The 101,063-nt window shown below is 70.1% G+C and carries 94 protein-coding genes and 1 pseudogene; 55 read left to right on the forward strand and 40 right to left on the reverse strand.

Translation table 11 applies throughout. The features are described 5' to 3' along the window. Nucleotides 1-1,275 (reverse strand): sensor histidine kinase (locus ACEXOR_RS01325; protein WP_374847570.1); only part of this gene is annotated, 1,275 nt, incomplete at its 3' end. Between the two features lie 141 nt (nucleotides 1,276-1,416). On the opposite strand from ACEXOR_RS01325, the gene ACEXOR_RS01330 reads away from it, so the two are divergent. Beyond that, entirely contained in the window at nucleotides 1,417-2,208 is a 792-nt protein-coding gene (locus ACEXOR_RS01330) for a GAP family protein (RefSeq protein ID WP_374847571.1), read from the forward strand. 118 nt (nucleotides 2,209-2,326) lie between these two features. Here the strand turns inward: ACEXOR_RS01330 and ACEXOR_RS01335 are convergent, their stop codons facing one another. Then, on the reverse strand, nucleotides 2,327-2,995 hold the full coding sequence (locus ACEXOR_RS01335; protein WP_374847573.1) for a potassium channel family protein: 669 nt from the start codon (nucleotides 2,993-2,995) through the stop codon (nucleotides 2,327-2,329). Further along, complete coding sequence (locus ACEXOR_RS01340; protein WP_374847680.1) at nucleotides 2,988-4,403, reverse strand: TrkH family potassium uptake protein; 1,416 nt, start codon at nucleotides 4,401-4,403, stop codon at nucleotides 2,988-2,990. The genes ACEXOR_RS01335 and ACEXOR_RS01340 overlap by 8 nt, the downstream gene beginning before the upstream one ends. Nucleotides 4,404-4,563: 160 nt before the next feature. Here ACEXOR_RS01340 and ACEXOR_RS01345 point away from each other — a divergent pair, with 160 nt between their 5' ends. The 3 genes from ACEXOR_RS01345 (at nucleotide 4,564) to ACEXOR_RS01355 (ending at nucleotide 5,451) form a co-directional block, all read left to right on the forward strand. Beyond that, a complete protein-coding gene (locus ACEXOR_RS01345) occupies nucleotides 4,564-5,025 on the forward strand; it encodes an ArsR/SmtB family transcription factor (RefSeq protein WP_374847574.1) in 462 nt (153 codons plus the stop codon). Nucleotides 5,026-5,052: 27 nt separating this feature from the next. Continuing rightward, nucleotides 5,053-5,247: a helix-turn-helix domain-containing protein gene (locus tag ACEXOR_RS01350; protein WP_374847575.1), complete on the forward strand. Its 195-nt coding sequence runs from the start codon at nucleotides 5,053-5,055 to the stop codon at nucleotides 5,245-5,247. Between the two features lie 105 nt (nucleotides 5,248-5,352). Then, on the forward strand, nucleotides 5,353-5,451 hold the full coding sequence (locus ACEXOR_RS01355) for a 30S ribosomal protein bS22 (protein ID WP_003792170.1): 99 nt from the start codon (nucleotides 5,353-5,355) through the stop codon (nucleotides 5,449-5,451). 94 nt (nucleotides 5,452-5,545) lie between these two features. Here ACEXOR_RS01355 and ACEXOR_RS01360 read toward each other — a convergent pair whose 3' ends face one another. From ACEXOR_RS01360 to ACEXOR_RS01410, 11 genes are all read right to left on the reverse strand, one after another. Continuing rightward, the gene (locus ACEXOR_RS01360; protein WP_374847576.1) at nucleotides 5,546-6,214 is read right to left on the reverse strand and encodes a GntR family transcriptional regulator; all 669 of its coding nucleotides are present in this window, start codon (nucleotides 6,212-6,214) and stop codon (nucleotides 5,546-5,548) included. Nucleotides 6,215-6,300: 86 nt separating this feature from the next. Then, a complete protein-coding gene (locus tag ACEXOR_RS01365) occupies nucleotides 6,301-7,893 on the reverse strand; it encodes an ABC transporter substrate-binding protein (protein WP_374847578.1) in 1,593 nt (530 codons plus the stop codon). Nucleotides 7,894-7,970: 77 nt separating this feature from the next. Beyond that, nucleotides 7,971-8,957: an ABC transporter permease gene (locus ACEXOR_RS01370; protein WP_374847579.1), complete on the reverse strand. Its 987-nt coding sequence runs from the start codon at nucleotides 8,955-8,957 to the stop codon at nucleotides 7,971-7,973. 4 nt (nucleotides 8,958-8,961) lie between these two features. Further along, nucleotides 8,962-9,828 carry an ABC transporter permease gene (locus ACEXOR_RS01375; RefSeq protein ID WP_374847580.1) on the reverse strand — a complete coding sequence of 289 codons (867 nt, stop codon included), beginning with the start codon at nucleotides 9,826-9,828 and terminating at the stop codon, nucleotides 8,962-8,964. Next, complete coding sequence (locus tag ACEXOR_RS01380) at nucleotides 9,825-11,654, reverse strand: oligopeptide/dipeptide ABC transporter ATP-binding protein (RefSeq protein ID WP_374847581.1); 1,830 nt, start codon at nucleotides 11,652-11,654, stop codon at nucleotides 9,825-9,827. The genes ACEXOR_RS01375 and ACEXOR_RS01380 overlap by 4 nt, the downstream gene beginning before the upstream one ends. After that, nucleotides 11,641-12,585, reverse strand: a complete 945-nt coding sequence (locus tag ACEXOR_RS01385; protein WP_374847583.1) for a polysaccharide deacetylase family protein — start codon at nucleotides 12,583-12,585, stop codon at nucleotides 11,641-11,643. The genes ACEXOR_RS01380 and ACEXOR_RS01385 overlap by 14 nt, the downstream gene beginning before the upstream one ends. Then, nucleotides 12,582-14,126, reverse strand: coding sequence for an amidohydrolase family protein (locus ACEXOR_RS01390; protein ID WP_374847584.1), 1,545 nt, complete (start codon nucleotides 14,124-14,126; stop codon nucleotides 12,582-12,584). The genes ACEXOR_RS01385 and ACEXOR_RS01390 overlap by 4 nt, the downstream gene beginning before the upstream one ends. Further along, on the reverse strand, nucleotides 14,123-14,851 hold the full coding sequence (locus ACEXOR_RS01395) for an aspartate/glutamate racemase family protein (protein ID WP_374847585.1): 729 nt from the start codon (nucleotides 14,849-14,851) through the stop codon (nucleotides 14,123-14,125). The genes ACEXOR_RS01390 and ACEXOR_RS01395 overlap by 4 nt, the downstream gene beginning before the upstream one ends. Beyond that, on the reverse strand, nucleotides 14,851-15,780 hold the full coding sequence (locus ACEXOR_RS01400; RefSeq protein ID WP_374847586.1) for a carbohydrate kinase family protein: 930 nt from the start codon (nucleotides 15,778-15,780) through the stop codon (nucleotides 14,851-14,853). Before ACEXOR_RS01400 ends, ACEXOR_RS01395 begins: the two co-directional genes overlap by 1 nt. Then, complete coding sequence (locus ACEXOR_RS01405) at nucleotides 15,773-16,996, reverse strand: SIS domain-containing protein (protein ID WP_374847588.1); 1,224 nt, start codon at nucleotides 16,994-16,996, stop codon at nucleotides 15,773-15,775. The genes ACEXOR_RS01400 and ACEXOR_RS01405 overlap by 8 nt, the downstream gene beginning before the upstream one ends. Nucleotides 16,997-17,048: 52 nt before the next feature. Continuing rightward, nucleotides 17,049-17,834: a BtpA/SgcQ family protein gene (locus ACEXOR_RS01410; RefSeq protein WP_374847590.1), complete on the reverse strand. Its 786-nt coding sequence runs from the start codon at nucleotides 17,832-17,834 to the stop codon at nucleotides 17,049-17,051. A gap of 162 nt (nucleotides 17,835-17,996) precedes the next feature. Between ACEXOR_RS01410 and ACEXOR_RS01415 the strand changes: the two genes are divergently transcribed. The 4 genes from ACEXOR_RS01415 to ACEXOR_RS01430 are packed head-to-tail and all read left to right on the forward strand — an operon-like array spanning nucleotide 17,997 to nucleotide 19,529. Beyond that, nucleotides 17,997-18,302 (forward strand): hypothetical protein, encoded by a 306-nt coding sequence (locus ACEXOR_RS01415; RefSeq protein ID WP_374847591.1) that lies wholly within the window; start codon nucleotides 17,997-17,999, stop codon nucleotides 18,300-18,302. Between the two features lie 47 nt (nucleotides 18,303-18,349). Beyond that, nucleotides 18,350-18,634, forward strand: a complete 285-nt coding sequence (locus tag ACEXOR_RS01420; protein WP_374847592.1) for a glutaredoxin family protein — start codon at nucleotides 18,350-18,352, stop codon at nucleotides 18,632-18,634. Continuing rightward, nucleotides 18,631-18,930, forward strand: a complete 300-nt coding sequence (locus ACEXOR_RS01425) for a Dabb family protein (RefSeq protein ID WP_374847594.1) — start codon at nucleotides 18,631-18,633, stop codon at nucleotides 18,928-18,930. The genes ACEXOR_RS01420 and ACEXOR_RS01425 overlap by 4 nt, the downstream gene beginning before the upstream one ends. Beyond that, entirely contained in the window at nucleotides 18,927-19,529 is a 603-nt protein-coding gene (locus ACEXOR_RS01430; RefSeq protein ID WP_374847595.1) for a GNAT family N-acetyltransferase, read from the forward strand. The genes ACEXOR_RS01425 and ACEXOR_RS01430 overlap by 4 nt, the downstream gene beginning before the upstream one ends. Here the strand turns inward: ACEXOR_RS01430 and aspS are convergent. Beyond that, entirely contained in the window at nucleotides 19,519-20,838 is a 1,320-nt protein-coding gene (gene aspS / locus ACEXOR_RS01435) for an aspartate--tRNA(Asn) ligase (RefSeq protein WP_374847596.1), read from the reverse strand. The genes ACEXOR_RS01430 and aspS overlap by 11 nt on opposite strands. A 398-nt stretch (nucleotides 20,839-21,236) precedes the next feature. Between aspS and ACEXOR_RS01440 the strand changes: the two genes are divergently transcribed. Genes ACEXOR_RS01440 through ccsB form a run of 5 tightly spaced genes read left to right on the forward strand, consistent with a single transcriptional unit; the run spans nucleotide 21,237 to nucleotide 26,083 of the window. Further along, nucleotides 21,237-21,893, forward strand: coding sequence for a histidine phosphatase family protein (locus ACEXOR_RS01440; RefSeq protein WP_374847597.1), 657 nt, complete (start codon nucleotides 21,237-21,239; stop codon nucleotides 21,891-21,893). Beyond that, nucleotides 21,890-22,561, forward strand: coding sequence for a TlpA family protein disulfide reductase (locus ACEXOR_RS01445; RefSeq protein WP_374847598.1), 672 nt, complete (start codon nucleotides 21,890-21,892; stop codon nucleotides 22,559-22,561). The genes ACEXOR_RS01440 and ACEXOR_RS01445 overlap by 4 nt, the downstream gene beginning before the upstream one ends. After that, nucleotides 22,558-23,355 carry a cytochrome c biogenesis CcdA family protein gene (locus ACEXOR_RS01450; protein WP_374847681.1) on the forward strand — a complete coding sequence of 266 codons (798 nt, stop codon included), beginning with the start codon at nucleotides 22,558-22,560 and terminating at the stop codon, nucleotides 23,353-23,355. Before ACEXOR_RS01445 ends, ACEXOR_RS01450 begins: the two co-directional genes overlap by 4 nt. After that, on the forward strand, nucleotides 23,339-24,991 hold the full coding sequence (gene resB / locus ACEXOR_RS01455; RefSeq protein ID WP_374847600.1) for a cytochrome c biogenesis protein ResB: 1,653 nt from the start codon (nucleotides 23,339-23,341) through the stop codon (nucleotides 24,989-24,991). Before ACEXOR_RS01450 ends, resB begins: the two co-directional genes overlap by 17 nt. A 9-nt stretch (nucleotides 24,992-25,000) precedes the next feature. After that, complete coding sequence (ccsB, locus tag ACEXOR_RS01460; protein WP_374847602.1) at nucleotides 25,001-26,083, forward strand: c-type cytochrome biogenesis protein CcsB; 1,083 nt, start codon at nucleotides 25,001-25,003, stop codon at nucleotides 26,081-26,083. Nucleotides 26,084-26,119: 36 nt separating this feature from the next. Here the strand turns inward: ccsB and ACEXOR_RS01465 are convergent, their stop codons facing one another. Further along, a complete protein-coding gene (locus ACEXOR_RS01465; RefSeq protein WP_374847682.1) occupies nucleotides 26,120-27,079 on the reverse strand; it encodes an o-succinylbenzoate synthase in 960 nt (319 codons plus the stop codon). Nucleotides 27,080-27,231: 152 nt separating this feature from the next. Between ACEXOR_RS01465 and ACEXOR_RS01470 the strand changes: the two genes are divergently transcribed. From ACEXOR_RS01470 to ACEXOR_RS01480, 3 genes are read left to right on the forward strand one after another with little or no spacing between them, the layout of a single operon-like run. Next, nucleotides 27,232-28,149: a 1,4-dihydroxy-2-naphthoyl-CoA synthase gene (locus tag ACEXOR_RS01470; protein WP_374847603.1), complete on the forward strand. Its 918-nt coding sequence runs from the start codon at nucleotides 27,232-27,234 to the stop codon at nucleotides 28,147-28,149. Beyond that, the gene (locus ACEXOR_RS01475) at nucleotides 28,149-29,591 is read left to right on the forward strand and encodes an AMP-binding protein (RefSeq protein WP_374847604.1); all 1,443 of its coding nucleotides are present in this window, start codon (nucleotides 28,149-28,151) and stop codon (nucleotides 29,589-29,591) included. Before ACEXOR_RS01470 ends, ACEXOR_RS01475 begins: the two co-directional genes overlap by 1 nt. 10 nt (nucleotides 29,592-29,601) lie before the next feature. Beyond that, nucleotides 29,602-30,561 (forward strand): 1,4-dihydroxy-2-naphthoate polyprenyltransferase, encoded by a 960-nt coding sequence (locus tag ACEXOR_RS01480; RefSeq protein WP_374847605.1) that lies wholly within the window; start codon nucleotides 29,602-29,604, stop codon nucleotides 30,559-30,561. 54 nt (nucleotides 30,562-30,615) lie between these two features. Here the strand turns inward: ACEXOR_RS01480 and ACEXOR_RS01485 are convergent, their stop codons facing one another. Next, on the reverse strand, nucleotides 30,616-30,915 hold the full coding sequence (locus ACEXOR_RS01485) for a DUF4229 domain-containing protein (RefSeq protein ID WP_374847606.1): 300 nt from the start codon (nucleotides 30,913-30,915) through the stop codon (nucleotides 30,616-30,618). 114 nt (nucleotides 30,916-31,029) lie between these two features. On the opposite strand from ACEXOR_RS01485, the gene ACEXOR_RS01490 reads away from it, so the two are divergent. From ACEXOR_RS01490 to recQ, 3 genes and pseudogenes are all read left to right on the forward strand, one after another. Next, on the forward strand, nucleotides 31,030-31,380 hold the full coding sequence (locus ACEXOR_RS01490) for a PLD nuclease N-terminal domain-containing protein (RefSeq protein ID WP_374847607.1): 351 nt from the start codon (nucleotides 31,030-31,032) through the stop codon (nucleotides 31,378-31,380). Continuing rightward, nucleotides 31,377-33,158: a 2-succinyl-5-enolpyruvyl-6-hydroxy-3-cyclohexene-1-carboxylic-acid synthase gene (menD, locus tag ACEXOR_RS01495; protein ID WP_374847608.1), complete on the forward strand. Its 1,782-nt coding sequence runs from the start codon at nucleotides 31,377-31,379 to the stop codon at nucleotides 33,156-33,158. The genes ACEXOR_RS01490 and menD overlap by 4 nt, the downstream gene beginning before the upstream one ends. A gap of 99 nt (nucleotides 33,159-33,257) precedes the next feature. Further along, a pseudogene (gene recQ, locus ACEXOR_RS01500) lies at nucleotides 33,258-35,114 on the forward strand (DNA helicase RecQ); the annotation flags it as partial. 466 nt (nucleotides 35,115-35,580) lie between these two features. Here the strand turns inward: recQ and ACEXOR_RS01505 are convergent. Then, on the reverse strand, nucleotides 35,581-36,357 hold the full coding sequence (locus tag ACEXOR_RS01505; RefSeq protein WP_374847609.1) for a DUF305 domain-containing protein: 777 nt from the start codon (nucleotides 36,355-36,357) through the stop codon (nucleotides 35,581-35,583). 5 nt (nucleotides 36,358-36,362) lie between these two features. After that, nucleotides 36,363-37,064 (reverse strand): thioredoxin-like domain-containing protein, encoded by a 702-nt coding sequence (locus ACEXOR_RS01510; RefSeq protein WP_374847610.1) that lies wholly within the window; start codon nucleotides 37,062-37,064, stop codon nucleotides 36,363-36,365. Nucleotides 37,065-37,252: 188 nt separating this feature from the next. Between ACEXOR_RS01510 and ACEXOR_RS01515 the strand changes: the two genes are divergently transcribed. The 8 genes from ACEXOR_RS01515 (at nucleotide 37,253) to ACEXOR_RS01550 (ending at nucleotide 46,338) form a co-directional block, all read left to right on the forward strand. Then, nucleotides 37,253-37,978, forward strand: coding sequence for a lysophospholipid acyltransferase family protein (locus ACEXOR_RS01515; RefSeq protein ID WP_374847611.1), 726 nt, complete (start codon nucleotides 37,253-37,255; stop codon nucleotides 37,976-37,978). 272 nt (nucleotides 37,979-38,250) lie between these two features. After that, nucleotides 38,251-40,413, forward strand: coding sequence for an acyl-CoA dehydrogenase family protein (locus ACEXOR_RS01520; protein ID WP_374847612.1), 2,163 nt, complete (start codon nucleotides 38,251-38,253; stop codon nucleotides 40,411-40,413). A gap of 120 nt (nucleotides 40,414-40,533) precedes the next feature. After that, entirely contained in the window at nucleotides 40,534-41,457 is a 924-nt protein-coding gene (locus ACEXOR_RS01525) for an ABC transporter ATP-binding protein (RefSeq protein ID WP_374847613.1), read from the forward strand. Next, nucleotides 41,454-42,275, forward strand: a complete 822-nt coding sequence (locus ACEXOR_RS01530) for an ABC transporter permease (protein WP_374847614.1) — start codon at nucleotides 41,454-41,456, stop codon at nucleotides 42,273-42,275. The genes ACEXOR_RS01525 and ACEXOR_RS01530 overlap by 4 nt, the downstream gene beginning before the upstream one ends. An 80-nt stretch (nucleotides 42,276-42,355) precedes the next feature. Beyond that, entirely contained in the window at nucleotides 42,356-43,684 is a 1,329-nt protein-coding gene (locus ACEXOR_RS01535; RefSeq protein WP_374847615.1) for a sensor histidine kinase, read from the forward strand. Nucleotides 43,685-43,773: 89 nt separating this feature from the next. Then, nucleotides 43,774-44,418 carry a response regulator gene (locus ACEXOR_RS01540; protein WP_374847683.1) on the forward strand — a complete coding sequence of 215 codons (645 nt, stop codon included), beginning with the start codon at nucleotides 43,774-43,776 and terminating at the stop codon, nucleotides 44,416-44,418. Nucleotides 44,419-44,518: 100 nt separating this feature from the next. After that, nucleotides 44,519-45,424 carry an endo alpha-1,4 polygalactosaminidase gene (locus tag ACEXOR_RS01545; RefSeq protein WP_374847616.1) on the forward strand — a complete coding sequence of 302 codons (906 nt, stop codon included), beginning with the start codon at nucleotides 44,519-44,521 and terminating at the stop codon, nucleotides 45,422-45,424. Between the two features lie 227 nt (nucleotides 45,425-45,651). Next, nucleotides 45,652-46,338, forward strand: a complete 687-nt coding sequence (locus ACEXOR_RS01550) for an HAD family hydrolase (protein ID WP_374847617.1) — start codon at nucleotides 45,652-45,654, stop codon at nucleotides 46,336-46,338. Between the two features lie 188 nt (nucleotides 46,339-46,526). Here ACEXOR_RS01550 and ACEXOR_RS01555 read toward each other — a convergent pair whose 3' ends face one another. After that, the gene (locus ACEXOR_RS01555; protein ID WP_374847619.1) at nucleotides 46,527-47,873 is read right to left on the reverse strand and encodes a DUF2510 domain-containing protein; all 1,347 of its coding nucleotides are present in this window, start codon (nucleotides 47,871-47,873) and stop codon (nucleotides 46,527-46,529) included. A gap of 105 nt (nucleotides 47,874-47,978) precedes the next feature. Here ACEXOR_RS01555 and ACEXOR_RS01560 point away from each other — a divergent pair, with 105 nt between their 5' ends. From ACEXOR_RS01560 to mtnB, 4 genes are read left to right on the forward strand one after another with little or no spacing between them, the layout of a single operon-like run. After that, the gene (locus ACEXOR_RS01560) at nucleotides 47,979-49,106 is read left to right on the forward strand and encodes a translation initiation factor eIF-2B alpha/beta/delta subunit family protein (RefSeq protein ID WP_374847621.1); all 1,128 of its coding nucleotides are present in this window, start codon (nucleotides 47,979-47,981) and stop codon (nucleotides 49,104-49,106) included. Beyond that, nucleotides 49,103-50,338 carry a phosphotransferase gene (locus ACEXOR_RS01565; RefSeq protein ID WP_374847622.1) on the forward strand — a complete coding sequence of 412 codons (1,236 nt, stop codon included), beginning with the start codon at nucleotides 49,103-49,105 and terminating at the stop codon, nucleotides 50,336-50,338. Before ACEXOR_RS01560 ends, ACEXOR_RS01565 begins: the two co-directional genes overlap by 4 nt. Next, complete coding sequence (gene mtnC, locus ACEXOR_RS01570; protein WP_374847624.1) at nucleotides 50,335-51,084, forward strand: acireductone synthase; 750 nt, start codon at nucleotides 50,335-50,337, stop codon at nucleotides 51,082-51,084. Before ACEXOR_RS01565 ends, mtnC begins: the two co-directional genes overlap by 4 nt. Further along, nucleotides 51,081-51,746, forward strand: a complete 666-nt coding sequence (gene mtnB / locus ACEXOR_RS01575; RefSeq protein WP_374847625.1) for a methylthioribulose 1-phosphate dehydratase — start codon at nucleotides 51,081-51,083, stop codon at nucleotides 51,744-51,746. Before mtnC ends, mtnB begins: the two co-directional genes overlap by 4 nt. Before the next feature lie 79 nt (nucleotides 51,747-51,825). Here mtnB and ACEXOR_RS01580 read toward each other — a convergent pair whose 3' ends face one another. Further along, on the reverse strand, nucleotides 51,826-52,104 hold the full coding sequence (locus ACEXOR_RS01580) for a hypothetical protein (RefSeq protein ID WP_374847627.1): 279 nt from the start codon (nucleotides 52,102-52,104) through the stop codon (nucleotides 51,826-51,828). 113 nt (nucleotides 52,105-52,217) lie between these two features. Here ACEXOR_RS01580 and ACEXOR_RS01585 point away from each other — a divergent pair, with 113 nt between their 5' ends. Then, entirely contained in the window at nucleotides 52,218-53,048 is an 831-nt protein-coding gene (locus ACEXOR_RS01585) for an oxidoreductase (protein WP_374847629.1), read from the forward strand. An 8-nt stretch (nucleotides 53,049-53,056) separates the two neighbouring features. Here the strand turns inward: ACEXOR_RS01585 and ACEXOR_RS01590 are convergent, their stop codons facing one another. Beyond that, on the reverse strand, nucleotides 53,057-53,461 hold the full coding sequence (locus ACEXOR_RS01590) for a winged helix-turn-helix transcriptional regulator (protein WP_374847631.1): 405 nt from the start codon (nucleotides 53,459-53,461) through the stop codon (nucleotides 53,057-53,059). 108 nt (nucleotides 53,462-53,569) lie between these two features. Here ACEXOR_RS01590 and ACEXOR_RS01595 point away from each other — a divergent pair, with 108 nt between their 5' ends. Further along, nucleotides 53,570-54,220, forward strand: a complete 651-nt coding sequence (locus ACEXOR_RS01595) for an NAD(P)-dependent oxidoreductase (protein ID WP_374847633.1) — start codon at nucleotides 53,570-53,572, stop codon at nucleotides 54,218-54,220. 73 nt (nucleotides 54,221-54,293) lie between these two features. On the opposite strand, the gene ACEXOR_RS01600 is transcribed toward ACEXOR_RS01595, so the two are convergent. Beyond that, nucleotides 54,294-55,262, reverse strand: a complete 969-nt coding sequence (locus ACEXOR_RS01600) for an aldo/keto reductase (RefSeq protein ID WP_374847635.1) — start codon at nucleotides 55,260-55,262, stop codon at nucleotides 54,294-54,296. Here ACEXOR_RS01600 and ACEXOR_RS01605 point away from each other — a divergent pair. Beyond that, entirely contained in the window at nucleotides 55,261-55,989 is a 729-nt protein-coding gene (locus ACEXOR_RS01605) for a TetR family transcriptional regulator (RefSeq protein WP_374847637.1), read from the forward strand. The two genes, ACEXOR_RS01600 and ACEXOR_RS01605, sit on opposite strands and share 2 nt — an antisense overlap. 65 nt (nucleotides 55,990-56,054) lie before the next feature. Here the strand turns inward: ACEXOR_RS01605 and ACEXOR_RS01610 are convergent, their stop codons facing one another. Beyond that, a complete protein-coding gene (locus ACEXOR_RS01610; RefSeq protein ID WP_374847639.1) occupies nucleotides 56,055-56,396 on the reverse strand; it encodes a hypothetical protein in 342 nt (113 codons plus the stop codon). A gap of 197 nt (nucleotides 56,397-56,593) precedes the next feature. Between ACEXOR_RS01610 and ACEXOR_RS01615 the strand changes: the two genes are divergently transcribed. Beyond that, on the forward strand, nucleotides 56,594-57,100 hold the full coding sequence (locus ACEXOR_RS01615; RefSeq protein ID WP_374847641.1) for a DUF1269 domain-containing protein: 507 nt from the start codon (nucleotides 56,594-56,596) through the stop codon (nucleotides 57,098-57,100). Nucleotides 57,101-57,132: 32 nt separating this feature from the next. On the opposite strand, the gene ruvA is transcribed toward ACEXOR_RS01615, so the two are convergent. Both ruvA and ACEXOR_RS01625 read right to left on the reverse strand, forming a co-directional pair. Next, entirely contained in the window at nucleotides 57,133-57,735 is a 603-nt protein-coding gene (gene ruvA / locus ACEXOR_RS01620; protein WP_374847643.1) for a Holliday junction branch migration protein RuvA, read from the reverse strand. Further along, nucleotides 57,732-58,280: a TetR/AcrR family transcriptional regulator gene (locus ACEXOR_RS01625; RefSeq protein WP_374847645.1), complete on the reverse strand. Its 549-nt coding sequence runs from the start codon at nucleotides 58,278-58,280 to the stop codon at nucleotides 57,732-57,734. Before ACEXOR_RS01625 ends, ruvA begins: the two co-directional genes overlap by 4 nt. A 154-nt stretch (nucleotides 58,281-58,434) precedes the next feature. On the opposite strand from ACEXOR_RS01625, the gene ACEXOR_RS01630 reads away from it, so the two are divergent. Continuing rightward, nucleotides 58,435-59,892, forward strand: a complete 1,458-nt coding sequence (locus ACEXOR_RS01630; RefSeq protein ID WP_374847646.1) for an MFS transporter — start codon at nucleotides 58,435-58,437, stop codon at nucleotides 59,890-59,892. Here the strand turns inward: ACEXOR_RS01630 and ACEXOR_RS01635 are convergent. Beyond that, nucleotides 59,886-60,548 (reverse strand): NAD(P)-dependent oxidoreductase, encoded by a 663-nt coding sequence (locus tag ACEXOR_RS01635; RefSeq protein ID WP_374847647.1) that lies wholly within the window; start codon nucleotides 60,546-60,548, stop codon nucleotides 59,886-59,888. The genes ACEXOR_RS01630 and ACEXOR_RS01635 overlap by 7 nt on opposite strands. 118 nt (nucleotides 60,549-60,666) lie before the next feature. On the opposite strand from ACEXOR_RS01635, the gene ACEXOR_RS01640 reads away from it, so the two are divergent. Further along, nucleotides 60,667-61,443, forward strand: a complete 777-nt coding sequence (locus ACEXOR_RS01640) for an alpha/beta fold hydrolase (RefSeq protein WP_374847648.1) — start codon at nucleotides 60,667-60,669, stop codon at nucleotides 61,441-61,443. Nucleotides 61,444-61,470: 27 nt separating this feature from the next. Here the strand turns inward: ACEXOR_RS01640 and ACEXOR_RS01645 are convergent, their stop codons facing one another. The 4 genes from ACEXOR_RS01645 to ACEXOR_RS01660 all read right to left on the reverse strand — a co-directional run bounded on the left by ACEXOR_RS01645 (nucleotide 61,471) and on the right by ACEXOR_RS01660 (nucleotide 64,983). Next, nucleotides 61,471-62,079, reverse strand: coding sequence for a TetR/AcrR family transcriptional regulator (locus tag ACEXOR_RS01645; RefSeq protein WP_374847649.1), 609 nt, complete (start codon nucleotides 62,077-62,079; stop codon nucleotides 61,471-61,473). Nucleotides 62,080-62,100: 21 nt separating this feature from the next. Beyond that, nucleotides 62,101-62,529: a nuclear transport factor 2 family protein gene (locus tag ACEXOR_RS01650; protein ID WP_374847650.1), complete on the reverse strand. Its 429-nt coding sequence runs from the start codon at nucleotides 62,527-62,529 to the stop codon at nucleotides 62,101-62,103. Then, nucleotides 62,520-63,308, reverse strand: coding sequence for an MBL fold metallo-hydrolase (locus tag ACEXOR_RS01655; RefSeq protein WP_374847651.1), 789 nt, complete (start codon nucleotides 63,306-63,308; stop codon nucleotides 62,520-62,522). Before ACEXOR_RS01655 ends, ACEXOR_RS01650 begins: the two co-directional genes overlap by 10 nt. Nucleotides 63,309-63,405: 97 nt before the next feature. Next, a complete protein-coding gene (locus ACEXOR_RS01660) occupies nucleotides 63,406-64,983 on the reverse strand; it encodes a carboxylesterase/lipase family protein (protein ID WP_374847652.1) in 1,578 nt (525 codons plus the stop codon). A gap of 78 nt (nucleotides 64,984-65,061) precedes the next feature. On the opposite strand from ACEXOR_RS01660, the gene ACEXOR_RS01665 reads away from it, so the two are divergent. Further along, nucleotides 65,062-65,496, forward strand: coding sequence for a MarR family winged helix-turn-helix transcriptional regulator (locus ACEXOR_RS01665; protein ID WP_374847653.1), 435 nt, complete (start codon nucleotides 65,062-65,064; stop codon nucleotides 65,494-65,496). 69 nt (nucleotides 65,497-65,565) lie between these two features. Here the strand turns inward: ACEXOR_RS01665 and ACEXOR_RS01670 are convergent, their stop codons facing one another. From ACEXOR_RS01670 to ACEXOR_RS01685, 4 genes are all read right to left on the reverse strand, one after another. Next, nucleotides 65,566-66,060 (reverse strand): MarR family winged helix-turn-helix transcriptional regulator, encoded by a 495-nt coding sequence (locus tag ACEXOR_RS01670; protein WP_374847654.1) that lies wholly within the window; start codon nucleotides 66,058-66,060, stop codon nucleotides 65,566-65,568. 20 nt (nucleotides 66,061-66,080) lie between these two features. Next, nucleotides 66,081-67,076 carry a diacylglycerol/lipid kinase family protein gene (locus ACEXOR_RS01675; RefSeq protein ID WP_374847655.1) on the reverse strand — a complete coding sequence of 332 codons (996 nt, stop codon included), beginning with the start codon at nucleotides 67,074-67,076 and terminating at the stop codon, nucleotides 66,081-66,083. A 142-nt stretch (nucleotides 67,077-67,218) separates the two neighbouring features. Next, nucleotides 67,219-69,426 carry an MMPL family transporter gene (locus ACEXOR_RS01680; RefSeq protein WP_374847656.1) on the reverse strand — a complete coding sequence of 736 codons (2,208 nt, stop codon included), beginning with the start codon at nucleotides 69,424-69,426 and terminating at the stop codon, nucleotides 67,219-67,221. A 132-nt stretch (nucleotides 69,427-69,558) separates the two neighbouring features. Then, nucleotides 69,559-70,407, reverse strand: a complete 849-nt coding sequence (locus ACEXOR_RS01685; protein ID WP_374847657.1) for a carbonic anhydrase — start codon at nucleotides 70,405-70,407, stop codon at nucleotides 69,559-69,561. Between the two features lie 150 nt (nucleotides 70,408-70,557). Between ACEXOR_RS01685 and ACEXOR_RS01690 the strand changes: the two genes are divergently transcribed. Next, entirely contained in the window at nucleotides 70,558-71,739 is a 1,182-nt protein-coding gene (locus ACEXOR_RS01690; RefSeq protein ID WP_374847658.1) for a sensor histidine kinase, read from the forward strand. An 8-nt stretch (nucleotides 71,740-71,747) separates the two neighbouring features. Continuing rightward, nucleotides 71,748-72,392 (forward strand): response regulator transcription factor, encoded by a 645-nt coding sequence (locus ACEXOR_RS01695; protein WP_374847659.1) that lies wholly within the window; start codon nucleotides 71,748-71,750, stop codon nucleotides 72,390-72,392. A 74-nt stretch (nucleotides 72,393-72,466) separates the two neighbouring features. On the opposite strand, the gene ACEXOR_RS01700 is transcribed toward ACEXOR_RS01695, so the two are convergent. Then, complete coding sequence (locus ACEXOR_RS01700; protein WP_374847660.1) at nucleotides 72,467-73,504, reverse strand: LacI family DNA-binding transcriptional regulator; 1,038 nt, start codon at nucleotides 73,502-73,504, stop codon at nucleotides 72,467-72,469. A gap of 223 nt (nucleotides 73,505-73,727) precedes the next feature. On the opposite strand from ACEXOR_RS01700, the gene ACEXOR_RS01705 reads away from it, so the two are divergent. From ACEXOR_RS01705 to ACEXOR_RS01725, 5 genes are all read left to right on the forward strand, one after another. After that, complete coding sequence (locus ACEXOR_RS01705; protein WP_374847661.1) at nucleotides 73,728-74,993, forward strand: ABC transporter substrate-binding protein; 1,266 nt, start codon at nucleotides 73,728-73,730, stop codon at nucleotides 74,991-74,993. A gap of 182 nt (nucleotides 74,994-75,175) precedes the next feature. Further along, nucleotides 75,176-76,021 (forward strand): carbohydrate ABC transporter permease, encoded by an 846-nt coding sequence (locus tag ACEXOR_RS01710; RefSeq protein WP_374847662.1) that lies wholly within the window; start codon nucleotides 75,176-75,178, stop codon nucleotides 76,019-76,021. Between the two features lies 1 nt (nucleotide 76,022). Beyond that, nucleotides 76,023-76,844: a carbohydrate ABC transporter permease gene (locus ACEXOR_RS01715; protein WP_374847663.1), complete on the forward strand. Its 822-nt coding sequence runs from the start codon at nucleotides 76,023-76,025 to the stop codon at nucleotides 76,842-76,844. 3 nt (nucleotides 76,845-76,847) lie between these two features. Then, on the forward strand, nucleotides 76,848-79,127 hold the full coding sequence (locus ACEXOR_RS01720) for an alpha-L-rhamnosidase (RefSeq protein WP_374847664.1): 2,280 nt from the start codon (nucleotides 76,848-76,850) through the stop codon (nucleotides 79,125-79,127). Next, nucleotides 79,124-81,409, forward strand: coding sequence for a glycoside hydrolase family 3 N-terminal domain-containing protein (locus ACEXOR_RS01725; RefSeq protein ID WP_374847665.1), 2,286 nt, complete (start codon nucleotides 79,124-79,126; stop codon nucleotides 81,407-81,409). The genes ACEXOR_RS01720 and ACEXOR_RS01725 overlap by 4 nt, the downstream gene beginning before the upstream one ends. A gap of 20 nt (nucleotides 81,410-81,429) precedes the next feature. Here the strand turns inward: ACEXOR_RS01725 and ACEXOR_RS01730 are convergent, their stop codons facing one another. Then, nucleotides 81,430-82,389, reverse strand: a complete 960-nt coding sequence (locus ACEXOR_RS01730) for a LacI family DNA-binding transcriptional regulator (RefSeq protein ID WP_374847666.1) — start codon at nucleotides 82,387-82,389, stop codon at nucleotides 81,430-81,432. A 127-nt stretch (nucleotides 82,390-82,516) separates the two neighbouring features. On the opposite strand from ACEXOR_RS01730, the gene ACEXOR_RS01735 reads away from it, so the two are divergent. From ACEXOR_RS01735 to ACEXOR_RS01770, 8 genes are read left to right on the forward strand one after another with little or no spacing between them, the layout of a single operon-like run. Next, a complete protein-coding gene (locus ACEXOR_RS01735; protein ID WP_374847667.1) occupies nucleotides 82,517-85,060 on the forward strand; it encodes a glycoside hydrolase family 2 TIM barrel-domain containing protein in 2,544 nt (847 codons plus the stop codon). A gap of 58 nt (nucleotides 85,061-85,118) precedes the next feature. After that, complete coding sequence (locus ACEXOR_RS01740) at nucleotides 85,119-86,471, forward strand: MFS transporter (RefSeq protein ID WP_374847668.1); 1,353 nt, start codon at nucleotides 85,119-85,121, stop codon at nucleotides 86,469-86,471. Between the two features lie 48 nt (nucleotides 86,472-86,519). After that, the gene (locus tag ACEXOR_RS01745) at nucleotides 86,520-88,808 is read left to right on the forward strand and encodes a glycoside hydrolase family 3 N-terminal domain-containing protein (protein WP_374847669.1); all 2,289 of its coding nucleotides are present in this window, start codon (nucleotides 86,520-86,522) and stop codon (nucleotides 88,806-88,808) included. After that, on the forward strand, nucleotides 88,805-91,288 hold the full coding sequence (locus tag ACEXOR_RS01750; RefSeq protein ID WP_374847670.1) for a glycoside hydrolase family 78 protein: 2,484 nt from the start codon (nucleotides 88,805-88,807) through the stop codon (nucleotides 91,286-91,288). Before ACEXOR_RS01745 ends, ACEXOR_RS01750 begins: the two co-directional genes overlap by 4 nt. Further along, a complete protein-coding gene (locus ACEXOR_RS01755; protein WP_374847671.1) occupies nucleotides 91,285-92,451 on the forward strand; it encodes a family 43 glycosylhydrolase in 1,167 nt (388 codons plus the stop codon). The genes ACEXOR_RS01750 and ACEXOR_RS01755 overlap by 4 nt, the downstream gene beginning before the upstream one ends. Next, nucleotides 92,448-93,065 carry a GDSL-type esterase/lipase family protein gene (locus ACEXOR_RS01760; RefSeq protein WP_374847672.1) on the forward strand — a complete coding sequence of 206 codons (618 nt, stop codon included), beginning with the start codon at nucleotides 92,448-92,450 and terminating at the stop codon, nucleotides 93,063-93,065. The genes ACEXOR_RS01755 and ACEXOR_RS01760 overlap by 4 nt, the downstream gene beginning before the upstream one ends. Then, nucleotides 93,062-94,306: a glycoside hydrolase family 1 protein gene (locus ACEXOR_RS01765; RefSeq protein ID WP_374847673.1), complete on the forward strand. Its 1,245-nt coding sequence runs from the start codon at nucleotides 93,062-93,064 to the stop codon at nucleotides 94,304-94,306. The genes ACEXOR_RS01760 and ACEXOR_RS01765 overlap by 4 nt, the downstream gene beginning before the upstream one ends. 43 nt (nucleotides 94,307-94,349) lie before the next feature. Further along, complete coding sequence (locus ACEXOR_RS01770; RefSeq protein WP_374847674.1) at nucleotides 94,350-95,363, forward strand: SDR family NAD(P)-dependent oxidoreductase; 1,014 nt, start codon at nucleotides 94,350-94,352, stop codon at nucleotides 95,361-95,363. Nucleotides 95,364-95,382: 19 nt separating this feature from the next. Here the strand turns inward: ACEXOR_RS01770 and ACEXOR_RS01775 are convergent, their stop codons facing one another. The 3 genes from ACEXOR_RS01775 to ACEXOR_RS01785 all read right to left on the reverse strand — a co-directional run bounded on the left by ACEXOR_RS01775 (nucleotide 95,383) and on the right by ACEXOR_RS01785 (nucleotide 98,708). Next, nucleotides 95,383-96,819, reverse strand: a complete 1,437-nt coding sequence (locus ACEXOR_RS01775) for a rhamnulokinase (protein WP_374847675.1) — start codon at nucleotides 96,817-96,819, stop codon at nucleotides 95,383-95,385. Between the two features lie 43 nt (nucleotides 96,820-96,862). After that, entirely contained in the window at nucleotides 96,863-98,029 is a 1,167-nt protein-coding gene (rhaI, locus tag ACEXOR_RS01780; protein WP_374847676.1) for an L-rhamnose isomerase, read from the reverse strand. Between the two features lie 106 nt (nucleotides 98,030-98,135). Further along, complete coding sequence (locus ACEXOR_RS01785) at nucleotides 98,136-98,708, reverse strand: TetR/AcrR family transcriptional regulator (RefSeq protein ID WP_374847677.1); 573 nt, start codon at nucleotides 98,706-98,708, stop codon at nucleotides 98,136-98,138. 91 nt (nucleotides 98,709-98,799) lie between these two features. Between ACEXOR_RS01785 and ACEXOR_RS01790 the strand changes: the two genes are divergently transcribed. Both ACEXOR_RS01790 and ACEXOR_RS01795 read left to right on the forward strand, forming a co-directional pair. Next, the gene (locus ACEXOR_RS01790; protein ID WP_374847678.1) at nucleotides 98,800-99,963 is read left to right on the forward strand and encodes an ABC transporter permease; all 1,164 of its coding nucleotides are present in this window, start codon (nucleotides 98,800-98,802) and stop codon (nucleotides 99,961-99,963) included. A gap of 26 nt (nucleotides 99,964-99,989) precedes the next feature. After that, on the forward strand, nucleotides 99,990-101,003 hold the full coding sequence (locus tag ACEXOR_RS01795) for a LacI family DNA-binding transcriptional regulator (protein WP_374847679.1): 1,014 nt from the start codon (nucleotides 99,990-99,992) through the stop codon (nucleotides 101,001-101,003). Nucleotides 101,004-101,063 lie beyond the last annotated feature (60 nt).

Consider the following 101,063-nt stretch of genomic DNA (forward strand, 5'->3'; position numbering starts at 1 on the left):
CCCCCCCCTCCCCCTCCCTCCTCCCCCCCCCCCCCCCCCCCCCCCCCCCCCCCCACCCCCCCCCCGGGGGCGGGAGCCGGGGCTGGAGCCGGGGTGGGAGCCCGCGCGGGGGTCGGGGATGGGTACCGGGTTGCGCACCTCCACCACGAGGCGCGCCGGATCGGGCTCGCGCCGCACCGAGACCGAGGCCACCGAGCCCGGCGCATGCTTGCCCGCGTTCGCCAGCGCCTCCTGCACGATCCGCAGCGCCGCCTGCTCCGCGCTCGACGGCGGGCCCGTGCGGGCGAAATCGAGCGAACCCTCGAACGTGACCGTCGCGCCCGCGCGCCGCGAGCGTTCGAGCACCTCGCCGAGGCCCTCCAGCCCCGGGGCGGTCGCCCAGGGATCCTGATCGCCGTCGCGCAGCAGGGTGATCAGCTGCCGCATCTCGGTGAGCGAATCCAGGGCCGATGCGCGGGCGACACCGAGGGTCCGGCGGTCGCGCGACGTGTCGGGCTCCTGCGCCAGCGCCGCTTCCGCCTGGATGGCGATCACCGACACCTGCCCCGCGATGGTGTCGTGCAGGTCGCGGGCCATCCGGGCGCGTTCGGCCCGCACGGCCTCGGCGCGATCGGCCTCGGCCACCCGGGAGAGGGCTGCGGCGGCGCTGGCCAGGGCATCGGCCCGCTCGGACTCCAGGCGGGCCCGCTCCGAGGCGGCCGCCGCGAGCTCGCCGGCCTGCCGCACGTTGTCGGCCCACCACACCGGCAGCACGAGCAATGCGGCCGTCTGCAGCACCAGCAGGATCGTGACGCTCAGCGAGGCACCGGCGAGCAGCGACGCGAGGCCGGCCCCCACGATCACCAGGGCGATGCTGCGCACGATCACCCGCCGCCCGCCGGCCGTGGTGAACAGGTACGCCGCGAACAGCAGGTCGAACAGCGCGATCACCACTCCGATGCTGCCGCCGAGCAGGGTGTCGGCCACCACCGCGAGAACCCCGGTCAGCAGCGCGGCGAGCGGATGACGCCGCTTCGCCAGCATGGCCGCGCACGCGACGGCGAGCGGCGCGAGGTGCAGCCACGGGGAACCTCCCAGCAGTCGCGGCGCATCCGACCACGTTCCGGTCGAGCCGAGGGCGATCAGCAGCACGCCGAGCGCGAAGACCGCAAGGGCGTCGACCAGGTCGGCCCGACGCGGATCGGCCCGCAATCTGCTGTCGGCCCGGCGGAGGGCTGCGACGGGGGCGAGGGCTCTGAAGGGTGATCCCGGCCGGGCATCCGTTCGGTCGGTCATTCCGTCATCCCATCACAGGGCCGGGGGCGGCGCATCCCTCGAAGGAGTGAGACGGGTGGTGCGGCCGCTCGGAGGAGGCGCCCGGCGAAGACACCTCCTTCGGCGGATGCCCCGAGCGCCGCGGCCCGCGAGTCTTCAGTCATGACTCCCACCCTGCTCGGCTCCCTGCTGCTGCTCGCCCTCGTCGACAGCACCAGCTTCGGAACCCTCGTCATCCCGATCTGGCTGATGCTCGCCCCGGGGCGGGTGCGGCCGGCGCGGGTGCTCGCGTTCCTGGCGACGGTGGCGGCCTTCTACCTCGGCGTCGGGCTGCTGCTGCTCGCGGGGGCCTCGTTCGTGCAGGATGCGGTGGGCGGCGACCCCGACGCGCTGCTGGCGCTGCCCGGTGTGCGGGTGGCCGAGCTGGTGCTCGGTGTGGGGATGCTCGTGGGCAGCTTCTGGATCGACCCCGGGCCCAAGCGCCGCCCCGCGCGGCCTGCCGCCGACGCACCCGAGGGCCTCGATACGGCTGCGGACACTGCTGCCGTGCCGGCCGCGCCCGTGGCCCCGGGGCGGCTGAGCCGCTGGCGCGAACGCGCGATGGACTCCCGGGCGGGTCTCGGCGGTCTGCTGCTGCTCGCGCTCGCCGCGGCGCTGATCGAGGTGGGGTCGATGGTGCCCTACCTCGCGGGCATCGGGCTGATCAGCACGTCGTCGGCCGAGTGGCCGGTGACGGGTCTGCTGGTGGCCGGGTACTGCCTCGTGATGATCGCGCCGGCGGTGCTGGTGCTCGTGGTGCGGGTGCTGGCAGCGCGCGTCGTCGAGCCGCCGCTGCGGCGTTTCAGCGACTGGATGTCGGCCCACGCCGCCTCGACCACCGCCTGGATCGTGGGCATCGTCGGCTTCCTCCTGGCCCGCGACGCCGCCCTCGCCCTCGGCCTCTTCGGCGCCTGACCCCGCCGCCCGCCCCCACCCTCCCCTCCTCGAGTTGCGCCAAATCACCCCTTCGCGGGCGCGCAGAGGGCAGTTTGGCGCAACTCGGCGAGCTGGGGTCAGCGCAGCTGGCCCCAGCTCAGCTCAGGCTGGCGAAGGTCTCGATGTCCGAGCTCTTGCCCGACACGATGATGAGGTCGTGGTTCGACACGACGGTCGACTCGGTGGCGTAGGTGAACGGCTTGCCGGGGCTCTTCACGCCCACCACCGTCACGTGGTACTTCGACCGCACCCCCGACTCGGTGAGGTTGAGCCCCCGGATGGGCTTCGGCGGGTACATCTTCACCAGCGCGAAGTCGTCGTCGAACTGGATGAAGTCGAGCATGCGCCCCGACACCAGGTGCGCCACGCGCTCGCCGGCCTCGGCCTCGGGGTAGATGACGTGGTTGGCGCCGATGCGCTCCAAGATCTTGCCGTGCGAGCGCGAGATGGCCTTGGCCCAGATCTGCGGCACCTTCAGGTCGACGAGGTTCGCGGTGATCAGCACCGACGCCTCGATCGACGACCCGACGGCCACCACACCGATCTGGAACTCCGACGCCCCGATCTGCCGCAGCGCCTCGACGTTCTTCGCGTCGGCCTGAACGGTGTGCGTCACGCGCTCCGACCACTTCTGCACGAGCCGCTCGTCTTCGTCGATGGCCAGCACCTCGCGGCCCAGCCTGTCGAGCTCTCCGGCCGTGGCCGCGCCGAACCGGCCGAGGCCGATCACGAGCACCGGTGCGTCGTGCTTGATGCGGTCAACCAACGATGGGCCTCTCCTCCGGGCGCTTGTACAGCCGCTGGCGCTGGCTGGCGGCCAGGGCTGCGGCGAGAGTCACTGTACCAACGCGCCCCATGAACATGGTGGCGGCCAGCACGTACACACCTTCATCCGGAAGCGATGCGGTGAGGCCGGTGGTGAGCCCCGAGGTGGCGAACGCCGAGATGACGTCGAACAGCACGAAGTCGAGCGGGGCCTTCGAGATCTGCAGGATGAGGATGCTCGACACCGCGACGGTGGTCGCCCCCCAGAGCACCACCGAGACACCCAGTCGAAGAACGTCGCTCGGGATGCGTCGGCCGAACGACTCCATGTCCTGCACACCGCGCGCCTCGGCGAACGCGGCGAGGAAGAGCACGGCCAGGGTGGTGACCTTGATGCCGCCCGCCGTCGACGCGGAACCGCCGCCGATGAACATGAGCATGTCGGTGACCAGCAGGCTCGAGCCGTTGAGATCGGGGATGGAGATGGTGGAGAAGCCGCCCGATCTCGTCATCACCGACAGGAAGAAGCTCTGGAAGACGGTGTCGCCCGCGTTCAGCCCGCCGAAGGTCTCGGGGTTGTCGAACTCGAGCACGATGTAGAGCGCCGCCCCCACCACGATCAGCAGCAGGCTCGTGACGATGGTGAGCTTCACGTGCACCGACCAGCGCACCCGCGTCTCGGTGCCGCGGTTGCGACCGGTGCGCCGACGTCTGCCCCAGGCCTTCAGGCTGCGGGAGAGGGTGTAGATCACGGGGAAGCCGATGCTGCCGAGCACCACGCCCAGCATCAGCACCGACAGGAAGAAGTAGTCGTTCTCGAACGGCGTGAGCCCTTCGGCGTTCGGCGCGAAGCCCGTGTTGGTGAACGCCATCGCCGAGTAGTAGAAGCTGTGCCACACCGCCTCGCCCACCGGGATGCCGTCGACCAGCATGCGGGGGAACAGGAGTGCCGCGAGCACCACCTCGATCACGAAGGCGCTGATGGCCACCGTGGCCAGCAGCGAGCCGATCTCGCCCAGGCGCACGGCCTGACCCTCGGCGACGGGCCCGTGGTGCATGCGCAGCGGGTTGGTGTCGCTGGCGGCGATCAGCCGGGCGCGCAGCCCGAGCTTGCGCGACACCGCCAGGCCCAGGATGCTCGCCAGGGTCAGCACGCCGAGCGCGCCGATCTGCACGCCCACGTAGATGACCGCGTGGCCGAACGCCGACCAGTGGGTGGCCATGTCGACGGTGGAGAGCCCGGTGACGCAGATCACGGAGACCGCGGTGAAGACCGAATCGGCCAGCGCCGTCACCCGCCCGTTCGTCGCCGAGATGGGCAGCGACAGCAATGCGGTGAAGATGAGGATGAGGGTGGCGAAGATGAGGATGGCGAAACGGGAGGGCGAGTTCTCGGAGAACTCCCGCATCCCGTCGCGGATCCGCCCCGCGAGAGTCGCGCTCCGATTGAACGGGGTGCGACGCTGCGGGGGAGTGCTGACGCTCACCGCAGCAACACTACCCGGGCCGCAGGACGCGCGAGGAGCCGCATTCGGCGCGGATCGGGGCCTCGACCACTACCCTGGTCGCATGGCCGACATCTTCTCAGTGATCGCTGACCCGACCAGGCGTCAACTGCTGTCACTGCTGCTCGACCGATACGTGTCGGCTGAACCCGCCGGCGCCTCCGGGGCCGCCGAGGGCGAGTACAGCGTGTCGGAGCTCGTGGGCCGCCTCGAACTCAGCCAGCCGACGGTCTCGAAGCACCTCAAGGTGCTGCGCGATTCGGGTCTCGTCGGCGTGCGCGAGGTGGGTCAGCACCGCTACTACAAGATCGACACCGCGCCGCTGGAAGACGTGGAGGACTGGCTGATCCCGTTCCTCTCGGCCGACTTCGACACCGCCGAGGAGGACGAGCTGTGGGAGAACGCGTCCGAGGCCGTGCGCTCGGCTGCCGCGACCTTCGGGCAGAACGTCGGCCGCCGCGCGGCGGCCACCTCGCACGCGGTCAAGTCGGTCACCGAAGATCTGGTGTCGAAGCTGCGCCGCTGACGCCGCTCGACAGCTATAGTTTTCGCCATGGCCCCTGATCTCGACGACGTGACGTTCCTCACCGTCGCCGAGGTGGCCGAGATGATGCGGGTGTCGAAGATGACGGTCTACCGTCTCGTGCACTCCGGCGAGCTGCCCGCCATCCGCTTCGGCCGGTCTTTCCGGGTGCCCGAGTCGGCGGTCGCGGAGGCCCTGCACAACCACGTCGCCGACAGCGCGTAGCCCCCCGCCGACGCCCACAGGCTCGGACTGCTACACTTCTGCGAGGCTCTTTCTGCCCCTGACCGCCGTATTCGTGCGGTCATCCCCGATACGTGTGAGGTCTGTGTGGGTTCTGTAATCAAGAAGCGACGCAAGCGCATGGCGAAGAAGAAGCACCGCAAGCTGCTTCGCAAGACTCGCCACCAGCGTCGCAACAAGAAGTAGCGCCGAGGCTTCCGCCTCGCCGCTGCGCGAAGCAAGGCGTCAGACCTCACGGTCTGGCGCTTTTTGCTTGTCTGGCGCTTTGTGCTTGCCCGGGTCAGTTCTCGAGCGCCGTGAACGACGGGATGCGGTCCCGCTCGATGTGCGCGTAGGCCACCGACTCGGCGACGCGCTCGTTACCCGAGGCGATGGCGTCGCGCAGCGTGACGTGATCGTGGAACGCGTCGTCGGCATCCAGCTTCGACGTGAGATAGAACAGCCAGATCATCCGGCCCGAGACCGAGCGCATGAGGGTGGTCATGAGCTCGTTGTCGGTCAGCTCGACGATGGCCTCGTGGTAGGCCGTGCTTGACTGCGCGATCTTGTAGGCGTCGCCCTCGCGCACGAGGCTCTGCGAGTCGAGCAGCGCCTCGTCGAGGACGGCCAGGGAGGCGCCGGCCGCCACCTGGCGTGCGGCATAGCGGGCGGCCCCGACCTCGAGGTAGAGCCGCAGGTCGAACAGGTCGTTGACGCCCTTGGCGGTCCAGGTCTCGACGACGGCGCCGCGCCGCGGATATGTCTTGACGAATCCGTCGCGCTCGAGCTGCGGCACGGCTTCTCGAAGGGGTACGCGGGAGATCTGCAACTCCTCGGCCAGCCGCTGCTCGGCCAGCCGTGACCCTTGAGGGTAGCGGCCGAGAATGATGCCTTCGCGCAGGGCGAGATAGGCCTGCCGCGACAGCGATTCCGGGCGTACGAAGGCGGTGGGGTCGGTCTCCGTCGTCACGGGTTCTCCTAGAGTCGGGGAGGAAGCGGGGTGAAGGCTGGTGGGCCGGCCGGTGAGCCGAACATCCCACCAGCCTTCAGAATGGCCTATTCGGCGATCGAGAGCAGGCTGAAGTCGAGCTCGTTGGCGCCGATGTTGTGCGATTCCGCCACTCCGTCGAGCCACTTCTGCGACACGACCCAGTCCTTGTTGTACGACAGATTCATGTAGCAGCCGGTCGCCGAGTAGGTCTGGGCGGCCTTCGCGAACAGCGCCTGGTCGCCGGTCTTGACGGCCTGGTCGAGGTCGGCATCGGTGGACGGGTCGTCGCAGAGGAAGTAGTTGATCCCTCCGGTCTTGTCCCAGAAGACGTGTCCCCACATGTAGGGGTTTCCGCCGTCGGGGCCGTTGTTGCCGTCGATGAAGGCGTCAGGACCCTGGGTGGGGTCGTTCGCCCAGCCGAACACCTGCGAGGTCGGGTACCCCTGAGCGGTCGCCGTGATGCCGATGGACTGCAGGTTCGCCGTCACGATGTTGGCCATCTGCTCGGCATTCGTGTTGTCAGAGGCATAGCCCACGACCATCTCGGTGCCCCCGGGCAGCGTCTTCGCGTAGTCGGCCAGGACGGTCGGGTCGTACTCGATGTTCTGCGCGTCCGATCCGTCGGAGATCATGCCCTTGGCGTAGAGCGTGGTGGCCGGCTCGGAGCGCGCACCGAGAACCTGGTCGACGAGCTTCTCCTGGTCGATCGACTGCAGGAATGCCAGGCGAGCCTCCTTCTCGGCGAAGAACGGTTTGCTCGGGTTCACGGTGATGAGCGCCGACTGGAGCGTCGGCAGCATGTCGCTGTTGAACGCCGGATTGTCGTGGTACTTGTCCAGGCTCGACGACGGGAGCGCTGCGACGATGGCTGACACGTCGCCCTTGTCGAACGCCAGCTGCAGGGCGGAGACGTCGCTGTAGACGGGCAGTTCGACGGTGGTGAAGGGAGACTTCGTGCCCCAGTAGCCGTCGTATTGGGTGAGGGTGTACTTCGTTCCCGGTTCGACGTCGCTCAACTCGTAGGGCCCGGTGCCCAGGTCGTGCGTCTGCAGGTAGGTCTGCGCGTTGTCCGATCCGGCGTTCGCGGCGACACCGGTGGGCGACACCATCTTCGGACCGAACGGCGAGGCGAGGTAGTCGAGGAACGCGGCGTTCGGCTCCGACAGGGTCACGACGGCGGTCAGGTCGTCGGGGGTGTCGACGGATGCGACGCCGGCGGCCATGTACGCCGCCCCGCCATCCACATCGACGCGGCGCTGCAGCGACGACCGCACCGCGGCGGAGGTGAACGGGGTGCCGTCGTGGAAGGTGACGCCGGGCTTGAGCCTGAACGTGTAGGTCGTGAAGTCGGGTGAGACCTCCCACGACTCGGCGAGCCTGGGGGCGAGCTCGACCGTGTCGGTGTTGTTCTTGTACTGCACGAGACCCTCGTAGGTGTTCAGCACGATGGCCAGGCCGTTGTTGGCGTAGTAGACGTCGGGGTCCGGCGGCTGGCCGATGTCACCGAGCAGTCCGATGGTGAGCACGCCGTCGGTGGGGGCGGCGTTGGGGGTCGTGGTGCTGCCGCTCGACGTGCAGGCGGCGAGAGCCAGCAGGGGCACGACCGCGAGGGCGGTGAGCGCGGTGCGGACGAGCTTTCGGGTCTTTCGAGATGTCACTTTCGACTCCTTGGAGAGGGGGTGGGGTGGGACAGGGTTGATGGCGCGGTGTGGTGCGGTGGTGCAGTCCGGGGGCGTCAGGTGTTCAGGCGTGGGTCGGCCGCGACCTGAAGGATGTCGACGACCGCGTTGGTGACGATGTAGACGGTTCCGAGAACGAGGGTCACTCCGGCGATCGCGGGGAAGTCGGAGACGGGGATGCTGCCGGCGAGGTAGTTGCCGATGCCCGGCCAGCTGAAGATCTGCTCGACCACGACGACACCCGCGAACATGAAGCCCAACTGGAGACCGGCCATCGACAGGCCTGGTCCGATCGAGTTGCGCACGACGTGCCGCCTCAGCACGGTGAAGGGAGTCAGCCCTTTCGCCTCGGCCGTGCGCACGTAGTCCGCGGTCATGGTCGCGTCCAGGCTCGACCTCAGGATGCGGCCGATCGCGATGGCGGGCGCGATGGCGAGCACGATGCCGGGGAGCAGCACGTGCTGGAACGTCAGGCCGATCGTGTCGGGCTGCCCGGTCAGGATGCCGTCGAGCACGACGAAACCGGTGGGCGAGCTGCTGTCGACACCGCGGCCCGTCGCGGGCAGCCAGCCGAGCTGGGCGTAGAAGAGTACGATGCCGCCCAGCGCGAGCAGGAACGGCGGGGCTGCGGCGAGCACGAGCAGCGGGCCACGGAACAGCGCCCCGCCCTTCCATCGCAGCGACCCGGAGACCGCGAACAGAACGCCGAGCAGCAGTGCGACGAGGAACGAGAACAGCACGAGCTCCAGCGTCGCCGGCAGGAACGACTGCAGATCGGTGAGCACGGGTCGGTGGGTGCGGAACGACTGGCCGAGGTCGCCGTGCAGCAGGTTGGCGATGAAGCGCAGATACTGCGCGTAGATCGGGGCGTTGAGGCCGAGCTCGTCGCGCTTCGCCGCGATCGCCTCGGGCGACGCGTTGGCGCCCAGGTATGCCTTCACCGGGTCGCCCGGGCTGATGGCCTGCAGCACGAAGATGATGGCCGACAGGACGAGCAGGAGCACGACGGCCGACCCGGCACGGCGCAGGATGAAACGAACCACGGCTCTACCTCCTCGTGGCGATCAGTGTGCGGACGGCGTCGCCGCCGAGGTTGGACAGCAGACTCAGAACGAGCACCGCGAGGCCGGGAATGACCGGCACCCACCATTCGCTGAGCAGCTGCGAGAGGTTGCGCGCCGTGTCGGCGCCGAGCTCCGGTGCCGGTGCGGGCTGACCGAGTCCGAGGAACGAGAGCCCGGCGAGCAACAGAACGACGTTTCCGATGTCGAGGCTGGCCGTGACGATCGCGGTCGGCACGACGCCCGGAACGATGTGGCGGAACACGACCCGGGTACGGCTCGCTCCGGCGACGCGCGCCGCCTCGACGTGCGGACGGGCGGCGAACGACCTGACCTCGCCCCGGATGATGCGGGCGTAGTACGGCCACCACACCACCGCGACGCCGATGAGCGTGTTCTGCAGGTTGTAACCCAGCGCCGCGACGATCGCGACGGCCACGAGCGTTCCGGGCAGTGCCAGGAACAGATCGGTGAACCGCATGAGAGCCGAGTCCACCCAGCCGCCGAGCACACCGGCCACCACTCCGATGAGCCCGCCGATCACGAGCCCCGAGGCCACGATCACGAGTGACGAGAACCACGAGACCTGCACCCCGATGAGCGTGCGGCTCAGGATGTCGCGGCCGATCGAGTCGGTTCCGAGCGGGTGGCCGTCTGAGCCCGGCGCGAGGTTCAGGGCGCCGATCGGCTGCACCGGGTCATAGGGCGCGAGCACCCGGGCGAACAGCGCGACGAGGGTCAGGATGACCAGCGCGACCAGGATGGCCACGCTCAGCCGGGTGCTCGCGTGGGCGCCCAGGGTGGCCGCCGGCATCCGGAATCGTCGCGTGCCGACCTCAGGGACCGCGGTCATGAGAGCACCTCGATCTCGGGAACCGACGCGAGCAGCGAGCGCGTGTAGGCGTGCTGCGGATCGCGGATGACCGCGTCGGCGTCGCCCGTCTCGACGATGGTGCCCTGCGTCATCACGACCACGCGATCGCCCATGAGTCGGGCGACGGCGAGATCGTGGGTCACGAACAGAACGGTCATGTCGAGGCTGCGCCGCAGTTCGCGGATGAGGTTGAGCACGCTCGCCGCCAGTGAGGCATCGAGGGCGCTCGTCGGCTCGTCGCAGAGCAGCACCGACGGCGGGATGATCGTGGCCCGCGTCAGTGCCACACGCTGGCGCTGACCGCCCGACAGCTGCGCCGACCTCAGGGACGCGACGGCAGCCGGCAGGCCGATCGACTCCAGGGCGTCGCCCACCCGCCGTGAGGTCGTCGCGCGGTCGAGTCTCAGAGGTCGCAGTCGTTCGCTCAGGATGTCGCCCACCGTGAGCCAGGGTGTGAGCGACGAGCCGGCATCCTGGAACACCATCTGCGCTCCTCGGCCCGCGAGCTCGACGCGCCCGGTGGTGGCGGGAGCGAGGCCCGCGATCACCCGCAGCAGCGTGGACTTGCCCGAGCCGCTCTCGCCGACGATCGACACGGCCTCGCCGGCCTCGACCGTGAGGTCGACCCCGCGCAGGGCGTGCACGTGCCGTCTGCGGCGACCCGGTCCTTTGAGTGCGAAGACCGTGGTGAGGTCGGTGATGCGCACGGCGGGCGTCGACGCGCCGGCTGCGGCAGTTCCGCCCGGGGATGCACCGGGTCGGGCGGCCGGCGCCATCGGCTCGGTCTCGAGGGTCTCGTGCGTGAAGCCCTGCACGTCGGGCACCGAGCGCCAGCACGCGCGGAGGTGCGAGACGGTCTCGGTGGCAGTCCCGGCGGCGCGAGCGAGGTGCTCTGCGGTCGGTGCCAGAGGCGGCTGCTCGGTGGCGCAGCGTTCGACGGCGAGAGGGCAGCGCGAGTGGTAGGCGCAGCCCCTCATGCGTTCGGCGACGCTCGCGGTCTCGGGTCGCAGCGTGAGCAGGCGGCCCTCGCGCGGGGTGTCGAGCGAGAGGCGGGAGCGCAGCAGTCCGACCGTGTAGGGGTGGGTCGGCCGGTGGATGATCTGCTGCACGGGGCCGATCTCGGCGATGCGGCCGGCGTACAGCACGGCGACGCGATCGGCGATCTGGGCCGCCACGGCGAGGTCGTGGGTGATGAGCATGACGCTGCAGCCGAATTCGTCGCGCAACGAGCGCAGCAGGTCGAGAACCTGCGCCTGCACGGTCACGTCCAGCGCGGTGGTGGGCTCGTCGGCGATGATCAGCGAGGGATGCCCGGCCACCGCGATCGCGGCCATGATGCGCTGCCGCAGCCCGCCGGAGAGCTCGTGCGGGTAGACCGTGAAACGCAGCGGGGCGTCGGCGATGCCGACCGAGGTCATGAGGTGGAGCGATTCGGCCGAGTCGTGCGTGGCCTCGTCGATCTGGGCACCGACGCGCATCGTCGGATTGAGCGAGGTCATCGGGTCTTGGAAGATGACGCCGAGTTCGGTGCGACGCACGGCTCGCAGCTCCTCGGGGCGGCCATGCACCATGTCGACCTCGCCGATGCGAACGGTTCCGTCGACGTGCGGCTGGGCGCCGGCGGGCAGCAGGCCCATCATCGCCAGGGCCAGCACGCTCTTGCCCGAGCCGGATTCCCCCACCATTCCGAGGATCTCGCCGGCGCCGACCGTGAGGTCGACACCCCGCAGGACGTCTGAGCGCACCCCGTCGCGAACGAGGCTGACCTGGAGCCCCGACACCGTGGCCGAATCAGCGCGCCTCATGCGACACCTCCCGCGATCCGAGTGAGGCCTGCACAGCCGAATGGATGTGACGGGGCTGGGTGAGCCAGACATCGTCACCCGAGCGGGCGACGATGTGCTCGAGCGCCCGGGTGAGTTGGCGGAGCCGGAAGGGCGCGCCGGAGATGAACGAGTGCACCACGATGCTCAGCACGAGTGGCTGCTCGGCGGTGGCCGCCGACAGCAGCTCCTCGAACTCGTCGATGATCATGTCGGCGAATTCCGCGGCACCGACCTGACGGCCGATCATCGAGGTGCTGTCGTTGAGCTCGAGCGCGTAGGGCACCGAGAGCAGCGGCTGCGACCGCGTGGTCAGCCAGGTCGGTTGGTCGTCCATGCGCAGGTCGAGCAGGTACCCGTAGCCGGTCTCGCCCAGCAGGTCGAGCGTGTTCTCGGTGTGCGAGAGCCACGGGCTCGACCAGCCCAGGGGAGCGCTTCCCTCCTCCGCCTCGATGCGAGCCGAGACGGCCGAGAGGTAGTCGCGCTCGAGTGCCTCGTCGAGGCCGACGAGCGAATCGGAGTTGGAGATGCCGTGGCCCACGAACTCGGCGCCGAGGGCGCGCGCTTCGGCGATGAGGTCGGGCGCGCTGTCGTAGACGGCCGTGTTCAGGAGGACGGTGGGCGGGATGCCCAGACGCTTCAGCCGGCCGAGGAGGCGGAACGCCCCCACGCGGTTTCCGTAGTCGCGCCAGCTCGCGTTCACCAGATCGGGTGCGGCGACGCCGTCGAGCAGGTTCTCGGTCTGTCCGTCGCCGAAGTGGTAGTCCTCGATGCCCAGCGCGACGTACACGGCGAGGCGCGCTCCTCCGGGCCAGGCCTGGCCGACCCGTGCGGTGATCGGCGAGTACGGGTAGCGATCGTGGGCCGGGATGCGGCGCGCGATCGACGCGGAGGCTGTCGATTCGGTGGTCATGGGAGTCCGATCCATCTGTTCATGCCCACCTCGGCTGCGGCCGCGGTGCGGACCATCGCCTGGTAGGGCGTCACGAGCGGCTGCGCCGCCTGGCGCGCCCGCTCGATAACGGGAAGCTTGCGGGCGAAGAGTTCGCGGGCCTCGTCGAGCAGACCGGTCTCGTCGACGGTGGTGATCGAACCGTTCTCGAACACGACGCGACCGCCGACCATGGTGAGCCGGACACTGGCACCCTGCTCGCAGTACACGAGCTGTCCGCGAAGGTCGTTGAACGGGGTGAAAGCAGCGCTGTGCAGGTCGAGGAGGGCGAGGTCGGCGAGTCGTCCTTCGTCGACCGCACCGAGGTCGTCCGATCGCAGGAGCGCAGCGGCCCCGCCCCGCCACAGGCTGTCGAGGACCTCGCCGGCGGTCGGCCAGAGGTCGCTGTCGAGCCCGGAGACGTTGTGCACCAGACCGGCTGTCTTGACGACGCCCCAGAGGTTGACGCTGTCGTCGCAGACGGCCTCGTCGACCCCGAGCGACACGGGGATGCCGAGTTCGAGCATGCGTCGATACGGTGCGACGCCGCTGCCGAGGCGCAGGTTGCTCACCGGGTTGTGCGCGATGGTGCTGCCGGCCTGGGCGATCAGTTCGAGGTCGACGTCGTCGACCCACACGGCGTGGATCACGTTCATGCGCTCGGACAGCAGCCCGAGCTCGGCGGTGTAGCGCACGAGCGAACGTCCTGTGAAGCGGGGCTGCTCGGTCATGAGTGTCCGCTGCGCCTTCGTCTCCAGCATGTGGGCGAAGAGCGGAACGGCGTGGGCGCGGCTCAGATCGTCGAGCGCACCGAAGTACTCGGGGCTGACACGCTGCGGGGCCGAGATCGAGACGGCTGCAGTGAGGCGGCCGTTCTCGGCACCGTGCCAGCGCTCGAACAGGTAGTCGTAGGCGTCGAGCAGGCCTGCCGCGTCCAGCGGCGCCGGCGCGTCGAGGGCCGCCGCCAGCTCGGCATCGGCGGACGTGCGCAGATAGGGGAGTTTCTGCGCCTCCGGGAGCTCGGGCTGGTCGAGCGCCACCGACGCACGGATGCCCGCGTCGGCATAGGCCTGCATCACCGCGTCGATGATCTCCGGAGTCGGATAGGGCATGAGGAAGGCATCGTCCTGAACCGCCGTGGTGCCCGATCTGAGCATCTCGAGGGCGGCGAGCATCGTGCGGAGGTAGGCCTCGCGCGGCGTGGGGGTGAGCTCGGGGTCGGCCGGCGACTCGAACAGCATGAACAGCTCGAGGGGCAGGCTCGGCATCGACCCCTTCATGTGGTTGGCGGGGGAGTGGAAGTGGGCGTTGATCAGTCCGGGAACGAGCACGTGCCGGGAGCCGCCGGCGATCTCGCGGTGCGGCTCGCCGTGTACCGGCGTGCCATCCGTCAGGAAGCGGCGGCGGGCATCTGTCCCCACCACCGCGATGCGGTCGCCCGACACGAGCACGTCGGTCGGCCCGAACATGCCGGCCACCGAGGCGTCGTCGTAGACGTACACGTCGGTGAACAGGATGCTCATCGCGCGACCTCCTCGACGGGCTCGGGGGAGGGAGCCGCCCAGGTGCTCACCCGCGATGTGCCCAGTCCCTGGGCGAGTAGCCCGTCGGCCAGGGCGACTGCGGCGGAGACGCCCTCGATCACCGGCGCGCCCAGGGCCTCGCTCAGGGGGCCGACCAGCTCGGCGAGCCCGGCGCATCCGAGCACGATGGCCTCGGCCGCGTCGTCGGCGAGCGCCCGACGCCCCTCGGCGATGAACAGGGGCAGCAGATGCATCGACCCGTCTTCGACCGCAGACACCGGTTCGTCGACGGCCCGCACCACGACACGGTGTTCGAGGCCGAGCGTGCGCACGACCCGGTCGGACATCTCGCGGGTACGTGGAGGCATCGTGATGACGGTGAACCGGTGCGCGAGCAGCGCGGCCGTCGACAGAGCGGCTTCGGTCATGCCCACGACCGGGCCCCATGCCGCCTCGCGGGCAGCGGGCACCCCCGTGTCGCCGAAGCACGCGACGACGTAGGCGTCGGGGCGCTCGGCCGCGTCGCCTGACTCGAGTCGCTGCACTTCGGCGAGCACCGACGCGGCACCGTGCACCTCGTCGATGTGGCTCTCGATGCTGGGCACTCCGTGCGCGGGGGTGACTCCGATGAGCTCGGTTCCGCGCCGGGCGACCGGCGTCGCGGCGGTGACGACGGAGGACGTCATCGCGGCGGTGACGTTGGGGTTGACGATCGCGATGCGCATCACCGCACCTCGCTTCGGGCGGTGCGATCGTGCGCTGCGGGGTGGCTCGTCGGGTGCGCCGCCAGCAGCCCGTCGATGCCGAACGCGCCGATGGCGACGCGAGCGGCCGCGGCGCCGGCTTCGGCCGCCGCGATCGGATCGCCGGTGAGCAGGTGCACCGCTGCGAAGGCGCCGCAGAATGCGTCTCCGGCGCCCGTGCTGTCGACGGGCTCGACCGGCGAGGCCGGCACCTCGACGACGGGAGCGGCGGAGTCGGCCAGCACGAGGCATCCGTTCTCGGCGCGCTTGATCACGACGACGGATGCGCCGCGCTCGGCGAACAGGCGCGCGGCCTTCTCGAGGTCGGTCGTCTGGGCCAGGGTCACGGCCTCGATCTCGCTGGGAAGGAAGACGTCGCACAGGCCGACCAGGTCGAGCAGGGCCTCACGGTTGCCCTCGAGGTAGTCCTCCTGGAGGTCGAGGTAGATCGTCGCGTCGGTGCGAGGGCGCAGCCACGGGCCCAGTGCGAGCTGGGACTCGAGGCTCATCGCCGAGACGAGGATGCCGGATGCGGAGAGCGCGGCGGAGTCGACGTCGGCCGGGTAGACGGAGAGCACATCGAAGTCGTCCTCCGAGGCGAGCATGTGCCAGGTCCGGGTGCCGTCGGCGTCGTAGGTGACGATGTTGCGCACGGTGGGCAGCTCGCGGGCGGGCAGGCCGTCGATGCCGACCCCGGCCGCCACGAGCGAGTCGAGCACGCCGTCGGGGAGATCCGTGCCGACGGGGGCGAGCATGCGCACCGAGTCGAGATGACGGCGGGCGGCCAGGGCGGCGTAGGCGGCGTCGCCTCCCATGGCGGGCTCGCTCGGCACGCCGTGGTGGACGGCGGTGTCGATGGTGAGGTTGCCGATACAGACGAGCGAGGGCGTCGCCGCGATCGGGTCAGCCACGAGGCACCTCCCCGGCCGCCTCGGCCTCGGCGGCCAGCTGGGCCTCGGCGGCGGCGAACTTGGCCATGCCGAGGTGGTAACCCACCAGCTGTGCGGCCGGCAGGTAGATCAACGGGCTGAGGGCCTCGTCGACAGCGGGCAGCTCGAACACCTCGTTCGCGTGCTCGGCGAAGGCGTTCTCAGCGACCGTGGTGAACACGTAGAGCTGGCCGCCGAAGCGTCGGGCGTCGGTGCCGGTGTCGACGGCGCGGGGGATGGACGGTCCGGTGGGGGCGATGAGGAACAGGGGCTCGCCGGGCTTCTGCGAGTTGTAGTGGTGGAACTCCTCGACCTCGACCTCGACGGCGTGATCCGGTGTGGTCTCCTTGATCTTCGCCGCACCGACGATGGCGGCGGCCCAGTTCGGCCCCGCAGACGAGAACAGATACATCGACCGGTGCGCCTCGGCGGCGGCGACGGCGGCGACCGGTGCGTCGAGGTTCTCCAGAACGCCGGCCATCAGGTCGGGCAGGCCGGCGAGGGTCTCCGCGAGCCGGGGGGCACGGGCGAGGCCGCGTCGGGTGCCGACCAGCACGGAGAGCCGGAAGAGCAGCGCGACGGCGGCCGTCGACGATTGGGTGGGCCAGCCCACGCGGGTGGCCTCGATCAGCAGCGTGCTCTGGCTCTCGACGTCGAGGGTCGAGCCGGGAGTGTTCGTGAGGGCGAGCGTCATTGCCCCGGCGTGCTGGGCGACGAGCGCCGCCTCGACCGTGCGAGTGGTCTCGCCCGAGCTCGACAGGGCGATCACCAGGCTGCGCCCCGTGACGAGGTGCGATCGGTAGTAGGCGAACTCGAGGCTCTGCACGGGTTCGCAGGCGACGCCGAGCATCTCCTCGAGGATGCTGCGCGCGGCGATCATCACCGCGAGGGAGTCACCGGCACCCACCAGGAAGACCCGGTCCAGCGATGCACCCGCGATGGTGGCGGCGAGCTCTGCGAGCGTCTTCTCATTGCGCAGCAGGGTGGCCCGGATGGCGTCGGGCTGCCCGAACATCTCTCCGCGCGTCGCCTCGACCCGGAAGCGGCGCTTGGGGTCGAGGGCGTCGTCGGTCGGGAGGGCGAGGATGCTCGCACGTTCCGCGGCCGACACACGCTCGACGACCTGCTTCTGCCGTGCGTCGAGGGGGCTGTCCGGTGCGAGAAGGGGGCTGTCGAGAAGAGGGCTGGGGGTGCTCATGGGATGCGGTGCTTTCGTGTCTCGGTTCGAGTGGGGCGTGTCGCTTCGACGGTCAGCTCTGGGCGAAGGCGCGAGCGGCGACGGGGTCGATCCGGGCGTCGTCGCCGGGCCCGGTCTTGATCGCGCTGCCGAGGATCGCGCCGTCGGATCCGGCTCGGGCGGTCGCGATGGTGCCCAGGGTGACGCGTCCGCCGATCAGGATGTCGACGTCGGGGCCGACGACGGCCTTGACTGCCGCGATGTCGGTCACGGCGTCGGCCACTCCGCTGTCGCGGGTCACGATGAGTGTCGAGGCTCCGCCGAACGACATCGCCTGCTGGGCCGCCCAGACCACGTCGCCGGTGAGAGCGCGGCTCGTGGCCTCGTGCGCATCCGCCCAGACCTCCACGTCGGAGCCGAGCAGGCGGCGGAGCATGGCCACCCGGTGCGCGCATCCCTCGATCCAGCCGTCTGGGCCCGCAGACACCCCGGTGAGTACCTTCACTCGAACGAACTGCGCACCGATGGCGTGGGCGATGGCGACGGAGGCCTCGCCGTCGTTGTGTCCGGCGACCACGCCGAGAGGGATGCTGACGGCCCGTCGCACCTGGGCGCCGACGACCGCCATGGCGGCGACCGTGGCCGGGCCCACCTGGTCGGGCTGGGGGTTGTCGCTGGCGTCCTGGATCATCACGTCGGTGAATCCCGCGTCGGCCAGCACGCGAGCGTCGTCAGCGGCGACGCGGGCGATCTCGAGCACCGAGGCGCCCGTGTAGTTGGCCGCCCCGGGAAGGGGTGGCAGGTGCAGCACGCCCACCAGGCGGAATGGTGGAGATTGCTCGCCGGTCTGAATGCCCATGACCAAACGGTATACAGTTTGATGTTTCAACCATGTTTCTAGCCGTAAACAACGTGTAACTACGCCAGATTGTATGCAGTCATACGCATCGCGCGATAAGTCGCTGGGAACGTGTCACAGGATCCCGGGGCGCCCGACGTCACTTCGTCCTACGCTGAAAACGTGCCCGACCTCTTCTGCGCCACCCTCGTCGTGCGCGACGCGGTGACCAAGCTCGACGCCCTGGCGATCGTGGCGCTGGCGACGGATGCGGTGGTCGCCGACGCGCGCACCGTACGGCCCCGGGTGGTGCTGCCGAACGGCGCGTGGGTGGAGGTCGAGATCCCGAAGTTCGGCGAACCACCGCCCCTGGCGCTCGACGTGTACTCCGAGCTGGGCGACGACCACGCCAAGATCGCCGCGCTCGCCCTGCTGGCACGCCTCGAGGAGCAGACCGCCTGGACGGTCAAGCCCGACTTCGTGCTCTGAGCCGACGCCGTCACCCGACCGACCGCGGCACCTTCTAGGCTTGAGCCGTGCCCTCCGTGTCCCTCACCCTGATCGGCAAGCCCGCCTGCCACCTCTGCGACGACGCCCGCGACGCGGTGCGCGGGGTGCTCGACGAGCTGGCGGCATCCGGCGACCCGGTCGAGACGGCGATCGAGGTCGAGGTGACCGAGCTGTCGATCCTCGACAACCCGGCCCTGATGGACGAGTTCGCCGAGGAGATCCCGGTCGTGATGATCGACGGGCGCATCCACACCATCTGGCGGGTCGAACGTGCCCGTCTCCGAACCGCCCTGCGGGAGGCCGCTTCATGATCCGCCACGTCGTCGCCTGGAAGACCGCCGCCACCGAACCGGCCGAGCGGGATGCGGCCACCGCCGAGATCACCCGACTGCTGTCGTCGTTGCCGCCGCTGATCCCGTCGATCTCGGCTCTGACGGTGGGGCCGAACATGGCCTACTTCGACACGAACTGGGACGTGGTGCTCGTGGCCGACTTCGAGACCCTCGCTGACCTCGACGCGTACCAGGTGCATCCGGAGCATCAGGCCGTGGTGCCCCGGATCAAGGCGCTCGTCGCCCAGCGGGCGGCCGTCGACATCGAGCTGTGAGCGCCCCCGCCGAGGTCGAGACGTCTCGGTTGCTGCTGCGACGCTGGCGGGTCTCCGATCGTGCGCCGTTCGCCGCGCTCAACGCCGATCCGGTGGTGATGGAGTACTTTCCGGCACCCCTCAGCCGGGCGGAGAGCGACGCGCTCGCCGACCGCATCGACAGCGGCTTCGACCGACGCGGGTTCGCGCCCTGGGCGGTGGAGGTGCGTGCCACCGGGCGGTTCATCGGTTTCACCGGCCTCCTGCCGATGCCGGAGGGGGTGCCGGGCGCCGGCGGCGTGGAGGTGGGCTGGCGGCTGGCTCGGGAGGCCTGGGGCCGGGGTTACGCGACCGAGGCGGCACAGGCATCCGTCGCCGTCGCCTTCGACCCGCTGGGGCTCGGGCTCGGCGAACTGAACTCGATCACCGCGGTGGGCAATCTGCGTTCGCGTGCCGTGATGGAACGACTCGGGATGCACCTGGCCGACTCGTTCGAGCACCCTCGCCTCGCCGAGGGCTCGCCCCTGCGGCCGCACGTGCGCTACGTGCTGACTGCGTCCGACGCGGAGGGCGCAGCGACAGGAGCCGACGCCGACGGGACTGCGACGCCTACGGTGTGAGGCGCGTGGGGCCGCGGAAGAGGTAGACCACTTCGCGCAGGTTGGTCTGGTGCAGCATGAGCATCAGCACGCGCGAGAGGCCCATGCCGAACCCGCCGTGCGGCGGCACGCCGTAACGGAAGAAGTCGAGGTAGAAGTCGAGCTCCTCCGGGTCGAGCCCCTTCTCCTTGGCCTGCTCGATCAGCACCTCCACGCGGTGCTCGCGCTGGGCGCCGGTGGAGATCTCGACGCCGTTGTACACGAGGTCGTAGCTGTTCGTGAGCGTCTCATCGGCGGCGTTGCGCATGTGGTAGAACGGCCGGATGCTCGCGGCGTAGTCGGTGAGGAACACGAAGTCGTGCCCGTAGGTCTCCTTGACGTAGGCGGCGATCTGGCGCTCGCCCTCCGGGTCCATGTCGTCGTCTTCACGGGGCACCACGTAGCCGCGGTCGGCCACGATCTGCTTGGCCTCGGCGAGCGGGATGCGCGGGAAGGGCTGGGTGGGCACCTCGATGTCGATGTCGAAGAGCGCCTTGATCTCCTCGCCGTGCTTCTCCTTGACGGCCTTCAGACCGGCCACCATCAGCTCCTCGTGCAGCTGCATCACGTCTTCGTGCGAGTCGATCCAGGAGATCTCCGCGTCGACGCTGGTGAACTCGGTGGCATGGCGGCTGGTGAACGACGGGTCGGCGCGGAAGGCGGGGCCCACCTCGAACACCTTGCCGAAGCCGGCCGGCTGCGCCATCTGCTTGAAGAACTGCGGGCTCTGCGAGAGGTAGGCCTTGGTGTCGAAGTACTCCACCTCGAACAGCTCGGCGCGCGACTCGGAGGCCGAGGCCATGAGCTTGGGGGTGTGGATCTCGATGAAGTCGTGCTCGACCCAGTAGGTGCGCCAGGCGTGCTCGAGGGTGGTCTGCACGCGGAAGACGAGGTTCTGCTCGGGGCGGCGAAGGTCGAGGAAGCGCCAGTCCATGCGCTTGTCGATGCCGGAGTCAGCCGCGATGGGCGTCTCGGGGATGGCGGCGGTGACGAGCTCGAGGGTGGCGAGCTTCACCTCGATGCCGCCGAGCTTCACCCGCTCGTCGTGCTTGAGCTCGCCGGTGACGGTGATGAAAGAGCCCTGGGCGAGACCGGAGATGATCTCGGCGACGGCTTCGGTGTCGTCGTTGCGGGGGTTCACGAGCTGAACCGCGCCCGACTCGTCGCGCAGCACGACGAACTGCACCTTCTTCTGGTCGCGAACGGTGTCGACCCAGCCCGAGACGGTGACGGGGCCGTCTTCGAGGGCGGAGAGGTTCTTGACGAGGGTGCGTGGGGTGCGTTCAGTCACGGTAGTGAAGTCTACCCGCGCCGCCGCAGGCGCGAAGGCGGCGGCGGCGCGGGGACCGAGCGGGCCGGACTGCACGCCGGTCGGCTCGGAGCTGAGCGGGCCGGACTGCGCGCCGGCGGGCTCAGGGATCAGGGGTTCAGGCCTTCGAGGCCGGGATGCGACGGTAGCCGTCGGTGCGCACGGCGCGGACGGTGGCGGCGATGCCGGCGAGGGAGACGAGAGCGAATGCGGAGAGTGTGATGAGGGTCATGAGTAAGCCTTTCTGACCTCTAGTTTTCCGCTCAGCACTGTTCAGCACAATCTCATAGTTCTACACATCTGGTGAAGCGCAGCTTCACGATGGGAGCAGTCTCGGCCTCTCGGCAAAAGCTCGGGTGGGGCGCTCGTAGAATTGACCGGTGTCCGCCCGCCAGATCCATCTCGTCCGTCACGGTGAAGTCTTCAACCCGAACGGCGTGCTCTACGGTCGCATCCCCGGCTTCGGCCTCTCCGAGCTCGGCCACCGCATGGCGGCGTCAGCGGCCGCCGACCTCGTCGAGCGCGATCGGCCCATCGCGTACCTCTATACGTCACCGTTGCAGCGGGCGCGCGAGTCGGGTCGCCCGATCGCCGAGGCGCTCGAGCTCGAACCCGCCATCGAAGACCGCATCATCGAGCCCACCAACGCCTTCGAAGGGCGACGGATGTCGGGCCCCGGCGGAGCCCTCCGCGATCCGCGCATGTGGCGCTTCCTCTGGAACCCGTGGCTGCCCGCGTGGGGAGAGCACTTCACGAGCATCGCGGCCCGCATGCGCGCGGCCATGACGGATGCGCACGGCCGGGCCGAGGCATCCGGTGTCGAGGGCGACATCGTGATGGTGAGTCACCAGTTGCCCATCTGGATGGCGCACCGCTCCATCGTGGGCGAGGCTCTGCCGCACGATCCGCGAAAGCGCCGGTGCGCCCTGTCGAGCATCACCAGCTTCGAGCTGCGCGACGGCCGCCTCGTGGAGGTCGGGTACACCGATCCGGCCGCCGGTCTGCAGGCCTCGGCCACCGATGTGGGGGCCGTATGAGCGCGCACAGCTCGGCCCGCACCGGAACCCGAACCCGCGCCCGGGTCGCACTCGCCGCCGGCCTCGCGGCCGTGGCGCTGCTGCTCGCGGGCTGTGCCAACGACCCGCTGGCCGACCAGTACCTGCAGGGCAGCAACAAGGGCTACATCTCGGGCGACGGAACCGTCACCGAGATCGACGAGGCCGACCGCGGCGAGCCCATCGCGTTCCAGGGCACCGACGAGAACGGCGACGCCATCAGTTCCGCCGACTACGCCGGCCAGGTGCTGGTGCTCAACTTCTGGTACGCCGGCTGCGCCCCGTGCCGCGCCGAGGCCCCCGACCTCGAGAAGCTCAGCACCGAGTACAAGGGCGCCGGCGCCACGTTCCTGGGCGTGAACGTGCGCGACCAGGCGGCCACCGCGCGGTCGTTCGCCGAGACCTACGGCGTGAGCTACCCCTCGATCGTCGACACCGACGGCGCCATGCAGTACGCCTTCGCCGGCACGGTGGCGCCGAACGCGGTGCCGACCACCCTCGTGCTCGACACCCAGGGCCGGGTGGCCGCGCGCATCCTGGGCCGGGTGAGCGACCCCTCGATTCTGGACACCCTGATCAAGACGAGCCTCGGCACGCTGCCGGCCTCGACTCCGGCGGCCTCCTCGACGCCCGCCGCGACGGCCGGCTGAGCGTGAACAATCCCTTCGCCGAGGTGGTGCTGAGCGGGCAGCTGCTGCTCGCCATCCCGATCGCGCTGCTCGCCGGCCTGGTGTCGTTCGCGTCGCCGTGCGTGCTACCGCTCGTGCCGGGGTACCTCGGCTACGTGAGCGGAATCGCCGGGCCGCGGGCCGTGGCGGGCAACTCGACCCCGACCGCCGGGGAGGCGCGAGTCGCCGCGAAGGCGGCCCGGCGACGGATGCTCCTCGGCATCGCGCTGTTCGTGCTGGGCTTCTCGGTGGTGTTCCTGGCCTACTCGGCGGCCTTCGGGGCGCTCGGTACCTGGCTGTTCCGCTGGCAGGACCTGCTCACCCGCATCATGGGCGTGGTGGTGATCGCGCTCGGCCTGGTGTTCATCGGCCAGTTCGGCTTCCTGCAGCGCACCATCAAGCCACGTTGGCAGCCCGCCACCGGCCTCGCCGGGGCGCCCATCCTGGGCATCGTGTTCGGCCTGGGCTGGACGCCGTGCATCGGTCCGACCCTCGGCGCCATCCAGGCTCTCAGCCTCACCAGTGGCTCGGCCTGGAGCGGCGTGCTGCTGGGCCTGTTCTACTGCATCGGGCTCGGCGTGCCCTTCCTGCTGGTGGCGCTGGGGCTGGACTGGGTGACGGGGTCGGTCGCCTTCCTTAAGCGCCACATCCGCACCATCAACATCGTCGGCGGGGCCGTGCTCGTCGTGATCGGACTGCTCATGGTGACCGGCCTCTGGACGATCTGGATCTACGAGCTGCAGGCGGTGATCTCCGGTTTTGTCCCGTCCATCTGATCACATCGACTCCGCCGACGAGCGGGCGCGGCCCGCCCGCGACAGCGACGACATCACGCAGCCCAAGCTCGGGCCCGTCGGCTGGCTGCGCTGGTTCTGGCGGCAGCTCACGAGCATGCGCACCGCGCTGTTCCTGCTGCTGCTGCTCGCGCTCGCCGCCGTGCCAGGGTCGCTCGTGCCGCAGCGCGCCGCCGATCCGAACGGCGTCACCCAATACTTCGTCGACAACCCCGACCTCGCTCCCGTGCTCGACAAGGTGCAGGCGTTCGACGTGTACACCTCGGTGTGGTTCTCGTCGATCTACCTGCTGCTGTTCGTGTCGTTGATCGGATGCGTCATCCCGCGCACGAAGCACCACTTCGACGCGCTCCGGGCCAAGCCGCCGCGCACCCCGGCCCGGCTGTCGCGGCTCGCCGGCTTCACCACGCGCGACGTGCAGCCCGCCGACGGAGCCTCCCCGGCCTCGGTGATCGACTCGGCCCGCACCCTGCTGAAGCGCCAGCGCTACCGCACCGTGGTGTTCACGGGGGCCGACCGCAAGACGGGGCTCGAGACGGTGTCGGTGTCGGCCGAGCGCGGCTACATGCGCGAGACCGGCAACCTCGTGTTCCACTCGGCGCTCGTCGGCATCCTGATCACCGTGGGAGTGGGCGGCGGGTTCGGCTACCAGGGCCAGCGCGTGGTGGTGGAGGGGCAGACCTTCGTGAACACCCTGCTCGCCTACGACTCCTTCAACCCGGGGCGCTTCTTCGACGACGACGCCCTCTCGCCGTACCAGATCACCCTCGACTCCTTCTCGGCCACCTACGAGACGCAGTCGCTGAAGGCGTTCGGCCAGCCGCTGGACTACGACGCGGCGGTGAGCACGACGGATGCCGACGGCAACCCGTCTGAGGCGAACATCAAGGTGAACGACCCGCTGAAGATCGGCGGCACCGACGTGTACCTGCTCGGAAACGGGTACGCCCCCACCATCACGGTGCGGAACCCGGCCGGCGACGTGGTGTTCACCGACTCGGTGCCGTTCCTGCCGCAGGACGCCAACCTCACCTCGCTCGGCGTGGTGAAGGTTCCCGACGGCCTGCCGGAGCAGGTGGGCATGATCGGGTTCTTCTACCCGACCCAGTCGGAGGCGTCATCCGGGGTCTACTTCTCGACCTTCCCCGACCTGCAGTACCCCGTGCTCACCCTCAACGTGTACGACGGCGACCTGGGGCTGAACGACGGCGTGCCCGCCTCGGTGTACTCGCTCGACACCGACACCATGACGCAGCTCACAGGAGGCTCCACCGGGGTCGACTCGATCGAGCTCAAGCCGGGTGAGACGGCCGACCTGCCGAACGGGCTCGGCACGGTGTCGCTGGACGACGTGAAGCGCTTCGCCTCGTTCGACGTGCACCACGACCCGACCCAGGGCTGGGTGCTGCTGTTCGCCATCCTCGTGCTGGCGGGCCTGCTGACGTCGCTGTTCATCCCGCGCCGCCGCGTGTGGGTGAAGGCGACGGAGCGCCCCGACGGCTCCGTGCACGTCGAATACGCCGGACTGGCGCGTGGTGACGACCCCCGACTGGTGGAGGCCGTGGCGGCCCTCGCCGACAAGCACCTTCCCGGCCCACCCCCCGAAACCAAGGCTTAGGCTTCTACCGTGACGCAAACCCTCGACGAGATCTCGATCATCCTCATCTACTCGGCCATGGCCGTGTACGCGCTCGCGTTCATCGCGTTCGCGCTCGATCTCGCACGGCGGTCGTCGACGGTGAAGACGGCGGTTTCCGCGGCGTCTGCGACTTCGTCTGCGTCTGCGTCTTCGTCTGCTTCCGACGCTGAGCTCGCGACGGTGGGGGCGGATGCCAGCGCCGCGTCAGGCGGGTCGGTCTCGTCGTCGAAGCGCCCGGCACGGGCATCCGGTGCCGCGCTGCCCGACGAGTCGGGACTGGTGTCGCTGGCCGGCGTCGACGCCGCGGGCAAGCGCTCGATCGCACTGCGGCTCGGGGTGTCGTTCACCATCCTGGCCTTCGTCATCCAGCTGGCCGGCGTCATCCTGCGCGGCGTGGCCGCCTCGCGGGTGCCCTGGGCCAACATGTACGAGTTCTCCATCACCGGCACGCTGCTGATCGTGATGGTGTTCCTGATCGTGCTGCTGCGCGAAGACCTGCGGTTCCTCGGCACCTTCGTCACCGGCCTCGTGCTCATCCTGCTCGGGGTCTCGACGCTCAACTACTACGTGAGCGTGGCACCGCTGCCGCCGGCACTGCAGTCGGCCTGGCTCGTCATCCACGTGCTGGTGGCCATTCTCGGCACGGCGTTCTTCGCGCTCGGCGGCGCTCTCTCCGTCATCCAGCTGCTGCAGACCCGAGGCGACTCAGTGTCGCGCATCGCCTCGGCCCTGCGACTGCGGTTCTTGAAGACGCTGCCCGACGCCGAGACGCTGGAGCGCCTGGCCTACCGCGTGAACATCGTGGGCTTCGTGTTCTGGACCTTCACGCTCATCGCCGGCGCCGTCTGGGCCGAGCGCGCCTGGGGCCGGTACTGGGGCTGGGACACCAAAGAGGTGTGGACCTTCATCATCTGGGTCATCTACGCCGGGTACATCCACGCCAGGGCCACGCGCGGCTGGCGCGGTTCGCGGTCGGCGTGGCTGGCCATCGTGGGGTTCGCGGCGGTGCTGTTCAACTTCGGCATCGTGAACGTGTTCTTCAAGGGGCTGCACGCGTACTCGGGGCTGTAGGCCTTCGGCTCGGGCCTCGGGCCTTCGACCCGGGCGCTAGACCTCGCCGAGCAGGGCGTGGGTTCGGGCGACTCGTTCGGCCCACCACCGCCGACGTGCATCCGGTGCGCGGTGACGCTCGAGCAGGGCTGCATCGACACGCGGGCGTTCCACCGGGATGCTGCCGCCGTGCGGCACGAGGCTCTGCGCCGGGCCGACCACGTCGCCCGTGAAGAGGTCGACGGTCGCGAGCCCGCAGTCGAACTCGAGTGAGGGCAGGGCCGCGGCCAGATGTGCGCCCATCGCGATACCCACCGAGCTCTCCAGGGCCGAGGAGACGACCGCGGGCAGCCCGGCCTCGGCCACGATGCGGAGGGCGCGGGCGACTCCGCCGAGGGGCTGCGCCTTCACCACGATGAGATCCGCGGCGCCCGCACGGGCGACGGCCACCGGGTCGTCGGCCTTGCGAACGCTCTCGTCGGCGGCGATCAGGATGTCGAGCGAGTCGCCGACGCGCTGCCTGATCTCGACGAGCTCTTCCACGCTCGCGCACGGCTGCTCCACGTACTCGAGGTCGAACTCGGCGAGGCTCCGGATGGCGTGCTCGGCCTCGTCGACGTTCCAGCCGCCGTTCGCGTCGATGCGCACGCGGCCCTCGTCGCCCACCACCTCGCGGGCCCGACGCACCCTCGCGACGTCGTCGGCGAGCGTCTGGCCCCGTTCGGCCACCTTCACCTTGACGGTGCGGCAGCCGTCGTAGTGGGCGAGCACCTCGTCGACCTGCCCGGCAGGCACGGCGGGCAGCGTCGCGTTCACCAGGATGCGGTCTCGGTGGAGGGCCGGCAGGTCGTGCCAGCCGAAGGCGGTCGCGGCGGCGAGCCAGGTGCTCGCCTCAGCGTCGTCGTACTCGAGGAAGGGGGAGAACTCGGTCCAGCCCTTCGGCCCGTCGAAGAGCGCGAGCTCACGCACCGTCTGGCCGCGAAAACGGGTGTGCAGCGGGATGGCGACCACGTGCATCCGGTCGAGCAGGTCGGCGGCAGAGGGGTCGTCGGCCCTCAGGGTCGGGCGGTGCTGGGCGTCTTCCACAGCACCAGTCTCGCCCCCGCATCATCTCTCCACAATCACCCCCTCCACGGCTCCGGGCGGCAGCACCCGCGTAACCTTGCAGCATGACCGACAGCGCCTTCGTCTCCGAGATCTTCGACCCCGCCGAGTGGGTGGTGGCCCCCGGCTCAGAGGGGTTCACCGACATCACCTACCACCTCGACGTGCGGGGAACGGTGGCGCGCGTCGCGTTCAACCGACCCGAGGTGCGCAACGCCTTCCGGCCCAAGACGGTCGACGAGCTGTACGCCGCGCTCGACGACGCGCGGCAGAACCCCAAGGTGGGAGTGGTGCTGCTCACCGGCAACGGGCCGAGCCCGCGCGACGGCGGCTGGGCGTTCTGCAGCGGAGGTGACCAGCGCATCCGGGGTCGCGACGGCTACAAGTACTCAGAAGAAGAGACGGCGGCGGGCATCGACCCGGCGCGTGCAGGCCGGTTGCACATCCTCGAGGTGCAGCGGCTCATCCGGTTCATGCCCAAGGTGGTCATCGCGGTGGTGCCCGGGTGGGCGGCCGGCGGCGGGCACTCGCTGCACGCGGTGTGCGACCTCACCATCGCGAGTGCGGAGCACGGTCGTTTCAAGCAGACGGATGCGGATGTCGGCTCGTTCGACGCCGGTTACGGCAGTGCCTATTACGCCCGCCAGATCGGGCAGAAACTCGCTCGGGAGGTGTTCTTCCTCGCCGAGGAGTACAGCGCGCAGCGCGCGTACGAGATGGGGGCGGTGAACAAGGTGGTGCCGCACGAGCAGCTCGAGCGCGAGGCGCTGGTGTGGGCGCGGGTGATCCTCGGCAAGTCGCCCACCGCCATCCGCATGCTCAAGTACGCGTTCAACGCGGTCGACGACGGGCTCGTGGGCCAGCAGATCTTCGCCGGCGAGGCCACCCGCCTTGCCTACGGCAGCGACGAGGCGGTGGAGGGGCGCGATGCGTTCCTCGAGAAGCGCTCGCCCGACTGGTCGTCGTTCCCGTACCACTTCTGATGTCGAGGCCGCTCGAGGTTCTCTCCGGGCTCGGCGCGCGGGAGCTGACCGCTCGGCTGCGGGTGGCGCTGGCGAACGAGGGGCCGGCGCTGCTGCCGCGCGAAGGTGGGCGTGGTGGAGCGGGGGGTGCGGCTGCACCGGCGGCGGGCGGCGGCGGTGTTCCGCTGGGCGACGCGGGGGGCGAGCGGGCGGTTCCGGTGCCGGCCGAGGTTCCGAAGGCGGTGTCGGTCGTCATCGAGACGTCGGGGTCGACCGGGGTGCCCAAGCGCGTGGCCCTCAGCTCGGATGCGCTGCTGGCCTCGGCCGCCGCCTCCGAACAGGCGCTCGGCGGGCCGGGTCAATGGCTGCTGGCGCTGCCCACCCACTACGTCGCGGGGGTGCAGGTGCTGGTGCGGTCGATCGCGGCCGGCACCGAGCCGGTCGTGCACCCGTCGGGCAGTTTCTCGCCGGGGGTGTTCGCCGATCTGACTGCTCGACTCGAGCATCCGCTGCGGTTCACGTCGCTGGTTCCGGCGCAGCTCGCCCGGCTGGTCGAGGCAGCGGAGGCCGATCGCGGCATCCGGCGTCTGGTGGCCCGTCTCGACGGCATGCTCGTGGGCGGCCAGGCGCTCCCGGAGCCGCTGCGCGAGCGCGCGCTCGACCTGGGCTTCGCGGTGATCAGAACCTACGGGGCCAGCGAGACGGCCGGTGGCTGCGTGTACGAGGGCCGCCCGCTCGGTCGCACCCTGGTGCGGGTGCACGAGGGCGAACTCGAGATCTCGGGCCCCACGCTCGCCGAGGGTTACCTGGGCGACGAGGTGCTCACGGCCGAGCGGTTCCGCACGGCCGACGGCCGACGCTGGTACCGCACGAGCGACGGCGGCACGGTGGTCGACGGCGTCGTCTCGGTGACGGGGCGCCTCGACGACCTCATCATCTCGGGTGGCATCAAGGTGTCGCTCGGCCGCGTCGAACGCGTGGTGCAGGGCCTGCCGGGCTTCGAGGGAGCGGTGGTGGTGCCGCGCGCCAGCGAGCGCTGGGGCCAGGTGGGCGTGGTGGTGCTCGAGGGTGCGCCCACGGCACAGGGGGGTGTTGGCGCACGTGAGGGTGGAGCCGAGCGTGTGGGGGCGTCGGCGGCGGGTTCACGTGCGCGAACCGGCGGCGGGGCAGCGGGCGCGGGCGGGGGCGCCGGTGCCGAGGCCGGTGCCGAGGGGGCGGTCGTCGTGGAGGTGGCGGGCGAGCGGGTGGAGCGGGTGCGCGCGGCCGTGGTGGCCGTGGCGGGGCGGGCGGCGGCGCCGGCGGCGGTGGTGTTCGTGCCCGAGCTGCCCCGGCTGTCGTCGGGCAAGCCCGACCGGCGGCTGATCGAGCAGCGGGTGGGCGAGACCCCTCCACAGGCGCGGGTCATAGCGAATCCATCCACAGCTCACGTCGGGCATTCAGGCCTCGAACCCACCGGCGAATAGAATCAGCCCGATGTCCAGAACCAAGAAGCGCCCCTCGGGCCACCCCGCCCGCACCTCGGCCCGCACCGCGCAGCGCCCGGCACCGGCCGGCCCACGCTCGGCCGCCGGTGCGTGGATCGCGGGAGCCCGCATCCGAACTCTCACGCTCGGCGTGGCCCCCGTGGCCATCGGCACCGGAGCGGGCATGGTGGCCACCGACTTCGACATCTCGAAGGTGCTCGTGGGGCTCTGCCTGCTCGTGGCGATCTTCCTGCAGATCGGCGTGAACTACGCCAACGACTACTCCGACGGTGTGCGTGGCACCGACGACGTGCGGGTCGGCCCTCCGCGTCTCACCGGCTCAGGGCTCGTACCGGCGAAGCGGGTGCTCGCGGTGGCGTTGGGCTTCTTCGGCCTGGCCGCGGCATCCGGAATCGTGATCGTCGTGATCACCGGGCACTGGTGGCTGCTCATCGTCGGCGCCGCTGCCATCGCGGCGGGCTGGTTCTACACCGGCGGCAAGCATCCGTACGGCTACTACGGCCTCGGCGAGGTGTTCGTCTTCGTGTTCTTCGGGCTGGTGGCCACGGCGGGCACCACGTTCATCCTCGCGGGAGACGTGAACTTCGAGAGCTGGGCGGGTGGCGTGGCCGCGGGGGCGATCGCCTGCGCGGTGCTGATGGCCAACAACATCCGCGACATCGATCAAGACCGGTTGGTGAAGAAGCGCACGCTGGCCGTGCTCATCGGGCGCACGGCGTCGCGCATCGTCTACGTGTTCTGGCTGCTGGTGGCCTACGGCGTGCTGGCGTTCTTCGCGCAGATCTACCCGAAGGCGTGGCTGGTGTTCTTCACCCTGCTGCTCACGGTGCCGGCCACGATCATCATGTTCACCGCGAAGAAGCCGCGCGAGTACGTGACGGTGCTGCAGCTGACGAGCCTGTTCGGGCTGCTCTACGGAATCGGTCTCGGGCTCTCGTTCGCCTACTGACGTTCGCCTACTGAGCTGCCGTGCAGCTGAAGGCGGTTCGCCTCCCCGGTCCCGTCAGACGGCGGGGCGGTCGGTGCGGTCGACCGCGTCGTCTTCGACGTCTTCGTCTTCACGGCCGGCTGCAGGTGCCGGGCTCGCGGCCTGGCCGCGGTTCTGGCGGGCCTCGAACAGCGTGCGCGACGCGGCCTCTCGCGGCTTCCGCAGGAAGATGATCGAGATGCACAGCGAGATGATGGCGGCGATCACAGCCGCGATCCACGGCTCGAGCTGCAGCAGGAGCAGCAGGGCGAGCACGACGGCGAAGACCCCCAGGCGGATGAGGGTGTACACGAGCCAAGTTCGTCCGGGATTCACGACCACGAGTCTAGAACGCGCTGCCTGACCGCCGCCTCGAAGGAGGGCGCAGCGTGCAGCCGACAGTCTGCCCGCGCGCAGTCCGCTCCCACGTCGCGGGCGTACAGTTGCAGCATGGCTCGCGTACTCCTTGCCCTCGTCATCGTGGTCGTGGCATTCACCGTGTACGCCCTCGTCGACTGCCTGATGGTTCCGAAGTCGAGGGTGAAGGCTCTGCCGCGGGTCGCGTGGGTCTTCATCATCCTTCTGTTCACGCCCATCGGTGGAATCCTGTGGCTGCTCATCGGCCGCGGACGCCGATCGAACACCCCGCCCTCCCGCGCGCTCGGCCCCGACGACGATCCCGACTTCCTCGGCACCATCCGCCCTGTTCACGATCCGGTCGACGAGGAGCGCCTCCGCGACCTCGAGAAGCGCCTCGCCGAGACCGACGACGAGCAGGACAACCCCCGCGCCGACCGGTGACCACCGGCACCACCGGCCCCGGCCCCGGCACCAGCCCCGCCGCCACGTTCGCCGCCCGACTCGTGACCGCGTTCGTCGACCTCGGCGTGCGCCACGCGATCGTCTCGCCGGGCTCGCGCTCGCAAGCGCTCGCCCTGGCCCTGGCAGACGCCGAGGCACGAGGCCGCATCTCCCTGCACGTGCGCATCGACGAGCGCGCCGCCGCCTTCACGGCACTCGGCATCGCCCGCGAGTCAGGGCTCCCGGCCCTCGTGGTCACCACCTCGGGCACGGCCGTGGCGAACCTGCTGCCCGCGGTCGTCGAGGCGAGTCACTCGGGCGTGCCGATGATCGTGCTGAGTGCCGACCGGCCCGCGCGACTCCGCGGCACGGGCTCGAACCAGACCACGTGGCAGCCGGGTATGTTCGGCCGTTTCGTGCGTGCCGAGCTCGACGTCGAGCCTCCCCGGCCGGGGGCGATTCCGGATGCCCGTTCCCTGGCCTCGGCGGTGTTCGAGACCTCGCTGGGCCGCACCCCGGCGGCGCCTGGCGACTCCCTCCGCGGTGCCGGCCCGGTGCACCTCAACCTCCAGTTCGTCGAGCCCCTGTCGGGTGCGGTCGAGCCGGATGAGAGGCCCGACGCGGAGGACGTGGGGTCGCCGGCCCCGGCTGCCGAGCCGGTCATCTCGTCGGCCCGGGCATCCGTCGGTCGTGCCCTGCACCTCGAGCGCGGACCCCGCACGCTCGTGATCGCCGGAGCCGACGCCGGCGAACGCGCGAACGCCTTCGCCCTCGCGGCGGGCCTCCCGCTGGTGGCGGAGGTGTCGAGCGGTGCGCGGTTCGGCCCGAACCTGGTGGCGAGTTACCGCACGCTGCTCGACCACGAGGATTTCGGCGGCCGCGTGCAGCGGGCCGTGGTGTTCGGCCACCCCACTCTCAGCCGGCAGGTGGCGGCACTGCTGGCCCGCGACGACGTCGACACCGTCGTGGTGAGGGGAGCGGGCGAGGCCGTGCTCCCGCATCCGGATGCCGTGGTCGTCGACGAGATCACCGCCGACCCGGAGGACCGCAGCGACCGCGCGGCCCGCGCCTGGGCGGGCCAGTGGGTGTTCGCCGGCCGTGAACTGCTCGAGCAGCAGGCCTCGGTCGACGAGGTGGCGCCCCCGCTCGTGACGACGGGCGGCTCGGCCGACCTCGCCGGGGCCCGCGACTACGCCAAGGGCGAGCTGGCGGCGCTGCGGGCCCCCGTGACCCGCCGGTACCTGGCCGATTCGCTCTGGCGCGCCACCTGGCCGCACGACCGGCTCGTGCTCGGGGCGTCGCGGCTGATCCGCGAGGTCGACGCGGCGGTGGGCGGCAAGAAGATCGTCGTGCACGCCAACCGCGGGCTCGCCGGCATCGACGGAACGGTCTCGACGGCGATCGGCATCGCGCTCGCGGCGTCCGATCCCGGCGGCGGTGCCCGCACCGGCACCACGCGCGTGCTGCTCGGCGACGTCACGCTGCTGCACGACGTCGGCGGGCTCAACCTGCCACCGGGCGAGCCGCGGCCACGGGTGCAGGTGGTGGTGGGCAACGACGGTGGCGGCACCATCTTCGACGGCCTCGAAGTCGCCGGCACGGCGGCCCGCGATCCGTTCGACCGGGTGATGTTCACCCCGCAGCAGGTCGATCTGGCGGCGCTCGCGCAGGCGTTCGGCTGGTCGTACCGCTCGGTCGCCACGCGGGGCGACCTCGATTCGGTGCTCGCCTCGCCGGCGGCCGGGCTCAGCCTGGTGGAGGTTCCGCTCGCGCGCTGATCGTCGCGTCTCCTCCTGCACCGCACCCGGGCTCCGGATGTCGTCCACAGACCTGACCCGGATGACCGTGCTGTCAGCCCCGCGAACTAGGCTCGTCTCGTGACAGACGCTCCCGCATCCGCAGCCCTCGACACCCTGAGCCGCGTCTTCGGATACGACTCCTTCCGGGGCGACCAGGCCGAGGTCATCGATCACGTCATCGCGGGCGGCGACGCCGTGGTGCTCATGCCCACCGGCGCGGGCAAGTCGCTCTGCTACCAGGTGCCCTCGATCGTTCGCCCGGGCACCGGTGTGGTGGTGTCGCCGCTCATCGCGCTCATGCACGATCAGGTCGAGGCCATGAAGGCGGTGGGCGTCAAGGCGGCCTTCCTCAACTCCACTCAGGATGCGGCGGAGCGCGCCGAGGTGGAGCGCGATTACCTGGCCGGCTCGCTCGATCTGCTCTACGTCGCCCCCGAGCGGCTGTCGTCCGAGAGCACGAAGCGGTTCCTCGACGGCGGCGAGATCGCCCTGTTCGCCATCGACGAGGCGCACTGCGTGTCGCAGTGGGGTCACGACTTCCGGCCCGACTACCTGGCGCTGGCCGAGCTCGCCGAGCGGTGGCCCGATGTGCCGCGCATCGCGCTCACGGCCACGGCCACCGAGGCCACGCACAAAGAGATCACGCAGCGGCTCTCGCTCGGTGACGCGCGCCACTTCGTGGCGAGCTTCGACCGGCCCAACATCCAGTACCGCATCGATCCGAAGGTGGAGGTGCGCAAGCAGCTGTTGTCGTTCATCCGCTCGGAGCACTCGGGCGACGCCGGGATCGTCTACGCGATGTCGCGCAACACGGTCGAGAAGACGGCGGAGTTCCTGGCGGCCAACGGGGTCGACGCCATGCCCTACCACGCGGGGCTCGACGCGCGGTTGCGTGCCCGAACTCAGGCGCGGTTCCTGCGCGACGAGGGTGTCGTGATCGTGGCCACCATCGCGTTCGGCATGGGCATCGACAAGCCCGATGTGCGGTTCGTGGCCCACATCGACCTGCCGAAGTCGGTGGAGGGGTACTACCAGGAGACGGGTCGCGCGGGCCGTGACGGGCTGCCGTCCACCGCGTGGATGGCCTACGGCCTGAACGACGTGGTGCAGCAGCGGCGCATGATCGACGAGTCGCCGGGCGATCTCGCCCACCGACGCCGGCTCTCGGCCCACCTCGACGCCATGCTGGCCCTCTGCGAGACCGTCGACTGCCGGCGGGTGAACCTGCTGGGCTACTTCGGGCAGAAGAGTGAGCCGTGCGGCAACTGCGACACCTGCCTCACGCCTCCCGAATCGTGGGACGGCACGGTGGCGGCGCAGAAGCTGCTCTCGACCGTGGTGCGCCTTGAGCGGGAGCGCAACCAGCGGTTCGGGGCCGGGCACCTCATCGACATCCTGCGCGGCAAGCGCACCGATCGGGTGGGCCAGTGGGGGCACGACGCGCTGAGCACCTGGGGCATCGGCGCCGATCTCGGCGAACAGCAGTGGCGAGGCGTCGTGAGGCAGCTGCTGGCGCAGAGCCTGCTCGCGGTGAACGACGACGGCTACGGCACCCTCGTGATCACGCCCGAGAGCGCGGCGGTGCTCTCGGGGTCGCGCACCGTGCAGTTGCGCAAGGAGCCGGAGCGTCCGGCGCGTTCGAGCTCGGGTTCCGGTGCGGGGTCGGGGTCTGGCGGCGGTCGCGGCAGCGGTCGCGCCTCGGCGGCGAAGGCGGAGCTCTCCGAGGCCGACGCGGAGCTCTTCGAGGAGCTCCGGGCCTGGCGGGCCGCTACGGCGCGGGCGCAGGGCGTTCCGGCGTACGTCGTGTTCCACGACGCGACGCTGGCGTCGGTGGCGGCGCTGCGTCCGGGCTCGGTGGCCGAGCTGGAGGGCGTGGCCGGCATCGGCGATCGCAAGCGGGAGTCGTACGGAGCCGGACTCGTGGAGGTCGTGACGTCGGGGACGTTCGATCCGGAGTCGGTCGCCGGCGCCGCCGTCGCGACCTCCGGTGCTTCGGGCGCCTCCGGCGATGGTGGCGGCGAGGGCGGTGCGGATGCGCGGTCCGGCTCCCCGGCCGCATCGAGCCGGTCCGGAGGTGCCCGCTCGGGTGGGTCCGCCTCGGGCCGCTCCGGTGGCGCGGGCGGTTCCCGCTCCGGTGCCGCTCGCGGTGGGCGCAGCGGCGGTTCGTTCGCCGATCGCAATGGCGGTTCCGGCAACGGAGGCCGCCGCAGCGGGGCCACGCGTTTCACGTCGGCCCCGGAGGCGGAGCCCTTCTTCGACGACGTGCCACCCGACGAGTTCCCGCCCGACGACGGCCCCTTCTACGACGACATCCCGCCCTACGACGACGCCGAGGCTCCGCCTCTGCACCCCTGACCCACCGGGGCGGGCGCCCTGTGAGACGCCGGCACCGCGATGCCGATCAGCTCCGCGCGGCCAGCAGGTCCTGCATGTACTGGATCTCGCCCGACTGCGCGAACACGATGGCGTTCGCCAGCGCGACCACGAGCGGATTCGTGGTGCGGTCGAGTGCGGCGTTCGCCATCTCCACGCCGCCCTGGTGGTGCGCGATCATCAGCTGGAGGAAGAACCTCTCCGCCTCGACCCCGGAGAGTTCCGAGAGCCGCTCCAGGTCGGCGTCGGTGGCCATGCCGGGCATGGGCTGGCCGGGAACCATGTCGTCCGAGCCGGTGCCGGCCGTGTGCGCGTGACCTGAGTCGTCGGCGCCGCCGAGCGTGGGTTGCAGCATCCACGTCATCGCCGGCTGGGTCGACGCCTGGGGCAGGCCCCAGAGATTCAGCCAGGCGTACATCTGGCCCGACTGCTGCGCCTGCGAGGTGGCGATGTCGTACGCCAGCGATCGGATGTCGGGGTCGTCGGTCTGGTCGCGGATGATCAGCGCCATCTGCACGGCCTGGTCGTGATGGGTCTGCATGTCGCGCGCGAAACCCGCTTCGACGCCCGTGTCGGCGGGCATCGCCGTGCGCGGGGCGGCGAGCCAGCCGGCCGAGAACGCCACCACCGCGATGAGCGCGGCGGCCACGACGGCCGCGAGGGCGAGCCTGCCACGCGAGCGCTTGCGCGCATCCGCAACCGTGGTCTCAGAAGAGTCGTTCGTGGAGAGCTCGCCCGACACCGACTCGGGGGGTGCCGAAGGGTCGCGGGGTGAGGTGCCGTCAGAGAACCCGGATGCCGTCACGCCCGTCAGGCCACCTTGCCGGTGGCGTCGAGCCCGCCGGTGCAGGCGGCACCCGGCTCGGGCGCGTCGTTCGAGCGCCAGAACTTGGTGACGAAGTCGCCGAGGCGCTCGTCGTCGACGCCGTCGAGCTGCACCTGGTTGCCCCAGGCCGAGGCCACCACCGGGGCAGGGAGGCCCTCGAACGGCGACAGGACGACGTAGGTGTCGGGCAGCTTGGAGCGCAGGGTCTCGACGCCGGCCTCGTCGACCACGGCGGGGTCGTAGGTCACCCACACGGCGCCGTGCTCGAGGGCGTGCACCGCGTTCTCGTTCGGAACCGGCTGGTCGTAGACGCCGCAGTTCAGCCAGACGGCGTTGTGGTCGCCACCGGCCGGAGGGGTCTGCGCGTAGTCGACGGTGCCCGTGACGTGGTTGGAGGTGAGGTTGTCGTAGGTCTGCAGCTCGCCGATGGAGATCGACGCGGGGTCGACCTTGGGCTCGGCGCTGGTGACCACGAACGTGATCACGAGACCGAGTGCCACCAGGCCGGCCGCGCTGCCGCCGATCCAGCCGATGCGGCGGTTACGCTGCTGGCGCTTCTGGATCGCGATCATCTCGGCGACCTTCTCGGCGCGGCGGGCTTCGCGCTCCTGCTTGACCGTGAGCTTCTTAGCCTGGTCTTTGGCCTTCGGGGGCAGGGAGGAGGAATCGGAGGGCACGGGGCTCATTTCGACGATCGGACGCAGGGCTGGGTTGCAGCGACAACCATTTACAGCTTGCCTGAGGTCTCTATGAAAACGCCTTGAGCCGGTCTGCGGGGGCCGCCGCGCCGCATCCGACCGGTCTCCGGATGCGCACCGCCTTGCGGTTCCCGTCATAGCCAGAGCGGCATGCGCCCCGTGTGAGGATCGGAGGCATGCTCAAGACCGTCGCCAAAGGCCTCGCGCGACCCATCGCGCGCACGGTGTACCGGCCGACGGTGATCGGCCGCGAACTCGTGCCGCGCGAGGGCCCGGTGCTCTTCGCGAGCAACCACCTGAGCTTCATCGACAGCGTGGTGATCACCCTCATGGCTCCGCGCGACGTGCGCTTCCTGGCCAAGTCGGAGTACTTCACCGGCGAGGGCGCGAAGGGCCGGCTGTCGAAGGCGTTCTTCGAGTCGATCGGCGCGATCGCGGTCGACCGGGCGAGCGCCACTGCCTCGCAGGACTCGCTCGAGCGCGGGCGCGAGGTGCTCGAGGCCCAGGGAGCGTTCGCCATCTACCCCGAGGGCACCCGCTCGCGCGACGGCCGCCTGTACAGAGGCCGCACGGGAGTGGCCTGGCTCGGCCTCACGACCGGATGCCCGATCGTTCCCGTGGCCCTCACCGGTACGGAGGAACTGCTGCCCGTCGACGCCACCATTCCTCGGCGGCGCCCGGTGAGCATCCGGTTCGGTGAGCCCATCGAGTCGACCGGATACGGGGAGGCGTCGTCGGCGCGGGCTCGGCGGCGGCTCACCGACGACGTGATGGCCGCCATCGGCGCGATGTCGGGCCAGCCGCTCGCGAACGCCTACAACGAGCCGCCCGCGTCCTCGGTGGTGGAGCGGGTGCGCCGCGTCATCCACCGCAACGACCCCTCGGGCGCGACCCCCGACTGACTCACCGCCCCCACCCACCCCGTCCCTTCGCCGAGTTGCGCCAAATCGCCCCTTCCGGCGCCGAATGAGGGCGATTCGGCGCAACTCGGCGAGAGAGGTGGGGCGCGGGCGGGGTTTGTTCGGCTTCGTGGGCGAAAGCTGGGAACGTCTGTATGACCTCCACAGTCCTCTGCCGACGGGTCGGTCCCGAGTTGTAGGCCGCGGACGGGTGATTTCGGTGCGCCGTCGCATCATCTTACCGTGGTCGAACGCCACGACGACGAGGACGAGTGATGACGGACACCATCGACAAGGCCGGCACGACGAAGCCGGACACCCAGGCCGAGCAGATCGAGAACGAGCTCGACGCCTCGGCCCGCCTTCCCAAGCGCTCGGCCGGCAGCGGAGTCGTGGTGGCGCGCACCGACACCGAGTGGCTCGGCCGCTACCTGCTGGGCAACTGGGCCGAGGTGCGGCTGGCCGCCCGCGAGCTCACCGCGCGGCCCGAGCTGCAGCGTATCGACGGTCAGACCCTGGATGAGCATCGCGAACGCGTGTTCGGCCAGCTCAAGCTGCTGGTGGAGAACGGTCAGGTGCACCGCGCCTTCCCGAAGTCGCTCGGCGGGGAGGACGACCACGGCGGAAACATCGCCGGGTTCGAGGAGCTCGTGACGGCCGACCCGAGCCTGCAGATCAAGTCGGGCGTGCAGTGGGGGCTCTTCGGTGCCGCCGTGCTGCACCTCGGCACCGAGTACCACCACACCGCCTTCCTGCCGGGCATCATGAGCCTCGAGGTGCCGGGCGCCTTCGCCATGACCGAGACGGGCCACGGCTCGGATGTCGCTGCCATCGGCACCACTGCCACCTACGACGAGGCCACCCGGGAGTTCGTGCTGGACACCCCGTTCCGCGGCGCCTGGAAGGACTACCTCGGCAACGCGGCCAAGCACGGGATCGCCGCCGTGGTATTCGCGCAGCTGGTGACGAAGAACGTCAACCACGGGGTGCACGCCTTCTACGTTCCGCTGCGCGACCCCGCCACCGGCGAGTTCCTGCCCGGCATCGGCGGGGAGGACGACGGTCTGAAGGGAGGGCTGAACGGCATCGACAACGGCCGCCTGCACTTCGACGGCGTGCGCGTTCCGCGACAGAACCTGCTCAACCGCTACGGCGACGTGGCCGAGGACGGCACCTACTTGAGCGTGATCGCCAGCCCGGGCCGCCGGTTCTTCACGATGCTGGGCACGCTCGTGCAGGGCAGGGTGTCGCTGGACGGCGCATCCGTCGCCGCGGCGAAGATCGCCCTCACCATCGCGGTGACCTACGGCAACGAGCGCCGCCAGTTCACCGCCGGCAGCGACACCGACGAAGAGGTGCTGCTCGACTACCGGCTGCACCAGAAGCGTCTGATGCCCAAGCTCGCCACCACCTACGCCGCGAGCTTCGCGCACGAACAGCTGCTCACGAAGTTCGACGAGGTGTTCTCGGGCAAGGCCGACACGGATGAGGGCCGGCAGGACCTCGAGACCCTCGCCGCCGCGCTCAAGCCGCTGAGCACCTGGCACGCCCTCGACACCCTGCAGGAGGCCCGTGAGGCCTGCGGCGGTGCCGGCTTCCTGGCCGAGAACCGCCTGGTGGGGCTGCGCGCCGACCTCGACGTGTACGCCACCTTCGAGGGCGACAACCACGTGCTGCTGCAGCTCGTGGCCAAGCGCCTGCTCGCCGACTACAGCCGCCGCTTCGCCAAGGCCGATTTCGGTGTGCTCGCCCGCTACGTGGTGGGCAACGCGGCGGGCCGCACCGTGAACGGCTCCGGCCTGCGCTCGCTCGCCCAGACCGTGGCCGACCTGGGTTCCACCGCCCGCTCGGTGGGTCAGCTGCGCGAGGCCACCGCCCAGCGCCAGCTGCTCACCGACCGGGTCGAGACGATGGTGGCCGAGGTGGCCTCGAAGCTGCGGCCGGCGTCGAAGCTGTCGAAGAAGGATGCGGCCGACCTGTTCAACCTGCACCAGTCGGAGATCATCGAGGCCGCCAGGGCGCACGCCGAACTGCTGCAGTGGGAGGCCTTCAGCGAGGCCGTCGACGGCCCGGCGGCCGAGGGCATGGACGACGGCACCCGCGTGGTGCTCACGTGGCTGCGCGACCTGTTCGGGCTGGGCCTGGTGGAGAACCACCTCGCCTGGTACCTGATGAACGGCCGGCTCTCGCCGAGCCGGGCCCGGGCCGTGGGGCTCTACACCGAGCGGCTGTCGGCGCGGCTGCGGCCGCACGCGCAAGACCTGGTGGATGCGTTCGGTTACGGTCCGGAGCACGTGCGCGCCGCCATCGCCACCGGAGCCGAGAGGGCCAGGCAGACCGAGGCCCGCGACTACTACCGCGACGCCCGGGCCGCCGGCACCCTTCCCCCGGAGGAGAAGAAGGCCGCCGGGCAGAAGAAGGCCGCGAAGACGAGGTAGCCGTCGTACCCGGGTACCACGCACGTCGGCACCCGGGGCCGACGACCGGCGGAACGTGCATCCGTACCGTGGACAACGCGCAGAAAGCACTGCGCCACGACCACAGGGGATGACGAAACGATGATCCAAGCCACGTCTTTGACCAAGCGCTACGGGGCCAGGACGGCGGTCGACTCCGTCGACTTCACCGTGCGGCCCGGGCAGGTGACCGGGTTCCTCGGGCCCAACGGCGCCGGCAAGTCGACCACCATGCGCATGATCGTGGGGCTCGACCGGCCGACGTCGGGTCGGGTGACCGTGAACGGCAAGCCCTTCGCCGAGCACCGCGCGCCCCTCCGCGAGGTGGGCGCCCTGCTCGACGCCAAAGCCGTGCACACGGGCCGCAGCGCTCGCAACCATCTGCGCGCCATCGCGGCGACCCACCGCATCCCGATCAGCCGCGTCGACGAGGTGATCGACCTCACCGGCCTGCAGTCGGTGGCCCGCAAGCGGGTGGGCGGTTTCTCGCTCGGCATGGGCCAGCGGCTCGGCCTCGCAGCGGCCCTGCTCGGCGACCCGGCCACGCTCATCCTCGACGAGCCGGTGAACGGGCTCGACCCCGAGGGCGTGCTCTGGGTGCGCGGGTTCGCCCGTGCGCTCGCCGCCGAGGGCCGCACCGTGCTGCTCTCCAGCCACCTGATGAGCGAGATGGCGCTCACCGCCGACCACATCATCGTGCTGGGCAAGGGCCGCGTGATCGCGAACGCGTCGGTGAGCGACATCCTCGGTTCGACCGGCACGTTCGTGCGGGTTCGCAGCCCGCGGATCGGCGAGATCGCCCGTCGGCTCGGCCAGCCCGACGTCACCGTCACGAGCGTCGACGCCGACACCATCGAGGTGCGCGGGGTCGGAGCCGAGGTGATCGGTGACGCCGCCGCCTCGATCGGCGTGCCGCTGCACGAGCTCTCGACAGTGCAGGGGTCGCTCGAGGACGCCTACATGCGCCTCACCCGCGACGAGGTCGAGTACAAGACCGCCGCGTTCGCCGGGGAGGTGGCCCGATGAGCGCCGCCGTCACCGCGCCCACGACGGCGCGCACCACTCTGAAACCGATTCCGGATGCGCGACTGAGCTTCGCCGGCGTGCTGGACAGCGAGCGGGTCAAGCTCTCCACCCTGCGTTCCACCGTCTGGGCGTACGCCCTGCTGGTGGCCCTGCAGGTGGGGGTGAGCGTGCTGCTGGTGCTCACCCAGGTCTCGGGCGAGGGCACCACGGAGCAGGCCGCCTCGGCGGCGGTGCTCACCGCCTCGATCGGCGTGCTGTTCAACCAGCTGGTGATCTCGGTGCTCGGCGTGCTGGTGGTCACCGGGGAGTACAGCACCGGGCAGATCCGCTCGAGCTTCACCGCGGTGCCCAGGCGCCTGCCGGTGCTCTGGGCGAAGGCCCTGGTGTTCGGGGTCACGAGCTTCGTGGTGGGGCTGGTGGCCGTGCTGGCCGCCTACCTCGTCGACTGGCCGCTGCTGCAGGGGCAGGGCGTGACGAGCTCGATCACCGACATCGACGTGTGGGCCCGGCTCGTGGGGGCGGCCGGCTATCTGGCGATGATCGGTCTGGTGGCGTTCTTCATCGGGGCTCTGGTGCGCAACACGGCCGGCGGTATCGCCGCCGCGATGGGGCTGTTGCTGGTGGTGCCGTCGGTGCTGTCGTTCATCAGCGCCGAGTGGGTGACCGTGCTGCAGCAGTGGCTGCCGGGCTCCGTGGGGCAATCGCTCTTCCTCGGCAGCGACGTGTTCGAGCCGTGGCAGGCCGTGCTGGTTATGCTCGGGTGGATCGCCGTCTTCGCGACGCCCGCGGCGATCCTCATGCGACGGAGGGATGCCTGACGGTGGTGACGACCGGGCCCCCTCCGGGCCCAGGCCCATGGTCCTCGGCGCCGACGGTTCACCCGTCGGACGCCGAGGACTTGCAGCTGCCCAAACCGCCCGGGTTCATCCGCTCCTTCTTCAACCGGTATCCGTGGTTGCTCGACGGTGCGATCGCCGCGCTGTACGCCGTGCCGATGAGCATCTACTCCCTCGTGATCGCGGTGCTCGTGCTGACGGGGCTGGGGCCGATCGGGGAGGGGCCGCTCGCCTCGAGCCCGCTGCTGCCGGCACTGCTGCTCTACACGACCGCGGGGGTCTCGGTGGCGCTGCTGTTCCGGCGTCACGTTCCCGTGATCACGGCGGCGATCTGCATCGGTTCGATGCTCGTGCCGATTCCGCACGGCCTCCAGCTCGACTTCACCCCGGCTCTGGTCGCGATCTACGCGCTCGCCGTGTACCGCTCGACCCGGTCGGCGTGGATCGCGACCGCCGCCACGGTTGCCACGTCGGTGGTGTCGATCTCCGTGCAGTCGGGCGGCGACCCGGTGGCGACGATCGCGTTCGGCATCCTGGCGGCGCTGTTCGCCACCATCGCCACGCTCGTGGGCATCACCTTCGGCAACCGCCGCCGCTACATCGAGGCGCTGCTCGCCCGGGCCGCCCAGCTGGCGCGGGAACGCGACCAGCGGGCACAGCTCGCGGTGGCGTCGGAGCGGGCCCGCATCGCGCGCGAGATGCACGACATCGTGGCGCACAGCCTCACCGTGATCGTGGCGCTCTCCGACGGCGCCGAGGCGAGCCTGGCGCGCTCGGGCGACGCCCCGGCGTCGGCCACCGAGGCCGTGCGGCAGACCGGCATCACGGCCAGGCGGGCGCTCACCGACATGCGTCGCTCGCTCGGCGTGCTCGCCGAGCCGGGGTCGGGGTCGTCGACGGATGCGGGGCCGGGCCCCGGGCCGGCTTCCCGCGCGCCCGCCTCCCTGGCGCCACAGCCCGGTGCCGACGACCTCCCGGCGCTCATCGCCACCTTCCGGGCGGCCGGCCTGCCGGTGCGGTTCACCGCGGTGGGCGACCCGCCGGCCGATCCGGTGCTGCAGCTGACGGTGTACCGCGTGGTGCAGGAGTCGCTCACCAACGCGCTGCGCTATGCGCTCGGGGTCGACCGCGTCGACGTGGAGGTGCGGTACGACGCGTCCGGCGTCTCGATCGAGATCGTCGACGACGGGCTCGAGCCCGGTCGCGGGGCGGCCTCCGAGGGCTCCGGCCGCGGTCTCATCGGGTTGCGTGAGCGGGTGCAGGTGCACGGAGGCAGCGTGGCGGCGGGGCCGATCGGCACGCGCGGCTGGCGGGTGGCCGCGCGGCTCGGGGCTGCCGACGGGGCGCCCGCATCCGTTCGCCCCACCGAGACTGAAAGAGGTACATCGTGACCGACACCGAGTTCACCCAGGCCGGGTCCGCCGGCGCCGCCCGCATCCGCGTGCTGCTCGTCGACGACCAGCAGCTCATCCGGCTGGGCATGCGGATGGTGCTGGAGTCGTACGACGACCTCGAGGTGGTGGGGGAGGCTGGCGAGGGCGGCGAGGCGGTGGCGACGGCGGCCCGGCTCACCCCCGACGTGGTGCTGATGGACGTGCGGATGCCCGGTATGGACGGCATCGAGGCCACCCGCGCGATCGTGGCGGCCAACCCGGCCAGCCGCATCATCATCCTCACCACCTTCGATCTCGACGAGTACGCCTTCGCGGGCCTGGCCGCGGGCGCCAGCGGGTTCCTGCTGAAAGACGCCCGGCCCGGGGAACTCGTCGCCGCCATCCGCGCGGTGGCCTCGGGAGACGCCGCGGTCTCCCCACGGGTGACGCGCAAGCTGCTCGAACTGTTCGGGCCGCAGCTGCCGGCCCCCGGTGAGCCGGCGACGGATGCCCGTTCCGCCGCGCCGGGTTCGCCGCACGAGGGGCGCACGGCCCGGCTCGGCACTCTCACGGAGCGCGAGCGCGAGGTGCTCGTGGCGATGGCGGAGGGGCTGACGAACACCGAGATCGCGGCGCGGTTCTTCTTGTCGGAGTCGACGGTGAAGACGCACGTCGGGCGGGTGCTGATGAAGCTGGAGCTCCGCGACCGCGTGCAGGCCGTGATCTTCGCCTACGGTGCGGGGCTGGTGTGAGGTGAGCCCGGTTGTGCACAGGACGGTGACCGGAGCCGCTTCGTGCACAGGCCCAGGTGTTCGAAGCCGCGGCGCAGCGGGGCCGACTACGATCGGGCACGTGGTCGCAGCCTTCCGTCGTCGTGTCTCCCTGGCCGCAGTGGCCGTGCTGACGATGCTCGCGCTCGCCGCCTGCGCCGCTCCCGCAGAGAGCGATGCCGGTGGCGACACCGCGGCGTCCGGGAGTGTGTCGCCCACGCCGTCGGTGACGCCGACGCCCACGGAGGCGCCCGCCCCGGTGGCTCCCGTCATCCGCCCCATTCCGGCGGGTGCGGTGGTGGACTACCAGCTCGGCGGAGCGTACGAGCCCGCGGCGGCCGTGACGGTGGTGGCCCGCGACAGCGACGACGCCCCCGTGCCCGGGCTCTACAACATCTGCTACGTGAACGGCTTCCAGACCCAGCCGGAGTCGAACTGGCCCGAGGTGCTCGTGCTGCACGATGCCAAGGGCAAGCCGGTCACCGACCCGGGCTGGCCCGATGAGAGCATCCTCGACATCTCCACGCCCGACAACCGGGCTGCCATCGCCGATCGCATCGCCGTGACCATCGCGGGCTGCGCGGGCAGCGGCTTCGACGCGGTGGAGTTCGACAACCTCGACTCCTACACCCGCAGCCGCGGCGCGTTCGGGCTCGACGAGGCGATGCAGCTGGCGCACCTGCTGGTCGACGTGGCGCACGCCAACGGGCTGGCGGCGGGGCAGAAGAACACGCCGGAGCTGGCGGCCAGGGGGCACGCCGAGCTGGGGTTCGATTTCGCGGTGGCCGAGGAGTGCCAGCGGTTCCAGGAGTGCGCCAGCTACACGAGCGTGTACGGCGACCAGGTGGTCGACATCGAGTACTCCGGGCATCTGCGGGGCACCTGGGCCGAGGCGTGCGCCGACCCGACGCGGCCGGCGGCCATGGTGCTGCGCGACCGCGAGCTCGCGCCCCTGGGCACGCGCGGGCACGTGTACGACAGCTGCTGACCGCGGGTGCGCGCCCGCCGCGCGGCGGATCGAGGTGCCGGCTGGCCCGCGCTCGACGGCGTCGGCCGAGGGGGCCCGCCCGGTAGGGCGGCATCCGGTGGCGCCAGTTCTTCACCCGCCGTTCACCTGGGCGTCGGCGCGCGCCCAGCCCCCCGGTGGGGGCGGCGCTGGAGGATGAGAGCCACGCAGTGGGGGCTTCGCCTGGACTCCCGTTAAGGGGGTCGGCCGTGGTGACGAGAACGAGCGTGCCGACCGGGGTGCGGGCATCCGCCGCGGCTGTCTCAGCGGGACCGCTCGCCGACACCATGCTGCTGTTCGACTGGAACGGCACGATCGTGATCGACTCCGACCGGGCGCACGCCGCTCTGAACGGCGTGCTGGCCCGGCGCAGCCTGCGCATCCTGGGCGAGGCCGAGTTCGCGCGGCGCTTCAGGCTGCCGCTGGCCGAACTGCTCGAGCGGCTCGGCGTGGAGCCCGACGACATCGCCGAGGCCGAGGCGGAGTGGAACGCGGGCCTTGCCGAGTCGCGGTCGCACCTGCGCGGTGGAGCGGCGGAGTGCCTTCGCGAGCTCGCCGCCGACGGCGCCTGGCTCGGGGTGCTGACGGTGGCGTCGGCCGCCGCGGTGCGGTTCGACCAGCGCGCCCTGCAGGTGCCGCCGGTGTGGAACTCCGTCGAGGCCGGCCTCGGCGACACCCTCGAGCCCATGCTGCGGCACCGGGCGGCGCGCCAGCGCGCGTACTTCGTGGGCGACGACGCCGACGACCTGCGGCGGGCGTCGGCCGCCGGCTATCTTCCGGTGGCGGTGACGGATGCGCCGGGCGACGACCGCGCCCTGCGTGCGGCCGGAGCGGTTCACGTCATCGCCGACCTCGACGAGCTGCGGGCGCTCGTGGCGGGGGACACCCCCGCCTAGGCCGCGCCTCGGGTGCTGCGCCTGCGGCTCGGGTGCAGGGTGTGCGCTACGAGCACCGCAGGACGCCTGCGGGCTCGTCACCACGTCGGCGGGGCCGGGGAGTGCGCGAAGGCGCTGGACGTCGGCCCGCGGCATCCGGAACCGAGCGCGCCGGAGTCGACCGGCGCGCTCAGGCGACCCGGGGCGGCCTAGTAGGTGTAGCCGCCCGTGTTGAACATCGAGACGCTGAGGCCCACGACCCACACGACCACGCCGATGGCGATCACGATGTTGAGTGCGATCACACCGATGGTCACCCACATCGGGGCGATCCCGCGGCCCGAGCGGCGGCGCACCACGACCGAGCGACCGATCGGGTAGACCGCGCTGAGGAAGCCCCAGGCCCAGTGGAACGGCCGGTCGAAGCCCTTGCTGAGCAGCCACTTGCGGTCGAAGTACGCCAGCACCACGCCGGCGCCGTAGAGCAGCCAGCCGAACACGGTGGCGATGCCCTGGGCGAGCAGTGCGCCGCCCGACGCACCCGAGCTGTAGGTGCCGTAGGAGTCGATGTCGTACCGCATCGAGTCCTCGAGGCCCGTGAACGACAGCGGCAGCAGCAGCAGGCTCAGGAGCGGCAGCAGCACGATCACCCAGATGAACGGGCCGTACACCGGGGTCTCGGGGCCCACCTTGCGGGGTTCGGTCGCCGGGTAGCCGCCGTAGGCCGGGGCCGACGGGTAGGCGTACTGCTGCTGCGCTCCGCCGGGCTGCGGGATGCCGGGCTGCTGCTGCCCGGGCTGCGGGTAGCCGGGGTGCGGCTGGTTCTGCTGCGGGGTCTGCGCCGGGTAGCCGGGGTGGGCCTGGCCCGACTGCGGGTAGCCCGGATGCGGCTGACCGGCCTGCGGGTAGCCCGGGTAGGGCGGGCCGGCCTGCGGGTAGCCGCCCTGGGGTGCGCTCGGGGGCGTGACCGGCTGGGCGGGTTCGGGCAGCGGGAACGCCGGCTGCGGCGGGCGCGACTCGGACGAGGCGCTCTGCACGGGCGTGGTGACGGGAGCCGGCGGCGCGGGGGCGTCGGTGGGCTCGGCCGTGGCCGGAGCTGAGGTATCGGGCTCTGCGGCGGCGGGCTCCGGGGTGCTGGGCTCTGCGGTGGCAGACTCTGCGGCGGCGGGCGCCCAGGCGTCGGTGGTGGTCTCGGCCGGTGCGGCCGGTGCGGCCGGTGCGGCCGGTGCGTCGACGGCCGGCGTCGAGTCGCCGGAGGCCTCAGACGTCTCGGCGGCGGGGGAGGCGGTGCTCGGCGGCGTGAGGCGGGTGGTCTCGAGATCGTCGATCGCGGAGTCCGAGCCCGGATCCGAGGTCGCGCCCGACGGCCCGGCATCCGGCGTCGTGGTGTCCGGCGCCGTACCATTCGGCGTCTCGGCGCCCGGCGTCGTGGTCTGCGGCGCGGCGGGCTGGATGTGATCCGTCCACTCCCCGCCGTCCCACCAGCGGAGCCCCCCGGACCCGGCTGGGTCGTCGTACCATCCTGCGGTCGGCCCCTGGCCGTTCGATTCGCTCACTGAGCCCCCTGTCGTCAGACACAGCTTAGGGCGCGGGCCCGGCCTCCACGAGTCGTCCTCGCACCGTCGCACGGTATCCTCAGGAGCGAGAACCGACGGGACGACATGACCACCAGTACCGACATCATCCCCGTGCTCGACGACTCCGTGCGGGTCGCGTCGGGCGTCGTCCGCATCCTCGACCGGCGGGTGTTCCCCGACACCGTGAGCTGGGTCGAGGCGGCCGACGCCGAGGCCGTGGCCGAGGCCATCCGGAGCATGGTCACGCAGAGCTCCGGCCCCCTGTTCGCCGCCTTCGCCGGAATGGAACTCACCGCGCAGCAGGTGGCCGGCCTCGAACCCGGCGTCGCCATCGAACGGATGCGCGCGGCCGGCGCTGCGCTGGTGGCCGCGCGGCCCACGAACATCCACCCCCACGAGGCGGTGCACCGCGTGCTCGCCGCGACCGACGCCGCGCTCTCGGAGGCCCGCGCATCCGGAGCCGGCGACGCCGCGACCACGGCCGCCGTCGTGGAGGCCGCGGTGGAGTCGGCGCACAGCGGCGCCCGCCTCTACCGCGAGCGCAGCCGCCGGCTCGGTGCCGCGACGGCCGAGCTGCTGCCCGACGGCGCGCGCATCCTCACCCACTGCTGGATGGACACCTACCTGATCGAGTTCGTGCGCGCCGCGCGTGAGGCCGGCAAGCGGTTCGACTGGGTGGCCACCGAGACGAGGCCCTACCTGCAGGGCGCCCGACTCACCGCGCACACCCTCGCCGAGTTCGGCGAGCACGTCACGCTCATCACCGACGGCATGGGTGCGGCAGCGCTCGCCCCCGGGTCGACGATCGGCCGCATCGACGCGCTCGTCACCGCCGCCGATCGCGTGGCGATGGACGGCAGCGTGGTGAACAAGGTGGGCACGCTCGGGCTGGCGGTGGCGGCGAGTGCCTTCGAGGTGCCGTTCTACGCGCTCGTGCAGGCTCCGGATGCCGGGGCCCCGACGGCGGCCGACATCGTGGTGGAGGAGCGCGACCCCGCGGAGGTGCTGCACACGCTGGGCCGGCGCACCGCGTCGACGCTGGTGACCGACGCCTGGTACCCCGCCTTCGACGTGACGCCGCCGCGCTTCGTGAGCCGCATCGTGACCGATCGGGGTGCGTTCGAGCCCGCACGCGTGGGGGAGTACTTCGCGTCGGGCGAGACGGCGGCTGCGCCTGACTCGGCTGCGCCCGGGGCGGAGGCGGCGCGATGACCGCCCCCTACGAACTGCTCGTCGACCGCGACGACGTGGTCACCTACCTCTCGGGCGCGGGACTCCTCGACCGGCTGGCCGACGACGCGGCCGACGTGGCCGTGCTGGAGGTGACGGCCGGCAACATGAACCGCGTGTTCATCGCCCGCGGCCCGCTCGGCAGCCTCGCGGTGAAGCAGGCACCGCCGTGGGTGCAGGTGGTGGGCCCCGAGTGGCCCGTCGACCCCGGCCGCATCGTCTCGGAGGCGCGCACGTACGAGCGCCTGGCGCTGCGGGTGCCCGACTCCATCCCCGACATCGTGGCCTTCGACCCCGATCGCTACGTGCTCGTGATGGAAGACCTGAGCGATCTGGGTGTGCTGCGCGACGCGCTGGTGCGCCAGGTGGTGTCGGGCGCGGCATCCGTCGACATCGACTATGCCGACCTCGGCCGCGTGGTGGGCCGCTTCGTCGGCGAGCTGGCCGCCTCGACCTCGTCGCGTGTGCTCGGCGACGAGGCGCACGCGGCCCTGGTCGAGACGGCCGCGAACCCCGAGCTCTGCCGCATGACCCTCGACGTGGTGCTCGACGAGCCCTATCGCGAGCACGAGCACAACCACTGGCACCCGGCCCTGGACGACCGGGTTCGCGGGCTCTACCGAGACGAACGGATGCGCGAGGCCGTCGCGAGCATCCGCCACGACTTCCAGACCCGCCACGAGGCGCTCATCCACGGCGACCTGCACACCGGCTCGGTGATGATCGGGCGGCGCGACGGTGCGCAACGCGTGGTGGTGTTCGACCCGGAGTTCAGCTTCGTGGGGCCCATCGGCATGGATCTCGGGCTGTTCTGGGCCAACCTCGAGCTCGCGGCCATCGCCGCCGACGCGGTGGGTCAGGGGGCGCTCGCCGCCGCCCGGCTGTCGGCCGTGGAGACGAGCCGGGCCGCGTTCGCCGGGGTCTGGCGGTCGGCCGGCTTCGACGAGGCGAGCCTCGCGGCCATCGAGCGCGACGCCTGGCGGTTCGCGGGCGTGGAGCAGCTGCGCCGGGCCGTGGGGTTCTCGCACGCCGCCGACATCGAGTCGCTTCCCGGAGCGGTGCTGGGCGAGGCCTCGGTGCGCCTGTTCGACCTCGCCCGCCACCACGTGCTCACCGGCGAGCCTGCCTCCGGCCAGCGCACTCCCGCTGTCAGCGACCCCGCCGCTCCAGCCCCCGACGCCCCCGACGCCCCCGACGAGAAGGAACGACCGTGACCGAAGAGAACCCGCCGGCCCCCACCCCCGACCCGCTGATGGTGACCGCCCGCACCGTGGTGGTCGACATCGAGGGCACCACGAGCGCCGCCGGCTTCATCCTCGGCGACCTGTACGACTACGCCCGCCCCCGTCTGGCCTCCTGGATCGACGACCACGCCGACGACCCGGCCATCGCCGAGGCGCGCTCGCAGGTGCTGCGCGACGCATCCCTGCCGTCGGATGCGAGCACCGACGCCGTCGTGGCGGTGCTGCACGAGTGGATGGAACGTGACGTCAAGGCCACCCCGCTGAAGACCATCCAGGGTCAGATCTGGGCCGAGGGCTTCGAGCGCGGCGAGATCTCGTCGCACTTCTTCGACGACGTGATCGGCACGCTGCGCGGCTGGCACGCCCACGGCGTGGGGATCGCGGTGTTCTCCTCGGGGTCGATCGCCTCGCAGGTGCCGTGGTTCGCGCACTCGCCGGAGGGTGATCTGACGCCGCTGATCACCGACTTCTTCGACACCGTGAAGGCGGGCCCGAAGAAGGAGGCCGCCTCGTACGACGCCATCGCCGCCACCCTCGGCGTGCCAGCGGGCGAACTGGTGTTCTTCACCGACAACCCGGGCGAGGTCGAGGCCGCCCGCGCGGCAGGATGGCAGGTGGTGGCGTTCTCGCGTGAGGGCGAGCCGTTCTTCGAGGCCGACTTCGGCGACGCCGCCGTGGTGGGCGCGTTCGACGAGGTCGAGGTGGTGGCGCCGTGACAGCCGGGCTCTCCGCCGAGACGCTCACCGCGGCCGGCGCGGCGCTGGCCGCCGAGTCGGCGCGCTTCGCGGCGCGGGGCTGGATGCCGGGAACGGCCGGAAACCTCTCGGTGACGCTGGGCCGCGATCCGCTGCGCCTCGCGGTCACCGCCTCGGGGCTCGACAAGGGCGAGCTCGCGGCGTCCGACGTGGTGATCGTCGACGATAACGGCGAGTGGGCCACCGACGACACCTCGGCCCGACTCACCGACGAGCTGGGCCTCGCCCGGCGCCCGTCGGCCGAGGCCGGGCTGCACGCCCGGGTGGCCGCGGTCACGGGGGCCGGGGCATGCATCCACGTGCACGCCCTCGCCGCGGTGCGCGCCGGGCACCGCTGGCCCGACGGCGTCGAGCTGAACGACCTCGAGATGCTGAAGGGCATCGGGCACTCGGCGCACGGCGAACGGGTCGTCATCCCCGTGGTGCAGAACCACCAGGACATGCGGGTGCTCGGCGGCGACTTCGAGCGCGTCTACCTGCCGGCCACTGAGCAGGTCGCCGAGGTTCCGGCGCTGATCGTGGCCGACCACGGAATCTACGCCTGGGGAGCCGACCTGCGGCAGGCCCGCTGGCACCTCGAGCTCACCGAGGCGCTGCTGCAGATCGCGCTCGCGACCCGCTGAGTCGAGCCGCCGAGCCGACGCGACCCGCTGAGCCGAGCCGCCGCGCGCGAGCCGCCGCGGGCGGAACCCCGCGCATCCGTTACATCGGGTATTCGTCGTCGAAGGCGGAGTAGGGCTCGAACGGGTGGCCGAGGTCGCCGTCGTCGCGCGTCTCTTCTTCGACCTCGGCCACCTCGAAGGTGATCGGCACGCCCGGCGAGACCAGGATGGCGAGCTCCCGGTTGCCGTAGAGAGTCACCCTCACGATGTCGCCGCCCCCGCGCACCGCCTCGAGGGCCGCGGCCTCGATGTCGGCGATGTTCTGGCCCTGGGCGAGGGGATGCGGGGTGTCGCTCACGGTGATCGTTATGCGCTGCATGACTGGCCTCCGCTCCTCACGTAACCACGGGTCGCGCCGTTTGGGTAGTGCCGGCGTAGGTTCGCAAGTCGCGGGGCACGGCTGATCGATCGTGTCCGCACCGAGGAGAACTCATGTCCACCTGGTTCATCACCGGCTGCTCGACCGGACTCGGCCGCGCCCTCGCGGAGGCGGTGCTCGAGAGCGGGCACAATGCCGTGGTCACCGCCCGGGAGGCCTCGCGGGTTCAGGATCTGGCCGATTCCCACCCGCAGACCGCGCTCGCGCTCGCCCTCGACGTCACCGACGACGGCCAGGTCGCCGGCGCGGTGGCCGCCGCCGTCGAGCGCTTCGGAGCGATCGACGTGCTGGTGAACAACGCCGGCTACGGCTACCGCGCCGCCGTGGAGGAGGGGGAGGACGACGCCGTGCGGCAGCTGTTCGACACCCAGCTGTTCGGGTCGGTGCGCACCATCAAGGCCGTGCTGCCCGCCATGCGGGAACGGCGCTCGGGCACCATCGTGAACCTGTCGTCGATCGGCGCCAGGATCGCGCCGGAGGGCTCGGGCTACTACGCGGCCGTGAAGGCCTCGATCGAGGCGCTGACGCTGTCGCTGCGCAAGGAGCTGGCACCGCTCGGCATCGTGGCGACCGTGGTCGAGCCCGGCGGGTTCCGCACCGATTTCGCCGGCCGGTCGCTCACCCAGTCGGCGACCCCCATCGCCGACTACGCCGCCACGGCCGGGCAGCGTCGCAAGGAGAACGACACGGTTCACGGCACCCAGCCCGGAGATCCGGCGAAAGCCGCCCGCGTGCTCATCGAGGCCGTGGAATCGGGGGAGGCACCGTACATGCTGCTGCTCGGCAATGACGCGTCCGACGGGTTCCGGGCCGCGCTCGACGCCCTGCGCGAGGAGGTCGACCGCTGGGAGGCTGTCAGCCGGAGCACCGACTTCGACAGCTGAGGGCCGGATCACTCGCCGCGCGAGTCGTAGCTCTGCCAGGAGGCCACCACCTGGCCGAAGTGATCGACGGCCCACCGCTCGAGGGCTTTGAGCGGCTCCTGCAGGGTGTGGCCGGCCTCGGTCAATTCGTACTCCACCCGTGGGGGCACCTCGGCGTACACCATGCGGGTCACCAGGCCGTCGCGTTCCAGGCCGCGGAGGGTCTGGGTGAGCATCTTCTGCGACACGCCCTCGACGGCGCGACGGATGTCGGAGAACCGCTGCGGCCCGTCGGCCAGAACGCCCACCACCAGAACGGTCCACCGGTCGCCTATCCGGTCGAGCAGCCGGCGGCTCGGGCAGCCGGCCGCGTACGGATCGATGCTGTACCCGACTCCCTCGGGAGGTGCTGTCGGAAGGTCGATGGTTACCAAAAAGTGCCTACTTCCCAATGGTGACTATTGCGTTTAGCGTAGCTGGTGAAGACCCGAAGCAACAGATCGAACCGGGCTGACCCGGTCGACGAAGAAGAGGAGTGACACATGACCCGCATCACCGTCGTGGGAGGAACCGGCTACGCCGGCAGCGCCGTCGTCAAGGAGGCGGCATCCCGCGGATTCGACGTGGTGTCGTACAGCCGCTCGGTGCCCGAGGGCGACGCCCGGGTTCCCGGTGTGACGTACGAGACCGGCTCGCTGACCGACCCCGAGATGCGCGCCCGCGCCGTCGAGGGCACCGACGTGCTCGTGTCGACGCTGTCGCCGCGCGGTGAGCTCGACGGCCGCATCGTCGAGGTCGACCGCGAGCTGGCCGCGCTGGCGGGTGCGAAGGGTGTCCGTTTCGTGGTGGTGGGCGGCTTCAGCTCGCTGCGGCCGCAGGAGGGCGCCGTGCGTTTCGCCGAGGGCGACGGCCTGCCCCCCGAGTTCGCCTCCGAGGCCATCCAGATGAACACCGTGCTGGGCGAGCTGCTCGCCTCGCCCGAGTCGCTCGACTGGGTGTTCTTCTCGCCGGCGCAGCAGTTCGGCTCCTACGCCCCCGGTGAGACGCTCGGCCGCTACCGCCTCGGCGGCGAGGTGGCGATCTTCGACGCCGACGGCGTCTCGGCGATCAGCGGGGCCGACTTCGCGCTCGCGATCGTCGACGAGATCGACCAGCCGTCCCACCGGCGCCAGCAGGTCAGCGTGGCCTACTGAGGCGCATCGCTCAGGAACAGAACCGGAGGCGCGGGACCCGTCGTGGGTCCCGCGCCTCCGGCCGGTCGAGTGACTACTTCCAGTCGGGGTTCCTGTCCTCCGGGTAGCGAGAGCCAAAGAACCCTCCCGTGGGGAGGATCTCCTCGATGCGGGCGAGATCGCCCGCGGTGAGGTCGAGCGTGGCGGCACCGACGTTCTCCGCGACGCGCTCGGCGCTGCGGGTGCCGGGGATCGGGACGATGTGCTCCCCCTGCGCGAGCAGCCAGGCCAGGGCGAGCTGCGCGACGGTGGCGCCCTTGGACGCGGCGAGTTCGGTGAGCCGACGGGTGGCTTCGACGTTCTTCTCGAAGTTCCCGGGCTGCCAGCGGGCATCCCCTCGGCGCATGTCGGTCTCGTCGTAGTCGGCGGCCGGCTTCGCAGTACCGGTGAGGAACCCGCGCCCGAGAGGCGAGTAGGGGACGAAGCCGATACCCAGCTCCTTCAGTACGGGGAACACCACCTCGACCTCGCGTTCGAAGAGGGAGTACTCGGTCTGGAGCACCGAGACGGGCTGCACGGCGTGTGCCCGCCGCAGTGTCTCGGGTCCGACCTCGCTGAGGCCGAAGTACTTCACCGTGCCGGCCTCGATGAACTCCTTCACCGTTCCGGCGACGTCCTCGACGGGGACATCAGGGTCCTGGCGGTGCTGGTACAGGACGTCGATCTGCTCGACGCCGAGACGGCGCAGGCTGCCTTCGACGACGGCGCGGATGTGCTCGGGCCGGCTGTTCAGGCCGTAGTCGGGCGCGGTGAACCCGAACTTCGTCGCAATGACCACGTCGTCGCGGAAGGGCCGCACGGCGCGACCGACGATCTCTTCGTTCTCGCCCCAGCCGTACATCTCGGCGGTGTCGAAATGGGTCACGCCCAGCTCGTAGGCCTTCTGGATCGCGGCGATGCCTCCCCGCGAATCGCCGGGGCCGTAAGCCAGGGAGATTCCCATGGAGCCGTAGCCGATGGCGGATGTGCTGAGGCCCTGCTGGCCGAGTGTGCGGATCTGCATGATTGTGCCTTTCTGTTCGGTCGCGACAATCCCTTTGTCGGGGGCCATCACTCCTGTCAGTATATGCACTATCTGTCAGTCGGTGACAGAACATGCGCGGTATGCTGTGGCCGTGAGCGAGACCAGGACACCGGGGGGCGGGCTGCGCCAGCGCACGCGCGACGCCGTGCGCCAGCAGATCGCCGAGGTCGCGCTCGTGATGTTCGACGAGCAGGGCTTCGATGAGACCACCGTCGATCAGATCGCCGCGGCCGTCGACATCTCCTCCCGCAGCTTCTTCCGCTACTTCGCCTCGAAGGAGGACGTCGTCCTGGGAGATCCGATGATCTACGGCGAACCGGTTCGCCGGCGTCTCGCCGAGGCGATCGGATCGATGCCGATCTGGGAGGCACTGCGGGCAGGGTTCGAATCGGTGATCGAGACGACGGAGTCGGATCCTGAACGGGCGTTGCGAGCCATGCGGGTCATGATCTCCACTCCGGTTCTCCGCGCCCGCAACACCGAGAAGCACTTGGCCTGGATGACCGTTCTCGTGCCTCTGGTCGCCGAAGCCCTGGTCGGCCCCGACGAGGAACGGCAGTACCACGCGCGGGCGATCACGCTCTCTGCCCTGACCTGTCTCGACGTGTCGTCTGCCGAGTGGGTGCACCGCGACGGCGCCGTCTCGACTCGGGTGCTGCTCGATGAAGCGTTCCTGCTGCTCAGGCCCGCCGCACTACTGCCCTGACCTGTCTCGCCGGCCGGCCCCTGTGGCGGCCGGCGCTCGTCTCGATGACGAGTGGAGCGCATCCCTCACAGCGGGAGGATGTGCAGCGCGACGGCGAGCGACGTGAGCGCCGCCCCCGCGCAGCCCACCGCCGTGAGGGCGAGCAGGCGCGCACCGCGGGGGCGGCCCGGCTCGACGCCTCCGTTGGCGAGCGCCGCTTTGGCCTCGGCGAGGGTCGCCCGCGGCGGCAGGCTCTGGCCGGTGCCGTCGACCGTGGCGTAGTGGCCGTCGACGAACTCGACGAAGCCCGCGAACTCGCCGTCGCGGCTGGCCACCCAGAGCTTGCTCTCGGGCGAGCCCCACACGAGGTCGCCGGTCGCTGCGGCACGGTCGGTGGTGCTCGGGCGGATGGCGTGCGGGGTGGTCATGGTCTGATCCTCTCGTCGGGGTGGTGAGTCCAGCCTCCCGTGGGGCGTGGCTCGGCGGATCCTCCCGTGGGACTGTCCTTGGTACTGCGTCTGCAGTACCCAGGACGGTGCGATGCGACGACGCGCCGCCGACGGCCGTCGGCGAACCTTGGTGGCAGACGGCCGGTGAAGCGCACCGGCGGATTGGAGCAGTCATCATGACCACCGCGAACCAGACCACCACCGACCTGACGGGGCGCCGCATCCTCGCCGCCTCGTTCCCCACTCCGGATGGCGGGGCCCGTGCGGCGGCCGCCATCGCGGGCGCCTTCGCCGGCCACGTCGGCAATGTCGCCATCCTGCACGTGAAGCCCGACGGCAGCCCCGCCTTCGTCGAGACCAAGGACTGGGGGTCGGGGCGAGGTGCCCTCGTGGGTGGTCTGATCGGCATCATCGGCGGCCCGCTCGGGATGCTCGCCGGCAGCGGCCTGGGCGTGCTCGCCACGAAAGTGCGGGATGCGGGCTTCCCCGATCGTGAGCTGACGAGGCTCGGCTACTCCCTGAAGCGCAACCACTCGGCCCTCGTGCTCGAGATCGATGCGGCGTCGATCGGCGGAGCCGAGCGCATCCTCACCTCCATCGACGCCGCCCAGGTGGTCGTGGAACCGCTCGACTCGAGCGTGGCCGATCTGTTCGCCGAGGAGTGGATTCCGGAGGCTCCGTGACCCGAGCCGGTGCGGAGGAGATCAGGGTCGGATCAGGTCAGCTCGGCGAGCGCAGCCCTGATCAGCAGGGCGCTGGTCATCCTCTCCGCCCGCGCGGGATCGGCCGTGAAGACGGTCTCGAGCGCGAGAGCGGCCTGCTTCGGCTTCCAGCCGAGCGACAGCAGTGCACTCAGGGCCTCGCCCCGGGCCGGCGTGTCGACGGGTGCCGGCTCCGACTCCGGGGTGTCCGCGGCGAGGAACGACAGCTTTCCCCTCAGGCTCATCACGATCAGCCGCGCCGTCTTCGGGCCGATCCCGGGAACCGTGCGGAAGGGCCGGTCGTCATCGCTCTCGATCGCCGTCGCGATGCTCGCGGTGTCGAGCGCGCCGAGGGTGGCCAGGGCCGATCGTGGCCCGACTCCGGTGACCGTGACGAGGTGCTCGAAGACGGTGCGGTCGTCATCGCCGGCGAAGCCGAACAGCGTCAGGGCGTCTTCGCGTACGACGAGGACGGTCGGCATCGAGACCGCGGCACCGACGGTGAGTGCTGCGGCGTGAGAGGCGGTGAGCTCCACGGAGTGGCCGACCCCTCCGGTGTCGATGATCGCTCCGCGAGGGGAGAGCTGCAGGACGGTGCCGCTGAGGTGCGCGATCATGCTTCTCGGACCGACTTCGCCAGGTCGGCGATCTGGCGGGTCAGCTCGGCGCGGAACGCCGATGTGATCGGCCGGCTGCTCATGGCGTCGTACGACCACAGGCCGTCGGCGGCGAGGCAGGCGATGAACTGCTGCCGGATCGCGGAGTCGCGGGCGGCATCCTCGGGAGACGGTGTCCACCGCTCGTGCACCCGGTCGAGCGGTTCGTGCAGGGCGGGGTCGTCCGCCGTGGCATGGATCAGTTCCAGTTCCGCGCTCGTGGCGGACGTCGTGGCGAGCGTGATGTATGCCGCCGTCCGCTCTTCCTGGGTGGCTTCGGCGGCACTCGTGCCGGCGGTCGCGGCGAGCTGCGCCTCCCACTGGGCGGCGAGGTGCTCGTACATCGCCCGCACCAGCGACTCTCGATCCCGGAAATGATAGGTCATCCCGCCGCGCGTGAGTCCGGCCTCGTCGGCCGTCGCCTCCAACGTCAGTCTCGCGGCACCGTCTCGAGCAGAGACGCGGATGGCGGCATCGAGGATCGTGGTTCGGTTGTTCGCGCGCACCTCCCAAACATTACATGCCTGCATGTAAACCCTGATAAACTGCAAGCCTGCCCAGCTCGACGCTGCGGGGGGTCGGGTGCGGCTGTGCTGCACGGAGATCCGAGGCTTGAAACCTCCAGCAACTCACTCCCTGAGAAGCCTGGAGGCTTTTTTCATGTCTACTGCTGTGCGCAGTTCCACCAGGCGCTGGTGGGCTCTCGCGGTCCTCGCGCTCACCGAGCTCGTCGTCGTGCTCGACACCACCATCGTCACCATCGCCTTGCCGCAGGCGCAGCTCGAGATCGGGCTCACCGATGTGCAGCGGCAGTGGATCGTCACCGCCTATGCGCTGGCCTTCGGTTCGCTGCTCCTGCTCGGTGGCCGCATCGCCGACTACTGGGGCCGCAAACGCACCTTCATGGTCGGCATGGTGGGCTTCGGCATCGCCTCGGCCTGGGGAGGTCTCGCGCAGTCGGGGGTCGAGCTGATCGTCGCCCGCGGCATCCAGGGCGCCTTCGCCGCGATGCTCGCCCCCGCCGCGCTGGCGATGGTGACCGTGATGTTCACGCACGGCAAGGAGCGGAACCTGGCGTTCGCGATCTTCGGCACGGTCGCCGGCACCGGTGCCGCCATCGGGCTCGTGCTCGGTGGGGTGCTCACCGAGTTCGCCTCCTGGCGGTGGTGCCTGCTGGTCAACGTCGTCTTCGTGATCATCGGTCTCATCGGCGGCGCGCTGCTGCTCACGGAGAGCAAGGCAGAAGGCAACAACCGCTATGACGTGTGGGGTGCGATCACGGTCACCTTCGGGCTCGCCGCACTCGTCTACGGTTTCACGCTCGCCGAGCACGGCTGGGGTTCGGTCGACACCATCGGGTTCCTCGCCCTCGGCGCAGGCTTGCTCGCGCTGTTCATCCTGATCGAATCGAAGATCGCTCAGCCGCTCCTCCCGTTGCGTGTGATCCTCGACTCGGTGCGAGGAGGAGCGTTCCTGATCCAGGCGGTCGTCGGCGCGATCATGATCGGCTCGATGCTCTACCTCACGTTCCACTTCCAGATCGTGCTGGGTATGAGCCCCTTCATCTCCGGGCTTGCGAACGTCGGCATGACCGTCGTGATCTTCCTCTGCAGTCCGTTCGTGACCAAGGCGCTCAACCGGTTCGGGCCGCGTCCGCTGATGATCCTCGGGCCGCTGTTCTGCGCCGCCGGCCTGTTCTGGTTCGTCGGCATCACGCCCGACGGCGACTACTTCACGCAGGTGCTCCCCGGCCTCGTGCTCCTCGGGATCGGGCTCGCGCAGCTGTTCGTTCCACTGCAGAACCTCGCCCTGATCGGCGTCGAGGCCGAGGATGCCGGCGTCGCGTCGGCCACCGTGAACTCGGCCTTCCATATCGGAGGCTCGATCGGCCTGGCGATCTTCACCGCGATCTACGCCAGTGCGGTCACGGGCTCCCTCGACGGCGGGGCCGACCAGTTCACCGCCTTCACGGAGGGCTACGTCGCCGCGTTCGTCGCCTCCGGTATCGCGATGATCCTCGCGTCGGTGATCGCCTTCTTCCTCATCCGGGGAAAGAAGGACGACCTGATGCCGTCGTGGGACGAGGAGGACGCGGCCGACTCCTACGCGCGTCAGTAGGCGACGCCGAACTCGGCACGGTGCACCCGCGGCTGCTCGATCTCGTCGAGCACGGCGGAGGCGTAGTCGGCTCCGCTGATGGCCGAGACGCCCTCGGCGTCGAAGAGGGCGACGTCTCCGCCGACGCGGTACTCGCCTCGGGCCTCACCCGGAACGTGTGAGCCGAACTGGGCTGCCGGGGAGGCGTAGAACCAGTCGATTCCGGGCTCCAGCGTCTCGAGCTTCTGGAGCACCGCCATCATCTCCTTGACCACGGCGACGAACTCCGGCGGCATGCCGAGGTCGCCCTGCTCCGCCATCCGGGGGCCGCCGGGCTCGGTTCGCAGGGCGCTGAACCCTCCGACGACGCCGAAGCGCGCGCCGGCTGCCGCTGCGGCCCTGGCCAGCTCGGCGTCGACCTCGGCGAGGTTTCCGGCGAGTTCACCCCGCGGGAACAGGGCGGAGATCACGACATCGGCGCCCACCACGGAGGAGCGACGGGAGTCGGGATCGGTCATCGTGCCGGTGCGGTAGTCGACGCCCTCGATCCGTGCGTCGTCGGCCGGCAGGCTGCGGCTCACCGATGTCACCGCGTGCCCGCGGGCCACCGCTTCGCGCGCGATCGCGCTTCCGGCGTAGCCGGTGCCGCCGAGGACGGTGATCTTCAGGGTGCTCATGATGTCTTCTCCTTGCTCGATTCACCGGCGGGGAGCCGGCGCAACAACAATGTAACGATCACTACGAAATACCGCTAGCCTTTCTTTAGTAATTGCTTCAGAAAGATTGGATCTCCCCATGACAGACCTCCACCACACAGCGCTGGGCGCTGGGCACGCCGGTCTCGCACTCGCACACGGCGCCGGCGGAACCGTCTCCGCGCACTACGGGAGCATCCTCCCCGCGCTGGCCGCGGAACGCCGGGTCGTCGGGGTCGACTACCCGGGGTCGGGGGGATCGTTGCCGGCCACCGGAGAGCTGACGCTCGATCTCCTGGCCGATGCCGTCGTGGAGGCCGCCGTGGCCGAGGGGCTGGAGACCTTTCCGGTCGTCGGCTTCTCGCTCGGCGGAGCCGTCGCGGTGCGCGCGGCCGTGCGTCATCCCGATCGGGTGACCGCGCTGGTGCTCACGGCGAGCTTCGACCGGCCCGACAGCTACATGCAGTTCGCGGCCGACGTCTCGGGCGGAATCGGGGCGAGCGGCGACGGCGAGCTGCTCTCGAAGCTGCTCCTGATGCTCTCACTCCGCCCGTCGACCATCGGGGCGATGTCGATCGAGGCGCTCCGCTCGATGGCGGAGTCCGAGGCGCAGTCGCCCGAGCCGGGTGCGCCCGCGCAGTTCGAGCTCTTCGGCCGGGCCGACGTCTCGGCCGACCTCGCCCGCGTGACGGTGCCGACGCTCGTGATCGGCACGACCGAAGATCGCATCATCCCGATCGGCGTGCAGCGCCGGCTCGCCGAGGGCATCGCCGGGGCTCGCCTGATCGAGCTCGAGAGCGGTCACCTCGTTCCGGTGGAGCGCCCCGAGGAGTGGTCGCGGCTCATCCTCGACTTCCTGCGCGAGGTCGAGCGCTAGAGAGACCGGGAGGTCGAGCAGCCTGCCTCAGGCCGGCCAGGCCCGCATGGCCATCGCGGCGGCCTCTCGGAGCTCCTGCGCCGAGGCGCCGTCCTGCGCCTGACGTGACATGCCCTGCAGCACCGTCGTGTAGAAGCGTGCGAGCCGGGCTGCATCGGCGTCGGGGGGGAGGCGCCCGGCGTCGATGTCGTCCTGGATGCGGCGTTCCGCCTGGCTGGTGCCCGCCTCGCGGAGAACCCGGAGCTCGTCTTCGACCTCGGCGCTCGCCGGGCCGTGCGACGCAGTGGCCGTGATGATGAGGCAGCCGGGCGGATGGCTCGCATCGGTGTAGTCGTCGGCGGCGAACTCGAGCATCCCACGCACGGCGTCGAAGCCCGTGGGGGCGCCCTGCAGGATCTGCTCCATCGTGCGACCGTGCGTGCTCTGATAGAGGCGGATGCACTCGCCGAAGAGTCTGCGCTTGTCGCCGAAAGCGGCGTACAGGCTCGGCGGCCGGATGTCCATGGCCGTCGTGAGGGCGGCGATCGACGTGGAGTCGTAGCCGTGCGCCCAGAATTCGAGCATCGCCGCCTGGAGGGCGGCATCTCGGTCGAAGGCGCACGGCCGACCACGTGTTCTCGCCGGCGACAGAGTCATCCGGCGATTATATAGCGTGCCTTACAGATTGGAGGCGGCTTCGGCCACCTTGAGGGTGTCGACGAACTGCTCGAAGCGCACGATGAGTCCGCCGCGCACCACGAAGTGGTGGGCGACGCGCACGTCGAGGAGCTTGCCGGTGGCCTTGTTGGTGGCCGTGTAGCGGGCCAGCACGACCACGTCCTCGCCGTCGACGACGTAGCTGTCGTCGTGGGCGGCCCAGCCGTCCCAGTCGCGACCGAGGATCTCCATCACGTTCGAGGTGACGCCCTCAGGGGTGCGGTAGGTGCCAGCGAGGGGGAAGCCGGCCATCTCGGTCCACTCGACATCCGGAGCCATCGTCGCGCGGAGCGCCTCGAGGTCGCCCGCCGCCGAGGCGAGGTACTGGCGTCGAACGACGTCGCGTGGTTCGAGCGACTCGCTCCATTCGGCCTTCGTGGTCAGCCCCATGTCATCTCGCCCTTCGCGACCTTGGGCCCGATCTGGGCCGCGATCAGCATCCCCGACTCCGGGTAGCCGTCGACGAGGGCGGCGGTGGTCGCGGCACCGTCGGTGGACCGTTCCAGCACCTGCTCGAAGTTCACCAGGTAGTCGCGGGTGTAGCCGACGGCGCTCGCGTCGGTGGCGGTGCCGGGCAGACGGTGCCCCGGCACGACGAGCTGCGGCTCGAGGGCCGTGATCTCGTCGAGCGCGGCGACCCAGGCGGCGCGCGACTCGGGGGTCGCGGTGTCGGCCGTCCAGACGTGCTCCTGCTGGAAGACCAGCACTCCGCCGATCACCGAACGGCTCTCGGCGTGCCAGAGGTAGTGGCGGTCGGGCAGCTCGGCCGAGCCGCCGTGCAGCTCGAGGCGCTCGCCGTCGACGACCAGTGCGTCATCCGTGAGGGGGGTGAGCGGAACGAGGCGGGTCGGGAGGTTCGCGCCGAGCGCGGCCCACGCCTTCAGCTTGCCCTCGAACGACGCCTGGATGTGCTCGATCACGATCGGGGTGGCGACCAGCGCGGCATCCGGGAAGGCATCGGCGATCACTTCGAGACCGAAGTAGTAGTCGGGGTCGGCGTGACTGACGAACACGGTGGTGAGCGTCTTGCCCGAGTCGAGGATGGCGGCGACCAGGCGGTGGCCGTCGGCGAGGGTGAAGCCGGCGTCGACCAGCAGTGCCTCAGTGGGGCCGGTGACGAGCACGGCCGACTTGTTCTTCGACCCGGCGGGGAAATCCAGGTCGAGCACTTCGAAATTCAGGGACATGGTGACCGGTGGTCCTTTCAGAAGGCGGTGCCGGGCGGTTGCGCGGCTCTGGTCCAGACAACAAAAGCTGACTGCTCAGCTATTCCCGATCGACGGGGGATGGACGAAGCCCGGCTGAATCGGCGGCGTCGACCGGGTCGTCCCAGTTGCGGTACGTGCTCCAGGCGGCACGCGCGGCGCCCCGGGGGTCGGATTCGACCCGCAGGGTCTGATCGATGATCAACGTCTGGCGCGAGGCCTCGTCGAACTGCGGCCAGTCGTCGGCCGGGTCGTCGTGCAGGACGAAGGCGACCCACCTGGACATCATGGCTGCCGACACTCCGAGGGATGCGCGTCCTCCTCCGAGGAGCCGTGAGACGCCCCGGCCCTCCTGGGTGGTGCCGAACACGAAGGCGATGTCGGTGCCATGGGTGGCTCCCAACCCGGCGAGACGCATCAGGGGTGTCGCGTAGTCGAGTCGGTAGACCCAGGTGGGCGCGTACCGCGAGTGGGCCTCCGCCACCGCCACCGACGGGTACCAGAACACGATGTCGCCGCCCAGCTGCGCGGCAGCCTTCTTCGACGGGTACCCCGGATAGTTCGCGACCACGCGCTCTCTCGCCGAGGGGTCGGTGAGGCCGAACATGCTCTCGATGCTCGGCGCCGTGACGGGGATGTCGGGGACGTCCTTCTTGCGACTCAAGAACTGGAACAGGGCCCCCTCCGCCGCATTCGTGCCGATGATCAGCGGAATCCGGGCGGCCGTGCCGTTGCGGAACGCCTCCAGTGGCCGCTCGGGCAGGAAGTCGCCGTCGACCACCGGCGACATGCTCAGCGTTCCGGGCTGTTCGCGCGGGTGGAGCTCGGCGAGCCGGGTCGCCGCAGCCAGGATCTCCTCGGGTGACGCCTCGGTGAGGCGGTCGGCCACGCCGTGGTCGCCTCGTCCGAGAAGGTCGAGGAACTGCTCCGCCCACTTCTGCGCCCGCTCACGGCGGTACACCGAGGCCGGGGCGCTCGACTGGGCGATCGCGCGATGGAACAGGCCGGCGGCCGAGGGAACGCACATCAGTGTGGTGACCGAGATCGCTCCCGCCGACTCCCCGAAGAGGGTGACGTCGTCGGGATCCCCGCCGAAACGTGCGATGTTCTCGCGAACCCACTGCAGAGCCGCAACCTGGTCGCGCAAGCCGATGTTGGTGTCGAAGGGGCGCTCCGGGGTCGAGTAGCGCGAGAGGTCGAGAAAACCGAAGGCGTTCACCCGGTAGTTGAACGTCACGAAGACCGCATCCGCCCGGTGGGCCAGGTGCTTCCCCTGATAGAAGCTCGACGCGCCGAACTGGTAGGCGCCGCCGTGGATCCACACCATCACGGGGCGCGGCGCCTCGCTCGGGGTGGCGGGGCGGAGCACGTTGACCGTCAGCGAGTCTTCGCTGGTGCCCTCGTCGCCGGCGCCGCCCTCGGCTGCGGACCGGTCGGCCTGGATCGGTGCCGGCCCGAACGCCGACGCGTCGAGCACGCCCGGCCATGGCTCCGGGGGCGCGGGCGCCTGAAAGCGGCGAGTGCCGACCGGGGGCGCGGCGAACGGGATCCCGCGCCAGGCGATCAGTGAATCGTCTCGGATGCCGCGGACGACACCGTGCGTCGTCGTCACGTCGAGCTCGGGTGCGGATGTCGTCATCTCGGGTCTCCCGTCATCTGCGGTCATAAGTGTTTATGGCAAACAGTGTTTGTATTCGTGAATGTCTATCATGGAGAAATGACCTTCGCATCCGAATTGGGCAGACAGTTGGGGCCGCTTCGGCGATCGGTCACCCAGGCGACGCGCGCCGAGGAGGCGCTGCCCGATCTTCCCGAGGCCCACATCGAGGTGCTGCGGCTGCTCGGCGACCAGCCCGACCTCTCGACCACCCAGATCGCGGGTCGGCTGCGGCTGGCGCGCCCCACCGTGAGCAACCTGCTGAGTTCGATGGTGAGATCCGACCTCGTCGAGCTGGTGCGGCAGAGCACCGACCGACGGCTGGTCACGGTCAGGCGTACACCGCGCGCGGTCGAGCTGCTGGCCCGCTACGACGTGACGAGCGAGCGGATCATCGACGAGGCGCTGGCACGGCTGAGCAGCCGGGACCGATCGGCGCTCGAGAAAGCGGTGCCCGCGATGGAGCGGCTGATCGAGGTACTCAACCGGCCGTGACGCCCCGACACCCTGACGCCCCGACACCCTGACGCCCCGGCTTTCTGACACCCGGGCGGCGAACCGTGATCAGGGCATGACAGGGAGGGCGCGGGCCGCGTTGACGCTGAGCGTGCGGATCGCCTCGGCGAAGACCGCGGCCTGGTCGGGAGGGAGCACGTCGAGCAGGTAGCGCTCCACATTGCGGGCGTGCAGGGCGCTCGCCGCGAGCAGTGCCCGGGCGCCGGCCTCCGTCAGCTCCACCAGCTGCACCCGCGCATCCTGAGCCGACGCGGAACGCACGATCAGCCCCTGCTCGGCGGCACGATGGACGAGCCGCGTCGCCCCGCCCGAGGTGAGCACCCGCGCTTGCGCGATGTCGCGCACCGGCACGCCGCCCGGTCCCGCCCGGCCCACCACCAGCAGCAGCTCGAACACGGAATGACTGAGGCCCGTCTCGGCCTCGAGCTCGTGACCCAGGATGTACTCGAGCCGGTTCGCCGCTCCCAGCAGGCGACCGAACACCAGGATGCGCGGGTCGTTCGCGGCCTCCTGGGGGGTGGCGAACTCGCTTGCAGAAGACACCCACCCACCCTACGGCCGCTTCAGTCCCGGGCTGCAGGGCAGCGCACCAGCAGGGCGCCCGGCTGCACCGCGAAGCGCACCGCCCGGGCCTCGCCCACGACGTCGCCGTCGACCTCGACCAGCTGGGCCGAATCGGTGTGCACGACGATGGAGCCGCCCCGCACGTGAGGCATGTGCCGGCTGTCGCGGCGATCGTGGGTGAGTACCGACCAGGCCACGCGGGCCCAGTCGAGCGGGGTGCGCTGGTAGAGCACGACCCCGTCGAGCACCCCGTCGAACGGGTCGGCGTCGGGCATCAGGCTGAGCCCCATCATGAGCGAGCCGCAGTTGCCCACGACGATGCCGCGCGAGCGGCGGTGGTCCATCAGCACCCCGTCGACCGACACGGTGGTGGCCGACATCGGGCGCTGGATGGCGCGGGTTCCCGAGACGAGATAGGCCGAGGGGCCCAGGCGCGTCTTCATGGTGTGGTTCGCGCCGGCCATCATGGCGGCGTCGAATCCCGCACCGGCCATCACCAGGAACGCGAAGCGCTCGGTGTGCTGCCCGTCGCCGTCGACGTCGAGCTCGGCCCAGCCCACGTCGACGGCGCGGTCGACGCCCGTGCACGCGACCTTCACGGCCTCGACGATGTCTTTGCGGGGGATGCCGAGGTTGCGGGCGAGCAGGTTGCCGGTGCCGCGGGCGAGGATCGCCATCGAGACCCCGGTTCCTGCGAGCTCCTGGGCGACGGTGCGGATGGTTCCGTCGCCGCCCGCCACGAAGACGAGGTCGACCCCGGCGGCCACGGCCAGGCGCGCCTCGTCGGAGCCGCGGGTCTCGGCGGTGGTGTGCAGCCACAGCGGCGAGAGCCAGCCCTGGGCCTGGAAGGCGCGGCTGACCTGGGCCGTGAAGCGGGCCAGGTGCCGGGCGGAGAACTTGACCGGGTTCACGATCACGGCCGCCTGATTGACCGAGGTGCTCGGTGCGGTGGGAGCGTCGTTCAGTGGGCCGGGGGTGAGGGTCGCGTTGGTCATGATGGAAGTCTCGCCGAGTGGCGGGTTCGGGTCGTCCTTCACGGGGATGACCTCCTTCTACTGCGGGTGGAGTAGCCGCACAGGGCTCGTGGACGTGGCTGTGGGGCCGCCGCTGCCGCGACGGCCCCACCGGTACCGGGTGCTACTTGGACGCGTCGACCAGCTCCTGGTCGGCGGCCACGGGCGTCGCATCGAGCGAGTGGCCCTCGGTGTCGACGTGGGGGATGATCTTGTCGAGCCATTTCGGCAGCCACCAGGCCGAGTTTCCGAGCAGACTCAGCAGGGCCGGCATGAGCACCAGTCGCACGATGAACGCATCGGCCATCACGCCCACCATGAGCCCGAAGGCGATGGATGCCCCGATCGCGAACTCCCCGGTGGCGAAGCCGGCGAACACGACCGTCATGATGGCGGCGGCGGCCACGAGCACCGGGCCCGAGCGGGCGAAGCCCTCCCGGATAGCGGCCTTGGGGTCCATCCCCTTGTCGTGCATCTCCTTGATCCGCGACACCAGGAACACCTGGTAGTCCATCGCGAGGCCGAAGAGCACACCCACCAGCAGGAGCGGCAGCAGGCTCAGCATCGGGTCGCCCTGCGGAGCCGCGATGACCGGGTCGAGCCAACCCCACTGGAACACCGCGGTGCTCGCTCCGAACGAGGCTCCCACGGAGAGCAGGTAGCCGAGCGTCGCGATCAGCGGGATGAGCAGGGAGCGGAACATCACGATCAGCAGCAGCAGTGAGATCACCACGATCACGATGATGTATTTGATCAGGGCCTGCGTGAGTGCCGCATCCTGATCGATGCCGATCGCCGTCTCGCCCGTCACCTCGAGGTGCACACCGGCCGGAGTGTCCGCGTTGTCGCGGATCTCGTGCACGATGTCCTTCGTCTCGTCGTCGATCGGGCTGCCATTCGGGATGAGCGTGATGCGGGCCATCGAGCCGTCGGCGGAGACCTCGGCCGGAACGACCTGACGAACGCCGTCGAGGCCGGCGAGATCCTGCTCGACCTGAGCGGTCTTCGAGGCGATGTCATCTCCCTCGGCGAGCACGATCAGCGGACTCTGGATGCCACCGAACTCGTCGACGATGAGGTTGTACGCGGTGCGCTCGGTGGACTGCGGGTCGGAACCACCGGGGATGTTGAAGGCGGTCTTCATGCTGAACAGCGGCAGCGCCACGATGACCAGGATGACCACGCCGGCGAAGGCCGAGATGATCGGCTTCTTCACGACGAAGCTTCCCCAGCCCCGCATGACACCGCGCTTCTGCACGCCGCCCTCGGTGTAGAGCTCGCCGGCGGCGAGCGCTTTGCGCTGTTTTCCGGAGAGGGCCCGGGTGCCCAGGGTGCGCATTACCGCCGGGAGCAGGGTCAGCGACAGCAGCACGGCGACGAGCACGGCGGCCGCGGCAGCGAAGCCCATCTCGGTGATGAAGCTGAGGTTGGCCACCAGGAGAGCCACGAGGGCGATGATCACGGTGAGGCCGGCGAAGACGACCGCGGTTCCGGCGGTGCCGGAAGCTCGGGCGACCGAGTCCTCGACGGTCTTGCCCGACCGGAGTTCGATCCGGAACCGGGAGAGGATGAACAGGGTGTAGTCGATCCCGACCGCGAGGCCCAGCATCGACGCGAGGATGATGGAGTTCTCGCCGATCGGAAAGAGCGAGCCGTAGGCCAGGACGCCGACGAGGCTCACACCGACGCCGAAGACGGCGATGAGCAGGTTGACGCCCGCGGCGAGCAGCGAGCCGAAGGTCAGGATGAGCACGAGGAACGCGATGACCACGCCGGCGCCCTCTCCCACACCGGGCGCGGGTGCGCCGAGGGGAACGAGGTTTCCGCCGAGTTCGACGCCGAGGTCGTTCGGGGCGTTGGCCTGAAGTTCGAGGGCGGCGTCGTAGTACTCGATCTGCTGGTCGTCGGTGAGATCACCGTAGGTGATCGTCGAGACGGCGAGAGTGCCGTCGGCCGAGACGTACGGCCGGGTCGCGTCGAAGGGATCGCTGACCGACTGCGCACCGGGCAGGCTCGACGCCTCGCTCAGCACGCTGGTGATTTCGGCGGCGGTCGCCGGGTCGGCGACGTTTCCGCTCTCAGGCTGGAAGACCAGCTGCAGGGTCTGGCCGGCGGCGGCCTCACCGGAGGAGGGGAACTCCTCGTTCATCCGCTCCAGGGCCTGAGATGCCGGGGAATCCGGAACGGACGTGGTGGCCTCGCCGGAGCTGCCGGAGTTGCTGCCGACGACGAGGGTTCCGATCAGGGCGGCGAAGATCAGCAGCCAGGCGCCGACCACCACCAATCGGTGCCGAGCGCTGAAGCGCCCGATCTTTGCTAAGAACGTGGACATGATCTCTCCTTGAAGTGGGGGTGAATCGGGGGAAAAGTTGTGATGCTCCATAGTCCCGAGAGGGCGGATGCGGCGAATCATCCGGTCGAAGCGAGCGGGCTACTGCAACGGCAGTAGCCCGCAACGGCGCTGCTAATCCGCCTGGATCGCGCCGACGCCGCCGGTGACGACGCGGTCGCCGAGGGGCATCACCGGTCGCGAATTGTGCTCGTGCGCTCCGGAGAGGGTCGCGAGCTGGCCGGCCGAGAACTGCACCGGCGTCGACAGCACGATCCACTGCACGTCCTCGGTGCAGGGCGGCGTGGTGAGGCTGCCCTCGTAGGCGTAGTGATCCAGCGAGGCGGGGAGGAGGGTCGCGATGTCGACGGCGAGCTCGGGCGCAGCGGGGCCGTCGTCGTCGTCCTCCCCTTCTGCCGCGGCGGGAACATCGTCGAGGGAGTCGACGAACGGCGCCCAGGCGGCCGATTCCTCGCCCTCCGTGCCGAGCACTCCGACGACCAGCAGCTCGCCGTCGTCGTTCGCGTGCACGAAGTGGAACTCCGCCGCGGCCGGCTGGCCGGCCACGGTGTGCTCCGACGGGGTGTGGAAGTGCATCTGGGCGAGCTCGTAGTCGTCGCCCTCGAAGGTGACCGTCGAGGCGTCGTCGGCATCCTTCAGCTGGATGGTGTGGCCGGTGTCGACCACGTCGCCCTCGGTGGGCTCCGTGGTGAGCGTGAGCTGCTCGACGGCGGTCGGCACCGTCGCGGGCAGGTCGATCGGCGACTGGGCGGAGCCGGTGTCGCAGCCGGAGTACTCGGAGCTCAGATGCCCCCACTCGCCCGGGCCCTCTGCGCCGTCGTACGACCAGTGCGGTGCGGGCGCCGCGGAGGCGGCGGGGGCCGGGCTGTCGGTGGGGCTCGCCGAACCAGGCGAGGCGCATCCGGCGAGAGCGACTGCGGCAGCGCCGACGAGGGTGGGGATGAGGAATCGGTTGCGGTCCATGGTGTCTCCTTGGGTCGGTCATCCCAGCCTTCGGGAGGCCTCTTGAGCGCGAATCGTGCCGCCGCAGGTGCCTCGTCTACTGCAGATGCAGTAGACCGGGTCATCCGCCGGGCGGGGGAGCGGAGGGAGTGACAGTGCGATGATCGAGTCATGACGACCACAGGGGATGCGGCCCGGGTTCGCGGCCGGATGTGGTTCCTGCGCCCCCAGCTCTTCGACCGGGGCACGATCGTCGTCACCGTGCTGGCCGCCGTCACCGAGGCCACGCTCATCCCGATGGGGGAGAGCAAGGGCGGGTTCGTCGGCCTGCTGGTCACGCTGCTCGGGGTGGCCATCGCGCGGCGCTGGCGCTGGCTCGGCCTCGCGGTGGTGGTGGCCGGCCCGCTGCTCGACACGGCGCTCGGGTTCCAGCCCATCGTTCCGTGGACGATCGCGGTCTTCACCGCCTTCTCCGTGACCGTGCGCGGTCTCCCGGCGCTGTGGGTGGGTGTGCTGGTCGGCGGGGCGGTCTACTTCAGCGTCATGCTGGCCGACGGTCGCGGCTGGGTCGACCCGGTGGCGTTCGCCGCCGTCGGCATGTCGTTCACGGCCGCAGCAGCCGGGAGCGCGCTCCGCAACCAGAGCCGCTACTGGGACGAGCTCGAACAACGAGCCCAGGATGCCGTCGCGAACCGCGAGGCGGAGGCGAACCGGCGGGTGGCCGAAGAGCGGCTCCGCATCGCGCGCGACCTGCACGACGTGGTCGGACACGAGATCGCGGTGCTGAACATGCACCTCGGGGTGGCCGAGGTCAATCTCCCCGAGGGGGCCGTGACGGCGAAGTCGTCGCTGACCGAGGCCCGCGGCAACGTGCGGGAGATCCTGCAGGAGACGCAGCGCATCCTGCATGTGCTGCGGTCGGAGGAGGCCGACTCCGCCGAGGGTGACGCGCTCCGCCCGGCTCCCGACCAGGCCGGCATCCCGGCCATGATCGACCGGTTCCGCTCCGGCGGCCTCGAGATCGTCTCCGAGATCGACCCTCCACCGCCCGAGGTCGACCCGGAGGTCGACTCCGCATCGTTCCGCATCGTTCAGGAGGCTCTGACGAACGCCCAGAAGCATGGAGCCGGCGACGCCCGCGTGCAGGTGACGGTCGTCGACGACCGCATCCTGATCGTGGTGGCCAACGGCAAGCCGCCGCGGTCGGTCGCCACGCCCGGCCGGCGGGGGCTCGGTCTGGTCGGGATGCGGGAGCGCGCGACCTCCGCCGGAGGCCGCCTGGAGATCGACGACGGGGCGCGCACTTTCACGGTGCGCGCGACGCTGAGAGCTGACGGAGGTGACGTGCGATGATCCGGGTGATGATCGTGGACGACCAGGTGATGATCAGGGCCGGCCTCCGGGCGATCCTCGACTCGCAGTCCGACATCGAGGTGGTCGCCGACACCGGTGACGGCATCGAGGCCGTGCGCATCGCGGGCGAGACCGGCCTCGACGTCGTGTTGATGGACATCCGGATGCCGGGCATCGACGGGGTCGAGGCCACGCGTCGGCTGCGGGCCGCGCACCCGGCCGAGGAGCTGCGCATCGTGGTGCTCACCACGTTCGAGAGCGATGAGAACGTGATCGCGGCCCTGCGTGCGGGTGCCAACGGCTTTCTCAGCAAGGCGGTCGGCCCGACCGAGCTCGCCGAGGCCATCCGCGACGTGGCGCTCGGTGGCGGAGCGCTGTCGGCCGCCGCGACGGCGGCGCTGATCGGTCACGTCACCGACGAACGCCGCCCGGAGGTCGACGCCGGGATGGTCGATCGCTTCTCGGCCCTCACGCCGCGCGAGCGCGACGTGGTGATCGCCATCGCCACCGGGCTCGACAACGCCCAGATCGCCGCGCAGATGTTCGTCTCCCCGTTCACCGTGAAGACGCACGCGAATCGGGCGATGATGAAGCTCGGCGCGCGCGACCGCGCGCAACTGGTGACGTTCGCCTACCGCGCCGGCCTCGGCTGAGCACACGCGGATGCTCGGCCGGGCGGAGCCGGTCGCGGTCGACGTCTCCGACGCCGCCCCCGCGGTCGATGGGGCTAGGGCGCGGACGTCGAGTTGCGGATGACGATCGCCGGATCGAGGGTGATCTGCTTGGCCTCGGTGCGAGACCCCTCGATCCGCTCGAGGAGGAGATCGACGGCCGTCGACCCGGTCAGCTCCCCGTACTGATCGATAGTCGTGAGCGAGACCAGCGGGTGGCTGGCCAATTCGATGTTGTCGTAACCCACGACGGAGACGTCGCCGGCGGTCAGCCCCCGCTCCGCGATCGCGCGGAGGGCTCCGATGGCGAGAGTGTCGTTACCGGCGAGGATCGCCGTCGGCCGTGCCGACTGGTCGAGCAGATCGAGTGTCGCCTCGGAGGCGGAGTGCTCTGAGGCATCGGTGAAGACGACGCGCTGCGGCGAACGGATGGCCGTCATCCGCGATTCGTAGGTGGCCCGCCTGATCGAGTGCGGAGCCTCCGAGTCGGGGCGGTCGGGTGCCGCGTGCACCGTGAGGTGGGCGATCTCGGTGTGACCGAGCGCGATGAGGTGATCCATCGCCAGGTTGACGCCGGCGGCGTCGTCGTTGGTGACGGTGTCGTAGTTCGTGGGGCGGTCGTGACGACCGATCAGAACCGTCGGCACGTACTCCGCGAATCGATCCAGCCACACCGGGTCGACGTCCAGAGAGATGGCGATGATGCCGTCGACCTGCCGGTCGACCAGGGCATCCAGAACGTGTTTGTCGCCCTCGCCCTCCAGGGCCGGGGCGATGATCAGCTGATAACCCGAGTTCGCCAGCCGGCGAGCGGCGCCCGTCGTGACCTGAGTGAAGAAGTCGTTGCCGATCTGCGGGATCTCGGACCCGATGGCCATCGTGAAGGTCTGGCCCCTGAGCCCCCTGGCCGACGTGCTCGGTCGATAGTTGAGATCGTCGATGGCCGCTTCGACCCGCCGTCTCATCGCGGGGCTCACCCCGTAGGCGTTCCGGATGACCTTGGAGACCGCGCCTTGCGATACTCCGGCATGACTGGCCACGTCGGCCAGAGACGGTCGACGTTTCCGCCCTGACTGCACGCCCTCTTGGGTCACTCCGACCTCCCTCGGCTCGTCCGCGATGCCATCAGCAGAGTCTATCCAGGTCGTCCCGGCTCGCTGGGCTGCCTTCGTCAATCGATTAATGTAAATCGATTGACAGACGTCAGAGGCGTCTTTAGGATCGGTTCAACGTCGTCCGAGCGGGCATCTTTCCCGAAGCGACCTGCGTCCGAGCGCACCGGCTCCGGCGTCCGAATGAAGTCCAATGGAGCATTTCATGCGAAAGACACAAGCAGCACTGGCGATCGTGGCCGGCACAGCCCTCGCCCTGACGTTCTCGGGTTGTTCGACCGACACGTCGTCCGGCGACGCCGGAGGAGACATCACCCTCACGATGTCCGGCTGGGCCGATGACGACATCGCAGCGGCGCTCATCACCCAGTTCGAGACCGATCACCCCGGCGTGACCATCAAGTACACCGGTCTGCCGTGGCCTGGTATCACCACCCAGATCAACACAGAACTCGTCTCCGGTACGGCGTCGGACATCGTCGTCGTCTTCCCGGGGAACGGCGGCCCCATCGCCGCACAGACCCTGGCCAAAGGCAACTATCTGGCCGACCTGAGCGATCAGCCCTGGGTCGACGACTTCAACGACGCCAACAAGGCCGTGATGGGTGCTGACGGCGAGGTGCTGATGGGCTCGAACGGCTTCACCATCATCCCCGCGATCTACAACTCCCAGGCTCTCGCGGCAGTGGGGGCCACGCCCCCCACCACGTGGGACGAGGTGCTCGGCCTCTGCGACACCGCGAAGTCGCACGGCAAGGTGGCGTACGCTCTCGGCGCGCTCGCCGGCGGTAATTACACCAACCTCCCATACGCGCTGACGGCGACGCTCGTCTACGGAGCGAACCCCGACTTCGTCGCGGAGCAGACCTCGGGCGACACCACGTTCAGCGATTCGAAGTGGAACGACGCGCTCGACAAGATCACCGAGATGACGGATGCCGGCTGCTTCACCGCCGATGCCACCGGAACCAGCCTCGAAGCCGCGCAGGGGCAGGTCGCCAAGGGCGACGCGCTCGGCATCGTGACGGTCAGCCCGCAGATCGCCGCGATCCAGGAACTCGCCCCTGAGGGAACCACCTTCGAGACGGCGGCGTTCCCCGCGACGAACGATGCGTCGGAGACCGTGCTCCCCGTGGGGCTCGGCTCCGGTTACGGCGTCAACGCCAAGTCCGAGCACATCGACCTGGCCAAGGAGTTCGTGGCGCTCTACCTCTCCGACGTCGGCCTGAACATCGCACTCGATGCCGGCTCGATGTTCCCGAGCATTCCCACCGACGGGTACACCCCCACGCCGGAGCTGGCCGGGGTCGCCGACCAGGCACGGAGTGACAAGACCGTCTCGTTCCCCGACCAGACCTGGCCGAACGCGGTCGTCAACCAGGCCTACACCGACGGCCTGCAGACCTTCATCGGCGGCCAGACCTCGGCAGCCGACCTCCTCAAGGCGATGGACTCCGCGTTCACCGGCTGACGCACCGCAGCATCAGCTGAGGTGCGATGCGGCGGCGCACACCCGTCGCCGCATCGCACCTCGCCTCATCCCGTTCCGAAAGCAACGAATCGAGCAACATCATGGCGCTGGCCCTGGCTGAGACCGTAAAGACACCTGTTCCGAGAAAACGTCGCCGTCGCTACCGGGGATCAGCGTCATCCGTGTGGTGGTTCATCCTCCCCGCAGCGGCGCTGTACGTCTTCGCGGTCGTGGTGCCCAGCGTCAAGGGAAGCGTGTTCGCCTTCACCGACTGGGACGGGGTGTCTCCCGATCCGGCGTTCGTAGGGTTCGACCAGTTCGTGCGCATCTTCTCGGATCCGGCCGGCGTGATCGCGATCCGTAACACGCTCCTCATCGCCGTCGTGGTCATGGTCGTTCAGAACCTGCTCGGTCTCCTCCTGGCGCTCGCCCTCAACTCCCGGATCAAGACCCGCAACATCCTCCGGGTGCTCATCTTCGCCCCCGTGGTCATCACCTCGATCGCGGTCGGCTTCCTCTGGCAGAACCTCCTCGCCCCCGACGGCGGTGTCAACCAGGCGCTCGACGCGCTGGGGCTCGGGGCGTTGCAGCAGAACTGGCTCGGAGACCCGGACATCGCGATCTGGTCGGTGATGGTCGTCATCATCTGGCAGTTCGTCGGCTATTCCATGGTGATCTTCCTGGCCGGGCTGCAGGGCATCCCGCCCGAGATCCTCGAGGCCGCCTCCATCGACGGTGCCGGACCGATCCGACGCTTCTGGTCGGTGGTGCGCCCGTCTCTCGCCCCGGCGATCACCATCAACCTGATGCTCTCGCTGATCGGCGGGTTGAAGCTCTTCGACCAGGTCTTCGTCATGACGAAGGGCGGGCCGGGAGGTGCGACGAACACGATCTCCACCCTCATCTACTCGAACGCCTTCGCACTCGGCCGCTTCGGTTACGGGGCCGCCCTGGCGGTCGTCCTCGCCGTGTTCGTCGCGATCGTGTCCGGCATCCAGTACTGGCTCCTGGCCAAGCAGGCGCGCTGACATGTTCCGATACACCTGGCGTACGGCCATCCTCGAAGCGGTCACCATCCTCGCGGGGCTCCTGTTCCTGTTCCCCATCTACGTGCTGGTGATCCTGGCGTTCAAGGCGCCGGGAGACCAGAGCCCCACCCTCGGTCTTCCGCAGGCGCCCACCTTCCAGAACTTCATCGACGCCTGGCAGCAGGGCGCGTTGGCGGCGGCGCTGCTCAACAGCGCGATCGTGACCGTCGTCACGATCGTGATCACCGTGGTGCTGGCCGCGGCGGCGGCCTACCCGCTGTCGCGAGTGGCAGCCGGATGGTCGAAGGTCGCCTACTTCGCCTTCCTCGCCGGCCTGCTGCTGCCCGCCCAGCTCGCGCTCCTGCCGCTCTACCAGACCGTTCGCGACCTGGGCCTGCTGGGCACCCTCGCCGGGGTGATCCTCGTGGGCGTCGGGTCGAGCATGCCCTTCTCGATCTTCCTCTACGCGGGGTTCATGCGTTCGCTGCCCGCAGAGTACGAAGAAGCCGCCGCCATCGACGGGGCCACCTCGTTCCGCACGTTCTGGTCAGTGGTGTTCCCGCTGCTCCGCCCGATCACCGGCACCCTGATCATCCTGACCGCGGTCGCGACGTGGAACGACTTCCTCAATCCGCTGCTGTACCTCTCTGGTTCCGACCAGAAGACCATCACGGTCTCGATCTACGGTTTCGTGGGTCAGTTCGGCGCGCAGTGGAATCTCATCTTCGCGGCGATCATCATCAGCATCCTGCCGATCCTGCTCGTGTACTTCCTCCTCCAGCGATACATCGTGCAGGGCTTCGCCGGCGGATTGAAGGGCTGACCCGTGACTGATCTCATCGCACGATTCATCGCGGCGGATGCCGAACCTTCGACCGCCCCGCATTTCCGCCGGGATTTCACCCTCGACCAGGAGCACGGCCCGGTGGTTTCGGCGTCTCTCGCCCTCAGCGCCCTCGGGGTCTGCGAGGCCTGGATCGACGGTGTGCCCGTCTCTCCAGATCTCCTGACGCCCGGCTGGACGAGCTACGAATGGCGACTGCACCACGCCGAACACGACGTCACCGAGTTGATCGCCCAGACGGGCACGATTGCCCTCGCCGTCGGCAACGGCTGGTATCGGGGCCGGCTGGGCTGGATCGAGACCCGCCGCTACGGCACCGAGATCGCCGGGCTCGCCGAACTGCGGGTGACCTTCTCCGACGGTCACACGCAGGTCATCGCCACCGATGAGACCTGGAAGGTCGGCCCGAGCGAGATCACCTCGAACGACTTCTACGACGGCCAGAGCATCGATGCGCGCCGGATCGACGAAGGGTGGAAGCATCCGGGATTCGACGACCACGGATGGTCGGGGGTGCACGTGGTCGACTACGACGGCGAGCTGACCCCCGACCCGGCCGAACCGGTCAGGCGCGTCGACGAGCTCGCCCCTGTCGACGTCTGGCGCTCCGCATCCGGCAGGCTGCTGATCGACTTCGGGCAGAACATCGTGGGGTTCCTGCGGGTGACGGTTCGCGGGGAACGAGGCGCCGTCATCACGGCGCGGCACGCCGAGGTGCTCGACGACGGAGAACTGGCCCTCAGGCCGCTCCGCACGGCGGTCTCGGTGGATCGGTTCACTCTGAGCGGGGGCGACGACACCTTCGAACCGACCTTCACCTTCCACGGCTTCCGCTATGCCGAACTCGACGGCTGGCCGGGCGACACCGAGGCGATCCGCGAGCAGGTCAGGGCGGTCGTCGTGTCGTCGGATCTGCGGAGGACAGGGCACTTCCGGTGCTCCGTTCCCGATCTGAACACCCTGCACGACAACGTGGTGCGCGGGATGCGGGGCAACTTCGTCGATCTGCCCACCGACTGCCCCCAACGGGACGAGCGGATGGGGTGGACCGGGGACATCTCCGCGTTCGCGCCCACGAGCGCGTTCCTGTTCGACGTGAAGGAGTTCCTCGCGGACTGGCTGCGAGACCTCGCCCTCGAACAGGCGAACCATGACGGCATCGTTCCGTACGTCGTGCCCGACATCCTCAAGTACGCCGTGACAGCGCAGGGCGGCGCCACGACCGAAGAGGCTGCGGCGTTCTGGAGCGATGCCGCGGTCTGGGTGCCCTGGTCGTTGTGGGAGGCCTACGGCGACCCGCAGATCCTCGACGAGGCGTTCCCGTCGATGGTCGCCCACGGGCGACGGGTCGCGAGTCTGCTCTCGCCGTCAGGGCTGTGGGATGCGGGCTTCCAGTTCGGGGACTGGCTCGACCCCGACGCGCCGGCCGCGCATCCGGAGCTCGCCAAGGCCGACCCGGGCGTGGTCGCGACCGCCTGCGCCTACCGGACCGCCGATCGTCTGAGGGCGACGGCCGAGGTTCTCGGACGGCGCTCGGAGGTGGACGAGTTCGGGCTGATGGCCCGCACTCTGCGCGACGCCTTCGTGCGCGAATACATCTCGGGTGAGCGAATCCGCAGCGACTGCACGACCGTGTACTCCCTCGCCATCGCGTTCGGACTCCTCACACCCGAACAGGAGGCCTGGGCGGGGGCACGACTGGCCGAACTCGTCGAGAAGAGCGGGTTCCACATCTCCACCGGCTTCGCCGGCACCCCGTTCATCGCCGATGCGCTGACGTCGACCGGTCAGACAGCCGTGGCCTACCGGCTGCTGCTGCAGCGGGAGTGCCCGTCGTGGCTGTACCCGGTCACGATGGGGGCGACCACGATCTGGGAGCGCTGGGACTCCATGCTCCCCGACGGATCGATCAATCCCGGTGACATGACGAGCTTCAACCACTACGCGCTGGGCGCGGTGGCCGACTGGCTCCACCGGGTGGTGGGCGGCCTGGCCCCTCTGGAGCCCGGGTACCGCAGCCTCCTCATCGCCCCGCAGATCGGTGACGGTGTCGACTGGGCCGAGACCTCGCTGGACACTCCGCACGGGTTCGCCTCGGTGCGGTGGGATCGTCAGGGCGACGGCGTCCACCTGAGGGCGATCGTGCCCGAAGGGGTCTCGGCGAAAGTCGTCTGGCAGGGCACGCCCGAGGTGTGGCTGGAGTCGGGAACCCACTCGCTGGTGCTGCCGTCGTCTGAGCTCGTGGAAGGACTGGCCCGATGAGCCTCGCGCACCCCCCTGAGCCCCACGCGGCGCCGTTCACCGATCCAGGGGTGCCGGTGGCGCACCGTGTCGACGACCTCCTCTCGCGGATGACGCTCGCCGAGAAGGTCGGCCAGATGCTCCAGTTGGACGCGCGCGGCCCGCTCGACGAGCTCATCCGCACGAAACTCAGCGGTTCGCTCCTGCACGCGTCTCCTGAGCGCATCCACGAGGCGCGGGATCTGGTGATGCAGACGCGCCTTCGGATACCGCTCCTGATGGCCGATGACTGCATCCACGGCCATTCCTTCCGGCCGGGTGCCACCATCTTCCCCACCCAGTTGGCGATGGCCTGCACCTGGGATGCCGGTCTGGTGGAGCGAGGCGCACGGGTCACAGCGGTCGAGGTCGCCGCCACCGGGCTGCACTGGACGTTCTCGCCGGTGCTGTGCATCGCGCGGGATCCGCGCTGGGGCCGGGTCGACGAGACCTTCGGCGAAGACCCGCACCTGATCGGTGAACTGGGCGCCGCCATGATCCGCGGCTACCAGGGCGACGGTCTCGACGACCCGACCGCCGTGCTCGCCACCGCCAAGCACTTCGCCGGCTATTCCGAGACGCAGGGTGGCCGGGATGCGAGCGAGGCCGATCTCAGCCCGCGAAAGCTGCGGTCGTGGTTCCTCCCGCCGTTCGAGAGAGCAGTCGAAGCGGGATGCCGCACGTTCATGCTGGGCTACCAGGCCATCGACGGGGTGCCGATCACGGCGAACTCCTGGCTCATCACCGACGTGCTCAAGGGGGAGTGGGGTTTCACCGGAGCCCTCGTCACCGACTGGGACAACGTGGGCCGCATGGTCTGGGAGCAGAACGTCTGCGCCGACGACATCGAGGCGGCGATCGTCGCCGTCGAGGCCGGCAACGACTTCGTGATGACCACTCCGCAGTTCTTCGAGGCGGCGCAGCTCGCCGTGGCCCAGGGGCGTCTCGACGAGCAGCTCATCGACGATGCTGTGCGCCGGATTCTCACCCTGAAGTTCGAGCTGGGGCTCTTCGATGCGTCGAGGGCGCCCGTGGAGCACCCCGAGGCGGTCATCGGGATTCCCGCGCACACCGACGTCAATCTCGAGCTGGCTCGCCGGTCGCTGGTTCTGCTGCGCAACGACGGAACGCTGCCGCTCGATCCGGCCGACTCCTCGAGACCCTCATCGGAGCGCGCCCCCACGATCGCGGTCATCGGCCCCAACGCCGACGATCAGCACGCGCAGCTCGGGGACTGGGCCGGGGCATCGGGCCAGATCAACTGGATGCCGCACGGTCATCCGCGTGAGCTGACGACGACGGTGCTGGACGGGCTGCGGAGATTCACTCCTCCCGAGTGGACGGTGACCTACGCCCGGGGTGCCGATATCGGCCAGGAGATCGACGACCCGGCCGGCGGGGTGCTCCGCGACGGTCAGCCGCGGCCCACGATCTTCGTTCCGGCGGAGCCAGACCCCGTGATGCTCGGGGAAGCTGTCCGGGCGGCGCGGGATGCCGACTGGGCGGTCGTCGTGCTGGGGGACACGGTGGCGCTCACCGGCGAGGGTTCCTCCACGGCGACCCTCGAACTGCAGGGGGCGCAGATCGCCCTTCTCGACGCCCTGGTCGAGACCAGCACGCCCGTCGTCTTGGTGCTCATCCAGTCGAAGCCGTCGGTGCTCCCCGCGTCGGCGGATCGCGTGGCCGCCATCGTCGAGGCGTTCAACCCCGGGATGCAGGGGGGGCGGGCCATCGCCGAACTGCTCACGGGAGTGATCGAACCGAGCGGGCGCCTTCCCATCTCGTTCCCGCGCCACGCCGGGCAGCTGCCCGTGTTCTACAACATGGTTCGCGGCCAGCACGGCGACCGGTACGCCGACCTCACTCAGGAGCCCCTGTTCGCCTTCGGGGAGGGTCTCTCCTACACCACGGTGGAGTACTCCGACCTTCGGCTGCAGGAGCGATCCCTCCCACGCGATGGCGTGGTGCGGGCAGCCGTGACCCTCACCAACACGGGCGATCGGCCGGCCACCGAGACCGTTCAGGCCTACATCTCCGACGTGGTGACCAGCGCCACCTGGGCGGGACGCGAGCTCAAGGGCTTCGCCCAGATCACCGTGGAGCCGGGGCAGAGTGTCGAAGCGAACATCGAGATCGCTGTCGACCGGTGCAGCATCGTGAATGCGCGGGGAGTGCGCGTCGTCGAAGCCGGGGCGTTCGAGTTGATGGTCGGGCGCAGTTCGAAAGACCAGGATCTCCTGCGCACGACCTTCACCGTGGTGTGATCACTCCGAGACGTCATCCCTCACGCGGTGTCGCCGGGCACGAGCCGCAGGCGGATGTCGGCGGGCACGGGAGGATCGCTCGCGTCGTCGGTGAGGGTGGCGAGCATCGCCGCGATGAAGTTCTGGGCGGGGGCGTCGGAGTCGTAGGCCACCGTGGTGAGGCGGGGGAGCGTGACCTGGCCGAGCGGGGTGTGGTCCATTCCCACCAGGGCGACGTCGTCGGGCACCCGGAGGCCTTCGAGGCGTGCTGCCGAGAGCAGCGCCGTGGCGACGTCGTCGTTGTAGCAGGCGATGCCGGTGCGGGAGCCGCCGAGTTGCGTGAGGGCCCCCACTGCCTGGTCGAGGTCGATGTCGAGCCTGATCGAGAGCGGCTCGGGCAGGCCCGCCCTGCGGCACTCCTCCCGCACCCCTGTCTCCCGGCCGTCGCCGAACGGGTCTTGGCGGGCATCCTGCAGCCGCGCGAACGCGAGCCGGGTGTGCCCGCGGTCGATCAGATGCCGCGCCTGGAGGGTGCCGATCTGCTCGTTGAGGGTGTCGCGCTCGGTGAACGCCGGGTCGATCGCCCGGATGCCGCGGCGATCCAGCAGCGCCCGCTGCTCGGGCGAGAACGGGGTGAGAGAGAGCACGGCGCGGGGCTTCATGCCCGAGACCAGGCGGTCCAGCGCTGTGCTGCTGGGCGTCGAGAGGCGGAGCACCAGGGTCAGGCCTCGGGCCGCCAGCTCGTCGGTGGCCCGGTCGAACAGGTCTTGAAGGTTGCCGCCGAAGGTGGTGTTCGGGATGAGGGCGATCACGAAGTCGCTCGAACCGAGCGCCAGCGCCCGGCCGGCCGCGGAGGGCTGGTACTCGAGTTCGGCAGCCGCCCGGTGCACGCGCTCCCGGGTGGTGGCCGAGAAGCGCTCGCCGCGGCCGTTCAGGATCTGGCTGACCGCGCCACGGGACACGCCGGCGCGGTCGGCGACATCCTGGCTGGTTACGAACACTTCGACCCTTTCGGCACGTGTATCGAGCCTACCCGCTATTGACGCGCGTTACCTGGCGCGATACTGTCGCTGGTAACGCGCGATACCCCCATCGCCCTCCCTTCCGAAGACGCACGTGGAGCACTCAATGACGAGCATCGTCGAATCCGACACCATCACGGTGAATCGTTCCAACCCGGCCACGCCCGAGGTCGGGCGCACGCTGTTCAACGAGGGCTGGTCGTTCCGATCCAAGACCACCGCGTTCCAGGAGCTGGGCGGCAGCTCGTCCTCCGGCTGGGCCGAGGTCCTTCTGCCCCACGACGCCCTCATCGACCAGCCGCGCCGTGCCGACGTCCCCCGTGGCGAGACCAACGGCTACTTCCCCGGCGGAGCCTTCGAGTACCGCACGGGCTACCTCGCTCCCGCCGAGTACAGCGGTCGCCGCATCCTGCTCGAGTTCGACGGGGTGTACCGCGACGCCGCCGTGTTCGTGAACGGCAACCTCGCCGGCCAGCGAGCCTTCGGCTACTCCCGCTTCGCCGTGCGCATCGACCCGTATTTGGTGTTCGGCGCCGAGAACGAGATCCGGGTGGAATGCCGCACCCACCTCGACAGCCGCTGGTATGCCGGGGCCGGCATCTACCGCGACGTGCATCTCGTGGTCAAGAACGCCGGCCGGATCGCCCACGACGGCGTGCGGGTCACCACCCCGGACATCGAGGCCGAGGGCGCCGTGGTCGAGGTGGCCGTCGACGTCGAGAACGACGGGCCCCTCACGAAGACCTTCGAGCTCGACATCGTGATCACCGATCGCGAGGGTTCGCCCGTCGCGACCGGCAGCTCACCCGTCACCCTGCTGCCGGGCACCCGCACGACCGCCCGTCGTCGGCTGTACGTGCAGAACCCCGCTCTCTGGAGTGTCGAGAACCCGAATCTGCACGACGTGCTGCTCACCCTGCGCGACGGAGACCAGGTGCTCGACGAGGAGACGGCGGTGCTCGGCATCCGGTCGCTGCAGCTCGACCCCCACCACGGGCTGCGCATCAACGGCGAGGTCGTGAAACTGCGCGGGGCCTGCATCCATCTCGACAACGGACCGCTCGGTGCCGTGTCGATGCGGGCGGCCGAGGAGCGTAAGGTCGCCCGGCTGAAGGCGGCGGGCTTCAACGCCATCCGCAGTTCGCACTGCCCCGCGAGCACCGCCCTGCTCGACGCGTGCGACCGACTCGGCATGCTGGTGATGGACGAGACCTTCGACGTCTGGACCTCGGGCAAGAGCGACTACGACTACTCCTACGACTTCGCCGAGTGGTGGGAGCGTGACGTCGAGGCGCTCGTGGCCAAAGACGTCAACCACCCCAGCGTGATCTTCTACTCGATCGGCAACGAGATCCCCGAGACGGGTACCCCGATCGGTTCCATCTGGGGCCGCCGGCTCGCCGAGAAGGTGCGCTCGCTCGACCCGACCCGGCTCGTCACCAACGGCATCAACCCGTTCGTGGCCATGCTCGACACCATCGTTCCGCAGATGAAGGCGCGACGGGATGCCGCGGCCGCCACCGCCGCGACGGGTGAGTCCGGCGGCGTCAACACGATGATGGCCGGCTTCGGTCAGATGATGGGCCACATCCAGGCCTCGGATGCGGCGACCGAGCGCACCGAGGAGTCGTTCGCCGTGCTCGACGTCGCCGGCATGAACTACGCCGATGCCCGCTACGTGGCCGACCGCGACCGCTTCCCCGACCGGATCATCGTGGGCTCGGAGACCTGGCCGAGCTCGATCGCCGGCAACTGGGAGCTCGTGCAGGCCGACCCGCGCGTGATCGGCGACTTCACCTGGACGGGCTGGGACTACCTCGGCGAGACCGGTCTCGGCACCGTGCGCTACGCCCAGCCGGTCGGTGAGGCCGATGACGCGTCGGCCTCCGGCTCGTTCTCGGGTGGATTCCCAGAACTCACCGCCTGGTGCGGCGACATCGACATCGCCGGTACCCGGCGCCCGGTGTCGTACTTCCGCGAGACCGTGTTCGGCCTCCGCTCCGAGCCCTACATCGCCGTCGATCGGCCCGAGTTCCATGACACCCCGATCGCCGTGGCGACCCCCTGGTCGTGGACCGACTCGCTGGGCAGCTGGTCGTGGCCCGGCTTCGAGGGCCGGCCCATCCGGATCGAGGTGTACAGCGACGCGCACGAAGTGGAGCTCCTCCTGGACGGTGCCGTGCTCGGACGGGCGCGAGTGGGTGAGGACAAGCCCTTCCGGGCCGCCTTCGAGACGACGTTCGCGCCCGGCGAGCTCACCGCCGTGGCGTTCACGGCCGGTGTGGAGACGGGGAGGTCGAGCCTCCGGAGCGCCGGCGACGACCTGGTGCTGCGGGCCGACATCGAGCGGGCCGAGCTGCGCCTGGACGGCACAGACCTCGGGTACGTCGACCTCGCGATCACCGATTCCGGCGGCGTGCTGCACAGTTCGCTCGACCGCGAGGTCTCGATCTCGATCGACGGCCCCGCCGTGCTGCAGGCCTTCGGCAGCGGCGCCCCCACGACCACCGAGACCTTCTCGGCCACGCACCACCGCACCTTCGACGGCCGCGCCGTGGCCGTCGTCCGGCCGACCGGCCCTGGGGCCATCACCGTCACTGCGACGGCCGACGGCGTCGCCTCGGTCTCGGCACGCTTCACGGCCGGCTGACCGGAGACGTCCCACCCCACCACCCTGCACCGCCCACCGCACCGACAAAGGAGTCACCATGAGAAGGCACGACGAAGACATCCCCATCCCCTCCGGCGCCTACCCGATCGGAGGATCCCTGGCCGCCGAAGACGTGGAGCAGCTGGCAGCGGTGCTCGACCAGGGGCGCCCCGACGACCGCCCGCCGGTGAGCAAGGGGTTCATCGCGATCCTGGCGCTCGGCCTCTTCGGCGCCTACATCGCCTTCGTCACGCCGATCGCCATCTCGCTGGCCATCCAGGTGAAGGCCATCGCGCCCGACAACGAGTCGTACCTCGGCCTCGTGCTGGGTGTCGGATCGCTCGCCGCCCTCGTCGTCGGCCCGCTCGGCGGGCAGCTCAGCGATCGGACGCGATCGCGGTTCGGCCGCCGCCGCCCGTGGATCTTCTTCGGCACCCTGCTCGGACTCGTGGGCCTGGGCATCATGGCGTCATCGACCACCATCTTCGTGCTCGCTGTCGGCTGGGTCGTCGCCCAGATCGGCTGGAGCCAGGCGGTCTCGACCTTCTTGATCGTGCAGGCCGACAAGCTGCCGGAGTCGCAGCGCGGCCGGGTCGGAGCCATCACGGGCTTCGCGACGATGATCGCCCCGGTGTTCGGAGCGGTGCTGGGCGGCTTGTTCGCCACGCAGCCCTTCGTCATGTTCCTGCTGCCGGGAGCGATCGCCCTCCTCCTGGTGCTCGTCTTCCTCGGCTTCTACAAAGACGCCGACAGCCGAGGGCTCCTCTTCGACGACAAGCTCACCGTCAGGGTCGCCCTGTCGAAGTACGTCTACAACCCGCGCCGGTACCCCGATTTCTCGTGGAACTGGCTCGGCCGCTTCCTGTTCTTCTTCGGGCTGACCCTCAGCACCAGTTTCACCGCCTACCTCTACGCGCAGCGGCTCGACCTCCCCGTCACCGAGATCGGCGCCACCGTCGCCACGGTGGGCGGCATCGGCATCCTCGGCACCATCGGCGGGGTGTTCTTCGGCGGGTTCCTCTCCGACAAACTGCGCCGGCGCAAGGTGTTCGTGCTCGGCTCCGGCATCCTCTTCGCCCTCGGCGCCCTGGTGCAGGTGTTCAGCACCGACTTCGCGATCCTGATCGTCGGGGCCGTGCTCTGCAACATCAGCATCGGGGTGTTCTCGGCCGTCGACCAGGCGCTGATTCTCGATGTGCTTCCGGAGCGCGAAACCGAAGCCGGCCGGTTCATGAACATCACGGCCTTCTCGACGCAGATCTCCCAGGCCGTCGCTCCCATCGCCGGAGCGGGGCTGCTGGCGCTGACCGCCGAGGGGGGCGAGTCGAACTACACGATGGTCTACATCGCCGCCGCTCTCTTCACGATCGCCGGGGGCTTCATCGTGCTCCGGGTGAAGAGCGTGCGGTAGCCACCGCCGCGCCCACCGACCGTCGCACCACACCGAACCAGAGGAACCATGAGCACCTTCCCGTACCACGACCCGTCGCTGCCGATCGCCGAGAGGGTCGACGACCTGCTGGGCCGCCTGAGCATCGAGGAGAAGGCCGGGCAGGTGACCCAGTACTTCCACTTCGGGTTCGCCGGAAGCGTGCCGGAGGCGGTCGACCTCGAGTCGCTCCCGCCCGAGCATCGAGCTTTTCTCCAGCAGCCCGCCATGGTCGAGGCGGCGGTGGCCGGTGGGGCCGCCGGCTCGGTGCTGTTCGTGAAGGATCCCGAGGGAACGAACCGTCTGCAGCGCTTGGCTGTCGAGAAGACCCGGTGGGGCATCCCGCTGCTCGTGGGCTTCGACGTCATCCACGGGCTCCGAACCGTGTTCCCGGTTCCGATCGCGCTCGCCGCGAGCTGGGATCCGCACGCCGTCGCCGAGGTGCAGGCCGTGGCCGCGCGCGAGTCGCGCGCGGTGGGCATCAACTGGACCTTCGCCCCGATGGTCGACATCGCCCGGGATCCGCGTTGGGGGCGCATCATCGAGGGTGCCGGAGAAGATCCGGCTCTCGGCGCTGCCATGGCGGCGGCCCAGGTTCGCGGCTTCCAGGGCGGGGCAGGCCCCATCGCCGCGGACAAGGTCGTCGCCGGGCCGAAGCACTTCCTCGGCTACGGAGCGGCCCGGGGAGGCCGCGACTACGAAGACGCGGAGATCTCGGAGTCCGAGCTGCGCAACGTCTACCTGCCGCCGTTCATCGCGGCACTCGACGCGGGCGCCGCGAACGCGATGAGCGCATACATGGACCTCAACGGCGTTCCGGCCTCAGGCAGCCGCCGTCTGCTGACCGAGTTGCTGCGCGACGAGCTCGGCTTCGACGGCTTCGTCGTCTCCGATGCCAACGCCGTGCGATCGCTCGAGATCCAGCACTTCGCCGAAGACCTCACGGATGCGGCGGCCCGCGCGCTGAGCGCCGGTCTCGACATGGAGATGTGCGTCTTCGATCCGGCCTACTCACGCATCCCGGCCGCCCTCGCCGAGGGCAGGATCGACATCGCGACCCTCGATCTCGCGGTGCGTCGCATCCTGACCGTGAAGTTCCAGCTCGGCCTGTTCGAGTCGCCCTACGTCGACGAGGACCGGGCCGGCGAGGTGCTCGCCGATCCGGCGCACCGCGAGCTCGCCCGCACGGCCGCGCAGAAGTCGATGGTGCTGCTGAAGAACGACGACGGTGCGCTGCCGCTGCCGGCCGCCGCGGCGGGCAGCGACACGGTCGCGGTGATCGGCCAGCTCGCCGACAGTCGACGCGACACCCTCGGCCCGTGGGTGTTCGATCACCGCACCGACGAGACGGTCACCATCCTCGACGCGCTCCGCGACCGTCTGGGGGAGGAGCAGGTCGGTTTCTCTCCGGGCGCAAGCATTCCCGACCGGGTGTTCCCGTCGGCTTTCGACCGGATGGATCCGACCGTCGTCGGCACACCGGCCGATTACGACGACGATGCCGCGATCACGGCCGCTGTCGATCTCGCCGGCGCCTCGGACGTGGCGATCGTCGTCGTGGGCCAGCGTCAGAACCAGATCGGCGAGAAAGCCTCGGCGTCGACCCTCGATCTCCCCGGGCGCCAGCTCGAACAGCTTCAGCGCATCGTCGCCACCGGCACCCCGGTGGTGCTGGTCGTGATGGCCGGCCGGCCGCTCGACCTGCGGTGGGCCGACGAACACGTCGCGGCGATCCTGGTGTGCTGGTACCCGGGCACGAGCGGTGGACAGGCCGTGGCCGACACCCTGCTCGGCGACGTCTCGCCCGCCGGCCGGCTCCCCTTCACCTGGCCCCGTCACGTCGGCCAGGTGCCGATGATCTACTCCCACTACCGCACCTTCGATCCGGCCGACCAGGGTGGCCGGTACTGGAACGAGCCGAGCACTCCGCTCTACCCCTTCGGCCACGGCCTGTCGTATGCCTCGTTCGAGTACTCGAACCTGCGGCTCGACCGCGGGTCGATCGCGATCGGGGAGACGGTGGCGGTGCACGTCGACGTCACGAACACCTCCGACCGCGCGGCCGACGACGTCGTGCAGCTGTACATCCACCAGCGGTTCGGCACCTCGACCCGGCCCGTGCGCGAGCTCAAGGCCTTCGAGCGGGTCGCCATCGCGCCGGGCGAGACCGAGACCGTCACCTTCGCCCTCGGGCCCGACCAGTTGCGCTACTGGAGCGGGGAACCGCTCGACTACGTGCAGGACGCGACCACGATCGACGTCTTCGTCGGGGGCTGCTCCGACGCCGAGCTGGCCGTCGAACTGGAGGTCACCGCATGACCGCTCGATTCGTGAGTGCAGCCGCCCCCTCGCGCGAGGGCGACCCGGCGAACTACTTCCGGCAGGAGTTCACCGTCGGGGTGGGTCTCCGGCGGGCGACCCTCCGGATCTCGGCCCTCGGTATCGTCGAACCGTGGCTCAACGGTCGGCGGGTGGGCGCCGAGGTCCTGGCGCCGGGATGGACCTCCTACCGCCATCGCCTGCACGTGTCGAGTCATGATGTGACCGACCTCGTCCGCCACGGGGCGAACGCGCTCGGCGCCGTCGTCGGTGAGGGCTGGGCGGTCGGCCCCCTCACCTGGGAGAACCGGCGCCACAACTACGCCGACCGGCCCGCCCTGTTCGCCGAGCTCGAGCTGCAGTTCGACGACCGCACCGAGATCGTCGGCACCGACGGGCACGTCCGGGTCGGCCAGGGCGGCGTGCGCTCCAACGGCATCTATGCCGGCGAAGACTTCGACGCGCGGCTGGAACCCCTCGGCTGGGCCGAGCCCGGCTTCGACGACAGCGACTGGGCGCCCGCACAGGCCTTCGACTGGAGCAGGGAGACCCTCGTCGAGGGGGCCGCCCCGCCGATCATCCGACACGAGGAGCTCTCCCCGGTGTCGATCAGCACGAGCCCATCGGGCCGCACCATCGTCGACTTCGGTCAGAACATCTCGGGTTGGGTGCGCCTGACGGTCGATGGAGAAGCGGGCCGCACCATCACCCTGCGCCACGCCGAACTGCTCACTCCCGACGGCGAGCTCGAGACCGAGACCCTCCGCAGCGCGGCCGCGACCGACCGCTACACGCTCCGGGGCGGGGGGCCCGAGAGCTGGGAGCCGCGCTTCACCTTCCACGGCTTCCGCTACGCCGAGGTCGACGGGTGGCCAGGCGAGCTCACTCCGGATGCGCTGCGTGCGGTGGTCGTGCACAGCGAGATGGCGCGCACCGGCTGGTTCGAGACATCCGACCCTCTGCTGACGAAGCTGCACGAGAACACGGTGTGGTCGATGCGCGACAACTTCGTGGGCGTGCCCACCGACTGCCCGCAGCGCGATGAGCGGCTCGGCTGGACGGGCGACCTCAACGCCTTCACCCCCACGGCCACGTTTCTCTACGACGTGCGTGGTGTGCTCGGCTCGTGGCTGCAGGATCTCGCGGCGGAGCAGAAGGCCACCGGCACCGTTCCCTGGTCGGTGCCCGACGTTCTGACCACCCCCTCGTCGGCGACGGCGCTCTGGAGCGACGCGGCCATCAGCATCCCGTGGGCGCTCTACGAGGAGTACGGCGATGCGAGCATCCTGCGCCGCAGCTATGAGTCGATGACCTCCTTCATGACCGAGGTCGAGGGCGCGCTCGACGCCGACGGGCTGTGGGGCTCGGGCTTCCAGTTCGGCGACTGGCTCGACCCCGACGCGCCGGCCGACAACCCGGCGGGTGGCAAGACCGACCGCTACCTCGTGGCCTCGGCCTACCTCTGCACGACCACCCGTGAACTGGCGGCGACCGCCGAGGTGCTCGGTGAGACGACGGATGCCGCCCACTACCGCGAGCTGGCCGAGCGGGTGCGGCGGGCCTTCCGTCGCGAGTTCGTGACCGAGACGGGTCGGCTGGTGAGCGAATCGGCCACGGCGTACGCGCTCACCATCATGTTCGGACTGCTCGATGACACGCAGCGCACGAGGGCCGGCGATCGCCTGGCCGCCCTGGTCGCGGCATCCGGTTTCACCATCTCGACGGGTTTCGCCGGCACGCCTCTGATCACCGACGCGCTGAGCTCGACCGGGCACCTCGAGGAGGCCTACGAACTGCTGATGCAGACCACGAGCCCGTCGTTCCTCTATCCGGTGACGATGGGGGCCACCACCATCTGGGAGCGCTGGGATTCGGTGCTGCCCGACGGAACCCTCAACTCCACCGGGATGACCTCGCTCAATCACTATGCGCTCGGTGCCGTGGCTGACTGGCTGCATCGGGTGGTGGGCGGGCTCGCTCGAACCTCGGCCGGCTGGCGCACCTTCACCATCGCGCCGCAGCCCGGTGGCGGGCTCACCTCGGCGCGCACCGCCCATGAGACCGTGCTGGGCCGGGCCTCGGTCGACTGGCGGACAGAAGGCGGGGAGTTCGTTCTCGACGCGGTCGTTCCCGCCGGCTCCACGGCCACGGTCGTGCTGCCCCTGCACCCCGACGGGCGGGTCGAGAAAGAGGTCGGCGGCGGCACCCACTCGTGGCGCTACGCGCTGCCCGCGGGTTACGGCGACGCCATCGTCTATTCGATGGACACCCCCATGAAGGAGATCATGAAGAACGACGCCCTCTGGGCCGCGGTACTCGACGTGATGCGGGTGTATTTCCCCGGCGTGCCCCTCGAGGCGGCGGGAGCGCAGATGGCCGAGATGCCGCTCAGCGCAGTGGTGCTCCGTCTGCCGGGCGCCTCCGCAGACCTCGAGCGCGACCTTCGGGCCGCGCTCAGCACCGAAGGAGTAACCGTATGAGCACCCCGTACACATCAATCCGGCCGGGCCAGGAGTGGCTCGACACCGCCGGCAACCGTATCCAGGCCCATGGAGGGTCGCTGTTCTTCGAGAACGGCGTCTTCTACTGGTACGGCGAGAACAAGGAGAAGACCACGCCAGGCAGCGGTATCTGGCACTGGGGCGTGCGGGCCTACTCCTCCACCGACCTGTACAACTGGCAGGACAGGGGGCTGATCATCCCGCCGGTGACCGACGACGAGTCGTCACCGCTGCACCCGGTGCAGAAGATGGACCGACCGCACATCATCTACAACGAGGCCACCGGCAAGTACGTCTGCTGGGTGAAGGTGATGGGTGACGGAACGTTCGCGCCCCAGCGCTCGACCGTGCTCACCGCCGACCGGCTGCTCGGCCCCTACGAGATCGTGCGGACGGGCCTGGAACCGTTGGAGATGAGCGCAGGCGACTTCGATCTCGTCGTCGATCCCGAGACGAAGAAGGGCTACTACTTCTTCGAGAAGGTGCACACCGACCTGATCTGTGCCGAGCTGACCGACGACTACACCGATGTCTCGGGCGTGTTCACCAGCCACTTCCCGCACCCGGGACCGCCGTTCACCCGGGAGGCGCCCGCTCATTTCTCGCGCGGCGGACGGCACTACCTCGTGACCTCGGGATCGACCGGGTACTTCCCGAACTTCACCGAGGTCGCCTCGGCGGACGACTACCACGGGCCGTGGACGGTGCTGGGCGACGCGCATCCCGACGACGCCTCCCGTACCTCGTTCCGGTCGCAGATCAGCAGTGTGTTCAGGCATCCTCTGAAGCGCGACCTGTACATCGCGCTCGCCGACCGGTGGCTGCCGCAACTGCCCGAGGACATGCCGAACGTCTACGACGTGGTGGCCTCGATGGCCGGGGGCCACGGCGACCCGGAGAGCGCCCCGGATGCGGCGTCGGCCGCATCCGTCGGCGACCCGGCTTCGGGCAGGAGTGATGACGATCGCGCCGCGATGGCCGCCGGGCTCGGCGAGAACACCGCCATCGCCGACTACGTCTGGCTCCCCATCCGCTTCGACGGCGAGCACCCCACGATCAGCTGGCACGACGAATGGAGCCTCGACGAGTTCGCCGACGCCGAGACTCCTGCTGACCCCATCGATGCGGGAGAGAACCGGTGAACCCGATCACCCGCATCATCGAGAAGCGCTTCATGGCGCCCGCCCGCCGCATGAAGCAGACGCAGTTCGAGGAGCTCGCGCCCGCCGGCGGCGAGATCGTCTTCCTCGGCGACAGCATCACGGAGGGCGGCGCCTGGCATGAGTGGTTCCCCACGGTCCGAGTGCTCAACCGCGGCATCGACGGCGACACCACCGACGGTGTTCTGGCGCGCCTCGGAACGGCACTCCGGAGCGGGCCGTCGGCGGTCTTCTTGCTCATCGGCACGAACGACCTGGCGCTGAAGCGGCCACGCGAGCAGACTCGGGCGAACGTCGACGAGATCGTGCGGCTCATCCGCGACGAGGGGCGCGGACCGGAGGTGGTGCTGCAGAGCGTGATGCCGAGGCAGGAGAGGTTCCGCCCGCGAGTCGAGGAACTGAATCGGGAGTATCAGGAGATCGCGTCCCGGCGCGGCGCGCGCTATCTCGACCTCTGGCCGGCGCTCGCCGACGCCCACGGCGCCCTGAACTCGCAGTTCACCCTCGACGGCCTGCACCTCACCGGCGCGGGCTACCGCGCCTGGACGACGGTGCTCGAACCCCTCGTCCTGACCCACAGAGAGGCACGACCATGACCACGTTCCCCGACGGATTCCTCTGGGGTGCAGCCACCGCACCCCACCAAGTCGAAGGCAACAACGTCAGCAGCGACTGGTGGGCCCGCGAGCAGAAGATGCCCGGCATGCAGGCCTCGGGCGACGCGAACGACAGCTACCACCGCTACGCCGAAGACATGCGGCTGCTCGCCGACGCGGGCCTGAATGCCTACCGCTTCGGCATCGAGTGGGCCCGCATCGAGCCGGCCCCCGGCCGAATCTCCCGAGCCGAGCTCGCGCACTATCGGCGCATGATCGATACCGCGCTAGCCTTCGGACTCACCCCGGTGGTGACCCTGCACCACTTCTCGAGCCCCCTCTGGTTCGCCCAGGAGGGCGGCTGGGTGGGCGAACGTTCGACCGAGCACTTCGCCGCCTACGTCGAGGCCGCGTCGAGCATCCTGGAGGGTGTCGAGTGGGTGTGCACCATCAACGAGCCGAACATGCTCGCCTTCATGGTGCGCATGATGAACCTCGCTCGCGAGGGCAAGGTGACCGAGTGGCAGAGCCCGACCGTCGAGGGTTCGCACCAGCCCCAGCTGCCCGACCCCGATCCTGAAGCGGGTCGACGGCTGATCGACGCCCACCACGCGGCTCGCGACATCCTGAAGCGGCGCACCGACGCCGCCGTGGGCTGGACCGTGGCGAACGAGTCGCTCGTGGCCGCACCCGGTTCTGAGGCGAAGCTGCGTGAGGTTCAGGATGCGCGCGAGAACGCCTTCCTGGTCGCGGCGCGCGGCGACGACTTCATCGGGGTGCAGTCGTACACCTCGCAGCTCGTCGATGAGAACGGCATCGTGGCGCACACGCCCAGCCCCGAGAACACGATGGTGGGAACCGCGTACCGGCCCGACGCGATCGGCATCGCCATCCGTCACGCGTGGGACATGACCGAGGGGGTGCCGGTCGTGGTCACCGAGAACGGCATCGCCACGCCCGACGACGCGCGGCGCATCGCCTACACGACCGTGGCGCTGCAGAACGTGGCCGCGGCCCTCGCCGACGGCATCGACGTGCGCGGCTACCTGCACTGGTCGGCTCTGGACAACTACGAGTGGGGCCACTGGGAGCCGACGTTCGGCCTCATCGCCGTCGATCGCGAGACGTTCGAGCGGCACCCGAAGCCGAGCCTGGCCTGGCTCGGCGGGGTCGCCCGGGCCAATGACATCGATCCCCCCCCAACAGCGCCGGAGCGCCCAGCGCCGACCCGGCCGCCGTGAGCCAGTCCACCGACAACCCGTCCCTCGACCAGAAAGACGCATCATGACCGACCCCACCGTCGTCCTCACCGCGAACAGCACCATCGGAACCTGGCTGCAGCACCCCGTCGGCGCCCAGATCGTCGCCGGCATCGCCGCGCAGGGCGGGATGGACCAGAAGGCTCTCGCCATCCTGCGCAAGGTGCCCCTCGGACGGCTGATCGCCTCGTCGCCGAACGCCCCCGAAGGCCTCATCGACACCCTCGTGGCGCAGGCCAACGGCGGTCGCACCCCGTCGGACGACGAGGCCTCTGGGCTCGCCTGGGTGGAGAAGATCAGCGCGGGGCGGTTCGACGGCAAGACCGTGATCGTCACCGGGGCCGCATCCGGAATCGGGCGAGCCGTCGCCTCGCGGGTGGCGCGAGAGGGCGGACGGGTGATCGCCGTCGACATCTCGGCCGAGCGCCTCGACGACCTCGCGGCGGAGCTCGGAGAGTTCGACGTCCGACCTGTCGCAGGCGACATCACCTCGGCCGACGGGGTCGCCGCGATCGTGGCCGCCACTGAGGGGCGGGTGGATGCCCTGGCCAACGTGGCGGGCCTGCTCGACGACTTCGCACCCCTGCATGAGGTCAGCGACGCCGTGCTCGAACGGGTCTTCACCGTGAACGTCTTCGGTGTCATCCGGCTCACCCGGGCTGTGCTCCCCCTGATGATCGAGGCCGGCAGCGGGTCGATCGTGAACATCGCCTCGGAGGCGGCCCTCCGCGGATCGGCCGCGGGGCTCGTCTACACCGCGTCGAAGAACGCCGTGGTGGGCATCACGAAGAGCACAGCGTTCATGTACGAGCCGTACGGCATCCGCACCAACAGCGTCGCGCCCGGAGGAACCCTCACGGGAATGCGCCCGGTGAACACGAACGAGTTCGGCCAGAAGCGGGTGATGAGCCACGTGGCCGATGTGCCGATCGCGCTGCCCGAGGCGCTCGCCGCCTCGATCACCTTCCTGCTGAGCGACGACTCCGTCAACATCAACGGGGCCATCCTGCCCTCGGACGGTGGCGAGTCGGTCTTCTGATCCCGACCGCCGGTCGCCCTCAACCGGTGCGGGGCGAGTAGCGAACGGGCCGGCTCGTGCGGGCGACCAGTGCACGCAGTGACTCGAGGCTCGAGTCGCGCGGCACGAGCCCATGGGCGCGGGCCTGGACGAGCACATTGCCGAGCGCCGTCGCCTCGACCGGCCCGGCCACCACCGGGAGGCCGGTGCGATCGGCGGTTAGCTGGCACAGCAGGCCGTTCTGTGAACCGCCGCCCACGATGTGCACCACCGACACCCGCCGGCCCGAGAGCTCGGCGGCCTCCCGGATCGCCTGGGCGTACGCCACCGCGAGACTCTCCAGGATGCTGCGGGTGATCTCTGCGCGGCTCACCGGGGCAGGGAGGCCGCGCGACGTGAACCAGCCCGTGATCCGCCCGGGCAGGTCGCCGGGGGCGATGAACACGGGGTCGCCGGCGTCGAAGAGGGGCGCCGGGCCGGCCGCCTCCGCCGCCGCCGCTGCGCCGAGTAGCGCCGACAGGTCGATGGCCTCTCCCGACTCCCGCTCCCAGTGGCGCACCGATTCGGTGAGCAGCCACAGGCCCGAGACGTTCTTCAGGAACCGGGTGCGACCGTCCACCCCGCCCTCGTTGGTGAAATTGGCGGCTCGACCGGCGTCGGTGATCACCGGATGCTCGAGCTCCACCCCGACGAGCGACCAGGTGCCGCTCGAGATGTAGGCGAAGTCGGGCTCGACTGCCGGAACCGCCACCACCGCCGACGCGGTGTCGTGGGAGCCGATCGCGGTGACGGGGAGGGGTGACGCGGCACCCAGCTCGGCGGCGACGGCCGGCAGCAGGAATCCGGTGTCGGTTCCGGGATCGATCAGGGGCGCCAGCAGCCGGGGTGGGATGCCCAGACGCTCGGCGAGATCCGTGTCCCACTGCCCGGTCACCACGCTCAGCAGCCCGGTGGTGGAGGCGTTGGTGCGTTCGGCCCGGCGCACGCCCGTGAGCCAGAAGGCGAGCAGGTCGGGAATGAGCAGCATCGTGTCGGCGCGGTCGAGCCACCCTCCGTCACGATCGACGGCGAGCTGATAGACGGTGGTGAAGGGCAGGAACTGCAACCCGTTCCGGCGATGGAGCTCGGGAGGCTCAACTCGCGCGTGCACGGACTCCACGCCCGGAGCGGAGCGGTCGTCGCGGTAGTGGAATGGCGTGCCGAGCATCCGTTCGCCCGCGATGAGGGCGTAATCGATCGCCCAGGAGTCGATGCCGATGCTGCCGAGGCCCGGCTCCTCGTGCACCGCGGAGGCGAGGCCCGCGAGCACGTTGCGGTAGAGCTCGAGGATGTTCCAGTGCAGCCCGTCGACGGTTCGTACGGGCCGGTTCGGAAACCGGGCCACCGGCACGAGCTTCACCTCGTCGGGCCGCACGTACCCGAGCATCACCCGACCGCTGGTGGCTCCGAGGTCGACCGCCGCGACGGCCGGCGTCACGCGCGCGAGGGGGCTGGGCCGACGACGCCGCGGGCGGGGGCGTTCATGCGCCCCAGCCGGCCTGCACGCCGCCGGCACGCTCCGCGACGATGCGCTCCTGGTAGCCGGAGGCCTTGAACGCGCTGATCGGGTCGGCCGGCAGACCCCGTGACTCCCGCCACGACGCCAGCATCGGCCGCACATCCGTGTAGAAGGCGTCCATCAGGATGCCGTTCGCGCCGAGCACGTCGTTGTCGTTCTGCGCTGCGAGCAGCGCCTCACGGTCGACCAGCAGGGCCCGCGCGGTCATCTCCTGCACGTTCAGCACCGATCGCAGTTGGCCCACGATCTTCTCCTCGACGTTGTGGCACTGATCGAGCATGAACGCCACGGGGGAGCCGACGTCGTACCCGCCGCCGCGCACGACCTCGTAGAGGATGCGGAACAGCTGGAACGGATCGGCCGCACCCACGATCAGGTCGTCGTCGGCGTAGAACCGCGAGTTGAAGTCGAAGGAGCCCAGTTTTCCGAGGCGCAGCAGCTGCGCCACGATGAACTCGATGTTCGTGCCGGGGGCGTGGTGCCCGGTGTCGAGGCAGGTGAAGGCCTTGGGCCCGAGGGCGCTCACGTGCGCGAAGCTGGTTCCCCAGTCGGGAACGTCGGTGTGATAGAAGGCCGGCTCGAAGAACTTGTACTCCAGCACCAGGCGCTGCTCGTCGCCGAGCGCGTCGTAGATCTCCTGCAGAGACTCGGCCAGCCTGTCCTGTCGCGAGCGGATGTCGCCCTGACCCGGGTAGTTCGTGCCGTCGGCGAGCCAGATCTTGAGATCCTGCGACCCGGTCTGGTGCATGATCTCGATGCACTCGAGATGGTGGTCGACGGCTTTGCGACGCACCGACGCCTCGGACGAGGTGAGCGACCCGAATTTGTATGCGTCATCCTGGAACGTGTTCGAGTTGACGGTGCCGAGCTCGACGCCGAGGTCTCGGGCGTACGCACGCAGAGCGGCGTAGTCGTCGACCGTGTCCCACGGGATGTGGATGGCCACCTTCGGCGCCAGGCCCGAATACCGGTTCACCTCGGCCGCATCGGCGATCTTCTCCTCCGGTGTGCGCGGGGTGCCCGGCGTGCCGAACACCTTGAAGCGGGTTCCGGAGTTGCCGAAGGCCCAGCTCGGCAGTTCGATGGCCTGCCGCTCGAGATCGGCTGCGATGTCGTCGAACTGCACCATTGAAAGTCCCTCGGATTGATCTTCAGTGAAATGAATCGTTTCAATACTCGGGGATCGACGACGAATCCGCAATGGGCAGGGCGCGCATGTCGCGACCTGGCGGTTTCTAGCGAGCTCGCGGCTGAATCATGCGACGGACGACTTCTTCGGCGGTTGCGCGGTGTCGCGCAACCGTCTCGACGCTGATCGCCGTGACACTGGCGGTCGCCCAGTACGTGGCGCAGGCCAGGATCAGCTTCAGGAGTTCGTCCGGATCCCAGGTCGGGTCGATCGACCCCGCGGCCTGGGCTCGCGTGATGGCGGCGACCTTGTCGGCGTGATTGGCCTGCACGGCGGTCACCTCGAAGGCGCGTTCGCACTGCTCGTCGAGCTTCGTCCAGGCCAGGAGTCGAAGGTCATCCGGGCGTGCGCCGAAGTGCTCGACGAGATCGCCGGCGTACTCGACGAGGTCGTCGTTCTGAACCCGCACCGCGGCCTCGAAGCGCTCGAACGCACCGCTGATGACTTCGTCGAACAGGCCCTGCTTTCCGCCGAAGTAGGCGTAGAGGCGTTCCTTGCTGGCGCCGGCATCCTTTGCGATGCGATCGATTCGCGCGCCGGTCGCCCCGAGCCGGATGAACTCCGCCTCTGCGGCGGCCAGGATGTCGACCCGAGCTTGCTGTTCTGAGCGTCTTGTCATGATTTCACTCTAGCAAACAAACTCGTTCGTATGTTTAGATGGGCGCACCCAAACCCGACTCGCCCGCTTCGCCGGGTAGTGAAAGGCAGTCATGACGCACACAACCGCGAATCAACCTCCCCGCCTGGACAACCCCGACCACTCACGGCGTGCTGCCACCGTGGCCGGTGGCCCGCTCGACTCGGAAGGCCCTGGTTCCGAGCATCGCTACCGGAACCTCGTTCTCGGAGCGGTGGCCATCCTGCTGCTGGCGATGGCGATGCTCGTCAGCTACTCCAGCGCCTTCGGGCACCCGCAGCCGAACAACGTGCACCTCGCCGTGAGCGGAGACGCCCAGACGATCGTGGCCCTGGAACAGCAGGACCAACTCGACCTCATGGTCGTGTCGTCCGAGGAGGATGCGAAGACCGCCGTGCTCGACCGCGACGTCGACGGGGCGATCATCGTGCCCACCCCGGGCGCGGGCGCTCCCGTCACGACCTACATCGCCAGCGGCAGCGGCAAGAGCCTCGGCGTCGCCATCTCCGCCATCGGAGAGACCGTCGCTCAGAAGATCGGCGCGACGAACACCACCACCGACCTGGCACCGCTGCCGGAGAACAACCCCGGCGGGTCGATCGAGTTCTACGCCATCTTGTTCGCCGGACTCGGCGCGGCGCTCGGCGCGACGATCTTTGGCCGCATCCTCGGAACCGTCGACACGGCTCCGCGATTCGTGGAGCGCAGCATCGTCCTCGTCGCGTACAGCGGGCTCCTCGCCGGGCTCATCACCCTCTGGATCAACACTGCGCTGAACGCAGTGACCGCCACGCCCTGGGCGATCTTCGCCTCGCTCTGGCTCACCGTGCTCGCCGTCGGTGGCGCAGTGACCGGTGTCGCGGCCGTCGGGGGCACGATCGCCGCGCTGGCCACCACGCTGGCCCTGGTGATCCTCGGCAACACCTCCTCGGGCGGGCCGTTCGGGATCCACCTGCTGAACGACTTCTTCCAAGGCCTGTACTACGTCTTTCCCCAGGGCGACGGCCTCGACCTTCTCCGCTCCATCGAGTACTTCGACGGGGCCGCCATCGCCGGCCCCGTCATCCGTCTCGCCATCTGGGCCGCCGCCGGCCTCCTTCTCGCACTCATCGCGATGCTCGTGCGCCACCGCCGCGACACCGCCGCACGTGCGCGGCTCGCCCAGTTCAACCAGGCCACGACTGCGACGACGCCCACATCGGACGCGGCGGCCATCACGGGCGCGATAGTCTCCTGAAACGTTCCATAACCGGGGAGGCGATCGTGGCGGCAGCCAATGTGCGCGACGTAGCAGAGCGTGCGGGTGTCTCGGTGGGAACGGTGTCGAACGTGCTGAACGGATCGCCCCGCGTCTCGCCCGACACGGCGAGACGCGTGCAGGAGGCCATCGACGCTCTGGGTTTCGTGCGTAACGACGCGGCCCGCCAGCTCAGAGCGGGGCGGAATCGCACCATCGGGTTCGTGGTTCTCGACGTCTCCAACCCCTTCTACACGGATGTCGCTCGCGGTGCCGAGCTGGCGCTCGCCGAGCACCGTCGGCCGCTCGTCCTCGGCAATACCGGAGACGACGTCGCTCGCGAACTCGCCTATCTCGACCTGTTCGAGGAGCAACGCATCGGGGGGCTGCTGATCTCGCCCGTGGGCCCGGTGAACGGGCGGCTCGAGCGGCTGCGGGATCGGGGTTCGCCCGTGGTGCTCGTCGAACGACGCGCCACCACCGCCTCGTTCAGCTCCGTCTCGGTCGACGATCGACGTGGCGGCGAACTCGCTGCCACGCACTTGCTCGAGCTCGGGCGTTCGAGAGTCGCGTTCCTCGGCGGCCCGGCCGGCATCATCCAGTCGTCCGACCGTTACGAGGGGGCGGTGAGAGCGAGTGCGATGCACGAGGCGTCGCCTCCGCTCCGGATCGAGCTCGAGGCCATGAATGCCGAGTCTGGGCGCAGTGGGGCGCTGCGACTGCTCGAGCTGCCGGCCGATCGACGGCCCGATGCGGTGTTCGCCGCCAACGACCTGATCGCACTCGGGGTGCTGCAGGCACTCACCTTCGCCGGTGTGCGGGTGCCCGACGACATCGCCCTCATCGGCTACGACGACATCTATTTCGCGGCCAATGCCGCCGTGCCCTTGTCGTCGGTGCGTCAACCCGCCCGGGAGATCGGCCGCACCGCCGCCGAACTGCTGATCGCCGAGATTGACGACCCCGGGGGTGACGAGCGGCGACAGGTGGTCTTTGCGCCGGAACTGGTGGTGCGCGCCTCGACGGCGGGCCATGGCTGAGGTTCGCTCCTCACGACGCAGGGCCGTGGGACAGAGACCCCACCCCAGGCCCAGCACCGC

Source organism: Herbiconiux liangxiaofengii, from assembly GCF_041927335.1.
In the GTDB taxonomy this organism is placed as follows: Bacteria; Actinomycetota; Actinomycetes; order Actinomycetales; family Microbacteriaceae; genus Herbiconiux; species Herbiconiux liangxiaofengii.

What these genes read in the sequence shown, in the direction of transcription:
- ACEXOR_RS01330 (WP_374847571.1), top strand. Translation starts at nt 1,417, where the DNA reads ATGACTCCCACCCTGCTCGGCTCCCTGCTGCTGCTCGCCCTCGTCGAC.
- ACEXOR_RS01340 (WP_374847680.1), bottom strand. Translation starts at nt 4,403, where the DNA reads ATGCGGGAGTTCTCCGAGAACTCGCCCTCCCGTTTCGCCATCCTCATC.
- ACEXOR_RS01345 (WP_374847574.1), top strand. Translation starts at nt 4,564, where the DNA reads ATGGCCGACATCTTCTCAGTGATCGCTGACCCGACCAGGCGTCAACTG.
- ACEXOR_RS01350 (WP_374847575.1), top strand. Translation starts at nt 5,053, where the DNA reads ATGGCCCCTGATCTCGACGACGTGACGTTCCTCACCGTCGCCGAGGTG.
- ACEXOR_RS01375 (WP_374847580.1), bottom strand. Translation starts at nt 9,828, where the DNA reads ATGACCGCGGTCCCTGAGGTCGGCACGCGACGATTCCGGATGCCGGCG.
- ACEXOR_RS01380 (WP_374847581.1), bottom strand. Translation starts at nt 11,654, where the DNA reads ATGAGGCGCGCTGATTCGGCCACGGTGTCGGGGCTCCAGGTCAGCCTC.
- ACEXOR_RS01385 (WP_374847583.1), bottom strand. Translation starts at nt 12,585, where the DNA reads ATGACCACCGAATCGACAGCCTCCGCGTCGATCGCGCGCCGCATCCCG.
- ACEXOR_RS01390 (WP_374847584.1), bottom strand. Translation starts at nt 14,126, where the DNA reads ATGAGCATCCTGTTCACCGACGTGTACGTCTACGACGACGCCTCGGTG.
- ACEXOR_RS01395 (WP_374847585.1), bottom strand. Translation starts at nt 14,851, where the DNA reads ATGCGCATCGCGATCGTCAACCCCAACGTCACCGCCGCGATGACGTCC.
- ACEXOR_RS01405 (WP_374847588.1), bottom strand. Translation starts at nt 16,996, where the DNA reads ATGAGCACCCCCAGCCCTCTTCTCGACAGCCCCCTTCTCGCACCGGAC.
- ACEXOR_RS01410 (WP_374847590.1), bottom strand. Translation starts at nt 17,834, where the DNA reads ATGGGCATTCAGACCGGCGAGCAATCTCCACCATTCCGCCTGGTGGGC.
- ACEXOR_RS01425 (WP_374847594.1), top strand. Translation starts at nt 18,631, where the DNA reads ATGATCCGCCACGTCGTCGCCTGGAAGACCGCCGCCACCGAACCGGCC.
- ACEXOR_RS01445 (WP_374847598.1), top strand. Translation starts at nt 21,890, where the DNA reads ATGAGCGCGCACAGCTCGGCCCGCACCGGAACCCGAACCCGCGCCCGG.
- ACEXOR_RS01465 (WP_374847682.1), bottom strand. Translation starts at nt 27,079, where the DNA reads ATGCACGTGGTCGCCATCCCGCTGCACACCCGTTTTCGCGGCCAGACG.
- ACEXOR_RS01470 (WP_374847603.1), top strand. Translation starts at nt 27,232, where the DNA reads ATGACCGACAGCGCCTTCGTCTCCGAGATCTTCGACCCCGCCGAGTGG.
- ACEXOR_RS01475 (WP_374847604.1), top strand. Translation starts at nt 28,149, where the DNA reads ATGTCGAGGCCGCTCGAGGTTCTCTCCGGGCTCGGCGCGCGGGAGCTG.
- ACEXOR_RS01480 (WP_374847605.1), top strand. Translation starts at nt 29,602, where the DNA reads ATGTCCAGAACCAAGAAGCGCCCCTCGGGCCACCCCGCCCGCACCTCG.
- ACEXOR_RS01490 (WP_374847607.1), top strand. Translation starts at nt 31,030, where the DNA reads ATGGCTCGCGTACTCCTTGCCCTCGTCATCGTGGTCGTGGCATTCACC.
- ACEXOR_RS01510 (WP_374847610.1), bottom strand. Translation starts at nt 37,064, where the DNA reads ATGAGCCCCGTGCCCTCCGATTCCTCCTCCCTGCCCCCGAAGGCCAAA.
- ACEXOR_RS01515 (WP_374847611.1), top strand. Translation starts at nt 37,253, where the DNA reads ATGCTCAAGACCGTCGCCAAAGGCCTCGCGCGACCCATCGCGCGCACG.
- ACEXOR_RS01520 (WP_374847612.1), top strand. Translation starts at nt 38,251, where the DNA reads ATGACGGACACCATCGACAAGGCCGGCACGACGAAGCCGGACACCCAG.
- ACEXOR_RS01525 (WP_374847613.1), top strand. Translation starts at nt 40,534, where the DNA reads ATGATCCAAGCCACGTCTTTGACCAAGCGCTACGGGGCCAGGACGGCG.
- ACEXOR_RS01530 (WP_374847614.1), top strand. Translation starts at nt 41,454, where the DNA reads ATGAGCGCCGCCGTCACCGCGCCCACGACGGCGCGCACCACTCTGAAA.
- ACEXOR_RS01540 (WP_374847683.1), top strand. Translation starts at nt 43,774, where the DNA reads ATGCGGATGGTGCTGGAGTCGTACGACGACCTCGAGGTGGTGGGGGAG.
- ACEXOR_RS01560 (WP_374847621.1), top strand. Translation starts at nt 47,979, where the DNA reads ATGACCACCAGTACCGACATCATCCCCGTGCTCGACGACTCCGTGCGG.
- ACEXOR_RS01565 (WP_374847622.1), top strand. Translation starts at nt 49,103, where the DNA reads ATGACCGCCCCCTACGAACTGCTCGTCGACCGCGACGACGTGGTCACC.
- ACEXOR_RS01580 (WP_374847627.1), bottom strand. Translation starts at nt 52,104, where the DNA reads ATGCAGCGCATAACGATCACCGTGAGCGACACCCCGCATCCCCTCGCC.
- ACEXOR_RS01585 (WP_374847629.1), top strand. Translation starts at nt 52,218, where the DNA reads ATGTCCACCTGGTTCATCACCGGCTGCTCGACCGGACTCGGCCGCGCC.
- ACEXOR_RS01595 (WP_374847633.1), top strand. Translation starts at nt 53,570, where the DNA reads ATGACCCGCATCACCGTCGTGGGAGGAACCGGCTACGCCGGCAGCGCC.
- ACEXOR_RS01605 (WP_374847637.1), top strand. Translation starts at nt 55,261, where the DNA reads ATGATTGTGCCTTTCTGTTCGGTCGCGACAATCCCTTTGTCGGGGGCC.
- ACEXOR_RS01600 (WP_374847635.1), bottom strand. Translation starts at nt 55,262, where the DNA reads ATGCAGATCCGCACACTCGGCCAGCAGGGCCTCAGCACATCCGCCATC.
- ACEXOR_RS01610 (WP_374847639.1), bottom strand. Translation starts at nt 56,396, where the DNA reads ATGACCACCCCGCACGCCATCCGCCCGAGCACCACCGACCGTGCCGCA.
- ACEXOR_RS01615 (WP_374847641.1), top strand. Translation starts at nt 56,594, where the DNA reads ATGACCACCGCGAACCAGACCACCACCGACCTGACGGGGCGCCGCATC.
- ruvA (WP_374847643.1), bottom strand. Translation starts at nt 57,735, where the DNA reads ATGATCGCGCACCTCAGCGGCACCGTCCTGCAGCTCTCCCCTCGCGGA.
- ACEXOR_RS01630 (WP_374847646.1), top strand. Translation starts at nt 58,435, where the DNA reads ATGTCTACTGCTGTGCGCAGTTCCACCAGGCGCTGGTGGGCTCTCGCG.
- ACEXOR_RS01635 (WP_374847647.1), bottom strand. Translation starts at nt 60,548, where the DNA reads ATGAGCACCCTGAAGATCACCGTCCTCGGCGGCACCGGCTACGCCGGA.
- ACEXOR_RS01640 (WP_374847648.1), top strand. Translation starts at nt 60,667, where the DNA reads ATGACAGACCTCCACCACACAGCGCTGGGCGCTGGGCACGCCGGTCTC.
- ACEXOR_RS01645 (WP_374847649.1), bottom strand. Translation starts at nt 62,079, where the DNA reads ATGACTCTGTCGCCGGCGAGAACACGTGGTCGGCCGTGCGCCTTCGAC.
- ACEXOR_RS01650 (WP_374847650.1), bottom strand. Translation starts at nt 62,529, where the DNA reads ATGGGGCTGACCACGAAGGCCGAATGGAGCGAGTCGCTCGAACCACGC.
- ACEXOR_RS01660 (WP_374847652.1), bottom strand. Translation starts at nt 64,983, where the DNA reads ATGACGACATCCGCACCCGAGCTCGACGTGACGACGACGCACGGTGTC.
- ACEXOR_RS01665 (WP_374847653.1), top strand. Translation starts at nt 65,062, where the DNA reads ATGACCTTCGCATCCGAATTGGGCAGACAGTTGGGGCCGCTTCGGCGA.
- ACEXOR_RS01675 (WP_374847655.1), bottom strand. Translation starts at nt 67,076, where the DNA reads ATGACCAACGCGACCCTCACCCCCGGCCCACTGAACGACGCTCCCACC.
- ACEXOR_RS01680 (WP_374847656.1), bottom strand. Translation starts at nt 69,426, where the DNA reads ATGTCCACGTTCTTAGCAAAGATCGGGCGCTTCAGCGCTCGGCACCGA.
- ACEXOR_RS01685 (WP_374847657.1), bottom strand. Translation starts at nt 70,407, where the DNA reads ATGGACCGCAACCGATTCCTCATCCCCACCCTCGTCGGCGCTGCCGCA.
- ACEXOR_RS01690 (WP_374847658.1), top strand. Translation starts at nt 70,558, where the DNA reads ATGACGACCACAGGGGATGCGGCCCGGGTTCGCGGCCGGATGTGGTTC.
- ACEXOR_RS01695 (WP_374847659.1), top strand. Translation starts at nt 71,748, where the DNA reads ATGATCGTGGACGACCAGGTGATGATCAGGGCCGGCCTCCGGGCGATC.
- ACEXOR_RS01705 (WP_374847661.1), top strand. Translation starts at nt 73,728, where the DNA reads ATGCGAAAGACACAAGCAGCACTGGCGATCGTGGCCGGCACAGCCCTC.
- ACEXOR_RS01715 (WP_374847663.1), top strand. Translation starts at nt 76,023, where the DNA reads ATGTTCCGATACACCTGGCGTACGGCCATCCTCGAAGCGGTCACCATC.
- ACEXOR_RS01725 (WP_374847665.1), top strand. Translation starts at nt 79,124, where the DNA reads ATGAGCCTCGCGCACCCCCCTGAGCCCCACGCGGCGCCGTTCACCGAT.
- ACEXOR_RS01735 (WP_374847667.1), top strand. Translation starts at nt 82,517, where the DNA reads ATGACGAGCATCGTCGAATCCGACACCATCACGGTGAATCGTTCCAAC.
- ACEXOR_RS01740 (WP_374847668.1), top strand. Translation starts at nt 85,119, where the DNA reads ATGAGAAGGCACGACGAAGACATCCCCATCCCCTCCGGCGCCTACCCG.
- ACEXOR_RS01745 (WP_374847669.1), top strand. Translation starts at nt 86,520, where the DNA reads ATGAGCACCTTCCCGTACCACGACCCGTCGCTGCCGATCGCCGAGAGG.
- ACEXOR_RS01750 (WP_374847670.1), top strand. Translation starts at nt 88,805, where the DNA reads ATGACCGCTCGATTCGTGAGTGCAGCCGCCCCCTCGCGCGAGGGCGAC.
- ACEXOR_RS01755 (WP_374847671.1), top strand. Translation starts at nt 91,285, where the DNA reads ATGAGCACCCCGTACACATCAATCCGGCCGGGCCAGGAGTGGCTCGAC.
- ACEXOR_RS01765 (WP_374847673.1), top strand. Translation starts at nt 93,062, where the DNA reads ATGACCACGTTCCCCGACGGATTCCTCTGGGGTGCAGCCACCGCACCC.
- ACEXOR_RS01770 (WP_374847674.1), top strand. Translation starts at nt 94,350, where the DNA reads ATGACCGACCCCACCGTCGTCCTCACCGCGAACAGCACCATCGGAACC.
- rhaI (WP_374847676.1), bottom strand. Translation starts at nt 98,029, where the DNA reads ATGGTGCAGTTCGACGACATCGCAGCCGATCTCGAGCGGCAGGCCATC.
- ACEXOR_RS01785 (WP_374847677.1), bottom strand. Translation starts at nt 98,708, where the DNA reads ATGACAAGACGCTCAGAACAGCAAGCTCGGGTCGACATCCTGGCCGCC.
- ACEXOR_RS01790 (WP_374847678.1), top strand. Translation starts at nt 98,800, where the DNA reads ATGACGCACACAACCGCGAATCAACCTCCCCGCCTGGACAACCCCGAC.